103 protein-coding genes and 2 riboswitches (2 of these 105 cut by a window edge) are annotated in these 112,914 nt (G+C 70.5%); of the genes, 48 read left to right on the top strand and 55 right to left on the bottom strand.

Annotated features, from left to right (window positions below; translation table 11 throughout):
* Positions 1 to 340, top strand: partial view of an anthranilate synthase family protein gene (locus AB0G47_RS02310; RefSeq protein ID WP_360763200.1) — the 3' end only. Its footprint begins 1,511 nt before the window's first position; only the last 340 of its 1,851 coding nucleotides appear in the window; the start codon falls outside the window, past its left edge; it ends in the stop codon at positions 338 to 340.
* On the opposite strand, the gene AB0G47_RS02305 is transcribed toward AB0G47_RS02310, so the two are convergent.
* From AB0G47_RS02305 to AB0G47_RS02285, 5 genes are all read right to left on the bottom strand, one after another.
* Positions 337 to 1,344: a 2-hydroxyacid dehydrogenase gene (locus AB0G47_RS02305; RefSeq protein ID WP_360763198.1), complete on the bottom strand. Its 1,008-nt coding sequence runs from the start codon at positions 1,342 to 1,344 to the stop codon at positions 337 to 339. The genes AB0G47_RS02310 and AB0G47_RS02305 overlap by 4 nt on opposite strands.
* A gap of 112 nt (positions 1,345 to 1,456) precedes the next feature.
* A complete protein-coding gene (locus AB0G47_RS02300) occupies positions 1,457 to 2,494 on the bottom strand; it encodes a 6-phosphofructokinase (protein ID WP_360763196.1) in 1,038 nt (345 codons plus the stop codon).
* Positions 2,495 to 2,636: 142 nt separating this feature from the next.
* Positions 2,637 to 3,326: a response regulator transcription factor gene (locus tag AB0G47_RS02295; RefSeq protein WP_360763194.1), complete on the bottom strand. Its 690-nt coding sequence runs from the start codon at positions 3,324 to 3,326 to the stop codon at positions 2,637 to 2,639.
* Positions 3,323 to 4,579, bottom strand: a complete 1,257-nt coding sequence (locus AB0G47_RS02290; RefSeq protein WP_360763192.1) for a DUF5931 domain-containing protein — start codon at positions 4,577 to 4,579, stop codon at positions 3,323 to 3,325. Before AB0G47_RS02290 ends, AB0G47_RS02295 begins: the two co-directional genes overlap by 4 nt.
* Positions 4,580 to 4,630: 51 nt before the next feature.
* The gene (locus AB0G47_RS02285) at positions 4,631 to 5,377 is read right to left on the bottom strand and encodes a lysophospholipid acyltransferase family protein (RefSeq protein WP_360763929.1); all 747 of its coding nucleotides are present in this window, start codon (positions 5,375 to 5,377) and stop codon (positions 4,631 to 4,633) included.
* Positions 5,378 to 5,537: 160 nt separating this feature from the next.
* On the opposite strand from AB0G47_RS02285, the gene AB0G47_RS02280 reads away from it, so the two are divergent.
* Together AB0G47_RS02280 and AB0G47_RS02275 are read left to right on the top strand one after the other, a co-directional pair.
* Entirely contained in the window at positions 5,538 to 6,317 is a 780-nt protein-coding gene (locus AB0G47_RS02280; RefSeq protein WP_360763190.1) for an alpha/beta fold hydrolase, read from the top strand.
* A complete protein-coding gene (locus tag AB0G47_RS02275) occupies positions 6,310 to 6,930 on the top strand; it encodes a hypothetical protein (protein ID WP_360763188.1) in 621 nt (206 codons plus the stop codon). The genes AB0G47_RS02280 and AB0G47_RS02275 overlap by 8 nt, the downstream gene beginning before the upstream one ends.
* Positions 6,931 to 6,936: 6 nt before the next feature.
* On the opposite strand, the gene AB0G47_RS02270 is transcribed toward AB0G47_RS02275, so the two are convergent.
* The 6 genes from AB0G47_RS02270 to AB0G47_RS02245 form a co-directional block, all read right to left on the bottom strand.
* Entirely contained in the window at positions 6,937 to 7,692 is a 756-nt protein-coding gene (locus AB0G47_RS02270; protein ID WP_360763186.1) for an endonuclease/exonuclease/phosphatase family protein, read from the bottom strand.
* Positions 7,693 to 8,016: 324 nt separating this feature from the next.
* The gene (locus AB0G47_RS02265) at positions 8,017 to 8,958 is read right to left on the bottom strand and encodes an ROK family glucokinase (RefSeq protein ID WP_360763184.1); all 942 of its coding nucleotides are present in this window, start codon (positions 8,956 to 8,958) and stop codon (positions 8,017 to 8,019) included.
* A 54-nt stretch (positions 8,959 to 9,012) separates the two neighbouring features.
* Positions 9,013 to 9,483 carry a DUF5304 domain-containing protein gene (locus tag AB0G47_RS02260; protein ID WP_360763182.1) on the bottom strand — a complete coding sequence of 157 codons (471 nt, stop codon included), beginning with the start codon at positions 9,481 to 9,483 and terminating at the stop codon, positions 9,013 to 9,015.
* A 109-nt stretch (positions 9,484 to 9,592) separates the two neighbouring features.
* A complete protein-coding gene (locus AB0G47_RS02255) occupies positions 9,593 to 10,732 on the bottom strand; it encodes an ArsA-related P-loop ATPase (protein ID WP_360763180.1) in 1,140 nt (379 codons plus the stop codon).
* 43 nt (positions 10,733 to 10,775) lie between these two features.
* The gene (locus AB0G47_RS02250; RefSeq protein WP_360763179.1) at positions 10,776 to 11,213 is read right to left on the bottom strand and encodes an SRPBCC family protein; all 438 of its coding nucleotides are present in this window, start codon (positions 11,211 to 11,213) and stop codon (positions 10,776 to 10,778) included.
* Positions 11,214 to 11,305: 92 nt separating this feature from the next.
* Positions 11,306 to 12,076: a metallophosphoesterase gene (locus AB0G47_RS02245; RefSeq protein ID WP_360763177.1), complete on the bottom strand. Its 771-nt coding sequence runs from the start codon at positions 12,074 to 12,076 to the stop codon at positions 11,306 to 11,308.
* Between the two features lie 303 nt (positions 12,077 to 12,379).
* On the opposite strand from AB0G47_RS02245, the gene AB0G47_RS02240 reads away from it, so the two are divergent.
* Entirely contained in the window at positions 12,380 to 14,176 is a 1,797-nt protein-coding gene (locus tag AB0G47_RS02240; protein ID WP_360763175.1) for an AMP-dependent synthetase/ligase, read from the top strand.
* Between the two features lie 163 nt (positions 14,177 to 14,339).
* Here the strand turns inward: AB0G47_RS02240 and AB0G47_RS02235 are convergent, their stop codons facing one another.
* Entirely contained in the window at positions 14,340 to 15,482 is a 1,143-nt protein-coding gene (locus AB0G47_RS02235; RefSeq protein ID WP_360763173.1) for a glycosyltransferase family 4 protein, read from the bottom strand.
* Positions 15,483 to 15,609: 127 nt separating this feature from the next.
* Between AB0G47_RS02235 and AB0G47_RS02230 the strand changes: the two genes are divergently transcribed.
* Positions 15,610 to 16,842 (top strand): glycosyltransferase family 87 protein, encoded by a 1,233-nt coding sequence (locus tag AB0G47_RS02230; protein ID WP_360763171.1) that lies wholly within the window; start codon positions 15,610 to 15,612, stop codon positions 16,840 to 16,842.
* Here the strand turns inward: AB0G47_RS02230 and AB0G47_RS02225 are convergent.
* The 5 genes from AB0G47_RS02225 to AB0G47_RS02205 all read right to left on the bottom strand — a co-directional run bounded on the left by AB0G47_RS02225 (position 16,799) and on the right by AB0G47_RS02205 (position 22,227).
* Positions 16,799 to 17,986, bottom strand: coding sequence for a hypothetical protein (locus tag AB0G47_RS02225; RefSeq protein ID WP_360763169.1), 1,188 nt, complete (start codon positions 17,984 to 17,986; stop codon positions 16,799 to 16,801). The two genes, AB0G47_RS02230 and AB0G47_RS02225, sit on opposite strands and share 44 nt — an antisense overlap.
* 38 nt (positions 17,987 to 18,024) lie before the next feature.
* Complete coding sequence (locus tag AB0G47_RS02220; protein WP_360763167.1) at positions 18,025 to 19,053, bottom strand: NlpC/P60 family protein; 1,029 nt, start codon at positions 19,051 to 19,053, stop codon at positions 18,025 to 18,027.
* A 224-nt stretch (positions 19,054 to 19,277) separates the two neighbouring features.
* Positions 19,278 to 20,309, bottom strand: coding sequence for an NlpC/P60 family protein (locus tag AB0G47_RS02215; RefSeq protein WP_360763165.1), 1,032 nt, complete (start codon positions 20,307 to 20,309; stop codon positions 19,278 to 19,280).
* Between the two features lie 294 nt (positions 20,310 to 20,603).
* Positions 20,604 to 21,953: an NYN domain-containing protein gene (locus AB0G47_RS02210; RefSeq protein ID WP_360763163.1), complete on the bottom strand. Its 1,350-nt coding sequence runs from the start codon at positions 21,951 to 21,953 to the stop codon at positions 20,604 to 20,606.
* Positions 21,954 to 21,987: 34 nt separating this feature from the next.
* Complete coding sequence (locus tag AB0G47_RS02205) at positions 21,988 to 22,227, bottom strand: hypothetical protein (RefSeq protein WP_135328915.1); 240 nt, start codon at positions 22,225 to 22,227, stop codon at positions 21,988 to 21,990.
* A 138-nt stretch (positions 22,228 to 22,365) separates the two neighbouring features.
* On the opposite strand from AB0G47_RS02205, the gene AB0G47_RS02200 reads away from it, so the two are divergent.
* From AB0G47_RS02200 to AB0G47_RS02170, 7 genes are all read left to right on the top strand, one after another.
* Positions 22,366 to 23,097: a rhomboid family intramembrane serine protease gene (locus AB0G47_RS02200; protein WP_360763161.1), complete on the top strand. Its 732-nt coding sequence runs from the start codon at positions 22,366 to 22,368 to the stop codon at positions 23,095 to 23,097.
* Positions 23,094 to 23,375 carry an Lrp/AsnC ligand binding domain-containing protein gene (locus tag AB0G47_RS02195; RefSeq protein WP_266867875.1) on the top strand — a complete coding sequence of 94 codons (282 nt, stop codon included), beginning with the start codon at positions 23,094 to 23,096 and terminating at the stop codon, positions 23,373 to 23,375. The genes AB0G47_RS02200 and AB0G47_RS02195 overlap by 4 nt, the downstream gene beginning before the upstream one ends.
* 81 nt (positions 23,376 to 23,456) lie before the next feature.
* A complete protein-coding gene (locus tag AB0G47_RS02190; protein ID WP_360763159.1) occupies positions 23,457 to 23,786 on the top strand; it encodes a small secreted hydrophilic protein in 330 nt (109 codons plus the stop codon).
* Entirely contained in the window at positions 23,773 to 25,236 is a 1,464-nt protein-coding gene (locus AB0G47_RS02185; RefSeq protein ID WP_360763157.1) for an ATP-binding protein, read from the top strand. Before AB0G47_RS02190 ends, AB0G47_RS02185 begins: the two co-directional genes overlap by 14 nt.
* Positions 25,233 to 25,895, top strand: a complete 663-nt coding sequence (locus AB0G47_RS02180; protein ID WP_360763155.1) for a response regulator transcription factor — start codon at positions 25,233 to 25,235, stop codon at positions 25,893 to 25,895. The genes AB0G47_RS02185 and AB0G47_RS02180 overlap by 4 nt, the downstream gene beginning before the upstream one ends.
* Before the next feature lie 119 nt (positions 25,896 to 26,014).
* A complete protein-coding gene (locus AB0G47_RS02175; RefSeq protein ID WP_360763153.1) occupies positions 26,015 to 27,427 on the top strand; it encodes an SLC13 family permease in 1,413 nt (470 codons plus the stop codon).
* Between the two features lie 119 nt (positions 27,428 to 27,546).
* Complete coding sequence (locus AB0G47_RS02170) at positions 27,547 to 28,752, top strand: glycerate kinase (protein ID WP_360763152.1); 1,206 nt, start codon at positions 27,547 to 27,549, stop codon at positions 28,750 to 28,752.
* On the opposite strand, the gene AB0G47_RS02165 is transcribed toward AB0G47_RS02170, so the two are convergent.
* The 6 genes from AB0G47_RS02165 to AB0G47_RS02140 form a co-directional block, all read right to left on the bottom strand.
* Positions 28,704 to 30,074, bottom strand: a complete 1,371-nt coding sequence (locus tag AB0G47_RS02165) for an aminotransferase class V-fold PLP-dependent enzyme (RefSeq protein WP_360763150.1) — start codon at positions 30,072 to 30,074, stop codon at positions 28,704 to 28,706. The two genes, AB0G47_RS02170 and AB0G47_RS02165, sit on opposite strands and share 49 nt — an antisense overlap.
* Before the next feature lie 190 nt (positions 30,075 to 30,264).
* A riboswitch (SAM riboswitch) is annotated at positions 30,265 to 30,381 on the bottom strand.
* 86 nt (positions 30,382 to 30,467) lie between these two features.
* Entirely contained in the window at positions 30,468 to 31,532 is a 1,065-nt protein-coding gene (trpD, locus tag AB0G47_RS02160) for an anthranilate phosphoribosyltransferase (protein WP_360763148.1), read from the bottom strand.
* A 135-nt stretch (positions 31,533 to 31,667) separates the two neighbouring features.
* Positions 31,668 to 33,302, bottom strand: coding sequence for a cytochrome bc complex cytochrome b subunit (locus AB0G47_RS02155; protein ID WP_360763146.1), 1,635 nt, complete (start codon positions 33,300 to 33,302; stop codon positions 31,668 to 31,670).
* Positions 33,299 to 34,357, bottom strand: coding sequence for a Rieske 2Fe-2S domain-containing protein (locus AB0G47_RS02150; RefSeq protein ID WP_360763144.1), 1,059 nt, complete (start codon positions 34,355 to 34,357; stop codon positions 33,299 to 33,301). The genes AB0G47_RS02155 and AB0G47_RS02150 overlap by 4 nt, the downstream gene beginning before the upstream one ends.
* Entirely contained in the window at positions 34,354 to 35,163 is an 810-nt protein-coding gene (locus tag AB0G47_RS02145; protein ID WP_360763142.1) for a c-type cytochrome, read from the bottom strand. Before AB0G47_RS02145 ends, AB0G47_RS02150 begins: the two co-directional genes overlap by 4 nt.
* Before the next feature lie 69 nt (positions 35,164 to 35,232).
* Positions 35,233 to 35,853, bottom strand: coding sequence for a heme-copper oxidase subunit III (locus tag AB0G47_RS02140; RefSeq protein WP_266867855.1), 621 nt, complete (start codon positions 35,851 to 35,853; stop codon positions 35,233 to 35,235).
* 179 nt (positions 35,854 to 36,032) lie between these two features.
* On the opposite strand from AB0G47_RS02140, the gene AB0G47_RS02135 reads away from it, so the two are divergent.
* Complete coding sequence (locus AB0G47_RS02135) at positions 36,033 to 36,434, top strand: hypothetical protein (protein ID WP_360763141.1); 402 nt, start codon at positions 36,033 to 36,035, stop codon at positions 36,432 to 36,434.
* Positions 36,435 to 36,523: 89 nt separating this feature from the next.
* On the opposite strand, the gene AB0G47_RS02130 is transcribed toward AB0G47_RS02135, so the two are convergent.
* The 4 genes from AB0G47_RS02130 to coxB all read right to left on the bottom strand — a co-directional run bounded on the left by AB0G47_RS02130 (position 36,524) and on the right by coxB (position 41,002).
* Entirely contained in the window at positions 36,524 to 37,768 is a 1,245-nt protein-coding gene (locus AB0G47_RS02130) for an Ig-like domain-containing protein (protein ID WP_360763139.1), read from the bottom strand.
* Between the two features lie 143 nt (positions 37,769 to 37,911).
* Entirely contained in the window at positions 37,912 to 38,310 is a 399-nt protein-coding gene (locus AB0G47_RS02125; RefSeq protein WP_360763137.1) for a cytochrome c oxidase subunit 4, read from the bottom strand.
* Positions 38,307 to 40,043, bottom strand: coding sequence for a cytochrome c oxidase subunit I (gene ctaD, locus AB0G47_RS02120; RefSeq protein WP_360763135.1), 1,737 nt, complete (start codon positions 40,041 to 40,043; stop codon positions 38,307 to 38,309). Before ctaD ends, AB0G47_RS02125 begins: the two co-directional genes overlap by 4 nt.
* Positions 40,040 to 41,002, bottom strand: a complete 963-nt coding sequence (gene coxB / locus AB0G47_RS02115; RefSeq protein ID WP_266867846.1) for a cytochrome c oxidase subunit II — start codon at positions 41,000 to 41,002, stop codon at positions 40,040 to 40,042. The genes ctaD and coxB overlap by 4 nt, the downstream gene beginning before the upstream one ends.
* A 346-nt stretch (positions 41,003 to 41,348) precedes the next feature.
* On the opposite strand from coxB, the gene AB0G47_RS02110 reads away from it, so the two are divergent.
* Positions 41,349 to 42,728, top strand: coding sequence for an aminotransferase class V-fold PLP-dependent enzyme (locus tag AB0G47_RS02110; RefSeq protein ID WP_360763133.1), 1,380 nt, complete (start codon positions 41,349 to 41,351; stop codon positions 42,726 to 42,728).
* On the opposite strand, the gene AB0G47_RS02105 is transcribed toward AB0G47_RS02110, so the two are convergent.
* Positions 42,729 to 43,703, bottom strand: a complete 975-nt coding sequence (locus AB0G47_RS02105) for a carbohydrate kinase family protein (protein ID WP_360763131.1) — start codon at positions 43,701 to 43,703, stop codon at positions 42,729 to 42,731.
* Between the two features lie 135 nt (positions 43,704 to 43,838).
* Here AB0G47_RS02105 and AB0G47_RS02100 point away from each other — a divergent pair, with 135 nt between their 5' ends.
* A complete protein-coding gene (locus AB0G47_RS02100) occupies positions 43,839 to 44,075 on the top strand; it encodes a hypothetical protein (RefSeq protein ID WP_360763129.1) in 237 nt (78 codons plus the stop codon).
* A gap of 154 nt (positions 44,076 to 44,229) precedes the next feature.
* Positions 44,230 to 45,729 (top strand): hypothetical protein, encoded by a 1,500-nt coding sequence (locus AB0G47_RS02095; RefSeq protein ID WP_360763128.1) that lies wholly within the window; start codon positions 44,230 to 44,232, stop codon positions 45,727 to 45,729.
* 98 nt (positions 45,730 to 45,827) lie between these two features.
* Here AB0G47_RS02095 and AB0G47_RS02090 read toward each other — a convergent pair whose 3' ends face one another.
* The gene (locus AB0G47_RS02090) at positions 45,828 to 46,184 is read right to left on the bottom strand and encodes an iron-sulfur cluster assembly accessory protein (RefSeq protein WP_030786960.1); all 357 of its coding nucleotides are present in this window, start codon (positions 46,182 to 46,184) and stop codon (positions 45,828 to 45,830) included.
* Positions 46,185 to 46,450: 266 nt separating this feature from the next.
* Here AB0G47_RS02090 and nadA point away from each other — a divergent pair, with 266 nt between their 5' ends.
* The gene (gene nadA / locus AB0G47_RS02085) at positions 46,451 to 47,647 is read left to right on the top strand and encodes a quinolinate synthase NadA (protein WP_360763126.1); all 1,197 of its coding nucleotides are present in this window, start codon (positions 46,451 to 46,453) and stop codon (positions 47,645 to 47,647) included.
* A gap of 240 nt (positions 47,648 to 47,887) precedes the next feature.
* Here nadA and AB0G47_RS02080 read toward each other — a convergent pair whose 3' ends face one another.
* The 5 genes from AB0G47_RS02080 to AB0G47_RS02060 all read right to left on the bottom strand — a co-directional run bounded on the left by AB0G47_RS02080 (position 47,888) and on the right by AB0G47_RS02060 (position 54,966).
* Positions 47,888 to 51,034, bottom strand: a complete 3,147-nt coding sequence (locus AB0G47_RS02080) for an efflux RND transporter permease subunit (RefSeq protein ID WP_360763124.1) — start codon at positions 51,032 to 51,034, stop codon at positions 47,888 to 47,890.
* 162 nt (positions 51,035 to 51,196) lie between these two features.
* Positions 51,197 to 51,883 (bottom strand): response regulator transcription factor, encoded by a 687-nt coding sequence (locus tag AB0G47_RS02075; RefSeq protein WP_360763122.1) that lies wholly within the window; start codon positions 51,881 to 51,883, stop codon positions 51,197 to 51,199.
* Entirely contained in the window at positions 51,880 to 53,124 is a 1,245-nt protein-coding gene (locus AB0G47_RS02070) for a sensor histidine kinase (RefSeq protein WP_360763120.1), read from the bottom strand. The genes AB0G47_RS02075 and AB0G47_RS02070 overlap by 4 nt, the downstream gene beginning before the upstream one ends.
* A gap of 736 nt (positions 53,125 to 53,860) precedes the next feature.
* The gene (locus AB0G47_RS02065; RefSeq protein ID WP_360763118.1) at positions 53,861 to 54,139 is read right to left on the bottom strand and encodes a hypothetical protein; all 279 of its coding nucleotides are present in this window, start codon (positions 54,137 to 54,139) and stop codon (positions 53,861 to 53,863) included.
* Positions 54,140 to 54,174: 35 nt separating this feature from the next.
* Complete coding sequence (locus AB0G47_RS02060) at positions 54,175 to 54,966, bottom strand: PspA/IM30 family protein (RefSeq protein ID WP_266867823.1); 792 nt, start codon at positions 54,964 to 54,966, stop codon at positions 54,175 to 54,177.
* A 221-nt stretch (positions 54,967 to 55,187) separates the two neighbouring features.
* Here AB0G47_RS02060 and AB0G47_RS02055 point away from each other — a divergent pair, with 221 nt between their 5' ends.
* The 3 genes from AB0G47_RS02055 to AB0G47_RS02045 all read left to right on the top strand — a co-directional run bounded on the left by AB0G47_RS02055 (position 55,188) and on the right by AB0G47_RS02045 (position 57,862).
* Positions 55,188 to 55,862, top strand: coding sequence for a DUF3043 domain-containing protein (locus AB0G47_RS02055; RefSeq protein WP_360763927.1), 675 nt, complete (start codon positions 55,188 to 55,190; stop codon positions 55,860 to 55,862).
* A 74-nt stretch (positions 55,863 to 55,936) separates the two neighbouring features.
* A complete protein-coding gene (locus tag AB0G47_RS02050) occupies positions 55,937 to 56,644 on the top strand; it encodes a methyltransferase domain-containing protein (protein ID WP_360763115.1) in 708 nt (235 codons plus the stop codon).
* A 165-nt stretch (positions 56,645 to 56,809) separates the two neighbouring features.
* Positions 56,810 to 57,862 carry a trypsin-like peptidase domain-containing protein gene (locus AB0G47_RS02045; RefSeq protein WP_360763113.1) on the top strand — a complete coding sequence of 351 codons (1,053 nt, stop codon included), beginning with the start codon at positions 56,810 to 56,812 and terminating at the stop codon, positions 57,860 to 57,862.
* A gap of 63 nt (positions 57,863 to 57,925) precedes the next feature.
* Here the strand turns inward: AB0G47_RS02045 and AB0G47_RS02040 are convergent, their stop codons facing one another.
* The gene (locus AB0G47_RS02040; protein ID WP_360763111.1) at positions 57,926 to 58,147 is read right to left on the bottom strand and encodes a hypothetical protein; all 222 of its coding nucleotides are present in this window, start codon (positions 58,145 to 58,147) and stop codon (positions 57,926 to 57,928) included.
* 90 nt (positions 58,148 to 58,237) lie between these two features.
* Here AB0G47_RS02040 and AB0G47_RS02035 point away from each other — a divergent pair, with 90 nt between their 5' ends.
* Complete coding sequence (locus AB0G47_RS02035) at positions 58,238 to 59,437, top strand: bifunctional adenosylcobinamide kinase/adenosylcobinamide-phosphate guanylyltransferase (RefSeq protein ID WP_360763109.1); 1,200 nt, start codon at positions 58,238 to 58,240, stop codon at positions 59,435 to 59,437.
* A gap of 18 nt (positions 59,438 to 59,455) precedes the next feature.
* Here the strand turns inward: AB0G47_RS02035 and AB0G47_RS02030 are convergent, their stop codons facing one another.
* Positions 59,456 to 60,196: a class I SAM-dependent methyltransferase gene (locus AB0G47_RS02030; RefSeq protein ID WP_360763107.1), complete on the bottom strand. Its 741-nt coding sequence runs from the start codon at positions 60,194 to 60,196 to the stop codon at positions 59,456 to 59,458.
* A gap of 143 nt (positions 60,197 to 60,339) precedes the next feature.
* On the opposite strand from AB0G47_RS02030, the gene cobT reads away from it, so the two are divergent.
* From cobT to AB0G47_RS02015, 3 genes are read left to right on the top strand one after another with little or no spacing between them, the layout of a single operon-like run.
* On the top strand, positions 60,340 to 61,419 hold the full coding sequence (gene cobT, locus AB0G47_RS02025) for a nicotinate-nucleotide--dimethylbenzimidazole phosphoribosyltransferase (protein WP_360763105.1): 1,080 nt from the start codon (positions 60,340 to 60,342) through the stop codon (positions 61,417 to 61,419).
* 56 nt (positions 61,420 to 61,475) lie between these two features.
* On the top strand, positions 61,476 to 63,242 hold the full coding sequence (locus tag AB0G47_RS02020; protein ID WP_360763104.1) for a phosphatidylglycerol lysyltransferase domain-containing protein: 1,767 nt from the start codon (positions 61,476 to 61,478) through the stop codon (positions 63,240 to 63,242).
* Positions 63,239 to 63,952, top strand: coding sequence for a hypothetical protein (locus tag AB0G47_RS02015; RefSeq protein ID WP_360763102.1), 714 nt, complete (start codon positions 63,239 to 63,241; stop codon positions 63,950 to 63,952). Before AB0G47_RS02020 ends, AB0G47_RS02015 begins: the two co-directional genes overlap by 4 nt.
* On the opposite strand, the gene AB0G47_RS02010 is transcribed toward AB0G47_RS02015, so the two are convergent.
* Positions 63,898 to 64,656, bottom strand: coding sequence for a hypothetical protein (locus tag AB0G47_RS02010; protein ID WP_360763100.1), 759 nt, complete (start codon positions 64,654 to 64,656; stop codon positions 63,898 to 63,900). The genes AB0G47_RS02015 and AB0G47_RS02010 overlap by 55 nt on opposite strands.
* Positions 64,657 to 64,792: 136 nt before the next feature.
* Here AB0G47_RS02010 and AB0G47_RS02005 point away from each other — a divergent pair, with 136 nt between their 5' ends.
* The 7 genes from AB0G47_RS02005 (at position 64,793) to AB0G47_RS01975 (ending at position 75,812) form a co-directional block, all read left to right on the top strand.
* The gene (locus tag AB0G47_RS02005) at positions 64,793 to 65,575 is read left to right on the top strand and encodes an adenosylcobinamide-GDP ribazoletransferase (RefSeq protein WP_360763099.1); all 783 of its coding nucleotides are present in this window, start codon (positions 64,793 to 64,795) and stop codon (positions 65,573 to 65,575) included.
* Between the two features lie 339 nt (positions 65,576 to 65,914).
* The gene (locus AB0G47_RS02000; protein ID WP_360763097.1) at positions 65,915 to 67,456 is read left to right on the top strand and encodes a leucyl aminopeptidase; all 1,542 of its coding nucleotides are present in this window, start codon (positions 65,915 to 65,917) and stop codon (positions 67,454 to 67,456) included.
* Between the two features lie 298 nt (positions 67,457 to 67,754).
* On the top strand, positions 67,755 to 69,143 hold the full coding sequence (gene lpdA / locus AB0G47_RS01995) for a dihydrolipoyl dehydrogenase (RefSeq protein WP_360763095.1): 1,389 nt from the start codon (positions 67,755 to 67,757) through the stop codon (positions 69,141 to 69,143).
* A gap of 64 nt (positions 69,144 to 69,207) precedes the next feature.
* Positions 69,208 to 70,971, top strand: coding sequence for a 2-oxoglutarate dehydrogenase, E2 component, dihydrolipoamide succinyltransferase (gene sucB, locus AB0G47_RS01990; protein WP_360763093.1), 1,764 nt, complete (start codon positions 69,208 to 69,210; stop codon positions 70,969 to 70,971).
* A 137-nt stretch (positions 70,972 to 71,108) separates the two neighbouring features.
* Positions 71,109 to 71,732: a GntR family transcriptional regulator gene (locus tag AB0G47_RS01985; RefSeq protein ID WP_266867793.1), complete on the top strand. Its 624-nt coding sequence runs from the start codon at positions 71,109 to 71,111 to the stop codon at positions 71,730 to 71,732.
* A gap of 291 nt (positions 71,733 to 72,023) precedes the next feature.
* Complete coding sequence (gene aceE, locus AB0G47_RS01980) at positions 72,024 to 74,729, top strand: pyruvate dehydrogenase (acetyl-transferring), homodimeric type (RefSeq protein ID WP_360763091.1); 2,706 nt, start codon at positions 72,024 to 72,026, stop codon at positions 74,727 to 74,729.
* Between the two features lie 108 nt (positions 74,730 to 74,837).
* Entirely contained in the window at positions 74,838 to 75,812 is a 975-nt protein-coding gene (locus AB0G47_RS01975; protein ID WP_360763089.1) for a WYL domain-containing protein, read from the top strand.
* Between the two features lie 8 nt (positions 75,813 to 75,820).
* Here AB0G47_RS01975 and AB0G47_RS01970 read toward each other — a convergent pair whose 3' ends face one another.
* Complete coding sequence (locus tag AB0G47_RS01970) at positions 75,821 to 76,759, bottom strand: SDR family oxidoreductase (protein ID WP_360763086.1); 939 nt, start codon at positions 76,757 to 76,759, stop codon at positions 75,821 to 75,823.
* A gap of 132 nt (positions 76,760 to 76,891) precedes the next feature.
* Between AB0G47_RS01970 and AB0G47_RS01965 the strand changes: the two genes are divergently transcribed.
* On the top strand, positions 76,892 to 77,416 hold the full coding sequence (locus AB0G47_RS01965; protein WP_360763926.1) for a DUF4240 domain-containing protein: 525 nt from the start codon (positions 76,892 to 76,894) through the stop codon (positions 77,414 to 77,416).
* Positions 77,417 to 77,426: 10 nt separating this feature from the next.
* Here AB0G47_RS01965 and AB0G47_RS01960 read toward each other — a convergent pair whose 3' ends face one another.
* Complete coding sequence (locus tag AB0G47_RS01960) at positions 77,427 to 78,194, bottom strand: peptidoglycan recognition protein (protein WP_360763924.1); 768 nt, start codon at positions 78,192 to 78,194, stop codon at positions 77,427 to 77,429.
* A gap of 548 nt (positions 78,195 to 78,742) precedes the next feature.
* Entirely contained in the window at positions 78,743 to 79,534 is a 792-nt protein-coding gene (locus tag AB0G47_RS01955; protein ID WP_360763083.1) for an SDR family NAD(P)-dependent oxidoreductase, read from the bottom strand.
* A 144-nt stretch (positions 79,535 to 79,678) separates the two neighbouring features.
* On the opposite strand from AB0G47_RS01955, the gene AB0G47_RS01950 reads away from it, so the two are divergent.
* Complete coding sequence (locus AB0G47_RS01950) at positions 79,679 to 80,341, top strand: TetR family transcriptional regulator (RefSeq protein ID WP_360763080.1); 663 nt, start codon at positions 79,679 to 79,681, stop codon at positions 80,339 to 80,341.
* Positions 80,342 to 80,373: 32 nt separating this feature from the next.
* Here the strand turns inward: AB0G47_RS01950 and AB0G47_RS01945 are convergent, their stop codons facing one another.
* The gene (locus AB0G47_RS01945; protein WP_360763078.1) at positions 80,374 to 81,474 is read right to left on the bottom strand and encodes a PP2C family protein-serine/threonine phosphatase; all 1,101 of its coding nucleotides are present in this window, start codon (positions 81,472 to 81,474) and stop codon (positions 80,374 to 80,376) included.
* A gap of 127 nt (positions 81,475 to 81,601) precedes the next feature.
* On the bottom strand, positions 81,602 to 82,090 hold the full coding sequence (locus AB0G47_RS01940; RefSeq protein WP_360763075.1) for a GNAT family N-acetyltransferase: 489 nt from the start codon (positions 82,088 to 82,090) through the stop codon (positions 81,602 to 81,604).
* 62 nt (positions 82,091 to 82,152) lie between these two features.
* Between AB0G47_RS01940 and AB0G47_RS01935 the strand changes: the two genes are divergently transcribed.
* From AB0G47_RS01935 to AB0G47_RS01925, 3 genes are all read left to right on the top strand, one after another.
* Entirely contained in the window at positions 82,153 to 83,100 is a 948-nt protein-coding gene (locus AB0G47_RS01935; RefSeq protein WP_360763072.1) for a TIGR01777 family oxidoreductase, read from the top strand.
* A gap of 189 nt (positions 83,101 to 83,289) precedes the next feature.
* Positions 83,290 to 84,630, top strand: a complete 1,341-nt coding sequence (locus tag AB0G47_RS01930) for an NAD(P)/FAD-dependent oxidoreductase (protein WP_360763069.1) — start codon at positions 83,290 to 83,292, stop codon at positions 84,628 to 84,630.
* A gap of 289 nt (positions 84,631 to 84,919) precedes the next feature.
* Positions 84,920 to 87,085, top strand: coding sequence for a family 20 glycosylhydrolase (locus tag AB0G47_RS01925; RefSeq protein WP_360763066.1), 2,166 nt, complete (start codon positions 84,920 to 84,922; stop codon positions 87,083 to 87,085).
* A 69-nt stretch (positions 87,086 to 87,154) separates the two neighbouring features.
* On the opposite strand, the gene AB0G47_RS01920 is transcribed toward AB0G47_RS01925, so the two are convergent.
* Positions 87,155 to 88,597, bottom strand: coding sequence for a regulator (locus AB0G47_RS01920; RefSeq protein WP_360763063.1), 1,443 nt, complete (start codon positions 88,595 to 88,597; stop codon positions 87,155 to 87,157).
* A 220-nt stretch (positions 88,598 to 88,817) separates the two neighbouring features.
* Here AB0G47_RS01920 and lipB point away from each other — a divergent pair, with 220 nt between their 5' ends.
* The 4 genes from lipB to AB0G47_RS01900 all read left to right on the top strand — a co-directional run bounded on the left by lipB (position 88,818) and on the right by AB0G47_RS01900 (position 91,970).
* Entirely contained in the window at positions 88,818 to 89,648 is an 831-nt protein-coding gene (gene lipB, locus AB0G47_RS01915) for a lipoyl(octanoyl) transferase LipB (RefSeq protein ID WP_360763060.1), read from the top strand.
* Positions 89,649 to 89,749: 101 nt separating this feature from the next.
* A complete protein-coding gene (locus tag AB0G47_RS01910) occupies positions 89,750 to 90,715 on the top strand; it encodes a lipoyl synthase (protein ID WP_266867766.1) in 966 nt (321 codons plus the stop codon).
* 319 nt (positions 90,716 to 91,034) lie between these two features.
* Positions 91,035 to 91,238, top strand: coding sequence for a hypothetical protein (locus AB0G47_RS01905; RefSeq protein WP_135328862.1), 204 nt, complete (start codon positions 91,035 to 91,037; stop codon positions 91,236 to 91,238).
* Positions 91,239 to 91,268: 30 nt separating this feature from the next.
* Positions 91,269 to 91,970 carry a DUF4191 domain-containing protein gene (locus tag AB0G47_RS01900; protein WP_360763057.1) on the top strand — a complete coding sequence of 234 codons (702 nt, stop codon included), beginning with the start codon at positions 91,269 to 91,271 and terminating at the stop codon, positions 91,968 to 91,970.
* A gap of 108 nt (positions 91,971 to 92,078) precedes the next feature.
* Here the strand turns inward: AB0G47_RS01900 and AB0G47_RS01895 are convergent, their stop codons facing one another.
* Entirely contained in the window at positions 92,079 to 92,546 is a 468-nt protein-coding gene (locus AB0G47_RS01895) for an RDD family protein (RefSeq protein WP_360763054.1), read from the bottom strand.
* Positions 92,547 to 92,764: 218 nt separating this feature from the next.
* Here AB0G47_RS01895 and glnA point away from each other — a divergent pair, with 218 nt between their 5' ends.
* Positions 92,765 to 94,174 carry a type I glutamate--ammonia ligase gene (gene glnA / locus AB0G47_RS01890; RefSeq protein WP_360763051.1) on the top strand — a complete coding sequence of 470 codons (1,410 nt, stop codon included), beginning with the start codon at positions 92,765 to 92,767 and terminating at the stop codon, positions 94,172 to 94,174.
* Positions 94,175 to 94,237: 63 nt separating this feature from the next.
* On the opposite strand, the gene AB0G47_RS01885 is transcribed toward glnA, so the two are convergent.
* Together AB0G47_RS01885 and AB0G47_RS01880 are read right to left on the bottom strand one after the other, a co-directional pair.
* The gene (locus tag AB0G47_RS01885) at positions 94,238 to 95,242 is read right to left on the bottom strand and encodes an NAD(P)/FAD-dependent oxidoreductase (protein WP_360763048.1); all 1,005 of its coding nucleotides are present in this window, start codon (positions 95,240 to 95,242) and stop codon (positions 94,238 to 94,240) included.
* A gap of 86 nt (positions 95,243 to 95,328) precedes the next feature.
* Entirely contained in the window at positions 95,329 to 95,907 is a 579-nt protein-coding gene (locus AB0G47_RS01880; RefSeq protein ID WP_360763045.1) for an XRE family transcriptional regulator, read from the bottom strand.
* Positions 95,908 to 96,048: 141 nt separating this feature from the next.
* Between AB0G47_RS01880 and AB0G47_RS01875 the strand changes: the two genes are divergently transcribed.
* Positions 96,049 to 97,254: an MFS transporter gene (locus tag AB0G47_RS01875; RefSeq protein ID WP_360763041.1), complete on the top strand. Its 1,206-nt coding sequence runs from the start codon at positions 96,049 to 96,051 to the stop codon at positions 97,252 to 97,254.
* Positions 97,255 to 97,423: 169 nt separating this feature from the next.
* Here AB0G47_RS01875 and AB0G47_RS01870 read toward each other — a convergent pair whose 3' ends face one another.
* Positions 97,424 to 98,053 (bottom strand): ABATE domain-containing protein, encoded by a 630-nt coding sequence (locus AB0G47_RS01870; protein WP_360763922.1) that lies wholly within the window; start codon positions 98,051 to 98,053, stop codon positions 97,424 to 97,426.
* Between the two features lie 151 nt (positions 98,054 to 98,204).
* On the opposite strand from AB0G47_RS01870, the gene AB0G47_RS01865 reads away from it, so the two are divergent.
* Positions 98,205 to 99,002, top strand: coding sequence for an MBL fold metallo-hydrolase (locus AB0G47_RS01865; RefSeq protein ID WP_360763038.1), 798 nt, complete (start codon positions 98,205 to 98,207; stop codon positions 99,000 to 99,002).
* A 132-nt stretch (positions 99,003 to 99,134) separates the two neighbouring features.
* Positions 99,135 to 102,194, top strand: coding sequence for a VWA domain-containing protein (locus AB0G47_RS01860; RefSeq protein WP_360763035.1), 3,060 nt, complete (start codon positions 99,135 to 99,137; stop codon positions 102,192 to 102,194).
* A gap of 3 nt (positions 102,195 to 102,197) precedes the next feature.
* Here the strand turns inward: AB0G47_RS01860 and AB0G47_RS01855 are convergent, their stop codons facing one another.
* The 5 genes from AB0G47_RS01855 to AB0G47_RS01835 form a co-directional block, all read right to left on the bottom strand.
* Positions 102,198 to 102,965, bottom strand: a complete 768-nt coding sequence (locus AB0G47_RS01855) for an ABC transporter ATP-binding protein (protein ID WP_360763032.1) — start codon at positions 102,963 to 102,965, stop codon at positions 102,198 to 102,200.
* Positions 102,962 to 103,981, bottom strand: coding sequence for an iron chelate uptake ABC transporter family permease subunit (locus tag AB0G47_RS01850; RefSeq protein ID WP_360763030.1), 1,020 nt, complete (start codon positions 103,979 to 103,981; stop codon positions 102,962 to 102,964). Before AB0G47_RS01850 ends, AB0G47_RS01855 begins: the two co-directional genes overlap by 4 nt.
* Entirely contained in the window at positions 103,978 to 104,991 is a 1,014-nt protein-coding gene (locus tag AB0G47_RS01845) for an ABC transporter substrate-binding protein (RefSeq protein ID WP_360763027.1), read from the bottom strand. Before AB0G47_RS01845 ends, AB0G47_RS01850 begins: the two co-directional genes overlap by 4 nt.
* Positions 104,992 to 105,083: 92 nt before the next feature.
* A riboswitch (cobalamin riboswitch) is annotated at positions 105,084 to 105,271 on the bottom strand.
* Entirely contained in the window at positions 105,269 to 105,712 is a 444-nt protein-coding gene (locus tag AB0G47_RS01840; protein ID WP_360763024.1) for a VOC family protein, read from the bottom strand. (Overlaps the previous riboswitch by 3 nt.)
* Positions 105,713 to 105,717: 5 nt before the next feature.
* The gene (locus AB0G47_RS01835; protein WP_360763021.1) at positions 105,718 to 106,584 is read right to left on the bottom strand and encodes a helix-turn-helix domain-containing protein; all 867 of its coding nucleotides are present in this window, start codon (positions 106,582 to 106,584) and stop codon (positions 105,718 to 105,720) included.
* A gap of 183 nt (positions 106,585 to 106,767) precedes the next feature.
* Here AB0G47_RS01835 and AB0G47_RS01830 point away from each other — a divergent pair, with 183 nt between their 5' ends.
* Complete coding sequence (locus AB0G47_RS01830) at positions 106,768 to 107,889, top strand: HAD family hydrolase (RefSeq protein WP_360763018.1); 1,122 nt, start codon at positions 106,768 to 106,770, stop codon at positions 107,887 to 107,889.
* Here AB0G47_RS01830 and AB0G47_RS01825 read toward each other — a convergent pair.
* From AB0G47_RS01825 to AB0G47_RS01815, 3 genes are all read right to left on the bottom strand, one after another.
* Positions 107,886 to 109,223, bottom strand: coding sequence for a DUF2252 domain-containing protein (locus tag AB0G47_RS01825; RefSeq protein WP_360763015.1), 1,338 nt, complete (start codon positions 109,221 to 109,223; stop codon positions 107,886 to 107,888). The genes AB0G47_RS01830 and AB0G47_RS01825 overlap by 4 nt on opposite strands.
* 134 nt (positions 109,224 to 109,357) lie before the next feature.
* Entirely contained in the window at positions 109,358 to 110,269 is a 912-nt protein-coding gene (locus AB0G47_RS01820; RefSeq protein ID WP_360763012.1) for an alpha/beta fold hydrolase, read from the bottom strand.
* An 85-nt stretch (positions 110,270 to 110,354) separates the two neighbouring features.
* Complete coding sequence (locus tag AB0G47_RS01815) at positions 110,355 to 110,660, bottom strand: hypothetical protein (protein WP_360763007.1); 306 nt, start codon at positions 110,658 to 110,660, stop codon at positions 110,355 to 110,357.
* A gap of 155 nt (positions 110,661 to 110,815) precedes the next feature.
* Here AB0G47_RS01815 and AB0G47_RS01810 point away from each other — a divergent pair, with 155 nt between their 5' ends.
* The 3 genes from AB0G47_RS01810 to glnII form a co-directional block, all read left to right on the top strand.
* The gene (locus tag AB0G47_RS01810; RefSeq protein ID WP_360763005.1) at positions 110,816 to 111,184 is read left to right on the top strand and encodes an arsenate reductase family protein; all 369 of its coding nucleotides are present in this window, start codon (positions 110,816 to 110,818) and stop codon (positions 111,182 to 111,184) included.
* Positions 111,185 to 111,321: 137 nt separating this feature from the next.
* Positions 111,322 to 111,792, top strand: coding sequence for a hypothetical protein (locus AB0G47_RS01805; RefSeq protein WP_360763002.1), 471 nt, complete (start codon positions 111,322 to 111,324; stop codon positions 111,790 to 111,792).
* A 159-nt stretch (positions 111,793 to 111,951) separates the two neighbouring features.
* On the top strand, positions 111,952 to 112,914 hold the 5' portion of the coding sequence (gene glnII, locus AB0G47_RS01800) for a glutamine synthetase (protein WP_360762999.1). It continues 57 nt past the right edge of the window; only the first 963 of its 1,020 coding nucleotides appear in the window; it begins with the start codon at positions 111,952 to 111,954; its stop codon lies off the right edge, out of view.

The raw sequence follows: 112,914 nt of genomic DNA, 5'->3' as shown, positions 1-112,914 counted from the left end.
CGTCCTCGGCGTCTGCCTCGGCCATGAGCTGCTCGCCGCCGAACTCGGCCTGGACATCGTCCGCAAGGAGGTCCCGTACCAGGGCGCGCAGACCCGGATCGAGCTGTTCGGGCGGCCGGAGACGGTCGGCTTCTACAACAGCTTCGTGGCCCGCTGCGACGAGGAGACAGCGCTGGAACTCGCGGCGCACGGCGTCGAGGTCAGCAGGGACGCGGCGACGGGCGAGGTGCACGCGCTGCGGGGGCCCGGCTTCGCGGGCGTCCAGTTCCACCCGGAGTCGGTGCTCTCGCTGCGCGGCACGGCGATCGTGCGGGAGCTGCTGTCCGGCGTACTGGTCTAAGCCGTGGTGGGGGCCGCCGGGACCAGCACGTTCTCGCCGCGGCGGCCCTCCCGGTAGTCCAGGACGTTCTTCACCGTGGTGTCGATGATCTGGCCGACCGCGTCCTGCGTGTAGTACGCCTGGTGCGAGGTGACCACGACGTTCGGGAACGTCACCAGGCGGGCCAGGGTGTCGTCCTGGACCACTTCGAGGGACTTGTCGAGGAAGAAGAGCCCCGCCTCCGCCTCGTACACATCGAGCCCGACGCCCGTGAAACGGCCCGCGCGCAGCTCCCTGACGAGGGCCTCGGTGTCGATGAGCCCGCCCCGGCTTGAGTTCACCAGGATCGCGTCGTCCTTCATCATCCGCAGCGCTTCGGCGCCGACGATGTGCCGGGTGGCGGGGAGCAGCGGCACATGCAGGCTGATCAGGTCGGCCTCGGCGAAGAGCTGGTCCTTCTCGACGTACTTCATGCCGAGCTCCAGGCACACGGGGTTCTGGGCGATGTCCCAGCCGAGCAGACTCATCCCGAAGCCGTGCGCGATCCGGGTGAACGCCTCGCCGATCTTCCCGGTGCCGAGCACGCCGACCGTGCGGCCCCGCAGGTCGCGGCCCATCAGGCCGTCGAGCCGGAAGTCGAAGTCGCGGGTGCGGTTGCTGGCGCGGACGATGCGGCGGTTGACGGCCATCGCGAGGGTCCAGGCGAACTCGGCTACGGAGTACGGTGAGTAGTACGAGACACGGGCGATGGTGAAGCCGAGGCGTTCGGCGACCTGGAGGTCGATGTTGTTGAACCCGGTCGAGCGCTGGGCGATCATCTGCGTCCCGCCGGCGGCGAGGGTCTGCAGGACGCGGTTGCCGAGGTCGGCGTTGACGCTGGTGGAGATGATCTCGTAGCCGGCGGCGATGGGGGCGGTGTCCTCGGTGAGGAAGACATCCAGGCAGCGGACGTCGTGGTGCGCGGCGAAGGCCTTCTCGATCAGCGGCTTCTCGTCGGCCTGCACGCCGAAGGCGAGGATCTCCATGGGGCCGAGTGTAGGTACCTACGGCCAGAACGGCACTGCGGAGAAACGGGTGGGCGGGCGGGAAAAAATCCGCCGCGAAGCGGCGGCACAGGCCGCACCCGCCCACCAGACATCAGCCGAAGAAGACCCCCACCTCGGCGTACAACTTCGGGTCCACGGTCTTCAGCTTCGACGTAGCGTCAGCGATGGGCACCCGCACGATGTCCGTCCCCTGCAGCGCGACCATCTTGCCGAAGTCGCCGTCCCGTACGGCCTCGATCGCATGCAGCCCGAAGCGCGTGGCGAGCCAGCGGTCGAAGGCGCTGGGCGTGCCGCCGCGCTGGACATGACCGAGCACGGTCGTCCGGGCTTCCTTCCCCGTCCGCCCCTCGATCTCCTTGGCCAGCCACTCGCCGACCCCGGAGAGCCTGACGTGCCCGAAGGAGTCCTGCGTACCGTCCTTGAGGACCATCTCGCCGTCCTTGGGCATGGCCCCTTCCGCGACGACGACGATCGGGGCGTACGACGCCTTGAAGCGCGAGGTCACCCAGGCGCACACCTGGTCGACGTCGAAGCGCTGCTCCGGGATGAGGATGACGTTCGCGCCGCCCGCGAGGCCCGAGTGCAGGGCGATCCAGCCCGCGTGCCGCCCCATGACCTCGACCACGAGGACCCGCATGTGCGACTCGGCGGTGGTGTGCAGGCGGTCGATCGCCTCGGTGGCGATGCCGACCGCCGTGTCGAAGCCGAAGGTGTAGTCGGTGGCGGAGAGGTCGTTGTCGATGGTCTTCGGGACGCCCACGACCGGGACGCCGTACTCGTCGGTCAGGCGCGCGGCGACACCCAGGGTGTCCTCGCCGCCGATCGCGATGAGGGAGTCGACCTCGTGCTTGGCGAGGTTTTCCTTGATCCGGCGGATGCCGTTCTCGACCTTGAACGGATTGGTGCGCGAGGAGCCGAGGATGGTGCCGCCACGGGGCAGGATGCCCCGCACGGCAGGGATGTCGAGCTGGACGGTGTCGCCCTCCAGCGGACCGCGCCAGCCGTCCCGGAAGCCGACGAAGCCATAGCCGTACTCCTGCACGCCCTTGCGGACGATGCCTCGGATGACGGCGTTGAGCCCGGGGCAGTCGCCGCCTCCGGTCAGTACGCCAATTTTCTTGGCCCCCATGGAAAGTCCCTTCGCCTCAGTGACCTGATGCGAGTCACGCTAATGGTGATCCAGGTCACTGAGGGACGGTGCGGACGGTCAATTCCGTTTCCCCGCAAGGGAGTTGATCAAGCATGTTCACTCGAATGAGGGTCGAATGAGGCTACTCGTCGTCGAGCCCGCGCTCGATCGCGTACCGCACGAGCTCCACCCTGTTGTGCAGCTGGAGCTTGCCCAGGGTGTTCTGCACGTGGTTCTGCACGGTGCGGTGCGAGATGACAAGGCGCTCGGCGATCTGCTTGTAGCTCAGGCCCTTGGCCACGAGCCGCAGCACCTCGGTCTCGCGGTCGGTGAGCTGCGGGGCCTTCGGCTCGTCCGGGGTGCCGGGCGCCGGATCGGACGCGAGGCGGCGGTACTCGCCGAGGACCAGGCCCGCGAGGCCCGGCGTGAAGACCGCGTCACCGACGGCCGTACGGGCCACCGCGTCGGTCAGCTCGGCGGTGGAGGCCGACTTCAGGAGGTAGCCGGTGGCCCCCGACTTGACCGCCTCAAGGACATCGGCGTGCTCGCCGCTGGCCGAGAGGACGAGCACCCGCAGGGCCGGGTTGGCACTGACGAGTTCCTTGCAGACCTGGACGCCCGGCTTCAGGGGCAGATTCAGATCGAGTACGAGGACGTCCGGCGCGGCGGCCTGCGCGCGGCGTACGGCCTGCTCGCCGTCGCCCGCCGTGGCGACCACGTCGAAGCCCGCCTCGGCGAGGTCGCGGGCGACCGCGTCCCGCCACATCGGATGGTCGTCGACGACCATGACCTTGACCGGGCCCTTGCCGTCCTGTTGTTGCTGCTCGCTCATCGTTCCTTGCCTGCCTTCCCCCGTGTGCTGCCCACGTTCTCCGGGTCCGCCGCGTTCCGCGGGACCCTCATTTCCACTTCCGTGCCCTGTCCCGGCACCGAGATCAGCTCGGCCGTGCCCCCGATGTCCCGCAGCCGCCCCCGGATCGACAGGGCGACGCCGAGCCGCCCCTCGCCCTCGGCCTCGGCGAGGCGGCCTTCGGGGATGCCGGGGCCGTCGTCCCGCACGGTCACGATCACCGCGTCCGGCTCGTCCTCGACGAGGATCCAGGCGGCGGCGTCCGGGCCCGCGTGCCGGTGGACGTTGTCCAGGGCGGCGCCGACCGCGGCGGCCAGTTCCCGTGCGGTCTTCGGCGGGAGTCCGACGGGGGCGCCCGGCTCGGAGACGGTCACCTTCGCGCCCGCGTACGGAAAGAGCAACGAGCGCAGGTCACAGGGGTCGGCTTCGTCCTCGTCCTCGTCGGGCTCCTCCACCGCGCGGACCACGGCCCCCAGCGACGCGTCCTCCGACACATGGCTCGTGCGGACCAGGCCGCCCGCCACCAGCGTGCGCAGCGCGACCTCCTGCTCCCCCGCGAGCCGGCCGAGCTCCGCGGCCTCGCCGCCGAGCGCGCTGCCGCGTCGCTGCACCATCGCGAGGACCTGCAGCACGCTGTCGTGGATGTCGCGGGCGAGCCGCTCGCGCTCGCGGGTCGCGGCCTCGATCTCCAGGGCGCGGGCGAGGGTGCGCTCGGAGGCGCGGGCCACCTCGACGACGTAACCGATGGCGATGGAGGCGATGCAGACCAACAGGACGTTGTGCAGCGTGTCCTGGGTGGGCCTGCCGCGCTGCGCGATGTTGGCGACGCCGACCAGCGCCGACGCGAAGGCCGCCCACCGCCAGCCGCCCTTGATCGCGAAGGCGAGCACCGCGCCCGCCGTCCATATCGACGGCAGCGTCGGGCCGTCGTGGACGATCCGCTGGTGCGAGTCGGCGACCGGCGTGAGCAGGATCCCCGTGATCGCGACGGTCACGTCGATGACCAGGAACCGCTTGGTGCAGCTCGCGGCGCCCGCGACCTTCGGCAGCGTGCCGAGCGTCCACCCGGCGAGCACCGCGTAGTACGCGATGGCCACCCACGGGCGGTCGAACTTCTCATGCGCGGCCACGAAAAGGCCGATGGCATAGAGCATGGTCAGCACGCGGTAGCCGGTCAGCGCACGCCACAGCGGCTGCTCGACCGACATCCTCATGACGCGTACACGCTTGGTCATGCTCCCCCGCCCCTGGAGGCGCCCGCCGGCTCCCCCGCTGCACCGACGCCGCTAGGCGCCGGACCGTTCCTTTTCGGCCGCCGCGGCTTTTGCCGCCGCCTTCTTCTCGGCTTCCTTCTCGGCCTTCGCCTCGTCCGCGAGACGGCGCTTCGCAGCGGTCGCGTACTCGTCGACGTACTCCTGGCCGGACAGCTTCATGATCTCGTACATGACCTCGTCGGTCACCGCCCGCAGGACGAAGCGGTCGTGCTCCATGCCCTGGTACCTGCGGAAGTCGAGCGGCTCGCCGATCTTGATGCCGGGCCGCATCAGCTTCGGCAGGACCTTGCCGGGCGGCTGGATCTTCTCGGTGTCGATCATCGCCACGGGAAGCACCGGCGCCCCGGTGGCGAGCGCCACGCGGGCCAGGCCGCCGGGCTTGCCACGGTAGAGCCTCCCGTCGGGCGAACGGGTGCCTTCCGGGTAGATGCCGAAGAGCTCGCCGCGCTCCAGGACCTCGATGCCGCTCTTGATGGCCGCCTCGCCCGCGCCGCGCCCGCCGGAGCGGTCCACGGGCAGCTGGCCGACGCCCTTGAAGAAGGCCGCGGTGAGCCTGCCCTTCACACCGGGTGACGTGAAGTACTCCGCCTTGGCGATGAAGGTGACCTTCCGGTCGAGCACCGCGGGCAGGAAGAAGGAGTCCGAGAAGGAGAGATGGTTGCTCGCCAGGATGGCCGGTCCTTCGGCGGGTACGTTCTCAAGGCCTTCCACCCAGGGCCTGAAGCCGAGCTTCAGCGGCCCTCCGATGGCGACCTTCATTGCGCCGTAGATCAAACCGAGTGCCTCCTGTTATGTGTGGATCAGACCTTAACCCGCTGTAAGGCCAAAGGGCCCGACGGCCCTGGTCGGTGTCAGTCCGGTCGCGTACCGTGAAGTACTCCGCGTAACCCCACAGCCACATCTCACGAAGGAGACCGAAGTGCCGGTCCTCCCCGGAGCCGAGCCGTACCGCCACGAGGGCGGCGAGGTCGGCGTCCTCCTCTGTCACGGCTTCACCGGATCCCCGCAGTCCCTGCGCCCCTGGGCCGAGTACCTCGCGGAACAGGGCCTGACCGTCTCCCTCCCGCTGCTGCCCGGCCACGGCACGCGCTGGGAGGACATGCAGATCACCGGCTGGCAGGACTGGTACGCGGAGGTGGAGCGCGAGCTCCACGGCCTCCTCGAGCGGTGCACGGAGGTCTTCGTCTTCGGCCTCTCCATGGGCGGCGCGCTCACGCTGCGCCTCGCCGCGAAGCACGGCGACGCGGTGCGGGGCATCGTCCTGGTGAACCCGGCGAACAAGGTGCACGGCCTCGCGGCGCACGCGCTGCCGGTCGCCCGCCACTTCGTCCGTACGACGAAGGGCATCGCCAGTGACATCGCCAAGGACGGCTCGGTGGAGATCGGCTACGACCGGGTGCCGCTGCACGCGGCGCACTCCATGCGCCGGTTCTTCCAGCGGCTCGACCGCGAGCTGCCGCAGGTGACACAGCCGCTGCTGCTCCTGCACAGCCCGCAGGACCACGTGGTGCCGCCGGCCGACTCGGCCAGGATCCTCAGCCGGGTGTCCTCCAGGGACGTCACCGAGATCCTCCTGGAACAGAGCTACCACGTCGCGACGTTGGACCACGATGCGGACCGGATTTTCGAGGAGAGCCTCGCGTTCATCGGCCGGCTCGCCCCCAGTGTCGGCAAGGAAGGGACGGCCACCGGTGGCTGAGCAGGACCGACGTGAACCGGACCACGACGAGGACCGCGAGCCCGAGGAGAAGGCGGAGCCGGAGGGCGGCGTGCCGCTGGACGAGGACGCGGTGTGGCAGGAGATCGTCGCGGGGTACGGACAGGAGCCGGCGGACCCGCCGGGCGCCAAGCCGTTCAAGTCCGTGGAGGACCTGGCACTCCTTGAGCCCGAGACGAACGAGCCTCCGCAGGCGGACGGCAAGCGCGGCAAGGACTCCGAGGACACCGACGCGTCCGGCACGAAGACACCGCTGGGCGGCTCCGTCTCCTTCGCGCCCGGAGTCGGCGGTCCGCGTGACTATGACGCGCCGGAGGCCTCGGACGACGACCTGGACGCGGACGACGAGGGCCACTTCGTCCCGCCGGAGCCGCCGCCGCTGCCCGAGGCCGATGTGACGGCGAAGTTCGCCTGGCTTGCCGTGATCGGCGGCCCGGTGCTGCTCCTGCTCACCGTGCTGCTCGGCTGGAACATGACGTGGTGGATCGCCACGCTCAGCATCGGCGGCTTCCTCGGCGGCTTCGCCACGCTGGTGACGCGGATGAAGGGCGACGACGACGAGGACGACGACCCGGGGCGCGGCGCGGTCGTCTAACCCCTTCTAACCCCCTTGAGCTGCCGGGATTCTGAGGGCGGCGAGCACGGGCAGATGGTCCGTGGCCGCCCGCAGATCCGCCTCGCTCACCCCGTCGAGCTCCAACGGCACGCCGCAGCCGAGCACTTCGACCCCGGCTGTCGCGAAGATCGCGTCGATACGCTGATGAGGGTCGCCCGGCGTCGAGGTGTTCTCTCCGCCCCAGGGCGCCGTCGCCCAGCAGTCCCGCAGCTGAGAGGCGAGCCTGCGGAACGTACGGCCCTTGGGGCGGTCGTTCAGATCACCGCCCGCGACGGCGTGCTCCACGCCCATCCCCGCGAGCCGGTCGAGCAGCATCCCGCCCTGCGCGTACCGCTCGTCGCTCTGCAGGCTCAGATGGCAGCTCAGGACGCCGATCCTGGCGCCCCCGAACCGCACGACGGCGGTCGCGAAGCCGCGCCGGTGCAGGCCAGGGGTGAGCGGGAGCAGCACGTCCTCGGTCCGCTCCACGGTCGCCCGCAGCGAGCAGAGCAGCGCGGGCCCGGAGGCGGTGGCGCCGCCCGAGAGGATCACCAGATCGGCCGCACGCGCAAGCCGCGCCAGCTTCTTGCGCCACCGGAAGAACCGGGGAGCCTCCTGGACGAGTACGAGATCGGGCTCGCACGCGGCGATGACGCGGGCCAGCGCGTCGGTGTCGTCCCGCATGGACCGAATGTTGTAACTGAGCACCCGGATCACGGCTGAACCGTCGTCTTCGGTACGGGAGTTGGGCAGCGTCACCATGGAGATCAAGATAGCCGCTGGCCCACCCCGTTGTGGGCAGGCGTTCCGGCCGCCCGACCGCCGTCCTCGTTGCGGCCGTCCCCGTTGTGGGCAGGCGTTCCGGCCGCCCGACCGCCGTCCTCGTTGTGGCCGTCCCCGTTGTGGGCAGGCGTTCCGGCCGCCCGACCGCCGTCCTCGTTGCGGCCGTCCCCGTTGTGGGCAGGCGTTCCGCACGGCGGAACGGGTGGGCACAACGCCGAAGCCGCGGGGCACCGACACAGCAGGGCGCCCGCCACCCCCACGGATGGGGACGACGGGCGCCAAGTAAAGCCACCGAGCAGCGAATCAGCCCTGCCGAGCAAGATCCGCGGCACCGACAAGCCCCGCCTCATTGCCCAGCTGAGCCGCAAGCACCTGCGCATGCGGCCGCCACTGCCCACCGATCAGCCACCGCCGGAAGGACTTCCGGATCGGGTCGAGGACCAGCTCGCCCTCGTCGGACAGCCCGCCGCCCACGATGAACGCGGAGGGGTCGAAGAGCGAGGCCAGATCGGCCAGGCCCGCGCCGACCCAGCGGGCCAGCTCCCGGTAGGAGTCGACGGCGACAGGATCCCCCTGCCGGGCCGCCTCACTGATGTGCTTGCCCTCGATGCCGTCCACCGTGCCATCGCCCAGGCCGAGCAGAATCTCCGCGGCCTCCGGCGTCGCGTTGGCCCGCTGCCGCCCGTACCGCAGCAGCGCACGCCCCGACGCGTACTGCTCCCAGCACCCCTGGCTCCCGCAGCCGCACAGCAGTCCGTCCGGCACGGTCCGGATGTGCCCGAACTCCGCGGCCACGCCGAAGCGTCCGCGGCGCAGCTTGTTGCCGATGATGATGCCGCCGCCGAGGCCCGTGCCCAGCGTGATGACGATGACGTCCTCGTGGCCCTGGCCCGCGCCGAACTTGTACTCGCCCCAGGCCGCCGCGTTCGCGTCGTTCTCGACGACGACCGGCATGCCGACCCGCTGCTCGACCTTGTCCTTCAGCGGCTCGTGTCGCCAGTTGATGTTCGGCGCGAAGAGAACGGTGGCGCGCTTGTCGTCGACGTATCCGGCGGCACCGATGCCGACGGCCTCCACGTCGTTCCCCTTGCCGGCTCCGGACACGGCGGCACAGATCGCGTCCACGATGCCGTCGGCGGTCGGCGGCGTGGGCACCTTGTGGGTGTCGAGAATGGTGCCCTCTTCGTCGACCACTCCGGCCGCGATCTTCGTGCCGCCGATATCGACGCCGATGGTGAGTCCCATGTGTCCCTCAGTTTCGGTCGAGCCCCGCTACGGCCAACCGTACCCGAGGGGTGTTCAGTCCAGGTCGATGTGTTCGCCGGGCCCCGGGCCGTCATCGCGCCGCTCCGGACCCCGCGCCGCGTCGCTCCCGCGGGTCCAGCGGCCCTCCTGGCTCTCGACCGCGGAGCGGTAGGCGGCGAGCAGTTCATTGCCCGCGGCGGCGAGGTGGTCGAAGACATCGGGGTTGCGCTCGATGACCGGTTCGACGGCGGCCTTCGCCTGCTGGACGACCTGCCTCACGGTCTGCTCGACGGCGCCCTGCGCGACCGCGCCGAGCAGTGGCGTCTGGAGTCCGGACAGCTTCTCCGACACGGCGTCGACGAGCTTGCGCAGCTCCTCGCCCGCCGATCCCGGCGGCGACCCGTACTGCTCCCGGCGGCGGGCCTTCTCCGCCGCGAGGTCCTCGGCGCAGGCCTTCTCCCAGGCATCGGCGTCGGTGTCGGCCGCTTCGGGCTCGGGCACTTCGCGCTCGGTGGCATCGCTCATGACGGACAGACTCCTGCGGAGGGCGGCCGGTGGACCCATGGGCCGCGACCCATGGACCGGGGACCTATGGATTCGTACTCCCGACGTTACCCGAACGGCGGTAGGCCGTTCACCGTGTACGCGGCCACAGATCCGGGTCGGGCGTGAACCGCACCCGCAGCTCGCCATCGCGAAGACCGGCGCCCGCGACGGTGCAGCGGCGCAGCGCGGACGGCAGGGTGACGATGCGCCGGAACGGGCCCGCCGTGACGACCAGTTCATCGCCGCGCCGGATAAGCCCGAGCTCCTCGCGCACGGCTCCGGGCAGCGGGATGTGCCAGACCAGGACGCCGTCGTCGGCGAGGGCGTCGGTGACGGGCCACTGACCGCCTTCCGGGGACTCCGGGGCGGCGCCGGGCGCGGGCACGCCGAGGGCGGCCAGGTCGTCGCCGCCGCGCGGATCGTGGCCCAGGTGCGGCAGTGTGCGGAGCTCTTCGCCGTACGTCCCCGTCCACTCGGCCAGGATCTTGCGCTGCTGGGCGATGAGCCCGGCGAACCAGGTGTCGGCGGTGTCGTCGGGCAGGACGCGATTGGCGAGGAGTGCGTCGGCGCGCAGGCCCTGCAGGGCGAGCCCGGTGGCGGCGGCACGCACCGCGTCGGCGCCCGCGGGGCCCGGCTCGACAACGAGGCGCACGGTCGTGCCCGGGTCCTCGATCACGGCCTGCGCGGCGGCGAGTTCGGTGTCCCAGCGGGCCGCCGTCTCGTACAGCCAGTCGGCGGGCATCGGGACACCGGCGATGCGGCCCAGCATCGGGCGCAGGGCGCGGGCCGCCTGCCGCTCGGGGGGCAGCAGCCTGCGGAGGTAGCGGCGGAGCTGCTCGGGGAGTGCGAGGAGCGTGAGGGCGCGGGGCAGCGGGGGCAGGTCCACCACCACGGTGTCGTACGCGTCCCGCCCCGCGTCGCGCAGGGCCCGCAGCAGCGCAAGCTCGTCGCTGCCGGGCAGCGGGGTGAGCTCCTCGCCCTCGAGGCGTCCGGCGCCGAGCAGGTCGAGGGCGGAGGACGCCTTCTTCTGCAGGGCGAGGAGGTCGTCACGGAACTCGTCGCCGGGGGCCAGTCGCCGGACGGTGAGACCCGGCTCTTCGGCGGTGTCGACCTGGTTGGCGGAGATGAGGAGGGTGCGGGCGCCCTCCCGGGCCGCGGTGAGCGCGGTGGCCGTGGCGACAGTGGTACGGCCGGAGCCGCCGGGGCCCGTGACGAGGAGGGTGCGCATAAGGGTGAACGGTACGCCCCTGGCCGACAGCGCCCCGAAGCGCTCAGGCCCCGGCCTCCACCCGCTTCTTCAGGCCCGCCAGAGCCCGGTCGATGATGACCTTCTCCGCCTTGCGCTTGATCATGCCCAGCATCGGGATCTTCACGTCGACGGTCAGCTGGTAGGTGACCTCGGTGCCGTCGCCGGAGGGCTGCAGGATGTAGGCGCCGTCGAGCGACCTCAGCATCTGGGACTTGACGAGGGTCCAGCTGACCTCGTTCTCGCCGGTCCACGTGTAGCCGAGCGTCTGGTCGTCCTTGATCGCGCCCGCGTCCATGACGAGGCGGACCTCCTTGGCGCGGCCCTGGTCGTCGGTGGTCAGCACCTCGGCCTTCTTCACCTCACCCGTCCAGTCGGGGTAGCGCGCGAAGTCGGCGATCACCCCCATGACCTCGGCCGGTGCCGCCTCGATCGTGATACTCGAGCTGGTGTGTTCCGCCATCTCTGTGGCTCCTCCAGATGCGGTCCGGTACGGGGGGTGGTGTGCATACGTGTGTAACGCGTGAAGGCTATCGCGCACCGGATGGACCGCTGTCACCACTCCAGTGACCACGGCCTGCCCGAGCCCGCGAAGTGCCCCACGTTCACACACTCGGTGGCCCCGACGCGCATGCGCCGGGTCAGCGGCTGATGGACGTGGCCGAAAAGTGCGTATCTCGGGCGGGTCTTGTGAATGGCCGCGAGCAGCGCCCGGCTGCCCCGCTCGAAGCGGCGCGCGACCGTGTCGTACACGAGCTCGGGGACCTCCGGCGGGATGTGCGTGCAGAGCACGTCGACCTCGCCGACGGCCTCGATCTTGGCCGCGAATTCCTCGTCGCTGATCTCGTAGGGCGTCCGCATGGGCGTGCGCAGACCGCCGCCGACGAAGCCGAAGACCCGCCCGCCGATCTCGGCGCGCTGACCGTCGAGGACGGTGGTGCCGGGCGCCGCGTACTCGGACCACAGGGTCGGTATGTCGACGTTGCCGTACGTGGCGTACGTAGGTGTGGGGAAGGCGGCGAAGAGTTCGGCGTACTGCTTGCGCACCGCGCGCTCGATGGCCGGTCCCCTGTCCATGCCCGCCCACAGCCGCCTGCCGAACTCCCTGGCCTCCTCGAAGCGGCGCTCGGTGCGCAGCTCGACGAGGCGGTCGGCGTTCCGCTCTCCGAAGAGGTCGGGGAAGATGCCGCGCGAGTGGTCGGCGTAGTCGAGGAAGAGCACCAGGTCACCGAGACAGATGAGCGCGTCGGCGCCCTCGCCCGCGCGGGCGAGATCCTTTGTGTTGCCGTGCACGTCACTGACCACATTGACCCGGAAACCTGGCATGCCGATCACCCTAGAACGAGTGGGCAAAGGTGGGTAGAGGCCTCAGGAGCGGGCGGACCTGCGGTTACTTCCGAGTCGGGAAGAGCGTGGCGTACTGTGCGGTTCAGACCACAACGACGTGTGACGCACCGAACATCTGGCCCGGACCCCCTACCGAACAAGCCATACCCATGGGTAACGTCCGGGCAGTCCAGTAGTGCTCCAGTTCAACTTCCCCCTCCCGGGAGCACCTGCCCGATCTTGGACCGCACCGTCGCATCGCACAACGTCGTGGCGCCGGCGCCCTATGTAGGAGCAGCAGTCTTGCGCGAGTTCAGCCTTCCGGCCCTGTACGAGGTCCCCGCGGACGGCAATCTGACCGACATCGTCCGCAGAAATGCCGTGCAGCACCCGGATGTCGCCGTCATCGGCCGCAAGGTGGACGGCACCTGGCAGGACGTCACCGCCAAGAACTTCCTCGCCGAGGTGCGCGCCGCCGCGAAGGGGCTCATCGCCGCCGGCGTGCGGCCCGGCGACCGCGTCGGTCTGATGTCCCGCACCCGGTACGAGTGGACGCTCGTCGACTTCGCGATCTGGAGCGCGGGCGCGGTCACCGTGCCGGTGTACGAGACGAGTTCGGCCGAGCAGATCCAGTGGATCCTGGGCGACTCCGGCGCCGTGGCCGTCGTCGTCGAGCTCGACGCGCACAGCGCGGCCGTCGACTCCGTCCGCGACCGGCTTCCCGATCTGGTCAACGTATGGCAGATCGACCGTGGTGGCGTCGAGGAGCTGAACCGCTCGGGCGCCGACGTCCCGGACGAGACCGTCGACGAGCGCAGCGCGGTCGCGGGCGCCGACGACCCGGCGACCATCGTCTACACCTCGGGCACCACGGGCCGCCCCAAGGGCTGTGTCCTCACGCACCGCAGCTTCTTCGCGGAGTGCGGCAACGTGGTGGAGCGCCTGAAGCCGCTGTTCCGCACCGGCGAGTGCTCGGTACTCCTCTTCCTTCCCGTCGCGCACGTCTTCGGGCGCCTCGTCCAGATCGGCGCGCTGATGGCGCCGATCAAGCTGGGCCACGCGCCCGACGTCAAGAACCTCACGGACGAGCTGGCGTCGTTCCGGCCGACGATGATCCTGGGTGTCCCGCGCGTCTTCGAGAAGGTCTACAACTCGGCGCGCGCCAAGGCACAGGCCGACGGCAAGGGCAAGATCTTCGACAAGGCCGCGGACACGGCGATCGCGTACAGCCGCGCGCTCGACACCCCGAGCGGTCCCTCGCTCGGACTGAAGATCAAGTACAAGACGTTCGACAAGCTGGTCTACAGCAAGCTGCGGGCCGTGCTCGGCGGCCGCGGCGAGTACGCGATCTCGGGCGGCGCGCCGCTGGGCGAGCGCCTTGGCCACTTCTTCCGCGGCATCGGCTTCACGGTCCTCGAGGGCTACGGCCTGACGGAGTCGTGCGCGGCCACCGCCTTCAACCCGTGGGACCGCACGAAGATCGGCACGGTCGGCCAGCCGCTGCCCGGTTCGGTCGTCCGGATCGCCGACGACGGCGAGGTGCTGCTGCACGGCGAGCACCTGTTCACGGGGTACTGGAACAACGAGGGCGCGACCGAAGAGGCGCTCGCCGACGGCTGGTTCCACACCGGCGACATCGGCACGCTCGACGAGGACGGCTACCTCCGGATCACCGGCCGCAAGAAGGAGATCATCGTGACGGCGGGCGGCAAGAATGTCGCTCCCGCGGTGATCGAGGACCGGATCCGTGCGCATGCCCTTGTCGCCGAGTGCATGGTCGTGGGCGACGGCCGCCCCTTCGTGGGCGCGCTCGTCACGATCGACGACGAGTTCCTCGGCCGCTGGGCCGCCGACCACGGGAAGCCGGCGGGCTCCACGGCGGCGTCGCTGCGTGACGACGCGGATCTGCTTGCGGCGGTCCAGAGCGCCGTGGACGACGGCAACGCGGCGGTCTCCAAGGCGGAGTCCGTACGCAAGTTCCGCGTCCTTGCCACGCAGTTCACGGAGGAGTCGGGGCATCTGACTCCGTCCCTGAAGCTGAAGCGGAGCGTTGTGGCGAAGGATTACGCCGACGAGGTTGAAGCCCTTTACCGGGGGTGACGCGCCTTGCCGCCGCGGGTGGCTTGTATTGTTGCGCGACTACCGGTCGCGGCTGGTTGCTCGCGCAGTTCCCCGCGCCCCTTAAGGGGCGCGGGGAACTGCGCGACAAGCCCATGACGGGCCGTCAGTCGCGCAACAACCCCCAGCAGCACCCCATTAGGCGCTACAGAAGCTCCTTGAGACGCTCCGCCAAGAGATCCCAGCGCCACCTCTCCTCGACCCACTCCCGGCCCCGCTCCCCCATCCGCGCCCGCAGCTCCGCGTCCCCGAGCAGGGTGACGATCCGGTCGGCCGCGTCCTCGGGGACACCGCCCCGGACGACCCACCCCGTCTCCCCGTCGAGCACCGCGTCCGGCGCCCCGCCAGAATCCCCGGCGACGACCGGCAGGCCCGTCGCCGAAGCCTCCAGGTAGACAATGCCGAGGCCCTCCACGTCAAGGCCCCCGCGCCGGGTCCTGCACGGCATGGCGAAGACGTCTCCCGCGCCGTAATGCGCGGGGAGTTCCTCCCACGGCACCGCGCCGGTGAAGCGGACCGACTCCGAGACGCCCGTCTCGGCGGCGAGCTTGTGCAGCTCCTTCTCGTAGGGGCCGCCCCCCACGATCAGCAGCACCGCGTCGGGCTCCCGGGCCAGTATCCGCGGCATGGCGAGGATCAGCGTGTCCTGGCCCTTGCGCGGCACAAGGCGCGAGACGCACACGACGACCGGCCGGTCGGTCAGGCCGAGGCGGGCGCGTACGGCGTCACCGCCCGACCCCGGGTGGAACGTCTTCTCGTCGACACCGGGCGGCAGTTGGACCATCCGCCCCGCCGCGGCGGGCGTCAGCGCGGCGGCGATCCGGGAGCGCGTGTACTCGCCGAGATAGGTGATCGTGTCCGTCGACTCGCCGATCCGGCGCAGGAGTTGGCGGGAGGCGGGCAGCTGTGCCCAGCCCGCCTCATGGCCGTGCGTCGTGGCGACGAGCCGCGTCGCCCCCGCCTTGCGCAGGGCGGGCGCCATGAGCCCCAGCGGCGCCGCCGCCCCGAACCACACCGACGTACAGCCGTGTTCACGCAGCAGCGAGACCGCGCGCCGGGTGACGCGCGGGGTCGGCAGCAGCATCGTCGTGGGGTCGCGTACGACCTTGAAGGGCTGCTCGGCGTCGAAGGCGGCCGTCGCCTCCGCGCCCTCGCGGCCGCGCTTCCAGGTCGAGGCGTAGACGACGAGCTGCTCGGGGTCCAGGCGAAGGGCCATGTTGTGCAGGAACGCCTGGATGCCACCGGGCCTGGGCGGGAAGTCGTTCGTGACGATCAGGGTCTTGTGCATCGTCGCCGACAGTACCGAAAGCCGGGCAAGCCGCCGAACGGCCCCGCCTCTTGGCCCATCCACGGCTCCGTCCGCCATCATGGCTCCCGAATCCCAATGAAACGGCCGAAAAGGGGCGTGGTGGCGCGTGGTGCGGATCCTGGCCGTCTGGGGCCTGACCCGGACCGTCCTGCTGCTCTGCGTCCTCCAGGTCCTCACCGCCCCCGGCCCCGACGTGACCAGCGACGTCTGGGTCATCTACCAGGGCTGGTACGAGGTCCTGCGCACCGGCACCTTCCCGCTCGACGACGTCACCTGGCAGTACCCGCCCGCCGCCGCCCTCGCGGTCCTCTCCCCCGCCCTGCTGCCCTTCCTCGGCTACGGGACCGCCTTCTTCGTCCTCGCGTTCCTCGCCGACGCGCTGGTCATCGGACTGCTCCTGTACGCGGGGCGGCGGCCCGGCAGATCACTCCGGGGGGCCTGGGTGTGGGTCGTGGGCGTGGCGCTGCTCGGGCCCACCGTGTACGCCCGTTACGACCTGATGGTCACGGCCGTCGCGGTCGCCGCGCTGCTCGCCGGGGCCCGGCATCCGCGCGCGATGGGCGCGCTCGCGGGCTTCGGCGCGCTGCTCAAGGTGTGGCCGGTGCTGCTGCTCGTCGGTACGCCACGCGGGCGCGCCACCCGGCGCTCCTGGGGCGCCGCGGCCTGCACGGCGCTCGGTCTTGCCCTCGCCTTCCTGGTGACGATGCCGGGCGCGCTCGCCTTCCTGACCTTCCAGCGCGACCGGGGCACCGAGGTCGAATCGCTCGGCGCCCTCGTCTTCCATGTCGCGCGGCACTTCGGCTGGAACGGCCAGGTCCAGCTGAACTACGGCTCGGTGGAGTTCATCGGCCCGTACGTCCCGCTGGTGAGCACGGTGGCGCAGGCGCTGTCCGTGGCGGCCTGCTGCTGGCTGCTCGTGTGGCGCCTTCGGGCGCGTGTCTGGTCGGCGGGCACGGTCGCGGACGCGGCCTTCGTCGCCGTGCTCCTGTTCACCGTGACGAGCCGGGTGATCAGCCCGCAGTACATGGTCTGGCTGGTGGGGATCGCCGCCGTGTGCCTGGCGTTCCGCAAGAGCCGGATGGTGCTGCCCGCCCGGCTCGTCCTGGCGGCCACGTTCGTCACGTTCCTGGAGTTCCCCGTCTGGTTCTCGCACGTGGTGGCCAGTGATCCGCTGGGCATCGCCCTGCTCTTCGTACGCAACGGTCTGCTCGTCGCGGCGGCGCTGCTCGCCTGCCGGAGCCTGTGGCGGCGGACGGTGTCCGAGCCCCGGGAACACGGTCCGGAGCCCGCCGGGGTCAGCCGAGCTCAGCGCGCAGATACGTACGCCACCGCGCCGTGAACTCCTCCGGGGTGAGGTCGAGGACATCCCGCAGGGCGTCCTCCACCGCGCCGGGCCTCTTCTTGTGGTCGCCGACCGCTTCGTAGAACGCCGTAAGACGTTCCTCGCCCCACTGGTCGGCGATCATCCGGCAGGCCAGCCACGCCCCTTCGTACGCCTGCGCCAGCTCCCCCGAGTCCCCGCTGAAGCCGAAGTCGCCGTCCTCGGGCAGCGCCGCGGGCAGCCGCTCCTCCTGGACGGCGCGCCGCAGTTCGGGCGCGGCCTGCGCCGCGGTCCGGCCCGTGCCGCGGTAGCCCACCCAGTCGGCGAAGCCCTCGGAGAGCCAGAGCGGGGTGGCCCGCGAGGTGTGCGCGCGGGTCGCGACGTGGGTCGTCTCGTGGGTGATGACGACCTGCTTGCCGAAGGCACCGAGCACGCCGTACGCCTCCGGGTTGACGATGATCCGGTCGGCGGGCGCCTGCCCGGAGCCGCCGGCCTCCCCCGTGGTCACCGCCGCGATCCCCTGATAGCCGGAGGCCGGCGCCCCCAGCAGCCCCGCCATGCCGTCCAGGGACTTGGGCACGAGGACGACGACCTGCCCGGGCCACTTCCCGCGCCAGGCGTCCCGCACCGACGGCACCGCGCGGTCGGCGAGATCCGCGTACGCGCGCAGCTCCGCGGCGGCCCGGTCCCCGCGCCCGACGCCGAGAACGAGGCTGTGGTCGCCCCGCACGGACGTGACGGGCCCCTGGTCCCAGAGCTGCTCGGTGGCCTTCTTCGCGGGGCGCTCGGCGGCGACGTACCACTGTCCGTCGCGCTCCTGGAGCGAGAGCGTGCGCGTCGTGCTCAGCGGCGCCCTGTCGTAGCCCTTGATCCGGTACCGGAGCTCGGCGGTCGCCGTGGCCCGCGCGCCGTCCCGGTCGAAGGCGGTCAGGCGGTACCCCCACGACGCGAGCGGGAGATCACGGAGGTTGTCGTAGGCCTCGGCGGGCCGGCCCGTCGCGCGGTACGCGGCGGCGTCCCGGTCGAGCACCGCTTCCGCGCGCCGCTCCAGGAGCCTGCGCACGTCGCCGGGCGCCGCGTCGGGCGCCGAAGGACCGCCGCATCCGACGAGCAGCGCGACGCAGAGTGCAAGGACTCCCGACCCACGCCCGCGACCAGCCATGATGCAGATCGTACGGGCAGCGGGCGGCCCGCCGCCGGTCAGATACGCGTCACCGACGACACCGGCATCATGCCCACCGGGTCGTAGCGCACGGTCGCGCCGGGGTAGGGCGCGTGCGCGACCTGGCCGTTGCCCATGTACATCCCGATGTGGCTCGCGTCGTCGCGGTAGACGACGAGGTCGCCGGGCTGCGCCTGGCCGAGCGGCACCTGGCGCCCTGCGTGGCGCTGCGCCTGAGAGGTGCGCGGCAGGCCGACGCCCGCCTGTGCGTACGCCCACTGGGTGAGGCCCGAACAGTCAAAGCCGGAGGGGCCGTTGGCGCCCCACACGTACGGCTTGCCGACCGCCGAGCTCACCGCGGCGATCGCGGCGGCCGCCCGCGACGATGCGGGCACCGCGGCGCCGAGATCGGGCAGTTCGCCGCGTCCCGAGCGCGACGCCCTGTCGTACGCGGCGCGCTCGTCGGAGGTCAGCGAGTTGAGCAGCCGCCGCGCCTTGGCGAGCTTGTGCTCGACGGTGCGCTTGTGGCGGGCCACCGCCTTGCGGATCTCCTCGAGGTCGGCGAGCTTGCGGGTGGCCTCCGTGCGCTCCTGGGAGAGGGCGCGCTGGGCCTTCTGCAGATCGGTCAGTTCGTCGGCCTGCCGGGCGCCGATGCGTTCGAGCGCCGCCGCCTTGTCGAGATAGCCGTCGGGGTCGGAGGAGAGCATCAGGGCGAGCGAGGGGTCGATGCCGCCGGAGCGGTACTGGGCCCCGGCGAGCGCGCCGAGTGCGCCGCGCATCGTGTTGATGCGCTCCTGCCCGCGGGCGACGCTGTCCTTGGCGAGACGGACCTGCTCGCCCAGCGTGTCCGCGCGTTCGTCGGCCTTGTTGTACGACTCGGTGGCCTTCTCGGCCTGCTCGTAGAGGCGGTCCACCTTGGCTTTGGTGTCGGACGGAGTGTCCTGCGGCGCTGCGCCCGCCGGTGCGGCGCCGAGTGCGGCGGCCGCGGTGGCCGCCGCTGCCGAGAAGACGGTCACGCACGCGCTCCGGTCAAGGCCGGACTGTGCGGGACGACGATGGGACCCCACGGGAAGCCGCTCTCCCTCCGCTGGCGAACCCCGGACGAACCCGAGGAGTGCGCGCGAGAGTAGCCGTGGGATCACGTCACGGCCAAAGACCCGGCCGTGCACATAACGTGACGCCCCGCCGGAGACGCAGGTCACCGACGGGGCGTGAGGTCAGCAGGAGTTGGCGGAATTCGCTCGTTTGGGCGGCACGCCGGTCTTTTCAGATGCGGACCGCTGAGCGGAAATCAGATACGCACGCCGAACTGGAAGGAGCCGATGGTGGACATCGACTCGTAGCGCACCACGGCGCCCGGCTTCGGGGCGTGAAGCACCTGGCCGTTGCCCGCGTAGAAGCCGACGTGCGCGAGGCTGTTGAAGAACACCAGGTCGCCCGGCTTCAGCTCGGAGCGGCCGATCTTCGTGCCGTCGTTCTGCTGGGTGTAGGTGGTGCGGGTGATCTGCACACCGGCCTGGTTGTAACCCCACTGCGTGAGGCCGGAGCAGTCGTAGGAGTTGGGGCCGCTGCCGCCGGAGACGTACGGCTTGCCCAGCTGGGTGGCGGCGGCGCTCAGGGCGGCCTGGCCGCGCTGCGATGCCGGGGCCTCCTTGCCGAGGTCCACGCGGTCGCCGGCGTCGCGGCTCGCGCGCTGCTCCTTGGCGGCGAGCTCGGCCTTCTCCTTGGCGGTCAGCGTGTTGAGCAGCTTCTGGGCGGCGCCGAGCTTGCTCTGGACTTCCTTCTTCTTCTTGCCCAGTTCCTTGCGCGTCTCCGCGAGGTCGCTGAGCTTGTCGGACGCCTCCTTGCGCTCCTGCGCGAGGGTCCGCTGCTTGTCCTGGACCTTCTTGAGCGCCTCGACCTGCTGACTGCTCAACTGGTCCATGGTGGACGCCTTGTCGAGGTAGTCGTCCGGGTCGGCCGAGAGGAAGAGCTGGACGGAGGGGTCGATGCCGCCGGAGCGGTACTGCGCGCTGGCCATCGAACCGAGGCCGCTGCGCAGGTCGTTGAGGTCCTCCTGGCCGCGCGCGACCTTGTCCTGAAGCTCGCCGATCTCCTTCTCGAGCTTCTCCTGCTTCTCCTTGGCGCCGTTGTACCGGTCGGTGGCCCGGCCCGCGTCCTCGTAGAGCTTGTCGACCTTGGACTTGACCTCGTCCTTGCTCGGCTTCTCGCTCGGCGAGGCGTTGGCGGCCTGCGAGGTGAGTGCCACGGCAGCGGCGGCGGTTGCGGTGAGCACGGTCACACGGGCGCGGCTCGGCTGCTTGGGTCGACGGTGGGACGCCACGAAGGCGGCTCCTTCTTCCTCCAGCCGCCTACCGAAACCCGGTGGGCGGGTACCACCGCTGTCACCCCGGATGGGCGATCAACCGAGCGGAGGTTCGGGGCGAGACCCTAGTGACCTTCTTATGATCAGTTCAAATCCTGACCAGCAAAAAGTAGCCGGTCGGGCGCATTCTTTACCGTTGACGCACAGGCGGTGATGGGCACTTGACGCTACGTTGCGTAAGCGTCGCCCCAATTCGGGCATAGGGAACAGGAGTTACTCAGGCACCCTTAGCCACACAGAGTCGGGCGTACGTCAGCCGCGCGAGAGCCGCTTCAGGAGCACGACGGAAGCGACAGGACGCGCCCCCGCCTTCGCGATCCCGTCGGCCACTTCGCGGTCGGTGGAGACGACGACCACGGGGCGCCCGGGAGGCTCGGCGCGCACCAGCTGGCGGATCAGTTCGTCCGCCGTGACGCCGGGCTTGGAGAAAAGGACGCGCACCCCGCGCGGCGGCGCGAGCAGGACGGGCGCGGCGAGTTCGGCCCCGTCGAAGACGCAGGTGACCTCGGCGCCGGTCTGGGCGGCGAGCTGCGAGAGCGAGCCGAGCAGCCGAAGGCGCTGCTTCTCCAGGGGCATCGTGGGATAGCCGGTCTTGGTGACGTTGTAGCCGTCCACGACCAGGTGCGCCTGCGGCAGCGCGAGCAGCTGGTCGAGGATGGCCGGATCGTTCTCGGAGAGCGCGCGGGCCGCGATGTCCTTCGGCGTCATCCGCCCCGGCTCGACGGCGTCCACGGTCTCGGCGGGCCGCACCGACACGGGCGGCAGGGCGAGTTCGCGGCGCAGCCCCTGGGTGGCCTCGAGGACCGTGTCCAGGAGCAGCCGCACTCGCATGTCCTCGACGCTGCGGCCCTCGCGCGCCGCCCTGCGGCTGGCTTCCAGGGCCGCCTCGGTCTCGCTGAGCCGGGCTTTGAGCCGCCGGGTCTCGCTCTCCGCGGCGGACACCTGCGCCTGGCCCTCGGCACGCACGGCGTCGGCTTCGGCCGCCGCCTTGCGCAGGGCCGCCTCGCCGCGCTTGACGTCGCTGAGCGCGCCGCGCAGCTTGCGATGCATCGATTCGGCTTCCTTCTTCGCCGACTCCAGCTCCGTGCGCAGCCGCTCCGTCTCGGCCTTCGTCTGGCCGCGGGCCGCCGCGAGCTCCTCGCGCAGCCGCTCAAGCTCGGCCCGGGTCTCGTCGTCGACGCGCTCGGCGTCCGCCCGCTGGGCCTCCTCGCCCGCGGCGGTCACCAGCTTCACCCAGCCGGTGGGGCGCAACACATAGGCCGCGGCCGCCACGTCGAGCGGGTCCGCGGCCGGGGGCGGGGAGCCCGCGTCCAGGGCACCGGTGAGCTCGGGCTGCGCCTCTCTGAGACGTTCGCCGATGCGCTGCCGGAAGAGCGGGTCGCCCTCCAGGGCGGCCGCCATCGCGTTGCCGGCGAACTTGGTGCGCCGGGTCGGCGTGAAACGGGCGTACTGCCGCAGCTGTGCGGGCAGTTCGCTCACCGTGAGACCACCGAAGCCGTCCGAGACGATCTGGACGACCCGGCGGCGCACTCCGTCGGGCAGCGGGCGGTCGAGCACCTCAGCGGCGCCGTCGTCCGGCTCCCCGCTCGCGCTCTCCACCATCGCTCACCCCACTAGCTGTGCGGGGCCCGCTCCCTCAGGAGCCGGCACCCGGCCTGTCCACGAGTTCCACCTTGTCCACCGCGTTGCACCAGCGGCAGCGGACCGACTCGATGGTCTCACTGACCACCTCACGTTCCTCGACGTTCGACTCACCGGCCAGGTCGAGGTGCACATATTCGACGACCTTCGAAGAGCGGGTCACGTCGAACCGCGTGAGATTGCCGCAGAGCGTGCAGCGCCACCGGGTGGTGTCGGTCGGCAGAGGAACCGTCATCGTGGCTGTTCGCTTTCCTTCGGGATTCCATGGTGCGTGGTGCCCGTAACCCTAAGGCCTGTAAGGGTCTCCATGCGGCGGCCTCCACAGCGGCGAGGCGGTCTGTACGGGTAGCGCCCCTTACGTCATGCTCTGTTCATGATCAACGCAAGGGTTGCGACGGCGGTCCGGCTGATCAGGGGCCAGTCGGCCCCGGTGACGTACGGCCTGATGGTCGCCTGCTGTCTGGTCTTCGTGATCTCCCCCGTGTCCGGGCTCAACGCCGTCTACGGCACCGGCGACCAGCTGCTCGCCGCGCAGCAGGACTACTTCGCGCGCTGGGGGGTGGTCCCATCCGAACTGATCAGCGGGGTGCCGCGGGCTGCGCTCGGCCCCCTCACCGCGCTCTTCGTGCACGGCAGCTGGCTGCATCTGCTCGGCAACATGCTCTTCCTGTACGTCTTCGGGGCGATGGTCGAGGAACGGATGGGGCACCTCCAGTTCGCGCTCTTCTACATCGTCTGCGGCTATCTCGCCCTGTTCGCCTACGCGGCCGCGCACGCCGACTCCGACCAGACGCTGGTGGGCGCGTCGGGCGCGATCTCGGCGGTGCTCGGCGCCTTCCTGCGACTCTTCCCCAAGGCGCGGGTCACCAGCCTCTTCCCGTTCCTCTTCTTCCTTCCGCTGCGCTTTCCCGCCTGGGTGGTGCTGCCGTTCTGGGTGACGCTGCAGTGGCTGGCCGCGCTGCAGGGCGGGCAGGGTCCCGGGGTCGCCTATCTGGCCCACCTGGTGGGCTTCTCGCTGGGCTTTCTCTACGCGTGGGTGCGGTATGGCCGGACGGATAGAGTGAAGAGGCCAGCACCGGCTACCGAGGGAGACAGTCAGCCGTGATCACCGCGATCGTGCTCATCAAGACCAGCGTGGACCGGATCCCCGAGATCGCCGAGTCGATCTCCGCCCTCGACTGCGTCAGCGAGGTCTTCTCCGTGACCGGCACCTACGACCTGATCGCCATGGTGCGCGTCGGCCGCCACGACGACCTGGCCGATGTCATCCCCGGCAAGATCAGCAAGATCCCGGGCGTGGAGGCGACGGACACGCATGTCGCGTTCCGTACGTACTCGCAGCACGACCTGGAGGCGGCGTTCGCGATCGGCCTCGACTCCTAGGCGTCCGGACGGCCGTCGGATGAGGGTTTCTTCATCTGCGGCTCATGCGGCCGGCGCACTGCGCCCCGCACCCTCGCTGTCATGGTCTTCTCCCACCGCATGGCCGCCTTGGCCGCCGTCGTGGCGATCCCCCTCGGCATCGCCACGACCAGCTACGTCCTGACCGACAGCCCCGAGCCCCCCAAGGCCCCTCCCAAGGTGGAGCTGGAGAGCGGCTCGCCGTCCTCGAAGCCGTCCTCGCCGTCATCGCCGTCCTCGAAGCCCACCACCCCCCGGCCGACGCCGAGCGACGAGACGGTGTCCCCGCCGCCGGTCAGCGAGAATTCCCCGGGCGATGACAACGACGACGACGGCAACGAAGGCAGCGGCCGGGGCGACAACGACGACGACGGTCCCGGTGACGACGGCTGAGCGCCCGCACCGCTGGATATCCGCCCGTGTCCGCATCCTGCTCTGGCTGCTCGTGGTGATGACCGTCGCGCTCACCGCGGTCGCGGCCACCACCCGCTCCGTCCTGCTGCGCGACGTGGACCACCGCATCGACCGGCTGCTCGCCCAGGAGACCGCGGAGTTCACCAACCTCGCCCGCGAGGGAGTCGATCCGCACACGGGCGAGAAGTTCAGCGCTCCCGACCCCCTCCTGCGGCTCTTCCTGTCCCGGCAGTACGCCGACCCCGACGAGGAGCTCCTCGGTCTGGTCGGCCGCCCCGGCAAGGCGCCCGCGAAGAAGGAGCAGTCGCGCGAGCCACGGATCGACCATCCGCTCGCCGAGGACACCGCCGCCCTTCGCACGGTCTTCGAGTCCCGCGACGCGACCGGCACGCTGCACCGCGAGCGCGGCGAGGTCCGCTGGGCGAAGGTGGAGATCGCGGCGAACGCGGGCCATCCGGCGGCGGCGTTCGTCGTCGCCTTCCACCCGGCGGGCGAACAGGCCAAGGCGGGCGACGTGTTCACGATGCTGCTCGCCATCTCCGGGGTCGCGCTCCTGATGACGACCGGCATCGGCTGGGCGGTCGCGGGCCGCATCCTCAGGCCCGTGCGTCTGGTGCGTACGACCGCCGCGCAGCTCACCGAACAGGATCTGACCCGGCGCATCCCGGTGCAGGGCAGGGACGACGTCGCGGCGCTCGCCGAGACGTTCAACGGCATGCTCGACCGGCTGGAGCGCGCGTTCGCCGCGCAGCGCGAGTTCGTCGACGACGCCGGGCACGAGCTGCGCACGCCCATCACCATCGTGCGCGGCCATCTGGAGCTGATGGGCGACGATCCGGGCGAGCGCGAGGAGACCGTCCGGATCGTGGTGGAGGAGCTCGACCGGATGAGCCGCATCGTCGAGGATCTGCTGCTCCTGGCCAAGGCCGAGCGCCCCGACTTCGTCACCCCCGAGCCGGTGCAGCTCGCCGAGCTGACGGCGGACGTCTTCGTCAAGGCGCGGGCACTCGGCGACCGCGACTGGCAGCTGGCCGAAGTGGCCGATGGCGAAACCGGTCTCGACCCGCAGCGCATCACCCAGGCGATGGTGCAGCTCGCCCAGAACGCTGTCCAGCACACCGTCCCCGGCCAGCGGATCGGCATCGGCTCACGCAGCACGGCAGGCCGGATCGAGTTGTACGTCGCCGACAGCGGGCCCGGCGTCCAGGCGCAGGACGCGGCGGTGATCTTCGAGCGGTTCCGGCGCGGCACCGCACGCCGCGGCGCCCGCGCCACCGGCGCCGGGCTCGGCCTCGCCATCGTGCGCGCGATCGCCGAAGGGCACGGCGGCCGGGTCGAGCTGCGGCCCACGGCGTCGGGCTCCGGCGGCGCCACCTTCGTACTCGTACTGCGAGAAGTACTGCGAGAACAGGAACCAGGACTGCCATGAACCGGATTCTCATCGTCGAGGACGAGGAGCGCATCGCCTCCTTCGTCGAGAAGGGCCTGCGGGCCAACGGCTTCACCACCAGCGTCGTCGGCGACGGCGAAGCGGCCTACAACTACGCCCTGACCGGCGGCTTCGACCTGGTCGTCCTGGACATCGGGCTGCCCGGCAAGGACGGCTTCACGGTCCTGCGGCAGCTGCGCGAGGCCCGGGTGACGACCCCGGTGATCGTGCTGACCGCCCGCGACTCGGTCCGGGACACGGTGGCGGGCCTCGAGGGCGGCGCCGACGACTGGATGACCAAGCCGTTCCGCTTCGAGGAGCTGCTCGCGCGGGTGCGCCTGAGGCTGCGCACGGCGGCGGGCGCCCCGGAGGTGACGGTGCTGCGCGGCGGGGATCTGACGCTGGATCTGCGCACCCGCAGGGCGCGTTCGGGCGAGCGGACGGTGGACCTGACGGCACGTGAGTTCGTGCTGCTCGAACTGTTCCTGCGCCATCCGGGGCAGGTGCTCTCGCGGGAGCAGATCCTCTCCCATGTGTGGGGCTACGACTTCGACCCCGGGTCCAACATCGTGGACGTGTACGTACGGGCGCTGCGCAAGAAGCTGGGCGCGGAGCGGGTGGAGACGGTGCGCGGGATGGGGTACCGGCTGCCGGGGTGAGCGTCCGGCCTCCCGGGGTGAGCGTCCGGATCGCCCGGGGTGAGCGTCCGGATCGCCCGGTGAAGTTCCTTTCATCTCAGGCTCATTGAGGGCTCACGGCGGGGCCCGAGGCTTCCTGTGTGACCCTGAATCCCCGCCAAGCCATCACGCTGTGCATCGCGCTGAGTCTGTGCGCGCTGCTCGTGGTTCCCGGCAACTTCCCCGGCCTGAGCGGCGACGCCCGCCTCACTCTCGCCGTGTTCGCCCTGGCGACCTGTGCGTGGATCGGTACGCCGATCGACGACACGTACATCGCGCTCGGCGCCGGCCTCGCGCTCACCGCGACCGGGGTGATCAGCAGCGACACGCTCTTCGGCACCCTCGGTGACGAGACCGTCTGGCTGCTGATCTGCGCCTTCGTCCTCGCGGCGGCCGTGGCCCGCAGCGGCCTGGCGGGACGGGCGGCGGCCTTCCTGGTCTGCGGGGCGCGGAGCATACGGCAGTTGACGCATCTGACGACGGCGGCGCTCGTCGTGACGGCCTTCGCGGTGCCGGCCACGTCGGGCCGCGCCGCGCTCGCGCTGCCCGTCTTCCTCGCCCTCGCCAAGGCCCTCGCCGACCGGAAGCGCCTGGTCGTGATGCTCGCCCTGCTCTTTCCGACCGTCATCCTGCTCTCCGCGGTCGCGACCCTGATCGGCGCCGGAGCGCATCTGATCACGGTGTCGGTCCTGTGGGAGGCGACCGGGGAGCGGATCGGCTTCACGCAGTGGCTGCTTCTCGGTCTGCCGCTCGCCATGGCCTCGTCCCATCTGGCGGCGGAGGCCGTCCTGTTGACGACGACGCGGCGCGCGGACCGCAAGGGTCCCGTGCACATCACCGTCGAGCAGCTCCAGGAGCACAGCGAGCAGCCGGTCACCGGCCCCTGGGAGCCCGCCGAGACCCGCTGCGCCCTGCTGCTCGCCACGGTCGTCACGCTCTGGTGCAGCGAGCCGCTGCACCAAGTGCCGCCTGCCGTGGTCGCGTTGATCGGCGCGGTCGTCGCATCCTCCCCCGCACTGGGCACCGTACGCCTGAAGGACGCCCTGAAGACGGTGCCCTGGTCGCTGCTGCTCTTCATGGCGGCGACGATGGCGATGGGCGTCGCGCTCGCCGAATCGGGGGCGGCGAAGTGGCTGGTGGGCGGCGTTCCGCTGGATGTGCCGCCCTGGCTGTTCCTGACCGTGGTCGTCGGGGTCAGCACGGCCGCGCACCTCGTCCTGCAGTCCCGCTCGGCGCGTTCTTCGGTCCTGGTCCCGCTGGTCGTCGCGGCGGCCGTCGGCGCGGGCGTCAACCCCGTCGCGGCCGCCCTGGCGTCCACCGCGGCGGCGGGCTTCTGCCACACGCTGCCCGCGTCGGCGAAGCCCGTCACGCTCTTCGCCGACATCCCCGGCACCCCCACCTACACCCCGCGCGACCTGCTGCGCCTCTCCGCGGTCCTGGCACCGCTGACGGCCGCGCTCGTGCTGCTCTTCGCCGTCGCGCTGTGGCCGCTGCTCGGCGTGCCCGTTCGCTGAGCGCTGTGCTGGAACGTCGTCTGCGGGCCGGTGGGGGCTGGTCGCGCAGTTCCCCGCGCCCCTTCGGGGCGCTCCCCCTCCCCCCTCGCCCATCAGTTCCCTCTGCCGTGGAGACCCCCATGCTGACCCGTTTCGCCATCGCCCCCAGCGGCTTCAAGGAGTCCCTGTCCGCGCACTCCGCGGCCGAGGCCATCGCCGAAGGAGTACGCCGTGTCGTCCCGCACGCGGTGACCGATCTGATCCCCCTGGTGGACGGCGGCGAGGGCACCGCGCGCGCCCTGGCCGCCACCGGCGGCGGCCGCCTGGTCGCGCTGCCCGCCACCGGGCCCGTCGGCCAGCGGATCGGCACGCACTTCGCGCTGCTCCCCGACGGCACGGCGGTCGTCGAGATGGCGGCGGTGGCCGGACTCTCGCTGGTCCCGCGCGATCTGCGCGACCCGGGCACCACGACGACGTACGGCGTCGGCGAGCTGATCGGCGCCGCCCTGGACGCGGGGGCCCGCCGCATCCTGGTGGGCTGCGGCGACTCCGGAACGTCGGACGGCGGCGCGGGCGCCCTGCAGGCGCTCGGCGCCCGGCTCCTGGACGCAGACGGCTGGGAACTCCCGCAAGGCGGCCGTGAGTTGACCCGCCTGAGCCGCATCGACCCGTCGGGCCTTGACCCCCGCCTGAAGGACACGGAGATCCGGGTCGCCTGCAACCCCTTCAACGTCCTGACCGGCGAGCGCGGCGTCGCCCGCGTCTTCGGCCCCCAGAAGGGCGCCACGCCCGCCCAGGTCGAGATGCTCGCGGCCGCCCTTGCGCACTGGGCCCGCATCCTCACCCGCGACCTGCACGCCACGACGGACCTCGCCCTCGGCCCCGGCACGGGCGCATCCGGCGGTCTCGGCGCCGGCCTGGCCGCGCTCGGCGCCCGGCTGCTCCCCCGCTTCGACGTCCTGCTCGACCACCTGGACCTGGACGCCCGCCTGGCCCGCGCCGACCTCGTCGTCACGGCCGAGGGCGCCCTCGACCACCAGACACCCCGCGGCAAGATCCCCGCCGAGGTGGCAAGGCGCGCCAAGCGGTCGGGCCGTCCGGTGCTCGTCCTCGCCGGCACCATCGGCCAGGGCGCACACCACGTGCGGGCGGCGGGCGTGGACGCCTACAGCGCGATCCTGCCCGCCCCGGTCTCGCTCACGGAGGCGCTCGGCCGGGGCGGCGAGTTCCTCACCGACGCGACCGAGCGGGCCCTGCGGATGATCCAGATCGGCACCCGGCTGCCGTCCTCAGAGACTCAGGCGCCGGTGGTGTCCGGCACGCAACGCCCGTCCTCGGTGCGGTAGTTCCACCGCGCGCCGTCCGCCACCAGCTCCTTGACGGCGCGCACGAAACGCTCGACGTGCTCGTCAGGGGTGCCGGCGCCGAAGCTCACACGGATCGCGTTCAGCGACTTCTCGCCGGGCGCGGCCTCGGGGGCACCGCACTCGCCCTGGGTCTGCGGGTCGCTGCCGAGCAGGGTGCGCACCAGCGGGTGGGCACAGAAGAGACCGTCGCGTACGCCGATGCCGTACTCGGCGGAGAGCGCCGCGGCGAAGTGCGAGCTGTTCCAGCCCTCGACGACGAAGGAGATGACGCCGACGCGCGGGGCGTCGTCGCCGAAGAGCGAGAGCACCTTCACCGCGGGCACCTCGGCGAGGCCCTCGCGGACCTTGGCGATGAGGTGGTTCTCGCGGGCGACGAGCTCGTCGAAGCCCGCCTCGGTCAGCGCCTTGCAGGCGGCGGCGATGGAGTACACGCCGATGACGTTCGGCGAACCGGCCTCGTGCCGCGCTGCGGTGTCGTGCCACTCGACGTCCACGCCGCCGTCCGTGCGCCGGGCGACCTTCCGCGATGCGCCGCCGCCGGCGAGGTAGGGCTCGGCCTGCTGCAGCCAGTCGGAGCGGCCCGCGAGGACGCCCGAGCCGAAGGGCGCGTACAGCTTGTGACCGGAGAAGGCGACCCAGTCGACGTCCAACTCGCGTACGGAGACGGGGTGATGGGGCGCGAGCTGCGCGGCGTCCAGGACGATACGGGCGCCGTGCGCGTGGGCGGCGGCGGCGAGTTCCTTCACCGGCCACAGCTCACCGGTGACGTTGGACGCGCCGGTCACGCAGACCAGGGCGGGCCCGTAGGGTTCGCGGTCGGCGAGGGCGCGCTCCAGGGTGGCGACGGCCTGGTCAGCGGTGCGCGGGGCGTTCAGGTACGTCACGCGGGCGTCGCGCCAGGGCAGCAGCGAGGCGTGGTGCTCGGTCTCGAAGACGAAGACCTGGCAGTCGGCGGGCAGCGCGGCGGCGAGCAGATTGAGCGAGTCGGTGGTCGACCGCGTGAAGACGACCTGGTCGCCCTCGCGGCAGTCGAGGAACTCGGCGACGGTGACCCGGCTGTTCTCGAACAGGTCGGTGGAGAGCTGCGACAGATACCCGGCCCCGCGGTGCACGCTGCCGTAGTACGGCGCGTACGCGGCCACGTCGTCCCACACCCGCTGCAGCGCGGGCGCGCTCGCCGCGTAGTCGAGCGCGGCGTAGGTCACCTCGCCACCGGTGACGAGCGGCACGGTGACGTCCCGGCCGAGGACGGAGAGGGGGGCACAGACGGACGAGTCGGCGGCGACGGCGGAAACAGACATGGCGAACTCCCGTGGGAAGGCAGGCGAGTTCACTGCAGCGACGCCCGTGCGACACGCAGGGCGGTGCAGTGATGAAGAGAAAAGGGGGTGCGGAAAAGGGGCCGGAAAGCCCTATCGCATTCGCTTGCTCACGAGACTGCTCCCTTGAGGACCAGGACCCCAGGGATGCGACACTCATCGAGTGCGCAGGGGTCCGCGCTTGCCATACGCCTTGCTGCGTACGGCCTGGTCTTCACCCGGGGCACCCCGCCACGGACGGAGGGTTGCCGGACAGCAAGCCGGGGCCTAATCGCTGTCACTCATGACCTGTTGAGCATCTTGCCACATGATCTTCGACGCGCAAGGCGCAGTCCAGAATCCGGACTGCGCCTTGCGTCACACTCGGGGCCCGCGTCAGCGGTTGCTGGCCGCCACCCAGCGCTCCAGGGCCTTCTTCGCGGCCCCGGAGTCGATGGACTCGGCCGCCCGCACCATGCCGGCCCGGATCTGCTCCACGAGGCTCCCCTCGCCCGGCGAGAGGGCCACGAGCGCCGCCGCCGAGTTGAGCAGCACCGCGTCCCGCACCGGCCCGGTCTCCCCGTCGAGCAGCCGCCGCGCGACCTCCGCGTTGTACGAGGCGTCGGCGCCCCGCAGCGCCTCGATGGGCACCAGGTCGATCCCGACGTCGCGCGGGTCGAAGGCCTCCTCGCGCACGGCGCCGTCACGCACCACCCAGACCCGGGAGGTCGACGTCGTCGTCAGCTCGTCGAGCCCGTCGTCGCCGCGGAAGACGAGCGAGGAATGCCCGCGCTCGGCGAAGACCCCGGCCACCACGGGCGCCATCCGCGGGTCGGCGACACCGACCGCCTGGGCCCGCACCCTGGCCGGGTTGGTGAGCGGACCGAGCAGGTTGAACACGGTCCGGATGCCCAGCTGGCCGCGCGCGGCGCCCGCGTACCGCAGCGCCGGGTGGAACTTCACCGCGAAGCAGAAGGTGATGCCCGCCTCCTCCACGACCTCGACGACCCGCTGCGGCGTGAGCTCCAGGTTCACGCCGAGCTTCTCGAGCACATCGGAGGCACCGCTTGCCGACGACGCGGCGCGGTTGCCGTGCTTGACGACCTTCGCGCCCGCGCCGGCGATGACGATCGCGGACATCGTGGAGATGTTGACGGTCTTGGCGCCGTCGCCGCCGGTGCCGACGATGTCGACGGTCTCGCCGGGCACCTTGATCACATTGGCGTGCTCATACATGGCGCGTACGAGACCGGAGATCTCCTCGACCGTCTCGCCCTTGGCCCGCAGCGCCACCACGAAACCGGCGATCTGCGCGTCGGTGGCCTCGCCGCGCATGATGCGGTCCATGGCCCAGGCGGTGTCGTCGGCGCTCTGGTCGCGCCCGTCGAGCAGACCGTTCAGTACGTCGGGCCAGGAACGGCCCGCCGCGGTATTGCCTCCTGCGGGGGTCACAGCGCTCATCTGCCGCTCCTGAGTTCGTATAAATGGGCCAAGGACACCCTATCCAGGTCCGGGGACGGCAAAGAGCCCCGTCCGCGCAATGGACGGGGCTCTTGCCGTGGCGACCTTGTGGTCAGAGCTCTGTGAGCTCAGGGATCAGTGGTGGCCGTGGCCGCTCGTGATCTCCTTGTACTCCTCGACGGTGGGCTTGGGGATCTGGCTCTCTTCCCCGTAGTAGCCCTTCGAGAGCTTGGCCCGGAGCTTCTGCGAACCGGACACCTTGCGCTCGACACCGTTCTCGTCGACCGTCGGGCCGATCTCGATCGGCTCGTACTGATGGTGCGCGGTGAGCGTGTGCAGCTGCTCCTGGTTGAGCGGCTCGTGGACCTCGATGAACTCACCGTGCGGCAGGCGCTTGATGATGCCGGACTCGCGTCCGTGCAGCACCTTGTCCTTGTCGCGCCGCTGCAGACCCAGGCAGATCCGCTTGGTGATGATGAACGCCAGCACCGGGAAGACGAAGAAGGCGATCCGCACGAACCAGGTGATCGAGTTGATCGACAGATGGAAGTGCGTGGCCCACAGGTCGTTTCCGCCGCCGATGAGCAGCACGAAGTACCAGGACATCCATGCGACACCGAAGGCCGTACGGGTCGGGGCGTTGCGCGGGCGGTCCAGGATGTGGTGCTCGCGCTTGTCGCCGGTGACCCAGGACTCGATGAACGGGTAGACCGCGATCGCGACCAGGACCAGCGGGAAGATGATCAGCGGGATGAACACGCCAAGGACGAGCGTGTGACCCCAGAGATTGATCTCCCAGCCCGGCATGAACCGGATCAGGCCCTCGGAGAAGCCCATGTACCAGTCGGGCTGGGCTCCGGTGGACACCTGGTCCGGACGGTACGGGCCGAGCGCCCAGATCGGGTTGATCGTGGCGATCGCCGAGATGGCCGCGATGATGCCGAAGACCAGGAAGAAGAAGCCTCCGGCCTTGGCCATGTAGACCGGGAGCAGCGGCATGCCGACGACGTTCTTCTCGGTCCTGCCGGGGCCCGCGAACTGCGTGTGCTTGTGGAAGAAGACCAGGATCAGGTGGGCCACCAGGAGGCCCATCATGATGCCGGGCAGCAGCAGGATGTGGACCGAGTAGAACCGGGCCACGAAGTCGCCGCCGGGGAACTCCCCGCCGAACAGGAACATCGACAGGTACGTGCCGACGATCGGTACGGACAGGATCGCGCCCTGCATGAAGCGGACACCGGTGCCGGAGAGCAGGTCGTCCGGGAGCGAGTAACCGGTGAAGCCGGTGAACATGCCGAGGACGAGCAGCAGGAAGCCGAAGATCCAGTTGACCTCACGGGGCTTGCGGAAGGCACCCGTGAAGAAGACGCGCATCATGTGCACGAACATCGCCGCGAGGAAGATCAGCGCCGCCCAGTGGTGGATCTGCCGGATCAGCAGACCACCGCGCACATCGAAGCTGATGTGCATGGTCGAGTTGAACGCCTCGGACATCAGCTGTCCCTGCAGCGGGACGTAGCTGCCGTGGTACTCCACCTCGTTCATCGACGGGTGGAAGAACAGCGTCAGATACACACCCGTGAGGATGATGATGATGAAGCTGTAGAGCGCGACCTCACCCAGCATGAAGGACCAGTGGTCCGGGAAGATCTTGCGCATGTTGGCCTTGGCCAGGGAGTAGATCCCGAGCCGGCCGTCCGCCCAGTCGGCCACCCGCTCACCGGCGGGCGCCTCCTTCTTGCGGCTGTTGTCGTTCGCCGAAGTGCTCATCCGCGCTCCCAGAAAGCAGGACCGACGGGCTCTTCGAAGTCGCCGAGCGCCTCGAGGTAGCCCTCGTCGTTCACGCCGATGCGCAGCTGCGGCAGTGCGTGACCGGCCGGGCCGAAGATCACTCGGGCACCGTCGGAGAGGTCGAAGGTGGACTGGTGGCACGGGCAGAGGACGTGGTGCGTCTGCTGCTCGTACAGGGAGATCGGGCAACCCACGTGGGTGCAGATCTTGGAGTAGGCGACGATGCCGTCGTGCGACCAGTCGAGCTCGCGCTTGTCCTTGATGTTGTCCGGCTGGATCCGGACGATCATCAGGGCCGCCTTGGCGATCTGCACCTGGAAGTCGTGATCGTGCTCCTCCAGGCCCTCGGGCTTGGCGAAGGTCAGCGAACCGACCGAGACGTCCGCCGGGCGCAGCGGCTCGTTCGTGTTCATGTTCACGAGCAGCTTGCCCTTGCCCCAGAGCGTGTGCCGCAACTTGTCCTCGGGCAGCGGACCGAGGTCACGCAGCAGGACGATGCCGGAGAGCGGCACCATGGCCAGCGCGCCGAACATCGTGTTGCGGATCAGCTTGCGGCGGCCGAACTGCGACTCCTCGGCGCCGGCCTTGAAGTCGGCCATGACCTTGGCCTTGACCTCGGGCTCGGCGGCGATGGGGTGCCGCTCGTCGGCGACCTCCACGTCGGACATCAGGGTGCGGGCCCAGTGGACCGCGCCCGCGCCGATGCAGAAGAGGGCGATGCCGAGGGTCATCCCCAGGGAGAAGTTGAGCGCGCTGATGTGGCCGATCGGCCAGATGTACACGCTCTGGTCGACCGGGAAGGCCACGAACGAGGCGATGAAGCCGACCGTGGCCAGCATCGAGAGCAGGAACATGAAGGCGACCGCGCGCTCGGAGCGCCGGGCTGCCTTCTCGTCGATGTCCTGGACCCGATGCTCGTGGGGCGGCAGCCCCGGGTCGGCGAACGGGTTCTTCTCGTCCGCAACCGCTACCGAGCTGTGCTCGGTCTCCTGCGCGCTGGGCAGGTTCTCTTCTGGATTCTCTTGGCTACTCATGACTTCTTGGCCTTTGCGGTCCGAGCGGCGACCCACACGGCGACCGCGATCAGCGAGCCGAGGCCGAAGATCCAGCCGAACAGGCCTTCACTGACCGGACCGAGGCCGCCCAGCGAGAGGCCGCCGGGGCTCTCGGTCTCTTCGCCGTTGACCGCGTCGAGGTACGCGATGATGTCCTTCTTGTTCTTCTCCGGCATGACCGTGTCGGGGAAGGACGGCATGTTCTGCGGGCCGGTCTGCATGGCCTCGTAGATGTGCTTCGGGGAGACATCCTCCAACGACGGGGCGAACTTGCCGTTCGTCAACGCGCCGCCTTCACCGGTGAAGTTGTGGCACTGCGCGCAGTTGGTGCGGAACAGCTCGCCACCCTTGGCGATGTCCGCGCCGTCCGGGCTGTACTGCTTCTCGGTGGGGATGTTCGGTCCGGCGCCCAGCGAGGCGATGTACGCCGCGAGCTGGTCGACCTGGGCCTGGTTGTAGATGGCCTTCTTCTTCGGCGCCTGGGCGCCCGGCTGCTGGAGCGGCATGCGGCCGGTGCTGACCTGGAAGTCAACGGCGGCGGCGCCGACGCCCACCAGGCTCGGACCGTCGGAGGACCCCTGACCGCCGGTTCCGTGGCAGCTGGAGCAGCCAACGGAGTAGAGCTTCTTGCCCTCGTCGATGGCGAGGGACTGGGCGGTGTCGTCGGCCTGCGCCTTGTCCGCGGGTGCGAACGCGGCGTACAGCCCCCCGGTGGCCGCCAGCGCGAGGAGTAGGACGACGATCGCCGCCAGCGGGTGGCGTCGTCGTGCGGAGAGCTTTTTCACGGATTACCCCGGTGTCAGGATCTTCTGCGTCGATGCTTCGGAATGGTTCGGATTCGGGTTCGGGCCCGGCTACTTGATCATGTAGATCGTGGCAAAAAGACCGATCCAGACAACATCGACGAAGTGCCAGTAGTAGGACACGACGATGGCTGCGGTCGCCTGCTCGTGGGTGAACCTCCTGGCCGCGTAGGTGCGGCCGAGGACCAGCAGGAAGGCGATGAGGCCGCCTGTCACGTGCAGTCCGTGGAAGCCGGTGGTCAGGTAGAAGACCGAGCCGTACGGGTCGGACGAGAGCGAGAGGCCCTCGTGCTTGACCAGCTCGGTGTACTCGTACACCTGACCGCCGATGAAGACCGCACCCATGATGAAGGTGACGATGAACCACATCCGGAGCTTCTTCACGTCACCGCGCTCGGCGGCGAATACGCCGAGCTGACAGGTGAGGGAGGAGAGCACCAGGATCGTGGTGTTCGTCGCCGAGAACGGGAAGTTGAGGGCCGAAGCCATTTCCTTCCAGTGATCAGGACCTGTCACCGATCGCAGGGTGAAGTACATCGCGAAGAGGGCCGCGAAGAACATCAGCTCGGAACTGAGCCAGATGATGGTTCCGACGCTGGTGAGGTTCGGTCGATTGACCGGCGGGTGCGCGTGCCCGGTATCTACTGTCGTTGCTGTCGCCACGACCGACATTATGTCGGTCGCTTATCCCGCCCTCACCCCGGGGGGTGCCGTTCGGAGTGTCTACGGCGTGTGTCCTGCCCGTATGGCCCATCGAAGGGCTGTCCTAACCGCTGTTGACGGGGTGTCCGGAGGAGTAGCATCCGCGCATCGGTCCCCGGCCGAGAGCCCCTCAACGAAGCGGAGGAACAATGCAGCCGACCGCCACGGTGCTGGTCTACAGCGACAACGCGAGCACCCGCGAGCAGGTCCGGTTGGCCACCGGACGCAAGCCGGCTGCGGACGTCCCCGCGGTCGAGTTCATCGAGTGCGCGACGCTGCCCGCCGTACTGAAGGAACTCGACCGGGGCGGCATCGACGTCTGTGTGCTCGACGGCGAGGCCAAGCCCGTCGGCGGCATGGGGGTCTGCCGTCAGCTCAAGGACGAGATCTTCCATTGCCCGCCGGTGCTCCTGCTCATGGGGCGCCCGCAGGACGCCTGGCTCGCCACCTGGAGCCGCGCGGAGGCGGCGGTGACCCTTCCGGTCGAACCGGTCGAGTTCGCCGAAACGCTGGCCGCCCTGCTGCGCGTCAGGCCGGCCGTACAGGCCTGAGGCGCCACTTGGCGCACGAGACGTACGAGAACGCATGAGAGGGGCCCACGTGCCGCGTGGGCCCCTCTCATGCGTCTCCTGCGGCACTCTCAGACCTGCGGCCGCAGCCGGGCCGCGTCGACCACTGTGGGGCCTTCCTTGACGTCTTCCAACAGGGCGCTGCCGCCCCGCCACTCCTTCCAGTCGACGTTCCAGTCGCCGAAGCCGTTGCCGAACGGATCCATGTCCGCGCCAAAGCTGTTGACGACCTTCACGATGTCGCCCTGCCGGACGGTCTCGTAGAACCAGGCGGCGTTGTCGGTGCTCATTCCGGTGCAGCCGTGGCTGGTGTTCGCGTTGCCCTGCGAGCCGACCGACCAGGGCGCGGCGTGCACATACTCACCGGAGTCGGTGACCCGCGTCGCGTAATAGACCATCTTGTCGTAGAAGTCCGATGCGCCGATGCTGGCACTGGTCATGCGTACGGAGTACTCCTTGCCCAGCACCACCTTGACGCCGTTGCGCGTGGAGTAGCCGGGCCTGCCCGTGGTCACCGGGATGGAGTTGATCACCTCGCCGTTGCGGTAGACCGTCATGTAGTGCGACCCGGCGTCCGTCACGGCCTCGATGCGGTCGCCGATGGTCAGCCTCAGCGGCTTGGCCCCGCCGCCCCAGAGTCTGTCGCGTACCTTGATGCCCTTGAGGTTGCTCCGTACGTTGATGGTCGCGCCCGTGGGCCAGTACTCCTTGGGGCGGTAGTGCAGCGTCTTGCTGTCCACCCAGTGCCAGGCGCCCTCGGTGGCGGGCTGCGTCTCGACCTTCAGGCCGCGCTCCACGACGGCCCTAGCCTCCTTGCCCTTCACTTTGGCGCTGAGCTTCGCCGTGACGGGCTGGCCGACGCCGTACTTGCCCGAGTCGGGGCCGAAGGTGACGTCGAGCCGCTTCTTCTTGCCGGGGGCGTCGGTGTTGAAGGTCAGCACCTTGCGGCCCGGCGAGCCCTCTCCGTCCTCGGTGCTGACCCGCACCGTGTACTGGGTGCCTGCCGCCAGCGGCGCCGTGGTGTGCCAGCGGGCGCCGTCGGCGGCGAGTTCGCCTGCCACGTACCGCCCCTGCGCGTCGGTGGCCGTCACATCGGTGATGCGCCCGTCGTCGCCCTCTGCGGTGACTTCGAGGGGCTTGTCCGGATCCGCCTTCTGACTGCCCACCGGGCCGTTGAAGGCGATCTGGCCGGCCGCGTCGTACGGCTTCGCCGAGAGCGGATGGCCGGAGCTGCCGCACGCCGTGGCCCCGGCACCGAGGGCGGCCACCAGCATCGTGCAGCTCAGTACAGTGCGGATTCGGGGTGAGTGGCTCATGAAACACACCGTATGAAGGTTCATCACCTCCGGCGCGTTGTGTGACCCGTATGGGTGTCAAGCGCGACACGCCGAGGGGCCCGGACTCTCCTGGCGGAGTGTCCGGGCCCCTCGGTGCGGATGTGAACTTGTGAACTACAGACTCACTGGGTCTGGTTCTCGCCGCGGTAGTACTCGAAGACCCAGCCGAAGAGGCCGATCAGGATGATCGGGGTCGAGAAGTACAGCAGCCACCAGCCGAAGACGACGCCCAGGAAGGCGAGCGCACCACCGACGGCCAGGGAGAGCGGCTGCCAGCTGTGCGGGCTGAAGAAGCCCACCTCGCCGGCCTCGTCCGCGACCTCGGCCTCCTTGTTGTCCTGTGCGGACGCGTCGACACGCCGGGCCGTGAAGGCCAGGTAGTAGCCGATCATGATGCACAGGCCGAAGGCCAGGAAGAGCGCGGTCGTACCGGCCGGCTCCTTGGACCACCAGCCGTAGACGATCGCCATGGCGAGCACGAAGACGCTCAGCCAGATGAACATCTTGCCCTGGATCTTCACTTGCCGGCCTCCTTGCTGCCCGCGATGGCGCTGGCACCGTGGCCTGCGTGCTCAAGCTGGTCGAGCGCCGCGATCTCCGGGTGGTGCAGGTCGAACGCCGGGGATTCCGAGCGAATGCGCGGCAGCGTGAGGAAGTTGTGCCGCGGCGGCGGGCAGGACGTCGCCCACTCCAGCGAACGGCCGTAGCCCCACGGGTCGTCGACCTCGATCTTCTTGCCGTACTTGGCCGTCTTCCAGATGTTGTAGAAGAACGGCAGGATCGACAGACCGAGCAGGAACGAGCAGATCGTCGAGATCGTGTTCAGCGCGGTGAAGCCGTCGGCGGCGAGGTAGTCCGCGTAACGACGCGGCATGCCCTCAGCACCCAGCCAGTGCTGCACCAGGAACGTGCCGTGGAAGCCCACGAACAGCGTCCAGAACGTGATCTTGCCGAGGCGCTCGTCGAGCATCTTGCCGGTGAACTTCGGCCACCAGAAGTGGAATCCGGAGAACATCGCGAAGACCACGGTGCCGAAGACGACGTAGTGGAAGTGCGCGACCACGAAGTACGAGTCGGAGACGTGGAAGTCCATCGGCGGCGAGGCCAGGATGACGCCCGTCAGACCACCGAAGGTGAAGGTGATCAGGAAGCCGACGGCCCAGAGCATCGGTGTCTCGAAACTCAGTGAGCCCTTCCACATCGTTCCGATCCAGTTGAAGAACTTCACGCCTGTTGGCACGGCGATCAGGAACGTCATGAAGGAGAAGAACGGCAGGAGCACGCCACCGGTGACGTACATGTGGTGCGCCCACACGGTCACGGAGAGACCCGCGATCGCGATCGTCGCGCCGATCAGGCCCATGTAGCCGAACATCGGCTTGCGGGAGAAGACCGGGATGACCTCGGAAATGATTCCGAAGAATGGCAACGCGATGATGTACACCTCTGGATGGCCGAAGAACCAGAAGAGGTGTTGCCATAGCAGCGCGCCGCCATTTGAGGCGTCGAAGATATGGGCACCGAACTTGCGGTCCGCCTCCAGGGCGAACAGCGCGGCGGCCAGGACCGGGAAGGCCAGCAGGACCAGTACGGCGGTCAGCAGGACGTTCCACACGAAGATCGGCATCCGGAACATCGTCATGCCGGGAGCGCGCATGCAGATGATCGTGGTGATGAAGTTGACCGAGCCGAGGATCGTGCCGAAGCCGGAGAAGGCCAGACCCATGATCCACATGTCGGCGCCGATGCCCGGCGAGCGGACCGCGTCCGACAGCGGGGAGTAGGCGAACCAGCCGAAGTCGGCCGCACCCTGCGGGGTGAGGAAGCCGCCCACCGCGATCAGCGAGCCGAAGAGGTACAGCCAGTACGCGAACATGTTCAGCCGCGGGAACGCCACGTCGGGCGCGCCGATCTGCAGCGGCATGATCCAGTTCGCGAATCCGGCGAACAGCGGCGTCGCGAACATCAGCAGCATGATCGTGCCGTGCATCGTGAACGCCTGGTTGAACTGCTCGTTCGACATCAGCTGCGAGCCGGGGCGGGCGAGCTCGGCGCGCATGAAGAGCGCCATCACACCGCCGATGCAGAAGAACGCGAACGACGTGACCAGGTAGAGCGTGCCGATCGTCTTGTGGTCAGTGGTGGTCAGCCACTTGATGACGACGTTGCCCGGCTGCTTGCGCCGTACCGGCAGCTCATTCTCGTACGAGTCGTCTGCTGCCGCGGCACCCTGAGGTTCGTTGAGGATGCTCACAGGTTGTTCGTCTCCCGGTTCTTCTCGTGGCTCGTCTGCTCGATGCCGGCCGGGATGTAACCGGTCTGGTTCTTCTTCGCGAGGTCCTCGAGGTGCTTCTGGTAGCGCTCGGGGGAAACGACCTTCACGTTGAAGAGCATCCGGGAGTGGTCGACACCGCAGAGCTCGGCGCACTTGCCCATGAAGGTGCCCTCCCTGTTGGGAGTCACCTCGAAGGCGTTGGTGTGGCCCGGGATGACGTCCTGCTTCATGAGGAACGGCACCACCCAGAAGGAGTGGATGACGTCACGCGAAGTCAGTACGAAGCGGACCTTCTCGCCCTTGGGGAGCCAGAGGGTCGGGCCCGGGTTGCCGTTCTGCGGGTTCCGCTCGCCGGGCGTACCGACCTCGTAGACGCCGCCGGCGTTCGCCGGGAAGGCCTTGCGGAACTTGTCCGGGATGGCCTCGAGCTCCTTGGACGTCTTGGCGTCGCCCTTGTTGGAACCCGGCACGTCCTCGATGTAGTTGAAGCCCCAGCTCCACTGGTAGCCGACCACGTTGATCGTGTGGGCGGGCTTGTCCTCGAGCTTGAGGAGCTTCGACTCATCGCGAGCCGTGAAGTAGAAGAGCACCGAGACGATGATGAGCGGGACCACCGTGTACAGCGTCTCGATCGGCATGTTGTAACGCGTCTGCGGAGGTACCTCCACCTTGGTGCGGCTGCGCCGGTGGAAGATGACACTCCACAGGATCAGACCCCAGACCAGCACGCCCGTGGCGAGCGCTGCCGCCCACGAGCCCTGCCAGAGGGAGAGGATCCGCGGAGCCTCTTCCGTTACGGGGGTGGGCATACCAAGGCGGGGGAAGTCCTTGTATGTGCAACCTGTAGCGGTCGCAAGGATCAGGCCCGCAGTCAGCACCTGCGGCAGCTTCCGCCGCATCGGGCGCCGCGACGAGCGGTCGGAGCCGTTGGGACTCACGTAGCGCCTTCCCGAGAGTCTCGGCCCGCGCGGTCGGGTGCGGCCTTCTCGCTGGTCGGTCGCCGCCCTGCGGCGGGCAGGGGTTTGGATGTTTATGCGGGCCAAACCTTACTGGACGCTATTTGGGGTCGCGCGGGGAGGGTGCCTAACGCGCCGCGGGTCACTCCGAAGGGTGGGAGCCCCTCCCGGCGGTGGCTTTCTGACGGGGGGTCGGGCGCCCACCGGCTCGGCGGAATCTCCCGGTCCGCGACTGCGGGTCCTTCGTGGCTTGTCGCGCAGTTCCCCGCGCCCCTTCGGGGCGCTCCCCCCGGGGCGTCTCCTCGGGGGAACGTTCTAGCGTTGGCATGTGACCTACTTCGATGTCGCCTCCTCCGCTCCCCTCCACCCCGTCGCCCGGCAGGCGCTGCAGGCGTCGCTCGATGAGGGGTGGGCCGATCCCGCGCGGCTCTATCGGGAGGGGCGGCGGGCCAGGCTGTTGCTCGACGCGGCGCGCGAGGCCGCCGCGGATGCGGTGGGGTGCCGCCCCGACGAGCTCTCCTTCACCTCGTCCGGGACCCGTGCGGTGCACTCCGGGATCGCCGGGGCGCTCGCCGGGCGGCGGCGTGCCGGGCGGCATCTGGTGGTGTCCGCGGTCGAACACTCGTCGGTCCTCCATTCTGCGGCGGCGCACGAGTCCGCCGGCGGGACGGTCACCGAGGTGGGCGTGGACCGGACCGGGGCGGTGTCCCCCGAGGCGTACGCCGGGGCGCTGCGCCCCGACACGGCCCTCGCCTGTCTGCAGTCCGCCAACCACGAGGTGGGCACGGAACAGCCGGTGGCCGAGGTCGCGTCGGCATGCCGTGCCGCCGGGGTGCCGCTGCTCGTGGACGCGGCGCAGTCGCTGCCGTGGGGTCCTGTCGACGGGGACTGGTCGCTGCTTGCCGCGAGTGCCCACAAATGGGGCGGGCCCGCGGGTGCGGGACTTCTCGTCGTACGCAAGGGAGTGCGGTTCGCCGCTCAAGGCCCCGCCGACGAGCGGGAGTCGGGGCGGGCGGCCGGCTTCGAGAACATCCCCGCGGTGGTCGCCGCCGCGGCCTCGCTGCGGGCCGTGCGGGCCGAGGCCGCCGCGGAGGGTGCCAGGCTGCGGGAGCTGACCGAGCTGATCCGGGCGCGGGTGCCGGGGCTCGTGCCGGATGTGGAGGTGGTGGGCGATCCCGTGCGGCGCCTGCCCCATCTCGTCACGTTCTCGTGTCTCTATGTCGATGGGGAGACCGTGCTGCACGAGCTGGACCGGGCCGGGTTCTCGGTCTCCTCCGGATCGTCCTGCACCAGCTCGACGCTGACCCCGAGCCATGTCCTGAAGGCCATGGGCGTACTGAGCGAGGGCAATGTCCGGGTGTCACTCCCACGGGGGACCCAGGAAGAAGAGGTCGAACATTTTCTGGAGGTGCTGCCGGGCGTGGTGGCCGGGGTGCGTGAACAGCTGGGCGCGCCGGTGGCAGCCACCAAGCGCGCGGAATCCGCTTCTCTCGTCGTCGACGCGCTCGGCAAGCGCTGCCCGCTGCCCGTCATCGAGCTCGCGAAGGTCATCGGGGACGTGCCGGTGGGCGGCACCGTCACGGTCCTCGCCGACGACGAGGCGGCCCGGCTCGACATCCCGGCGTGGTGCGAGATGCGGGGGCAGGAGTACGTGGGCGAGGAGCCGGCGGACCACGGCACTGCCTATGTGGTCCGCCGGAGCTCGTGACTAGGCCAGGTGCTCCTGGACCTCCGCGGCCGCGCCATGGCCGTACGCCTTGGTGAAGCGGTCCATGAAGTTGCTGCGCTGCAGCTCGTACTCCTGCGTGCCGACGGTCTCGATGACCAGGGTGGCGAGCATGCAGCCGACCTGGGCCGCGCGCTCGTGCGAGACACCCCAGGCCAGGCCCGAAAGGAAGCCCGCGCGGAACGCGTCGCCGACGCCGGTGGGCTCGACCTTCGCCTCTTCCTCGGCGACGCCGACCTCGATCGGGTCCTGTCCGGCGGACTCGATGCGGACGCCGCGCGAGCCGAGGGTGGTCACACGGTGGCCGACCCGGGAGAGGATCTCGGCGTCGGCCCAGCCCGTCTTGGACTCGATGAGCCCCTTCTCGTACTCGTTGGAGAAGAGGTACGTGGCGCCGTCGAGGAGGGTGCGGATCTCCTCGCCCTCCATGCGCGCGATCTGCTGCGAGAAGTCCGCGGCGAACGGGATCTTGCGGGAGCGGCACTCCTCGGTGTGGCGGAGCATCGCCTCGGGGTCGTCGGCGCCGATCAGGACCAGGTCGAGGCCGCCCACGCGGTCGGCGACGGTCTTCAGTTCGATGAGGCGGGCCTCGCTCATCGCGCCCGTGTAGAAGGAGCCGATCTGGTTGTGGTCGGCGTCCGTGGTGCAGACGAAGCGCGCGGTGTGCAGGGTCTCCGAGATGCGTACGGAGGCCGTGTCCACGCCGTGCCGGTCGAGCCAGGCGCGGTACTCGTCGAAGTCGGAGCCCGCGGCGCCGACCAGGATCGGGTCGGTACCGAGCTGTCCCATGCCGAAGCTGATGTTGGCGGCGACGCCTCCCCTGCGGACGTCGAGGGCGTCGACCAGGAAGGAGAGAGAGACCGTGTGCAGCTGATCGGCGACCAGCTGGTCGGCGAAGCGGCCGGGGAAGGTCATCAGGTGGTCGGTGGCGATGGAGCCGGTGACTGCGATACGCACGGCTGAGTACTCCTGTGGAGGAGAGGCGAGGGGTTGACAGTTCACGCTACCGGGTCGGAGCACCCCCGCTGAAGAGGCAAAACTACCCGATAGTAGGGCTTTTTTCGCCGGGTGTGCGGTGCGTACGGTTCCGTTATGGCCGTTATCTCGAAGCATGTCGTCACCGCGCGTCCCGTCGAGCTGCCCTCCGAGACCCTGGAGACCCTGGAGAGCTTGGAGACACTGCGCGGCGACTGCGCCCGCATGGCCCCGCACTGGGTGGCGCCCGCCGCGGCCACCGCCGCCCCGGTGTCGCCCGCCCTGATCCACGGAGTCACCGTGCCGACCGCGTCCGCGCGGCTGATCGACGGAATGTCCGAGTACGGAGACTGACCGAGACTGATTCCAGGGGCATCTGCGCGCACGGAGGGAACCGTGCGCTCCCCCGCTGCGTCCCACCGCTGTCCCCCGTAAAGGGGATGCGGGATACGAACGAGACCCACGCACGGGTCCCGAGGGACAGCAGTGCAGTCGAAGGAGCGATGCGGTGAGCACCGAGCGATCCGTTCATGACGCGGCCGAGCCGCAGCGGCGGCGTTCCCGCCTTGCCGTGGCGTCGGTGGCGGCCACGGTGCTGCTCGTCGGTGGCGGCGGCGCCTATTTCGCCGCGACGGCGTCCGGCGGCAGCAATGGCGGCGGCGCACCCGCGGGGGACGGCGGGGCTCCCCCGCCGCTCGCGCTCGACGGATACACGGACGGCGACCGGGACGGCGGCACCGGAGGGATCGCCCCGGGCGAGCCCGACCCGAACGGCGCCGCGTACCGCGCCGAGGGCAAGCTGCCCGGCGGACCGGATTCGGCGGCCGTGTACCACGCGCGGGGCACGGTCGGCGCGGACCAAGTGACCGAGCTCGCCAAGGCCTTGGGCGTCGAGGGCAAGCCCACGTCGCAGGACGGGGCCTGGCGGATCGGTCCGGCCAAGGACGGCTCGGGGCCCTCGCTCCAGGTGAGCAAGCAGGCCCCCGGCACCTGGACGTTCACCAAGTACGCCACCGGCGGCACCGACAACTGCCAGAAGGGCAAGGCCTGTTCGGGGACGTCGACCGCCCCGAACGGCTCGGGCGAGGCGGTCGGTGAGGGCGCGGCGAAGAAGGCGGCCGCCCCGGTCCTGAAGGCGCTCGGCCAGGACGACGCGAAGCTGGACGCAGGCCAACTCATGGGCGCCGTACGGGTGGTGAACGCCGACCCGAAGGTGGGCGGCCTCCCGACGTACGGCTGGTCGACCGGCATCCAGGTCGGCTCGGACGGCCAAGTGGTCGGCGGCAGCGGCCACTTGAAGGCGCCGGAGAAGGGTGCGACGTATCCGGTGACGAGCGCCGACGAGACCCTGAAGCAGCTCAACAAGTCGGGCCGGGGCGATGGCCGTGTCGGCATCGGCGGCTGCGCGACGCCGGTGCCGGACGCGGCGGGCGACGGGCAGCAGCCGGCTGTGGGCAACGGTCAGCAGAGCGCGGACGACACGAAGACACAGGCGCCCTGCGAGCCCTCGTCCGCTCCCCCGAAGCCGCAGCCGATCACCGTGAAGGGCGCGACGTTCGGGCTCGCGGTGCAGTTCGTGGACGGGCGCCAGGCGCTCGTGCCGTCCTGGCTCTTCGAGGTGAAGCCGCAGGGGGCGCAGGACAGTTTCACCGTGACGCACCCGGCGGTGGAGCCGAAGTTCCTGACCTCGCCGAGCACACCGAGCCCCACGCCGACGCCCACCGAGAAGCCGGGCACGAACCCGGACCCGACGCTGCGCATCGAGTCCTACAGCGCGGACGGCAAGTCGCTGACGCTGCACTTCTGGGGTGGCGCGTGCAGTGACTACTCGGCGTCGGCCGACGAGTCCAAGGAGAGCGTGCGCGTGAAGGTGACCGAGACCAAGAAGAAGGGCGAGGTCTGCATCATGATCGCCAAGGAGTTCACGCAGACCGTGACGTTGGACGAGCCGCTCGGCGACCGGAAGGTCGTGGACGCGGCGGGCGGCAAGACGGTGCCGCAGAAGTAAGAGACTTAGCCGCAGCCAGCACACGAAGGCGGCCCCCCGAGATCTCGGGGGGCCGCCTTCGGCGTACGGGACCGGAAAGAACGGCCCGGCGTACGGATTTAGCTGAAGGAGTCGCCGCAGGCGCAGGAGCCGGTGGCGTTCGGGTTGTCGATCGTGAAGCCCTGCTTCTCGATGGTGTCGACGAAGTCGATGGAGGCGCCGCCCAGGTAGGGAGCGCTCATCCGGTCGGTCACGACCTTCACGCCGTCGAAGTCCTTGACGACGTCGCCGTCGAGCGTGCGCTCGTCGAAGAACAGCTGGTAGCGCAGGCCCGAGCAGCCACCGGGCTGAACGGCGACGCGCAGCGCCAGGTCGTCCCGGCCCTCCTGCTCAAGAAGGCCCTTGACCTTCGCCGCGGCGGCGTCGGACAGGAGGATGCCGTCGCTCACGGTGGTGGTCTCGTCCGATACGGACATCTGCTTCTCTCCCGGGTTGTACGGAGACTGCTTGCCGACAGTTGCAACCGTCGGGGCCGCGGATTCATTCCGGGCCGAGTGCTGCTGTGTCTCTCGGCCTTCTGTCCCTTCATGCTCGCACATGACATCCCCCGGAGCACCGGCCCGTAAAAGGCGAACGCGTCACATCGACACTATGGCCATCGTCAAACTGACGTGAAGCGGTTATGATAGATAACGTCAATTAGACGAAAAGGCTCGTCTGCAGAAGAGAAAGGGTGCGTGTCGTGACCACCGCCCAGTCCCGCGTGGACCTCGTGGACCTCGATGTTCAGCCCACACCGCTTGCCCTGCTGCTGCTCGGCCGCGAAGCCGACCCCAAGAGCGAGCGCGGTGTGGAGTGCCCCGGCGATCTGCCGTCGCCCTCCGACCCCGACCTGGTCGAGCGCGCCCGCGCCGCCAAGGAGAAGCTCGGGGACAAGGTCTTCGTGCTCGGCCACCACTACCAGCGCGACGAGGTCATCCAGTTCGCGGATGTCACCGGCGACTCCTTCAAGCTGGCCAAGGACGCGGCCGCCAAGCCCGAGGCGGAGTACATCGTCTTCTGCGGCGTGCACTTCATGGCCGAGTCGGCGGACATCCTGACCACCGACGACCAGAAGGTCGTGCTTCCCGACCTGGCCGCGGGCTGCTCGATGGCCGACATGGCCACGGCCGAGCAGGTCGCGGAGTGCTGGGACGCGCTGACCGAGGCCGGCATAGCCGAGCAGGTCGTGCCCGTCTCGTACATGAACTCCTCCGCCGACATCAAGGCCTTCACCGGCAAGCACGGCGGCACGATCTGTACGTCGTCCAATGCCAAGCGCGCGCTTGAGTGGGCCTACGAGCAGGGCGAGAAGGTCCTGTTCCTGCCCGACCAGCACCTGGGCCGGAACACCGCCGTGCGCGACATGGGCTTCTCGCTCGACGACTGCGTGGTCTACAACCCGCACAAGCCGAACGGCGGCCTGACCGTCGAGCAGCTGCGCGACGCGAAGATGATCCTGTGGCGCGGGCACTGCTCGGTGCACGGGCGCTTCTCGCTGGAGTCGGTCGAGGACGTGCGGGCTCGGATTCCCGGCGTGAACGTCCTGGTGCACCCGGAGTGCAAGCACGAGGTCGTGGCCGCGGCCGATTACGTCGGCTCGACCGAGCACATCATCAAGACCCTGGAGGCGGCGCCCGCCGGCTCCAAGTGGGCCATCGGGACCGAGCTGAACCTCGTACGCCGCCTGGCCAACCGTTTCGCCTCCGAGGACAAGGAGATCGTCTTCCTCGACAAGACGGTCTGCTTCTGCTCGACCATGAACCGGATCGACCTGCCGCACCTGGTCTGGGCGCTGGAGTCGCTCGCCGAGGGGAACCTCGTCAACCAGATCGAGGTCGACCGCGAGACCGAGCAGTTCGCGAAGCTGGCCCTGGAGCGGATGCTGGCGCTTCCGTAGTCCTGTCCTGTTCTCGCACGTAAGGGGCGTCCGCCATTGCGGGCGCCCCTTACGGCGTTCTACGGTTCCTACGTCGTCCTGCGCCGTTCCTTGGATTAGCGCTGGTCCGGCAGTGGTGCGTTGTGCCCACCCGTTCCGCCGTGCGGAACGCCTGCCCACAACGCGGGGCGGGCGGGATCGTGCCCCGTCAGGGGCGCGGGGAACTGCGCGATCAGCCCCCACCGGCCCGCAGGCAGAGAACTACACCTGAGCCGGCTTCGGGTCGCCCGCATCGGGGGCGGCCTGGGGCGGGACGCCCGCCTTCCTCGCTCGCTTCGCCTCGCGCTTCGCGCGGCGCCGCTCCTTGCGGAGCTCCAGCATCGCGTACAGCGTCGGGACGAGGAGGAGGGTGAGGAGGGTCGAGGTGATCAGGCCGCCGATCACCACCACCGCGAGCGGCTGGGCGATGAAGCCGCCCTCGCCCGTGATGCCCAGGGCCATGGGGAGGAGAGCGAAGATCGTCGCCAAGGCGGTCATGAGGATCGGGCGCAGGCGGTGGCGGCCGCCTTCGATGACCGCATCGACGACGCCGTGACCCTGCTTGCGGTACTGGTTGATCAGGTCGATCAGGACGATCGCGTTGGTGACCACGATGCCGATGAGCATCAGCATGCCGATCATCGCCGGGACGCCCATCGGGGTGTCCGTCGCGATCAGCAGGCCGATCGCGCCCGTGGCCGCGAACGGGATCGAGACCAGCAGGATCAGCGGCTGGGCAAGGGACCGGAAGGTCGCCACCAGCAGCATGAAGACGATCGCGATCGCGGCGAGCATCGCGAGCCCCAGCGAGGCGAACGCCTCGTCCTGGTCCTCGGAGACACCGCCGATGGACGCCGTGGCGCCGTCCGGCAGCCGCAGCGCGTCGAGCTTCTTGGTGAGGTCGGCGCTGACCGCGCCGGTGTTCTCACCGGTCGGCTTCGCCGTGATCGTCGCGGCGCGCGCGCCGTCGATGCGGGTCATCGAGACCGGTCCGTCGACCAGCTTCACATCGGCGATGTCGCCCAGCTTCACCGTGCCGAGGTCCAGCCCCCGCAGCTCGGCGAGGGTCTTCGCCGGCTTCGCCGACTTCACCACCACGTCGCGCTCGGTGTCGTCCAGGATCGCCTTGCCGCTCTGCGTTCCGCGGACCGCCTGGGCGACGGCCTGGCCGAGGGTGGTGTCGTTGAAACCGGCCGCCGCCGCCTTGGAGTTGGCCTTGACCGAGATGCGCGGGATGCTCTGCGAGAGGTCGCTCTGGACGTCCGTGACGTCGTCGATCTTCGCGACCTCGGCGCGCACCTCGTCGGACGCCTTGCGCAGCACGTCCGCGTCGGCGGCCTTGACGACCACGCTCAGGTCCTGGCTGCCGAAGCCGTCACCGGCCGCGATGGACGTCTGGCCGATGCCGGAGAGCTTGCCGAGCTCCTCCTCGAGCAGGTCCTGGGTCTTGTCGTACGAGGACTTGTCCTTGAGCGTCAGGGTGTACGAGGCCTGGTTGGTGTCCGTGGAGCCGCCGAAGGCCGCCATGAAACCGGACGAGCCGACGGTGACCTGGTAGTCCTTGATCTCGTCGAGGCCGTCGAGCATCTTCTCGACCTTCTTGGCCGAGGCATTGGACGCCGCGAGGCTGGTGCCCGGCTTCAGCTCCTGCTTGATCGTCAGGACTTCCTGCTCGCCCTGGTCGAAGAAGTTGGTCTTCAGGAGCGGCGCCATGCCGAACGTACCGACGAGGATCACGATCGCGATGGCGAGGCTGGTGAAGCGGCGCCGCGTCGCGAACCGCAGGACGGGGACGTAGATGCGCTGGAGCCTGCTCTTCGCCTCCTTCTCCTCGGCCTTGCGGCGGGCCTCCTCCGGGTCGGCGCCGCGCACGTCCTTGGGGGCGCGCAGGAACCAGTACGAGAGGACCGGGACGACGGTCAGCGAGACGAGCAGGGACGCCAGGAGCGCCGCCGTCACCGTCAGCGAGAACGAGCCGAAGAGCTCGCCCACCATGCCGCCGACCAGGCCGATGGGGAGGAACACCGCGACGGTCGTCAGGGTCGAGGACGTCACGGCGCCCGCGACCTCCTTCACCGCCTTGATGATCGCGGCCTCGCGCTCCTCGCCGTATCCGAGATGGCGCTTGATGTTCTCCAGGACCACGATCGAGTCGTCGACGACGCGGCCGATCGCGATGGTCAGCGCGCCGAGCGTGAGCATGTTGAGGGAGAGGTCGCGGGTCCACAGGACGATCAGGGCGAGGACGACCGAGAGCGGGATGGAGACCGCGGTGACCAGCGTCGAGCGGATCGACGCCAGGAAGACCAGGATGACGATGACCGCGAAGACCAGGCCGAGCGCGCCCTCGGTGGTGAGACCGTCGATGGACTTGGAGACGGCCGGGCCCTGGTCGCTCGCGACGGTCAGGTCGGAGCCGGCGCCGAGGTCCTTGCGGAGGTCGGGGAGCTTGTCCTTGACCGCGTCGGAGATGGCGACGGCGCTGCCGTCCTGGTCCATGGTGATCGCGACGGCGAGGCTTGGCCTGCCGTTGGTGCGGGTGATGGACGTGGCGTCCGCCGGCTGCTGCTCGACCGTGGCGAGGTCGCCGAGGCGGACCGGCTTGCCGGGGCGCTCCCCGGGCTTGGCCTCGGGGGTGACCATCAGGTCCTGGATCTGCTTCAGGGAGGTGAAGCCGCCGCCGACCTGGACGGTGCGGTTCTTGCCGCCCTCGTCGAAGGAGCCCGCGGGGAGCGTGGCGCCGCCCGCCTGGAGCGCCTGGCCGAGCGCGGCCGGGGTCAGGCCCGCCTTGGCCAGCTTCTTGTCGTCGGGTGTGACGTCGACCTGGAGGTCGCGCACGCCGTCGACGGTGACCTGGCCGACGCCGTCGATGTCCTCCATGGCGGGGACGACGGTGCGGTCGAGCTGGTCGGAGAGCGCCTGCTGGTCCTTGTCGGAGGTGACGGAGAGGACCACGGTCGGGATGTCATCGGTGGAGCCCGCGATGACCTGCGGGTCGACGTCGTCGGGGAGCTGCGCCCCGGCGCGGTTGACGGCCTGCTGGACATCGGCGACGAGCTGCTTGGAGCCGTTGCCGTAGTCGAACTGGGCCATGATCACGGCGTTGCCCTCGCTCGCCGTGGAGGTGATTGAGGTGATCCCGTCGACCGCGTCGATGGAGGACTCGAGCGGTTCGACGACCTGCTTTTCCACCACATCGGGGGACGCGCCCTGGTACGGGGCCAGGACGGACACCATCGGAAGTTCGATGGAGGGCAGCAACTGCTGCTTGAGCTGAGGGATCGCGATGGCGCCGAAGACGAGCGCGACGATCGATATCAGCCCGATCAGGGCCCGTTGGGCCAGGCTGAACCGGGACAGCCAGGACATGGTGGTCTCTCTCTGTGGCGTACTGCGCAGGAACGGGCACCGACAGGCCGTTGCCCGACCGGTGCCCCCTACACGATCTGCCATGTCCAGGGCGGGAACCGTCAATCCCGGGTCCCGTTCTTATGCGGCGCATACTGCGGGCGCAGTACATCGCCCCAGCGGTTACTCCACCCTTGGACGTACCAGGCCCGATTCATAGGCGATGACGACGAGTTGTGCCCGGTCGCGGGCGCCCAGCTTCGCCATCGCGCGGTTCACATGGGTCTTCACGGTGAGCGGGCTGACCTCGAGCCGCTCGGCGATCTCGTCGTTCGAGTGCCCGCCGGCGACCTGGACGAGGACCTCGCGCTCGCGCCCGGTGAGCGCGTCGAGCCGCTCGCCGCGCACGCCGCCGACGCCGTCACCGTCCGAACCGTCGCCCTGCGCAAGGAACTTGGCGATTAGGCCCTTGGTCGCCGCCGGGGAGAGCAGCGCGTCGCCGGCCGCCGCGATGCGGATCGCGCCGAGCAGTTCGTCCGGCTCGGCCCCCTTGCCGAGGAATCCGGAGGCCCCCGCACGCAGCGACTGCACGACATACTCGTCGACCTCGAAGGTCGTCAGCATCACCACGCGTACGTGGGAGAGATCGGGGTCGGCGCTGATCAGCCGGGTGGCGGCGAGACCGTCCGTGCCGGGCATCCGGATGTCCATCAGGACCACGTCGGCGGCCCGCGCCTTGGCGAGCTCGACGGCCTCCGCGCCGTCCGACGCCTCGGCGACGACCTCCATGTCGGGCTCGGAGTTCACGAGCACCTTGAACGCGCTGCGCAGCAGTGCCTGGTCGTCGGCGAGCAGCACCCGGATCGTCACGCGGTGGTCCCTCCCTCTGCCGGGCTGACCGGCTTTGCCGTGACGGGCAGGATCGCATGGACGCGGAAGCCGCCGCCGTAGCGGGGGCCCGCGGTGCAGCGGCCGCTGAGCGCGCTGACGCGTTCACGCATGCCGATCAGCCCGTGCCCGCCGCCGTTGTTCTCGTCGTCCTGGGGCTCGGTGCTCTCGCCGGGGCCGTCGTCGAGGATCGTGACCTCGATGTTCGGTCCTACGCGGACGACGCTGACCTCGGCCTTGGCGCCGGTGCCCGCGTGCTTCTGTACGTTGGTGAGGGCCTCCTGGATGATGCGGTAGGCGGCCAGGTCGGCTCCGGCCGGCAGCTCGGTGGCGGCGTCGCCGCGGGTCACCTCCACGGGGAGTCCCGCGTGCCGGAAGGTGTCGACGAGGTCGTCGAGGTGGGCGAGGCCGGGGGCCGGTTCGGTGGGGGCCTCGGGGTCGCCCGACTGCCGCAACAGGCCGACGGTGGCGCGCAGTTCGTTGAGCGCGGAGCGGCTGGCGTCGCGCACGTGGGAGAGGGCTTCCTTCGCCTGGTCCGGCCGCTTGTCCATGACATGGGCGGCGACTCCGGCCTGCACATTGACCAGGGCGATGTGATGCGCGACGACATCGTGCAGATCGCGGGCGATGCGCAGGCGCTCCTCGGCGACGCGCCGCCGGGCCTCTTCCTCCCGGGTCCGTTCCGCCCGCTCGGCGCGCTCCCTTATGGCGTCGACGAAGGCGCGGCGGCTGCGGACCGCGTCGCCCGCGGCGGAGGCCATGCCGGTCCAGGCGAAGATGCCGAGGTTCTCCTGGGCGTACCAGGGCAGGGGGCCCGCGACCATCGCCACTCCTGTGAGGCCCGTCATGGTGATCAGGCCGATGCGCCAGGTGGTGGGGCGGTTGGTGGTGGCGGCGACGGTGTAGAGGGCGACGACGGCGCTCATGACGACGGCGCCGCGGTACTCGCCGGTGACGAGATCGATGACGGAGACGGCGCAGGTCGCGGCGAGTACGAGCCAGGGGTCGCGGCGGCGGAAGATCAGCGCCACGGCGCCGAGGACCATCAGGATCACGTTCAGGGTGGCCGGGGTGCGGGTGCCCCAGCTGGGTCCTCCGTCGTGCCGGTACGGCTCGACGAGGGACCCGATGACCATGCAGACGAGAACCGCCGCCGCGAGGGCGCCGTCCACCGCCAAGGGATGCGCCTTGGCCCAACAGCGGCCCCGCACAAGAGTCGTCACGCCTTAAACGGTACGGGGCCCTGCGGGCTGCCGGGACCGCTCTGCCGCCTCGCCTTACTTTCCGCACCCCGGGGTCGACCGGTCTTGCGCCTCGCCCTGCCTTACGTGCCCCGGGGTCGACCACGCTGCGACTCCCCCCGCCTTACGTGCCCGGGAGCCGTTCCGCCGCTTCGCGGCGATTTCCCCACCCACCCACCCGATTACCCGGAGCTGCGGGGTGATCGCGTGGGCGGGCCGGGAGAGTTACCCGAACTGCGAGGGAATCGGGCGGGGGGCGAGAGACCGGAGCCACCGGATCAACGGGCCGGCGGACCAGAGATTTGCCCTGAGCTCCCGAGCAACCCGACGGGCGGGCTGAAGACCGGAGCCACCCGTGCATCGGGCCGGCGGACCGGCGAACCGACGGACCGGAGAATTGCCCCGAGCTGCAGAGCAATCGGGTGGGGGGCGGGAGACCGGAGTACCGACTAGCCAGGCCAGCGCAACAGAGAATCGCCTCGAGCGCCCCAGCAATCAGGGAGACGGGCCGAAGACCTGAGCCACGCGGTCATCGGGCCAGCGGACCGGAGGATGGCCCGAGCTGCCGAGTGATCGGGCGGGCGGGTGGGACGTCGGAGTTGTCACGTGATCGGTCGGCGCGGGGCGGGGGGATGCAGAGCCCGCCGGGTGATCGGGTGGGTGGGTGGGGAAGAGCCGGCGCGGAGCGGCAGGGTCCGTGCCACCCCCGGAGGGGTCCTCAGCCGGGGATCAGGCCGTCGTCGTTCAGCATCTGGCGGACCTCGTCCAGCGTCGCGTCCTGCGCGGGGAGGATCAGCTCCGAAGGTTCCAGCGCGTCGTCCGGGAGGGGCTCCCCCAGCTCCCGGACCTTGTCGAGGAGCGCGCCCAGCGTCCTGCGGAAGCCGGACTCGTCGCCGCTCTCCATCTCCTCGAGCAGCTCGTCGTCCAGCTTGTTCAGTTCGGCGAAGTGGCCGTCGGCCAGCTTCACCTGCCCCTCCCCCATGATCCGTACGATCATGTCGCCCTCCTCGGACGTGAGCGGTATGCGCAGGGCTACTGCTTGTCGAAGCGCGGAGTGTCCTGCGGCTGCTGGGCCTGGGGCTGTCCCTGACCCGGCTCGATGGCCTGCTTCGGCGTCGAGCCGCCGGCCAGTTCCGCCTTCATGCGCTGCAGTTCCAGCTCTACATCAGTACCACCGGAGAGGCGATCCAGCTCGGACTGGATGTCGTCCTTGGCCAGACCGGAGGAGTCGTCGAGGGCACCGGAGGCGAGCAGCTCGTCGATCGCGCCGGCCCGCGCCTGGAGCTGCGCGGTCTTGTCCTCGGCACGCTGGATGGCCATGCCGACGTCGCCCATCTCCTCGGAGATGCCGGAGAAGGCCTCGCCGATCCGGGTCTGCGCCTGCGCGGCGGTGTACGTGGCCTTGATCGTCTCCTTCTTCGTACGGAAGGCGTCGACCTTGGCCTGGAGTCGCTGCGCCGCGAGGGTGAGCTTCTCCTCCTCGCCCTGGAGCGTCTGGTGCTGGGTCTCCAGGTCCGTCACCTGCTGCTGGAGCGCGGCGCGGCGGGACAGGGCCTCACGGGCCAGGTCCTCACGGCCGAGCGCGAGCGCCTTGCGACCCTGGTCCTCCAGGGTCGACGACTGCTTCTGGAGCTGGCTCAGCTGCAGCTCCAGGCGCTTGCGGGACGTCGCCACGTCGGCGACACCACGGCGCACCTTCTGCAGCAGCTCCAGCTGCTTCTGGTAGGAGTAATCGAGGGTTTCGCGCGGGTCCTCGGCCCGGTCAAGGGCCTTGTTCGCCTTCGCGCGGAAGATCATCCCCATACGCTTCATGACACCGCTCATGGGCTTCGCGCGCCCCCTTCTGACGGACTTCTCAGCTCCAGGTACTGCAACAGAACCCACAGTACGGGCCCTGCATCCATTACCGCACTGTTCGCGTGCGGATGCGCTCATCCCCAAGGACGACTGCGTCCCGCCGCGCTCCGGCGTAGGGAGTAGGTGCACCCCTGTGATCCGCCCGCAAAGCGCATGCAAACTACACCGAACGTCCCCGTAGACACATAATCAAGACGCCCGGTGTTGCCGGATCGTTCCCACTCGGACTGGGGTCCACACCCCCGCACCCCGTACCCTTGGGTTTTGTGTTCCGTAGCCGATCCAAGGACGAGAAGGCCCCGGCGAGCAAGGCCCCGGTGACCGACTCCCAGCAGCCCCGTGACCCCGAGGCCCCGAAGGGCCGCCCCACGCCCAAGCGCAGTGAGGCCCAGACCCAGCGCCGCAGCGTGGCCAACACGCCTGTGACGCGCAAGGAGGCGGCGAAGCGGCAGCGCAACGAGCGCCGTGTCCAGATGGACAAGCAGCGCCAGGCGCTTGCCAGCGGTGACGAGCGCTATCTGCCCGCCCGCGACAAGGGTCCGGTGCGCAGGTTCGCCCGTGACTTCGTGGACTCGCGGTTCTGCATCGCCGAGTTCTTCCTGCCGCTGGCCGTGATCATCCTCGTACTGAGCATGGTCCGGATCCCGCAGCTGCAGAACATCGCGCTGCTGCTCTGGCTCTTCGTGATCGTCCTGATCATCGTCGACTCGGTCACCACCGCGTTCCGTCTGAAGAAGCGCCTTGCCGAGCGCTTCCCCGACGAGAGCAAGAAGGGCGCCGTCGCCTACGCCCTGATGCGTACGCTCCAGATGCGCCGACTGCGACTGCCCAAGCCGCAGGTCAAGCGCGGAGAGCGGCCCTGAGCGGTTTCGCCGGCGGGGCGGCCGCCTGGCTGGAGAAGCTGGGCGGTCTGCGCAATGCCGTACGCCAGGAGCTGGTGTCCCGGCAGCTCGACGAGCAGATCGCAGGGCGCTTCCCCGTGGGGCAGCGGCTGCGGGTGCTCGACGTGGGCATGGGTCAGGGCACGCAGGCGCTGCGGCTCGCGCGTGCCGGTCACAAGGTGACGGGCGTCGAGCAGGATCCGACGATGGTCGCCGCGGCGCGTACGGCGCTCGACGCGGAGCCCGAGGGCATCCGCGGGAGGGTGCGGATCGTCGAGGGCGACGGGCACGAGACCGGGGTGCACTTCCTGCCGGGCAGCTTCGATGTCGTTCTGTGCCACGGCGTACTCATGTACGTCGAGGAGCCGGACGCGTTGCTCGCGGGGCTTGCCCGGATGCTGGCGCCCGGGGGGCTGCTTTCGTTGCTCGTACGGAACGCGGACGCGCTGGCCATGCGGCCGGGGCTGGCCGGTGACTGGGCTGGGGCGCTGGCCGCGTTCGACTCGACGTCGTACCGGAACCGGATCGGCATCGAGGCGCGGGCGGACCGGCTCGATGCGGTGGTGGCGTCTCTCGCCGGGATCGCGGCGCCGTTGCATGCCTGGTACGGCGTGCGGGTCTTCACCGATACGGCGGCGGATGACGCGGGGGTGCCCGCGGAGGCCGAGCTGTCCGCGTTGCTCGCCGCCGAGGAGCGGGCGGGGCGCACCGACCCCTACCGCCGGGTCGCGGCGCTTTTGCATGTGTGTGGGGTACGGGACTAGGGGCACCGCCTCGTTGATCGGTGCTCGGCAGTGGGGCGTTGTGCCCACCCGTTCCGCCGTGCGGAACGCCTGCCCACAACGAGTGCGGACAATCGACTGCGCAAGCCCCCCTGATCGGCCCCATATCTCAGGGCAACATACGGGGGTGAACAGGACACTCAGGGCATGAATGTCTCGCGCACCCGTAACGTCACCGTGGCCGCCGCTCTCGCCGCAGGGCTCCTTCTCGGCGGCTGCTCAAGCTCCGGCCCCGGGGACTCCGGTGAGTCCACCACGCAGGCCGCGCCCGCCGCCGCGAACGATCTGCAGGAGGACTACCAGCAGGTCATCGAGGACGTCCTGCCGTCCGTCGTGCAGATCGAGGCCTCCGACAGTCTCGGCTCCGGCATCGTCTACGACGGCAAGGGGCACATCGTCACCAACGCCCATGTCGTGGGCAAGGAGCAGAGCTTCAAGGTGACGACGGCCACCGGTGAGCTGACGCTCGGCGCGGAGCTCGTCGCCGCGTACCCGGAGCAGGACCTCGCCGTCATCAAGCTCGACGACATGCCGAGCGGGCTCAAGGCCGCGAAGTTCGGGGACTCCAACAAGGCCGAGGTCGGGCAGATCGTGCTCGCCATGGGTTCGCCGCTGGGTCTTTCGTCCAGCGTCACGCAGGGCATCGTCTCCGCCACCGGCCGGACCGTCAGCGAGGGCAGTTCGGGCGGCGGTACCGGCGCCACCATCGCCAACATGGTGCAGACATCCGCGGCGATCAACCCGGGCAACAGCGGCGGCGCCCTGGTCAATCTCGACAGCGAGGTCATCGGCATCCCGACGCTCGCCGCGACCGACCCGGAGATGGGCGACAGCGCGGCGCCCGGCATCGGGTTCGCGATCCCGTCCTCGATGGTGAAGACGGTCGCCGACCAGATCATCAAGGACGGCAAGGTCACCGACTCGGGCCGGGCCGCGCTCGGCATCACGGGGCGGACCGTGCTCGGCGACGACTACCGGCCCGCGGGCGTCGCCGTGGTGAAGGAGCAGCAGGACGGTGCGGCGGCCGACGCCGGCATCAAGACCGGCGACATCATCACCAAGGTGGGCGACGCCGACATCACCACGATCACCTCGCTCTCCGAGGCACTCGCCGGGCAGCAGCCGGGCGACAAGACGGAGGTGACGTACGTACGGGACGGCGCCGAGAAGACCGTCGACGTCACGCTGGGCGAGATGTAGCCGGACGTGAGGGAGGCGGTGGCCGACACGTCGGCCACCGCCTCCCTCACGTCCAGGCCCGGCTCAGCCCTGCGCCGCGTCCTGCGCGTGCAGGCTCATCGGCCCGTAGATCTCGCTCGTGTCCTCGAAGAGCGTCACTTGGTCGGCGCCGCCCTCGGCGAGCTCCTTCCAGTACTCGCCGATCCAGGACTCCGCGTCGCCCTGAGTGGTGAACTCCTCGGGCTGCAGCGCGGGCTGGACCTCCGTCCCGTCCGCCTTCTCGAACCGCCACGTCCATGCCGCCATGCCAGCCTCCCGATGGTCCGACAGCTGTCTCAAGCCGCTTGAAGCCTAGCCGGGCGAGCGGTGCTCGCGGCGACGCGGGAGGATCTTCTCGTGGAACTGACTCTGCTCGGCACCGGCGCCCCTGAAGGCCTGCCGCGCCCCGGCTGCCCCTGCGCGGCCTGCGCGACCGCGCTCGGCGACGCCGCACGCGCCGCGACCGCGCTCCTCGTCGACGGCGTTCTGCTGCTCGACCTCACCCCTGGCGCCGCCCTCGCGGCCGCCCGCTCCGGGCACACGCTCGGCGGCGTACGCCAGGTTCTCCTCTCCCATCCGCACGACGGACCCTTGGTGGAGGTGCCGGCCGGTCTGCCGCAGCCGGGCCGGGTCCCGGACGGGCGGGAGCTCGCGCTGCTCACCGGGCACCGGGTGCGCGCGGTGGCGATGGACCACCCGGGCACCGGGTACGAGGTGGTCGGGCCCGACGGGGAGCGGCTGCTGTATCTGCCGCCGGGCGGTGCGCCGTCCGGAGTGCCGGACGACCATCCCGCGTACGAGATGGTCGTGGCCGATGTCATCGGGCGCCCCGACGGGCTCGCCCGGCTGCGGGCGGCGGGCGCCATCGGGCCGACGACGGACGTCATCGCCGTCCATCTGAGCGACGAGGTGCCGCCGGGCGCGGAGCTGCGGCGCAGGCTCGCGGCCGCCGGTGCGCGGGCCGTGCCGGACGGTTCGACGCTGGTGGTCGGCGCCTACGAGGACGTACCGGACGTGCCGCGGCGCACCCTCGTCGTGGGCGGCGCCCGGTCGGGGAAGTCGGTGGAGGCCGAGCGGCGGCTCGAGGCGTTCCCCGATGTGCTGTACGTGGCGACGGGCGGGACCAGGAACGGCGACTCCGAGTGGGCGGACCGGGTGAGCGCGCACCGCGAGCGGCGGCCGGGCTCGTGGAGCACCGCCGAGACCTGCGATCTGGTGCCCCTGCTCGCCGAGAACGGGCCTCCCCTGCTCATCGACTGCCTGTCGCTGTGGCTGACGTACGCGATGGACGAGGAGAACGCGTGGGACGACGCCGAGTGGGCGGGCGGCGGCGAGCGTGCCCTTCGCAAGCGGGTCGCCGAGCTCACGGACGCGGTGCGGGTGACCCGGCGCACGGTCGTCGCCGTCTCGAACGAGGTCGGCTCGGGGATCGTCCCCGCGACCGCGTCGGGCCGCCGCTACCGCGATGAACTGGGCCGTCTCAACGCGGCGTTCGCGGCGGAGTGCGAGCAGGTCCTGATGGTCGTGGCGGGCCAGGCGCTGGTCCTGCGGGGCTGACGGGACCGACCCGGCCGCTCATGCGTCCGGGTTCCTGCGGGCGATGATCCGGTAGGCGTTGGAGAACCGGGTGCGGCTGACCACGGGCGCGAGCAGCCGGTCGGCCAGGGCGGCGGCGGCGAGCAGCGGGATCGCGAGGCGGGCCGCGGCGCGGATGCGGCCGAGGGTGACGGCGAGGCCGGCGGTCAGGTCGAGCGGGATGTGCGGCTCGCGCCGGTCGGCGGCCACGACGGTGTAGCCCAGGCTCTCCAGCTCGCGCCGGAGCGCGGTGGCCGGGATGCGGTGGTGCGGCTCGGGCCGGATCCAGCCCTTGGCGAGCAGCCTTGCATACCGGCTCTCCGGGACGGGGACCTCGATCATCAGATGGCCGCCGGGCCGCAACACCGTGCGGGCGGCGATGAGTTCGATGCGCGGGTCGGCGCTGCGCTCCAGGTAGTGGAACATGCTCAGCGCGTCGTAGCGCCCCGCGAGCTTCGGCGCGAGATCGGTGAGCAGTCCCCGGTGGGCCTCCTCCACCCGGCCCGCCGCGCGGCCCCACTCCACCCGCTCGGTGCGGTCGAGCCCGTCGAACGCGGTGTACGGGTGGACCTCTTTGGCGGCGGCGGGGAAGTCCCCGTGTCCGGTGTCGATGTCCAGCCAGCTCTCGGGCTCGGTGAAGCGGCCCATCGCGCGGGCGCGTGCCCGGTGGCGGCGGGCGGCCGAATGCGGGGCGGCGAGGACCTTCTCGGCCTGGGCTGCGGCGGCGTGGGCGGCGTCCATGGGGATGGAGGGCTCCTCTGTCCGGCGGTTCGAGCAGTACGACAATCCCTTTGAAACGGCATGTAAGGGATGATCGACACCAGGGCAATGACACCACGGAGGCGACCACGCGGGGCCCCGACCCTCCCGGTACTGTTCGGCGAATGAGCTCGCTGAATCTCGACGACTTCACCGACCTGATCGAGCGCCCCGACGGCGGGGTGCGGCGCGACGCCGAAGAGCGCAGGGAACGGCAGAGCGTGCCGCCCGGGGCGCTCGGGCGCCTCGACGAACTGGGCGAGTGGCTGTCCGCCGCCCAGTCGTCGGTTCCGGTCAGGCCGATCGAGCGGCCGCGCGTGATCCTGTTCGCGGGCGATCACGGGGTCGCCGAGCTCGATGTCTCCGCCAGGCCCGCAGGCAGCGCGGCCGAACTGGTGCGCTCCGTGCTCGCCGGGGAGAGCCCTGTCGCCGTGCTCGCGCGCCGGCTCGACGTACCCGTCCGGATCGTCGACATGGCCCTGGACTGCGACCCGGCCGAGCTGCCCGCCGAGGTGGCGGGGCATCGGGTGCGGCGCGGCTCGGGGCGCGTCGACATCGAGGACGCGCTGACGGCCGAGGAGGTCGAGGCGGCAGTGCGGGCCGGGATGGCCGTCGCCGACGAGGAGGCCGACTCCGGCACCGATCTGGTCGTGCTCGGCGATGTGAGCGTCGGCGGGACGACGCCCGCGGCGACGCTGGTCGCCGCGCTCTGCGGGACGGACGCGTCCGTGGTGACCGGCCGTGGCGGCTCGCCGATCGACGACCTGGCGTGGATGCGCAAGTGCGCGGCGGTCCGTGACTCGCTGCGGCGGGCGCGGCCCGTGCTCGGGGACCAGCTGGAGCTGCTCGCGGCGGTGGGCGGGGCGGACATCGCCGCCATGACCGGGTTCCTGCTGCAGTGCGCGGTGCGGCGTACGCCCGTGATTCTTGACGGCGTCGTGGCCTCGGCGGCCGCGCTGGTGGCCCAGCGGGTCGCCTTCCGGGCGCCGGACTGGTGGCTCGCGGGGCATGCCAGCGGGGAGCCGGCGCAGGCGAAGGCCCTTGACCGGATGGCGCTGGATCCGGTGCTCGAGCAGGGCGTGAAGATCGGCGAGGGGGTGGGGGCGCTGCTGGCACTTCCCTTGGTACGGGCCGCGGCCGCGCTCTCCGCCGAGCTGCCGGAGCGGGCGCCCGCATCTGCGGCTGCGGCCGCACCTGAGGAGTAGGCACCCCGGAACGCCTGCCCCCAACAAGGACATCACGCCCCATATGATCCCTTTTCATGGGAGATGAGCCGGATGTTTCTTCTGGGCGTAATCGGCGGATCGCCGCGGGCTTCAGTGTCTGGTACTTGCGCGCCGTCACCTTCATCAACTTTCTGAGCGCGGTCTGGGTCTCCCTGGGGCAGGATCTGCGGCGGCACAACACCGAGAACTACTTCACCCCGTATCTGCTGACGGCAGGCTTCGCCTCGGGGGCGTTCACGATGTTCCTGGCCATCACGATGCGCCGCCGCAAACGCGCCGCCTGGATTCTCAACCTCGTACTCAGCGGTCTCTTTCTGCTGCTCTTCGCGTTCGCGATGATTTTTCCGGAGATCCGTCAGCACGCGCAGAACTGGATCTCCCTCGTCCTGACCGCCGCCTTCGTCGCCTCGCTGATCGTCGGGCGCCGGGAGTTCTACGCCAAGGGCGACCGGTCGAACCCGAGGCTCGCCGCGGCCGTCGCGGTCGGCGGTCTGCTCGTGACCTCGCTGATCGCCGCGCTCCTGGTCACCGTCACCAACCACGCGCACGACGAATACCGTTCGACCTTCCTCGACCGCTGGCGCTACGGCACCATGCGGCTCGTCTCGCTCGCCGCCGACGACACACGGTTCGAGGGCATCGCCACGCCCGGCTGGGTCAACGTCACCATCAACGTGCTCAGCACGCTCCTCCTGCTCGCCGTGCTGTACGCCGCCTTCCGCTCCCGCAAGGCCGTCGACCCGCTCACCGAGGACGACGAGGCCAAGCTGCACGGGCTGCTCGACAAGTACGGGGAGCGCGACTCGCTCGGGTACTTCGCGCTGCGCCGCGAGAAGAGCGTCGTGTGGTCGCCGAGCGCCAAGGCCGCGGTCGCCTACCGGGTCATCGGGGGCGTCTCGCTGGCCTCCGGTGATCCCATCGGGGACCCGGAGGCCTGGCCGGGCGCCATCGAGCCCTGGCTCGCCGACGCCCGCGAACACGGCTGGATCCCGGCCGTGATGGGGGCGAGCGAGGAGGCGGGCACGATCTACGCGCGGCACGGACTCGACGCGCTGGAGCTGGGCGACGAGGCCATCGTCGAGACGGCGGAGTTCACGCTGGAGGGGCGGGCCATGCGCACCGTCCGGCAGGCGTACAACCGGGTCAAGCGCGCCGGGTACGAGGTGCGGATCCGCCGTCACGAGGACATTCCGGCCGACGAGATGGCGTATCTGCTTGAGCGCGCCGACGACTGGCGCGACGGGGCCACCGAGCGCGGCTTCTCCATGGCGCTCGGGCGGCTCGGCGATCCTGCCGACGGGCGGTGCGTGATGCTCGAATGCAGGGACAGCCGCGCGGGGGAAGGTGCCGGCGAGTTGAGAGCGGTGCTCTCCTTCGTGCCCTGGGGGCCTCGCGGGCTCTCCCTCGACCTGATGCGGCGCGACCGCGACGCCGAGAACGGCCTGATGGAGTTCATGGTCATCGAGCTGCTCCAGCGCGCCCCGGAGATCAACGTCACTCAGGTGTCGCTGAACTTTGCGATGTTCCGGTCCGTCTTCGAACGTGGCTCGCGGCTCGGCGCGGGCCCGGTCCTGCGGTTGTGGCGCTCGCTGCTCACCTTCTTCTCCCGGTGGTGGCAGATCGAGTCGCTGTACCGGGCCAACGCGAAGTACCGCCCGATCTGGGAGCCGCGCTTCCTTCTCTTCGAGAAGAGCGGCGACCTGCCGCGCATCGGCATCGCGTCGGCCCGCGCGGAGGGCTTCCTGGAAGCGCCGGGCCTGCCGAAGTGGCTGCACCGCAAGCATCTGGAGTCCCGACGATGAGCGCCGCCCCGTCCCTCTCCCGGTCCCTGTCCCGCATGGCCCGCGACGAGTGGGGCCCGCTGTACGCAGCCGTACGGGACGGGATCGTGGCCCGGCGGTGGCGGGCGGCGCCGATGACGCTCGCCGCGGTCTGTCTCACCGCCCTGTGCCAGTTCGTCCAGAACCAGCCCTGGGGCTACCAGTTCGTCCAGAACATCGGTTCCGTACGGGCCGAGGACCCGCTCTGGCTCGCCCTCCTGCGGACCCCGCTCTCGCTCTTCGTACCCGCGCTCGACCTGCCCGTCTGGGGCGCGCTCGCGCAGATCCTGCTGGTGTTCGGCATCGCCGAGATCTGCGTCGGCTGGTGGCGCACGCTCCTCATCGGCTACGCGGCCACCCTCGCGGGCACGCTCTACGCGCGCGTGGGCATCGCGTGGGGTCCCGGCAACCCGCTGGGGCTTCCCGCGTCCGACGCGCAGGTCGTCGACACCGGTCCGTCCGCCGCCGTGGTGGGGCTCGCGGTCTATGTGTGCTGGCGGTACCGGGCGTGGTTCACGGGGGCCCTGGTGATCGCCGTGATGGTGATCGAGGTCTTCGTCAAGAGCAACCTCGCGGGCAAGGAGCACTTGGCGGCGATCGCGGCCGTCCTTGTGCTGTGCGGCTGTTCGGCGGCGCTTCAGCGGCGCGGGCGCACGAGTTCCGTGTCGGGCTTGCCGCCGATCCAGTCCTGAACCTTGCGGCGCGGGCCCGCCCAGCGGCGGTCGTGGCGGTAGGCGCGCAGGCCCGCCCGGGCACGGGCGCGGTGCCGGTTGCGGTAGAAGCGCCTGGCCCATGCCGATCCCGGGCGGGCGAGGCGGATCGCGCCCACCAGCGCGACCAGCGGGATCACCATGCCGATCAGCGCCGTCTGCAGTTTGCCCTTGACCAGGGCGACCAGGGCGCAGCAGCAGTTGAAGGCGACGTTCAGGGCGAGCACGGCGCGGTTGCTGCGCTCATCGGGCGACAGGTCGTCCACGCCGAACGGGGTGAAGCCGGTGAGGATGAGCACCACCAGGGCCGCGGTGAGCATCACCACCTCGACGCTCTTGCGGCCCTGTTCGCCCCAGTAGACGTCGTCGAGGTAGAGGATCAGCGCGAACTCGTCCAGGACGAGTCCTGCGCCGGTCCCGAACATGACCGCCGCGAGCATCGGCCCCAGGCTGTGGCTGCCCGCGGCGACGGCCCAGAAGCCGCCTACGAGCATGAGGAAGATGCCGGGTACGACGTGATGGATGTGTACGTCGCCCGAGCTGACGTTCCGGAAGGGGCCCTTGCCCGCGCGGATGAGGCGGGTGATGGTGCGGGTGACGAGGAACGTGACGACGAAGGAGAGCAGGGCCAGGAGGAGCGGGAGCTTTCCCGGCTCCGTGATGTTCCGGTACCACCAGTCGGCCATGGGGCCATCCTGGGCCGGGGGTCCGGTTGCCGCATTTCGCTGCGGGCGAGTGGGGGCTTTCCTGTGCCGCCGCTTCGCGGCGGATCTTTCCCGCCCACCCACTCGATTGCCCTGCAGCCCCAGGTACCCTCCTGCGGTGCCCCGAACCTCCCCCGCCGACGGCCCCCGTTTCGCCTTCGGCACCCTCACCGCGCTGCCGGTCACGGTCACCCGGTGGGACCGCGAAGCCGCCCGCGCCGGGATGCTCTGCGCCCCGCTGGCCGGCGTCACCGTGGGGCTGTTCGCCGCGGCACTCGGCGGTGCGCTCATAGCCCTCGGCGCGGGCCCCCTCCTCGCCGCCGTGGCGACCGCCGCAGCCCCCGCCGCGCTGACCCGCGGCCTCCACCTCGACGGCCTCGCCGACACCGCCGACGGTCTCGGCAGCGCCAAGCCCGCCGATGACGCCCTGCGGATCATGAAGCAGTCCGACGTCGGGCCCTTCGGCGTCATCACGCTGCTCTTCGTGCTGCTCGCCCAGGTCGCCGTCCTCTTCCAGCTCTACGACGCCTCGTGGACCCGCGGCACCCTCGCCGCCGTCGTCTCCGCGGCGGCGGCCCGGCTCGCTCTCACCCTGGCCGCCCGCACGGGCGTGCCCGCGGCCCGCCCGGAGGGTCTCGGCGCCGCCGTGGCGGGCACCGTCCCGCGGAAGGCCGCGCTGCTCACGGCGGCCGCCGTCACCGCGGCCGCCGCGGCCGCCGCCGTGCCCTTGGGAACGTACGAGACCGTGCAGTACGCGGCCGCCGTCGTCCTCGCGGTCTGCGCCGCCGAACTACTCCTTCGCCACTGCGTCCGCCGCTTCGGCGGCATCACCGGCGACGTCTTCGGCGCCCTCGCCGAGACCGCCGCGACGACGGCCCTGGTCGTCCTGGCCCTCGGCTGAGGGAGCTGAGGGACAGGCCTCGCGACGGTCGCCTTGGAGTGGTCGAAGCCGTCGATGTCGGGCTGACGCGGGCTCACCGTACGGGAGGTGACGCGGGCTCACCGCGCCGGAGGGGCCGCTGTGCGACGACCCGCTCACACTGCGTACACCATCGTGAACGCCCGTGCCAAACATGAAAACGACGACACGTTCGGATGAATCTGCGCTGGCACGATCGAATCGGCTCGACGCGCGTAGGCTCATGTCCGGCGCCCTTCCGGCCCGTTCCAGACCGGCGCCGGGCCCGGTCGACCCAACCCCATCGGCCAAGGAACTCAACGGAAGCGAGAATTCACCACCGTGACTGCTCTGACTCTCAGCACCGCCGCCGCGTCCGGCCTGCGTGCCGACGCGATCGTCGTCGGTGTAGCGAAGGGCGCCAAGGGCGCGGTTGTAGCGCCCGGCGCCGAGTCCGTGGACAAGGCGTACGACGGCAAGCTCGCGTCCGTCCTGGAGACCCTCGGCGCCTCGGGCGCCGAGGGCGAGGTGACGAAGCTGCCCGCGCCGTCCGGCTTCAAGGCTCCGGTCGTCGTCGCGGTCGGTCTCGGCACGGTGCCGGAGAAGGACGAGACGTACGGCACCGACGCCCTGCGCCGCGCCGCCGGCACCGCCGCGCGCGCCCTGACCGGCTCGAAGAAGGCCGGGTTCGCGCTGCCCACCGAGGACGCCGACGACGCCGGTGCGATCGCCGAGGGCGCGCTGCTCGGCGCGTACTCGTTCGACGCGTACAAGGAGAACGGCTCCGCCAAGGGCAAGAACGGCAAGGCGGCCAAGGACTCCAAGGGGCCGCTCGCCGAGATCGCCCTGCTCGGCGGCAAGCCCCGCGACAAGGCGTACAAGGCCGCGGTCGAGCGCGCCACCGCCGTGTCCGAGGAGCTCAACCGCTGCCGCGACCTGATCAACACCCCGCCGAACGACCTGAACCCCGAGGCCTTCGCCGCCGTCGTCACCGCGGCCGGCAAGGAGCACGGCATCAAGGTCCAGGTCCTGGACGAGAAGGCGCTCGCCAAGGGCGGCTTCGGCGGCATCCTCGGTGTCGGCGTCGGCTCGGAGGCCCCGCCGCGCCTGGTGAAGCTGTCGTACACGTCGTCCAAGGCGAAGAAGCACCTCGCCTTCATCGGCAAGGGCATCACGTACGACTCGGGCGGCATCTCGCTGAAGCCCGCCGGTCACAACGAGACCATGAAGTGCGACATGAGTGGCGCCGCGGCCGTCTTCGCCGCCGTCGTCGCCGCCGCGCGTCTGGGTCTCGAGGTGAACGTCACCGGCTGGCTCGCGCTCGCCGAGAACATGCCGTCCGGCTCCGCGACCCGCCCCGGCGACGTCCTGCGGATGTACAGCGGCAAGACGGTGGAGGTGCTCAACACCGACGCCGAGGGCCGGCTCGTCCTGGCCGACGCGATCGCCAAGGCCTCCGAGGACCAGCCCGACGCGATCGTCGACGTGGCGACACTGACCGGCGCGATGATGATGGCGCTCGGCAATCGCACCTTCGGCATCATGGCCAACGACGACGCGTTCCGCGCCGCGATCCACGACGTCTCCCTGGAGGCGGGCGAGGACTCCTGGCCGATGCCGCTGCCCGAGCACCTGAAGAAGGGCATGGACTCCCCCACCGCCGACATCGCCAACATGGGCGAGCGCATGGGCGGCGGTCTGGTGGCCGGTCTCTTCCTGCAGGAGTTCGTGGGCGAGGGCATCACCTGGGCGCACCTGGACATCGCGGGCCCTGCCTACAACGAGGGCGGACCGTTCGGCTACACGCCCAAGGGCGGCACCGGCTCCGCGGTCCGCACCCTGGTCCGGCTCGCGGAGCGCACGGCCGCGGGCGACCTCGGCTGATTTGCGTACGTTGCGTGGGGCCCCGGACGGCAGGTACGTCCGGGGCCCCACGCGGTTTCGCCCACAACGAAATCCGTACGTTCGTACACCTTGGTAACCCCTGGACGTGTCGAATCAGACGTCTCACAGCCCGGCCCGCCGTCCCACCTCCCGCCGACAAGTGCGAAGATGGGTTCTCGGCAGGACAGGGCCCCCACCACAGGGCCGAAACAAGAGCGGCCGAATACCAGCCGACCGACCGGTCGTCCCACCGGGAAGAGCGGTCCGGCGTACGGCGCACATGCATGGAGGACGTGACGTGGCGAACGACGCCAGCACCGTTTTCGACCTAGTGATCCTCGGCGGCGGTAGCGGCGGTTACGCCGCGGCACTGCGCGCGTCGCAGCTGGGCCTGGACGTCGCCCTGATCGAGAAGGGCAAGGTCGGCGGCACCTGCCTGCACAACGGCTGCATCCCGACGAAGGCGCTGCTGCACGCCGGTGAGATCGCCGACCAGGCTCGCGAGGCGGACCAGTTCGGTGTGAAGGCCACCTTCGAGGGCATCGACATGGCGGCCGTCCACAAGTACAAGGACGACGTGATCTCGGGCCTCTACAAGGGCCTGCAGGGACTCATCGCCTCGCGCAAGGTGACGTACATCGAGGGCGAGGGCCGGCTGTCGTCCCCGACCTCCGTCGATGTGAACGGCCAGCGCGTCCAGGGCCGCCACGTGCTCCTCGCGACCGGCTCCGTGCCGAAGTCGCTGCCGGGCCTGGAGATCGACGGCAACCGCATCATCTCCTCGGACCACGCGCTGGTCATGGACCGCGTACCGAAGTCCGCGATCATCCTGGGCGGCGGCGTCATCGGCGTCGAGTTCGCCTCGGCGTGGAAGTCCTTCGGGGCCGAGGTGACCGTCGTCGAGGGCCTCAAGCACCTCGTGCCGGTCGAGGACGAGAACTCCTCGAAGCTTCTTGAGCGCGCGTTCCGCAAGCGCGGCATCAAGTTCAACCTCGGCACCTTCTTCGAGAAGGCCGAGTACACGCAGGACGGCGTCCGCGTGACCCTCGCCGACGGCAAGACCTTCGAGGCCGAGGTGCTTCTGGTCGCCATCGGCCGCGGCCCGGTCTCCGCCGGTCTCGGCTACGAGGAGCAGGGCGTCGCGATGGACCGCGGCTATGTCCTGGTCGACGAGTACATGCAGACCAACGTCCCGACCGTCTCGGCCGTGGGCGACCTGGTGCCGACCCTCCAGCTCGCGCACGTCGGCTTCGCCGAGGGCATCCTGGTGGCGGAGCGCCTGGCCGGTCTCAAGACCGTCCCGATCGACTACGACGGCGTGCCGAAGGTGACGTACTGCCACCCCGAGGTCGCCTCCGTGGGCATCACCGAGGCCAAGGCCAAGGAGATCTACGGCGCGGACAAGGTCGTCGCCCTCAAGTACAGCCTGGCGGGCAACGGCAAGAGCAAGATCCTCAAGACCGCGGGCGAGATCAAGCTCGTCCAGGTCAAGGACGGTGCCGTGGTCGGCGTCCACATGGTCGGCGACCGCATGGGCGAGCAGGTCGGCGAAGCCCAGCTGATCTACAACTGGGAGGCGCTGCCGGCCGAGGTCGCGCAGCTCATCCACGCCCACCCGACGCAGAACGAGGCGATGGGCGAGGCCCACCTGGCCCTGGCCGGTAAGCCGCTGCACTCCCACGACTGAGCCCCCTCAGTTTTCGGGCGCGACGACCTAGACTTCCGCAATTTCGTAAGGAGCAACTGAAACCATGGCGGTTTCCGTATCCCTTCCGGCGCTCGGCGAGAGCGTCACCGAGGGCACTGTCACCCGTTGGCTGAAGGCCGAGGGCGAGCGCGTCGAGGCCGACGAGCCGCTGCTCGAGGTGTCGACCGACAAGGTCGACACCGAGATCCCGTCGCCGGCCTCCGGCATCCTGGCGTCCATCAAGGTCGCCGAGGACGAGACGGTCGAGGTCGGCGCCGAGCTGGCCGTCATCGACGACGGCAGCGGCGCCCCCGCTGCCGCCCCGGCTCCGGCCGCCGAGCCCGCCCCCGCGGCCGCTCCGGCCCCGGCCGCCGAGGCCCCCGCCGCTCCGGCGCCCGCCGCCGAGGCCCCGGCTCCGGCCGCCGCCCCGGCCGGTGGCGCCACCGGCACCGACGTGACGCTGCCCGCCCTGGGCGAGTCGGTCACCGAGGGCACCGTCACCCGCTGGCTGAAGGCCGTGGGCGAAGAGGTCGCCGAGGACGAGCCGCTGCTCGAGGTCTCCACCGACAAGGTCGACACCGAGATCCCCTCGCCGGCCGCGGGCGTGCTGCTCGAGATCGTCGTGGGCGAGGACGAGACCGCCGAGGTCGGCGCCAAGCTCGCCGTCATCGGCGCCGCGGGTGCCGCTCCGGCCGCCGCGGCTCCGGCTGCCCCGGCCGCTCCGGCTCCGGCTCCGGCTCCGGCCGCGCCTGCCGCCCCGGCCGCTCCCGCCGCTGCCGCTCCGGCTCCGGTTCAGCCCGCGGCTCCGGCCCCGGTCGCGCCCGCCGCTCCGGCTCCGGCCGCCCCGGCCCCCGTCGCCCCGGCTGCTCCGGTCGCGCCCGCCGCGACCTCGCCCGCCGAGGACGGCGCGTACGTCACGCCGCTGGTCCGCAAGCTCGCGGGTGAGCACGGCGTGAACCTCGCGGACGTCAAGGGCACCGGCGTCGGTGGCCGCATCCGCAAGCAGGACGTCATCGCCGCCGCCGAGGCCAAGAAGGCCGCCCCGGCTCCGGCCGCCGCCGCTGCCCCGGCTGCGTCGAAGGCCCCGGCCCTGGAGGTCTCTCCCCTCCGCGGCCAGACCGTCAAGATGACCCGCATGCGCAAGGTCATCGGCGACAACATGATGAAGGCGCTGCACTCGCAGGCCCAGCTGACCTCGGTCGTCGAGGTCGACATCACCAAGCTGATGAAGCTGCGCGCCAAGGCGAAGGACTCGTTCGCGGCTCGCGAGGGCGTCAAGCTCTCCCCGATGCCGTTCTTCGTCAAGGCCGCCGCCCAGGCGCTGAAGGCCCACCCGGTCGTCAACGCCCGGATCAACGACGACGAAGGCACCATCACGTACTTCGACTCGGAGAACATCGGCATCGCCGTTGACGCCGAGAAGGGTCTGATGACGCCGGTCATCAAGGGTGCGGGCGACCTGAACATCGCCGGTATCTCGAAGAAGACCGCCGAGCTGGCCGGCAAGGCCCGTGGCGGTGGCCTCACCCCGGACGACATGTCCGGCGCCACCTTCACGATCTCCAACACCGGTTCGCGCGGCGCCCTGTTCGACACGGTCATCGTGCCGCCGAACCAGGCCGCGATCCTCGGCATCGGTGCCACGGTGAAGCGCCCGGTCGTCATCAACCACCCGGACCTCGGCGAGACCATCGCCGTCCGTGACATGACGTACCTGTCGCTCTCCTACGACCACCGTCTGGTGGACGGCGCGGACGCCGCCCGCTACCTGACCGCGGTCAAGGCGATCCTGGAGGCCGGCGAGTTCGAGGTCGAGCTCGGTCTGTAGTCCTACCGCCCCGTAGGGCTGTAAGACTCGTCTCATCAGCGCGTACGCCCCCGTTCGGAGGTTTCCGGACGGGGGCGTCGCCGTATTGTCTAGGGGTCACCACGCCCTGGGGCGCTGCCCCTGCCGGAGGAGCCCACATGACCGCGCCCGTTGTTCACTCGCTGCGCGAACAGATCCGCGAGCACATCGTGGAGGGGATCGTCAGCGGGCGCTGGAAGCCGGGCGAGCGGATCGTGGAGCGCCGGATCGCCGTGGAGCTCGAGGTCTCGCAGACCCCGGTCCGTGAAGCTCTCCGGGAGCTCGAGACGCTGCGGCTCATCGAGTCCGCGCCCAACAAGGGTGTACGCGTACGCAACTTGACGGCGGCCGACCTGGAGGAGAGCTACCCGGTCCGTGCGGGCCTTGAGGCGATCGCCGCCGAGCTGGCCGCGGAGAGCCTGGCCGAGGACTGCTCGGCCCTTGAGCCCCATGTGGCCGCCCTGTACGAGGCGGACCGGGCCGCGGACGGCACCGCGCAGGTGCGGCACACGGTCGGCTTCCACCGGGAGCTGGTGCGGGCCGCGGACAACTCCGTGCTCCTGCACACCTGGGAGGGCCTCGGCATCGAGGTCTTCACCGCGCTGTCGATCCGCTGGCTGGGGACTGTGCAGCAGTCGTACGCGGAGGAGCACGAGGCCCTGGTGTCGGCCTTCCGGCGCCGCGACCCCGCGATCGCGGACCTGGTGAAGGCCCACGTACTCGGCTGCGCGCCGCGCGCCTGACCCCCTCCCGCAGGGCTCCCGCTCATCCGTGGCCGACCCGCTCATACGTGCTCTCACCTGCGGGAACCCTTTAAATCGAAGGCACCGCGTGCCCGCTTTAATGGCACCGGATGCCTACTTTCTGAATATGAAGGAGTTTTCGCCTTCAACCCTTTGATCGATCATCGATCACGGAGTTAGAGTCTCCGACGGGCTCTCACCGGAGCCCTCCGCCCTGTCCTGCCAAAGACCTAGGGCACCCCCACCCCTTACCGAAACAGGGGACCCCCTCCGACTCAGGAAGGCGGCGACATGACCGACCCCTCCGCAATCCAGCCGAGCGAGCTCGACCAGCTCCCGGACCGCGACCCCGAGGAGACCGCCGAATGGCAGGCCTCCCTGGACGCCGTTACGCAGGCGGCCGGGCCGCACCGTGCCGCATACCTGATGCGCCGCACGCTGGAGCGCGCCGAGGGCGCGGGCCTGGCGCTGCCCAAGCTCCTTGAGACCGACTACGTCAACACCATCCCCACCTCCGCCGAGCCGTCCATCGACGGTGACGAGGAGATGGAGCGGAAGATCGCCGCGTGGAACCGCTGGAACGCGGCCGCGATGGTCACCCGGGGCAGCAAGCACGGCGTCGGCGGCCACATCGCCACCTTCGCCTCCGCCGCCTGGCTGTACGAGACGGGCTTCAACCACTTCTTCAAGGGCAAGGACTCCGGCGAGGCCGCCGGCTCCGGCGACCAGCTCTACATCCAGGGCCACGCATCGCCCGGCATCTACGCCCGCGCCTTCCTCGACGGCCGGCTGAACGAGACGCAGCTCGACAACTTCCGGCAGGAGGCGGGCGGCAACGGCCTGCCCTCCTACCCGCACCCGCGCCGCCTGCCCTGGCTGTGGGAGTTCCCGACCGTCTCCATGGGTCTGGGTCCGCTCTCCGCCATCTACCAGGCGCGCTTCAACCGGTACCTCACCAACCGCGGCATCAAGGACGTCTCCGCCTCGCACGTGTGGGCGTTCCTCGGTGACGGCGAGATGGACGAGCCCGAGTCGACAGCGGCCCTCGCACTGGCCGCCCGTGAGGGTCTGGACAACCTCACGTACGTCATCAACTGCAACCTGCAGCGCCTCGACGGCCCGGTCCGCGCCAACTTCCGCGTGGTGCAGGAGCTTGAGGCCCAGTTCCGCGGCGCCGGCTGGAACGTCATCAAGGTCCTGTGGGGCAACGCCTGGGACGAGCTGTTCCAGCTCGACACCACGGGCGCGCTCGTCCGCCGCCTGCGCGAGGTGCCGGACGCCCAGTTCCAGACGTACGCGACGCGCGACGCCGCCTACATCCGCGAGCACTTCTTCGGCGCCGAGCCCGCGCTCGTCGCCCTCGGTCAGCTGCTCAGCGACGACAAGATCAGCGAGTGCTTCCACCTCTCGCGCGGCGGCCACGAGGCCCGCAAGGTCTACGCCGCCTACCGCGCCGCGCTCACCCACACGGGCGCGCCGACCGTGATCCTCGCGCAGACGGTCAAGGGCTTCACGCTGGGCAAGGGCTTCGAGTCCAAGAACGCCAACCACCAGATGAAGAAGCTGACGGTGGACGAGTTCAAGGACATGCGTGACCTCCTTGAACTGCCCATCACCGACAGCCAGTTCATCGACGGCCAGGTGCCCTACGGCCACCCCGGCGCCGACTCTCCCGAGGTCCGCTACCTCCAGGAGCGCCGCGCGGCCCTCGGCGGTCCGGCCCCGGCCCGCCGCACGCAGCCGCTCGCGCCGCTGCCCGCCCCCGCCGACAAGGCCTTCGCCTCGTTCGACAAGGGCTCCGGCAACCAGTCCGTCGCGACGACCATGGCGTTCGTACGCCTGGTCAAGGACCTGATCCGCGACAAGGAGACCGGCAAGCGCTGGGTGCCGATCGTCCCCGACGAGGCGCGCACCTTCGGCATGGAGTCGCTCTTCCCGTCGCTGGGCATCTACTCGCCCAAGGGCCAGAACTACGAGCCGGTCGACCGCGACCAGCTGATGTACTACCGCGAGGCGAAGGACGGCCAGATCCTCAACGAGGGGATCACCGAGGCCGGGTCGATGGCGGACTTCATCGCCGCGTCGTCGTCGTACGCGACGCACGGCGAAGCCATGATCCCCTTCTACATCTTCTACTCGATGTTCGGCTGGCAGCGGACCGCCGACCAGATGTGGCAGCTCGGCGACCAGCTCGGCCGCGGCTTCCTCGTCGGCGCCACCGCAGGGCGTACGACGCTGACGGGTGAGGGTCTGCAGCACGCGGACGGCCACTCGCCGGTGATCGCCGCGACGAACCCCGCCGCGATGTCGTACGACCCGGCCTTCGCCTACGAGGTCGCTGCGATCGTCAAGGACGGTCTGCGCCGGATGTACGGCGAGGCGGCCCCCGGTGAGGACCAGAACGTCTTCTACTACCTCACCGTCTACAACGAGCCGATGCCGCAGCCCGCGAAGCCCGCGGGTGTGGACGAGGGCATCGTCAAGGGCCTCTACCGGTTCAACACCGCCGAGACGGCCGGGCTCTCCCCCGCTGCCAACGCCGCGCGCATCCAGCTGCTCGGCTCGGGCACGGCCATCCACTGGACCCTCTCCGCGCAGAAGATGCTCGCCGAGGAGTGGGGTGTGGCCGCCGACGTGTGGTCCGCCACCTCCTGGACCGAGCTGCGCCGCGACGCCCTGGAGGCCGACGAGGCCATCCTGCGCGGCGAGGAGCGTACTCCCTACCTGCGTACGGCACTTGAGGGTGCGCAGGGTCCCGTGCTCGCCGTCTCCGACTACATGCGCCAGGTCCCCGACCAGATCGCGCAGTGGGTCGAGCAGGACTACTCCTCGCTCGGCGCGGACGGCTTCGGCCTCTCCGACACGCGTGACGCCGCGCGCCGCCACTTCGGCATCGACGCCGAGTCGATCGTCGTCGCCGCGCTCGCGCAGCTCGCCCGCCGTGGCGAGGTGCCCGCTGCCGCGGTGAAGGAAGCTCGGGCCAAGTACGGCCTGTAGTCGTCTGCGGGAGTACGGTCCCGCCGCTTCGCGGCGGATCTCTCCCACTCGCCCACCCGTTCACCCCGGTGAACGGGTGGGCCTCTTCGTACCCGGCATCATGGGTCCATGCGCGCTGCCCGCCTCATCAAAATGGTGCTGCTGCTTCAGGCACGGCCCTCCATGACCGCCGCCGAGCTTGCCGCCGAGCTCGAAGTGTCCGAGCGGACCATCACGCGGGACGCGCAGGCGCTTTCGGAGGCGGGCGTCCCCGTCTACGCCGACCGGGGGCGGGCCGGTGGCTACCGGCTCATCGGCGGGTACCGCACGCGGCTTACCGGGCTCGGGCGCAGCGAGGCCGAGGCGCTGTTCCTGTCCGGAGTGCCGGGCGCGCTGCGGGAGATGGGCCTTGAGGACGCGGCATCGGCGGCCCGGCTGAAGGTGTCGGCGGCGCTGATGCCCTCGCTGCGGGACGCATCGCAGAACGCGTCGCAGCGGTTCCATCTGGACGCGCCGGGGTGGTTCAAGGAGACGCCCGCCCCCGAACTGCTGCCCGCGGTCGCGGACGCGGTGTGGGACGACCGCCGGGTCACCGCCCGCTACCGGCGCCAAGAGGCCGAGGTCGAGCGGGAGTTGGAGCCGTACGGGCTCGTGCTCAAGGCGGGCGTCTGGTACTTGTGCGCGCGGGTTCCCGACTCCGGGGCGTACCGCGTGTACCGCATCGACCGGTTCGCGTCGATCGCCACCGGCGCGGAACGCTTCGTACGCGATGAGGAGTTCGACCTGCCGGGCTTCTGGGAGGAGCGGGCCGCGCAGTTCGCGCGGGCGATCCTGCGGTCCGAGGTCGTGGTGCGGCTCTCCGAGGCGGGGGTGCGGCACCTTCCGTACGCCACCGATCCCGCGTCCGCGCGTGAGGCGATGGAGTCGGCGGGCGAGCCCGACGCGGAGGGCCGGGTGACGGTCACGCTGCCCGTCGAGAACGAGGACGTGGCGTTCACCCAGCTCATGGCGCTCGGGCCGGAGGCGGAGGTGATCGCGCCCGCGGGTCTGCGGGCGCGATTCACGCGGGCGGCGGCGCGGATGGCCGGGCTCTACGGCTCCTGAACCCTTGTTTACCGGTAGCCGGTGACGTCGGCGGTCTTGCTCTCCTGGTCGACCTCCGTGAGGTAGCGCCAGGCGTCGGGGGCCGAACCGTCCACGTCCGTGAAGCCGTACTCCTTGGCGAGGCCGCCGCTGGAGAGCGACTTTCCGTTCCAGCGGGCCACCTCGGGGTCGGAGGCGAGCGCGGCGAGGGCGCGGCCCACGAAGGTCGGCGTCTCGGAGATCGCGAAGTGGGGGTTCTGCTTGCGGCCGTCGAGCCAGTTCTCCTCGGTGACCTTGAAGTGGGTGTCGAGCATCGCCTCGGAGCGCAGCCAGCCGGGGGTCAGACAGAGCGCCGTGCAGCCGTACTCCTTGACCTCCTCGGCGAGACCGCGTGTCATCCGCAGCGGGGCCGACTTGGCCAGGTCGTAGTAGAAGGGCTTGCGGTAGTTGCTGCCGTTGTACTCCTCGGTGCCGTCGGTGACCTCGACGACCAGGCCTCCGGGGTTCCTGATGAGCAGCGGCAGCGCGTACCGGCTGGTGATGATGTGCGTCTCGACGCCGAGACGCAGGGCGCGCATCCCCTTGTCGAGGTCGTGCTCCCACATCTTCTTGTCCCAGTCGACGTAGCCGTCGCCGCCCCAGATGTCGTTGACCAGGATGTCGAGGCGGCCCTGCTCCCGGTCGATCCGCTCGACCAGGGCTTCGACCTGCTCGGGCTCCAGATGATCGGTGGGTACGGCGATGCCCTTGCCGCCGGCAGCGTCTACCAGCTCCGCGGTCTCCTCGATGGTCTCGGTGGCGCGGCCGACCTCACTGGTGTGCTCGCGGGTCGTCCGTCCCGTCACATACACGGTGGCCCCGGCGCGGCCGAGCTCCACGGCCATGGCCCGGCCCGCGCCACGGGTGGCACCGGCGACGAGGGCGATCTTTCCGGTCAGTGCGTGCGGCAGTGCGCTTGTGTTGTCCATACTCCGAGGCTTCCACCCAATGCCGACACCTGCTGTCGGGTTTTCCATGGGCATGTGCACGCATAACGAGACAGTCGCATCCGCCGCACTCCGCGTGCGTACCCATCCCCCAGGACCGATGCTTGTCCCGTGATGGACGAGACGGAGTTCTGGGAGATCGTGGACCGCACCCGCGTGGCCGCCGAGGGCGACCCCGAGGACCACGCCGACCTGCTCGCCGAGAGGCTGCTCGAACTCGAACCGGACATGGTGCTCGACTTCGCCCGTCACTTCGAGGCGCGCTACAACCGCGCCTACCGCTGGGACCTTTGGGGCGCCGCATGGATCCTGCTCGGCGGCGTGAGCGACGACGCCTTCGACTACTTCCGGTGCTGGCTGATCGGCCAGGGGCGTGAGGTCTTCGAGGGCGCCCTGCACGACCCCGACTCCCTCGCGGATCTCCTGGAGGACTTCGACGAGGAGATCGACGGTGACGGCGAGGAGCTCGGGTACGCCGCCGACGAGGCATACGAGCAGCTCACCGGCGTCGTCACCCCCGACCTCGGCATCGCACCGGCCCCACCGGAGCCGGAGGGCACCCCGCTCGACTTCGAGAACAACAGCGTGATGGCCCAGCGCTACCCGAAGCTCTGGGCCGCGTTCGGCGGTATCGACTGAGGCTCGGTCGCTACCGGCCCTGCAGCCTCGCCGCCTTCTCCCTGATCGCGGGGAGCGCGGCCATCAGGGCCGCGCCCGGGCAGTACGTGTAGTAGCCGTCCCTGTGTCCGGAGATCGCCCGGAACTGCCCGCTGCTGCCCGCCCGGTATTTGCTGAGGCTGTGCGTGGAGACCAGCCGCACCGTCGACCGCGGGTCCACGCCCGAGAGCCCGAGCTTCCACGCGGCCAGCGCCGCCACGGCGTCGGTCATGGCCCGGGGAACCGGCGTCCCCTCGGTGAACGTCCCGATCGCCGCGATCCCCACCGACCCCCGGTTGAAACCCTGCGTGTGCGCCCCCACCACGGCTCTGTCGATTCCGCCGGCCCTCCCCTCGTAGACGGTCCCGCACCGGTCGACCAGGAAGTTGTAGCCGATGTCGTCCCAGTCCCTGCCCTCCGCCTGCCCCACGTAGAGATAGCGGATGATGCGCGGGGCGTCCGCGCAGTCGTAGTCGTTCGGCGAGTCCGTGTGGTGCAGGAAGACCGCGTCGACCCGGTCGGCGTACCGGGCGGGCGGCGGGTCCTGCACCCCCTCGGCCAGCCAGTCGGCGCGGAGCACCACGGGAGGCTGTGCCGCCCGATCCCTGGCGGGCCGCCGCACCCGCGTCGCCGCCGCCGGCATCAGGGAGTCCCGCTCCTTCACCCCGACCACCGCCCCGGTGATCCCGCCGAACTCCACCGGCCCGTCGGCCCGCGCCGCCGTCCCCGGCCCCACGGACACCGCGCATATCAGCAGCAGTGACACGGCCGCGGCCCCGGGCACACAGCACAACGCGACACGCGCCGCTCGGGCCGCAGTCGCCGACCGCCCTGCCGCGACCGCTCGGGCCCCCGCCGCGCGTACCGAGGACGGCACACACCTGGCGGGTATACCTCGGAAGACACGCATGATCCGACTCTCCGCCCGGCCGGCCCCGCCCGCGATCCGCGGTATGCCACTTGGCTGAACGGGCGTCGGACGCGGGTCGGCCGCACGGGCCCCGGCCTGACTCGCCCGAAGCTGCTCCCGCTCGGACCCCGCCCGGCTCCTGCCCCGGCTGCTGCCCCGGATTCGTCCGCGAAAGGATCATGTCCGTGCGCGGCTGGAGTGCCGCGTCGATCATCTCGGGCTGCGGAATGATCCAGTAACGGCCCTCCGCGGCCTGCTCGAAGACACGGCGTGCGTGCTCCTCGGGCGTGATCCCCTGGGTGTCGGCGTGCTGCTGCAGCTGTTCGTTGAACCCCGCTGTCTCCGGCGGCGTGCCGTCCCCCGGCCGCGCGGCCCTCAGAAGTGGGTGCCCCCGTCGGTCAGAAGTGGGTGCCGCCGTCGATGCGGACCTCAGTGCCGGTGATGAACTTGCCGTCCTCGGAGCCGAGCATCGCGACTACGGAGGCCACGGACTCCGGTCCCGCGAAGCCCTGGCCTATGGCCGGGGCGAGCTTCATGAACAGGCTCATGTCCGCGTCCTCGGGCAGGCCGGGGCCCACGCTCTGCCTGCTGGCGCCGCTGCCGTCGGTCATGCCGCTGGAGATGGAGCCGGGCTGGACGGCGGTGAAGCGGATGCCCTGCTTGCCGTACTCACTGGCGAGCGCGTGCGTCATGGACTGGATGCCGCCCTTGCTCGCCGCGTACGCCGCCATGTACGGGTGGGCGAACATCGCGGACGTGGAGCTGAAGTTGACGACGGCCGCGCCGTCGCCCCGCAGCAGGGCCGGTATCGCCTCGCGGATCACCAGGAACGTACCGACCAGGTTGACCTGGATGACGCGGTTGAAGGATTCCAGGCTGGTCTCGTGGGTGTGCGAGGAGCGGAGCACGCCCGCCGCGTTCACCAGTACGTCAAGGCCGAGGCCGCCGAGCGCGGTGACCGCCGCGGCGACGCCCTCGCGCACCGAGGTCTCGTCGGAGATGTCGACGACGAGGGTGGTGAGCCGGTCGCCCGACGCGCCCGCCTTCTCGACGGTGTCCTTCAGGCCGGCCTCGCTGACGTCGGCGGCCACGACCTTGCCGCCCTCCTCCAGGATCCGCAGGACCGTGGCCTGGCCGATGCCCGAGCCGCCGCCGGTGATGAGTGCGCGACGGCCTTCGTAGCGGTTCATGAAATGCCTCCGATCAGCTCCGGGCTCCCGGATCCGTCGATGGATCCGGCCTTCCCGGTCTCATTTCAATGTACGCCTGTCTGGCATGCTTTGCCATACCGACAATTCATGTATCAGGGTGATGTCCGCGCGTAGGCTGCGGGCGTGAGCACCCAACCGACGCAGCCATCGCAACCGTCGCTGACCGAGCGCCGCAAAGCGGCCACGCAGCTCGACATCGCCCGCGCCGCCGCCGAACTCTTCGCCGAGCGCGGCCCGGACGGCACCACGGCCGAGGAGATCGCGGGCCGGGCCGGGGTGGCGCTGCGCACCTTCTACCGGTACTTCCGCAACAAGCAGGACGCGGTCGGCCCGCTCCTCGCGGGCGGCGGCGCGCAGTGGCGCACCCAGCTGGCCGGGCTCGATCCGGCCGCCGGAGTGGCGACGGCCCTTGAGCGGTCCATCGCCGACGCGCTCACCGCGGCGGACGACCGCGCGGTCGAGTCCCTGGAGTGGACGCGGGGCCTGCTGCGCGCCGCGCAGGACGATCCGGCGCTGCGCGCCGTCTGGTACCGCGTGAACCAGGAGTCCGAGGAGCAGCTGGTCCCCGTGATCGCCGGGCTCGCCGGCGGCGACGCCGACCCACTGGACGTACGCCTGGCGGCGGCCGCCGCCACGGACGCCGTCCGCCTGGCCCTGGAGACCTGGGCCGCCACGGACGCGCCCGCCGAAGGCCCCGGCTCCCCCGCCGCCCTCGCGGTGCACTGCCTGCGGGAGCTGACGGGTGGCCTGCGGCTCCTCGCCACCCCTCGGGGCCCGGGGGCCTAGGGCCTGTCCGGCGGATCAGGGTCGGACAGGCCCTAGACCTCCACCGCGAACGCCAGCAGCGCCACGTCGTCCCCGACCCCGCCGGAGAACCGCACGAGGTCCCGCCAGACCGCGGACGTCAGGACCGCCGGGTTGTCCCACACCTCGACGGGGAACGACGAGAGGCGCTCGGCCAGCGGATAGAAGGCCCCGGACGCGTCCCGTGCCTCGGTCACCCCGTCGGTGACCGCAAGGAGCCGGTCGCCGGGCTTCAGCGCCACGCTCACTTCCTCGGGCGCGGCGACACCGGCGATCCCCAGGCCCAGCGGGGGCCCCGGTGCCACATCGAGCTCCTCCACGGTGCCGCCGCGCAGCAGCAGCGGCGGCGGGTGACCGCAGGAGACGAGCCGCACCTCGGCGGCGTCGTCGCGGAACTCCAGGAGCACGGCGGTGGCGAAGAGTTCGGCGTGTTCGGCCTGCTCGGAGTCGACCACGAGACGGCGGTCGAGCCGTCCGGCCACCCCCTCCAGGTCGGGCTGGTCGAGCACCGCCTCCCTGAAGGCGCCGAGCAGCGCGGCGACCGTGCCCACGGCCTCCAGACCATGCCCCTGCACATCGCCGACAAGCGCCCGTACGCCGCACGGCCCCTTGCGTACGTCGAAGAGATCGCCGCCCACCAGAGTCCCGCCCTGTGCCGCGCGGTAGAGGCCGGCGCAGCGCACCGGGCCCACGCGTTCCGGCAGCGGCGGAAGGACGGCGAACTGGGCGGCCTCCGCGACGGTGCGCACCGTCACGAGCTGGGCGTCGCGGCGGCTGCGCACCCAGGCGAACACGATGCTGAGCAGCGCCGCGAAGGCGACGGTCAGCAGATCGCTCTCCCCGGGGCGGCCGAGACCGAAGCCCGGCAAGGAGAGCAGGGTGATCACGATGCCGCCGAAGAGGGCCGTGGCGGACGCGCCGTACGAAAGCGCCGCCATCGGCGGGACTGCCGCGAGCAGGAAGCTGAGGTCGACTGCCTCCGGGGTGGCCAGCTGGATCACGCAGATCGCGGCAAGGAGCAGCGGCGGAGCCCCGCGCACCCAGCGGGGACGCGGCGCTTCGCGCAGCCGGCTCGGCTCCTCTCGGTCCCGACGACTGGCCGCGGCCCTGATCATCGGTCGCTCCTTCCGGGGTACGTCTTCACGCTCCTACGCGCGCGTGGGGACCGCACGCCGGGCCGGTCCTTCAGGGGGCCGGTCTCCGGTGCCTCAGAGGGAGCGGTGCCTCAGAGGGAGCGGCGCCTCAGAGGGAGCGGCCCATCAGCACGTCGTCCACGTAGGCACCGTCCAGGAAGAACTCGCCCGGCAGCACTCCCTCGACCACGAACCCCTCGGACTCGTAGAGCGTCCTGGCCGGAACGTTGTGGCCGAGGACCCGCAGCGTGATGCGGCGCGCGCCCTGCCGTCGGGCCTCCTCCACCGCGGCCCTGACCAGGCCACGCCCTATCCCCTTGCCGCGCGCCTCGTCGGCGACGGCGAAACCCAGGATCTGGCGTACGTGGGCGTGGGCGAGCAGGGGCGTGGGATAGCCGAGCCTGATGTAGCCGACGACCTCGCCGTGCAGTTCGGCGACCAGATGGTCGTGCGGGCCGAAGCGTTCGTTGAAGAAGGGCGGATGGGGCGGCTGCGGCGCCGGCTGCACCGCGTGCAGCGTGGACCAGGTGGCGCGGTCGATACGGCCGAGGGCTTCTTCGTCGTCCGGCAGAGCGGTGCGTATGTGCGTATCCGGCATGAGCGCCACTGTACGGCCGCCCCCTGAGGCCCAGCGGAGCGATTTCACGGCAGGATGGCTCCATGGAGCCCACCGAGCCCAGGAAATCAGCAGCGTCAGCGTCGTCAGGGCGACGGCTGCGCATCGCGGTCGCCGGTGCGTCCGGCCTCATCGGCACGGCACTGACCCGCGCCCTCGCCGACGACGGACAAGAGGTGGTGCGGCTCGTACGGCGAGCACCTCTTAAGAAGGACGAGGTGCGCTGGGATCCCAAGGAGGGGTACGTCGACACGGCGGGGCTCGCGGGCTGCGACGCGCTGGTCAATCTCGCGGGGGCCGGGATCGGCGACCACCGCTGGACGGACGCGTACAAGCGGGAGCTCCGTGACAGCAGGGTGCTCGGCACCGCGACGCTCGCCGCCGCCGCTGCCGCGCTCGACGAGCCGCCGCGGGTGTTCCTGTCCGCCAGTGCGGTGGGGTACTACGGAGACACCGGTCAGCGCGCGGTGGACGAGAGCGCACCTCATGGAGAGGGCTTCCTGCCGTCGCTGTGCGTGGAGTGGGAGGGGGCCGCGGCCGCCGCGCAAGACGCGGGCATCCGCACGGTCATCGCGCGCAACGGCCTGGTGGTGGCGCGCGAGGGCGGGGCCTGGGGGCGGATGTTCCCGCTCTTCAAGGCAGGGCTCGGCGGACGCCTGGGCAACGGTCGCCAGTACTGGAGCTTCATCTCGCTGCACGACGAGGTCGCCGCACTGCGCCACCTCCTGGACCGGGACGACCTGTCGGGGCCGTTCAACCTGACGGCGCCCGATCCGCTCACCAACCGTGAGGTGACGGCCGCGATGGGGCGGGTGCTGCACCGGCCCACGTTTTTCACGGCGCCGGAGCCCGCGCTGCGGATCGTGCTCGGCGAGATGGCCGGTGACGTCCTCGGCAGCCAGCGGGTGCTGCCGACCCGGCTCCTGGAGTCCGGATTCTCGTTCGCGTTCCCGGGCATCGAGGAGACGATCCGCGCGGCCTTGCAGAAATGACGGCACGCCGACGGCACGGGCGGCGGCATCGGCCCCTGATCGCCGTGCGACCGTCGTGCGACCGTGCCCGGTCGATGCGCGACTGCCGTTGACCGGTCCGGCTCCTACCCTCGTGCGGAACTCGGTGATTCCGGAGCCCTGTTGAGGGCATGACGTCCCCAGCAGCCGCGCAACCTCGGGGAGGGGCACGTGCTAGAGCCTGCGCACCAAGCGGATGTCGTCGTCGTAGGAGCGGGGGTCGCGGGACTGGCGGCCGCCCACCAGCTGACCAGCGCCGGTGTAACGACCGTTGTCCTGGAGGCCGCCCCTTACGTCGGCGGGCGAATGTCCACGGAGAAGGTCGACGGGTTCCGGCTCGACAGGATCGGTCAGCTGCTCACCACGTCGTATCCCGAACTGCGTCACACGCCGGCGCTCGGCGCCCTCGTGCTGCGGCCCTTCGCCCCCGGCATCCTGGTGCACAGCGACGGCCGGCACCACCGCGCCGTCGAGCCCACGAGTGCACGGGGCGCAAGGGGCGCACTCACGGCGGCGCGCGCCCTCGCGAGCGCCCCCCGGGTTCCGCGGGCCGTGAGGACCGCGCCCCGCGCCGCCCCGCTCGGCAGCGCCCTCGACCAGGCCCGCCTCGCCGCGGCGCTCGCCAGGCTCGCGGCGACGCCCGTGGAGCGCATCCTCGCGCGCCCCGAACTCCCCGCGGCGGACGCCCTCTTCGCCCGCGGCCTGCCGTCACGCACCATCAACGGCTTCCTGCGCCCGCTGCTCTCGGCGCTCCTGTGCGACCCGGACCTGACCACGTCGAGCCGGTGCGCGGACCTCGCCCTGCACTCATACGCGCGTGGCCGGCTGTGTCTGCCGGAAGGCGGCGCCGAAGTGATCCCCGAGCTCCTGGCGGCCGCGCTGCCGCCGGGGACGGTGCGCACCGGCGTACGCGTCACCGACGTGTCCACCACCTCGGTCACGACGGCGGACCAGGGCGAACTGCCCTGCCGCGCCGTCCTGCTGGCCACCGACGCCCGCGCCGCCGCAGAGCTCCTGCCCGGCCTGCGGGTGCCGTCCTTCCACCCGGTGACCGTCCTGCACCACGCCGCTCCCGAGCCGCCGCTCGCCGAGCCCGCGCTGCTGCTCGACGCCGACCGTTCGGGTCCGGTCGCGCACACGGCCGTCATCAGCCACGTCGACCCCTCGCGCGCGCCCGCGGGACGCGCCCTCATCTCCTCGACGGTCCTCGGCCCGCCGCCCGACGAGCGGGCCGTCCTCGCCCATCTCGCCGACCTCTACGGCACGTCGACGGCCCGCTGGGAGCCGCTCGCCGTCCACCACACCCACGAGGCCGTGCCCGCGATGCCGCCCCCGCACGACCTGCGCCGCCCGGTGCGGCTGCTCTCGGGCCTCTACGTGTGCGGGGACCACCGGGACACCAGCACGGTGCAAGGCGCCCTGTACTCGGGGCGCCGTGCGGCGCGTGCGGCGCTCGCGGACTTCGGCGTGCACCCGACGTACGGGACGAGTCCGCTGCCGCTCGCAGCCTGACGTACACCCTCGCGGCGGCCTGACGTCTTGAGAGCCGCCCTCCCCCATCCATCCGACCTCTGGACCACTCTCCCGGAAGCCCCCGTGCCCCCACGCGGGGGCTTCCCCCTTCCCCGCACGACATCCTCGTACGATCAAGAGGACCTCACGCACCCCTGCAACTCCCCTTGCCACACCGGTATCGCCCGGCTACGGTCCCACCGGATCGTCAAGCCGCGGGAGGACTCACGTGCGTCGCACCTTGCCGGTGATATCGCTCATCCTCGGCCTATTCATGGGAGGTCTAGCTTTGCCAACCGCCCACGCCGACACGACGGCCGACACGGCAGCGGCTCCGAACACGACCGCGGCCCCGAACGCCCCCTCCGTGGTCCCCCGCCCCACCGACTGGACCGCGCTCGACGGCCGTACGAAGCTCACCGAGCGCACCCGCATCCTGATCGACCCGCGAGCCGGCTCCACCACGGCGCTCCCCTCGGGACGCCGTGAACTGCCGGGCCCCGCACGGCAGTCCGTACGCGGGCTCGCCACCCAGCTCCGTACGGAGATCAAGCAGGTCACGGGCATCACGCCGCGCATCAGCGACGACACGGGACACCCCGCAGACGGCGACATCACGCTCGGCCTCACCGCGGACGGCCAACTCGGCGCCGAGGGCTACGCCTTCGACAGCGCGGGCCCCATCCACATCAGGGCCGCGTCCACCCACGGCCTGTACTACGGCACGCGCACCCTCCTCCAACTCCTGCGCGCCACCGACACGGAGGACCACCGCGAGGTCCCCCGCGCCCGCTCCACCGACCGCCCCGCACAGGCCGTCCGCATGGTCCACCTCGACGCGGGCCGCAAGTACTGGAAGATCTCCTACCTGGAGAACCTGATCCGCAGGATGGGCGACCAGAAGCTCAACACCCTCTTCCTGCACCTCTCCGAGTCCGAGGGCTTCCGCCTCTACAGCCCCAAGTTCCCCGGCCTCGCCGACCCGGAGCACAGCTACAGCCGCGCCGACATCGAGCACCTGAAGTCCTTCGCGGCCCGCCACCACGTCCAGCTGATGCCCGGCCTCGAACTCCCCGGCCATGCCACCGTGATCAGCGAGGCCTTCGGCATCGGCTTCGGATCCGGGACGAACGCCTGCACGGGCGCACACACGCACTCGCACCTCACGCCCGACTGGATCATCGACATGACCAGCGACAAGGCGATCGCGAAGTCGAAGGAGATCGTCGATGAGTTCGCGGGCTGGTTCGACGCGCCGCTCTTCTCGATCGGCGCGGAGGAGGTGCCAGGACAGCTGGCCGAATGCCCGCGCGTGAAGGACTATCTCGCGTCGGCGCCCGACGTCTCCACGCTCGGCGACCTGCTCAACCGCTACATCAACACCCTGGACGACGTGGTCGCTTCACACGGCAAGCGCACCGCCGTCTACAACGGCTCCGAGCACCTCACCGCGCCCCAGCAGAAGGTGCACGGCCCCGTCGTCTTCCTCACCTGGGAGGGCACGGGCGCCGAGCCCGCCATCCCCGGCCACGACGAGATCGCCATCGGCCCCTTCTACGACACCCCGAACAACTACCACCACCTCTACCCGGACGAGCCCTGGATGTACGACAGCTGGGCCCCGAACACCGACCCCGACATGCTCGGCTCCGGGCTCACCAACTGGGCGGACTACAACTTCTGGGCCGACGACGGCTACTTCGAGAAGAGCATGGCGGGCGCCCGCGCGATCCTCGCCGACCGCGCCTGGAACAAGTCCGCGACACCGGACACGCTCGCCGACTTCCGGGCCCGCGCCGCCCTGATAGGCGACCCTCCGGGCACCACGCCCGCGCCGGTCCCGCCGCGCGTCGAGGGGCGCCCCAGCCACCACTGGACCTTCGACGACGCTTCGTACCCGAGCGGCTGGACGTACGCGGGAAGCCCCGGCAACACGATCTTCGCCGAGGACACGGCGGGCGCCCTGCCCGGCACCTCCTACATCATCAACAACCCGACGCCCGTGCCCGGCGTGCGCGGTCAGGCCTGGCGCTTCGACTCCGACCGGGACGGCGTGGGCTTCGGCGGTCTCGACGTCGCCGAGCCCTGGACGGTGTCGGTGCAGGTCCGCCCCTCTGCCCGGACCGCCGACCAGGTGCTCCTCAGCTCCAGGGCGGGCGCCCTGAAGCTGATGCAGCACGGCACGGGCAACGTCGGCTTCACGCGGTACGGCTCGGCGGACCACAGCTTCGACTACACGCTCCCGCTCGACCGCTGGACACGGCTGACCTGGGTGACGACTCCGGGCCAGACCACTCTGTACGCCGACGGGGAGCGGGTCGGGTCGGTCGCGGCGTCGATCCCGCTGCCGCTGCGGTCCATCGGGACGGAGACCGCGAGCCTGCGCGGCGACCTCGACGAACTGACCACGTGGGACGAGGCGTTGACTCCGGAGGCGGTCGCGAACCTGAAATAGCGCGCTACGGAGCGACGTGTAAGGGGCGGGGCACATGGTGCCCCGCCCCTTACATTTCACCGCCGGACCTCAGCCCAGCGCCGCCACCTTGTCCCGGTATCCCCGCACCGGCGCCGCGTCGCGGTACGGCTCAAGGCGCCGCTCGAAGTCCCGTACGTACTCGACCGCACGGACGCTCCGCATCTCGCCCGCGGCCTGCGCAGCCTCCGCCCCCAGCTGGCAGGCCTGCTCCAGCTCGCCGAGGGCGAGGCGCGCGGAGGCGAGCACCACCCGGCAGAAGAGCCGGCTGCGGGCATAGCCGGCGCCCCGCAGCTGGAGCGAGCGCTCCGCATGCTGGGCGGCCGCCCGGTACTGCTGGAGGTCCCGGTGGCAGTGGCCGAACTCGTCGGCGAGCTGCGCCTCGTCGAAGAACCGCGCCCAGTAGGGGACCTCGTCACCGGGCCGCGCGGTTTCGAGCGCACGCTCGGCCCGCACCATCGACGCCGTGCACGCCCGCACCTCCCCGAGCACCCCGTGCCCCCGCGCCTCCACGGAGTGCAGCAGGGCCTGCACGACGGGCGGCGCCGCGGAGCCGACGCCCTGCTGCGCCACCCGCGCCAGCTGGACCGCCTCGCGCCCGTGCCCGAGGTAGACGGCCTGGCGGCTCATCGTGACCAGGACATAACTGCCGTACGCCCGGTCCCCCGCCGCCTGCGAGAGGCGCAGCGCCTGGACGTAGTACCGCTGGGCCAGGCCGTGCGCCGCGATGTCGTACGAGGTCCAGCCCGCGAGCCGGGTCAGATCGGCGGCGGCCGCGAAGAGCCGCCGCCCGGCCTGCTCGCCGTAGCTGCCACGCAGCATCGGCTCGGCCTCGTGCTCCAGATAGCGCACGAGCGCCTGCCGGGCGTGCCCGCCGCCGTACGCGTGGTCGAGCGCGCGGAAGAGCTCGCCGACGGAGCGCAGGGCGGCGATGTCACCGCTGCTCACCTTCGCCCCTACGCCTCTCTCGGGTTCCTTGCGCTGGCGCGGTATGGCCGGACGCCCCTGCGAGGGCACGCGGACGCCGGGGCCGTGGTCGCCGCGGCCCACCCGGTCGTCTGCGCGGCCGATCAGCCAGTCTCTGCTCGGCACGACGAGCCCGGCCGGGGTGAACGCGATCTTCCGCAGCTCGGCATGGCTCCCGGAGTCCTTGCGCCAGAGCCCGCCGACGATGTCGATGGCCTCCTCTGGCGTTGCCGCGAACTCCAGCCCTGCGTACACCGGCGCGCACGCGTCGAGCCCCAGGTCCTGGGCGGACAGGCGCCGGCCGAGCCGCCGGGTGAAGACCTCGGCGATCAGCGCGGGTGTGGTGCCTCGCGGCTGCTGCCCGCGCAGCCAGCGGGTCACCGATGTCTTGTCGTACCGCAGATCGAGACCGTGCTCGAGCCCCAGCTGATCGACGCGGCGCGCGAGCCCCGCATTGGAGAAGCCGGCTTCTGAGATGAGCGCGGCTAGCTGGCGGTTGGGCGTGCGCTGCGGAGGTCGTTCCGTCATCAGCTGTGCGGTCTCCTGCCTTTCGGGCGTTGCCTTGAGCAGCCCTTATGGCTCTGTGAACGGCGTGAATGTAGCGGCCCTCAACGCCCTCATCGCGACCTTCGACCTGCATTCATCCGATCGTGTGAGGATTGACCGGAGGACTGACGGGAATCCGCTGCCCGTACAGTGGCCGGGGGCGCGATATGTGCACGGTGAAGGTTCTAGGGAGGCACTTGCCGTGAGTGAGATTGAGTTCGTCCGGCTGGGCTTCGGCCCGGACTCGGTCGAGTACCAGGAGGCCTGGGACGAGCAGCGCCGCGTACACGCCGCCCGCTTCGCCGACGAGCTCCCCGACACCTGTCTGCTCCTCGAGCACCCGCCGGTCTACACGGCGGGCCGCCGTACGGACCCCAGTGAGCGCCCGCTGGACGGCACCCCCGTCATCGACGTGGACCGCGGCGGAAAGATCACCTGGCACGGTCCGGGCCAGCTCGTGGGCTACCCGATCCAGAAGCTGCCGCGCCCGGTGGACGTCGTAGCACATGTGCGCCGTCTGGAAGAGGCACTTATCCGTACGTGTGCGGAATTTGGCCTGGAGACCTCGCGGGTCGAGGGGCGTAGCGGCGTATGGGTGCTGGGCGAGCCACGACAAGAAGGCGAGCAGCGTCCGGCGCTGGGCGGGCTGAACCTGGACTTCGACCCGCGGGTCGCGGACGATGAGTTCGACCCCCGGCTCAACGGCCCGGAGTACGCCCCGTCCAACGCGGGCCAGCGCCGCGAGGACCGCAAGATCGCCGCGATCGGCATCCGCGTCGCCAAGGGCGTGACGATGCACGGCTTCGCGCTCAACGTGAACCCGGACAGCACCTGGTTCGACAAGATCATCCCGTGCGGCATCCGCGACGCGGGCGTGACTTCGCTCTCGTACGAACTGGGCCGCGAGGTCACGATCGCCGACGTACTGCCCGTCGCCGAGCGGCACCTGCGGGACATCCTGGAGAACGCGGAGCTCAAGCCGCGTCTGATCGAGAAGCCCGCCGAGCAGCCGGAGGCCAAGGCAGCCGTCTAGGGAATGGACCCGTTCGGTGAGAGGTTGGCCGGACGTAAGCCCAACGACATCACGGGCGTACCCTGATGTACGCCGAAGAATCGAAGCTACAGGGAGCCGATGTGTCCGCAGTCGCACCCGACGGACGCAAGATGCTGCGCCTGGAGGTCCGGAATGCCCAGACCCCCATCGAGCGCAAGCCCGAGTGGATCAAGACCCGGGCGAAAATGGGCCCCGAGTACACCAAGATGCAGAACCTCGTGAAGAGCGAGGGCCTGCACACGGTCTGCCAGGAGGCGGGCTGTCCCAACATCTACGAGTGCTGGGAAGACCGCGAGGCCACCTTCCTCATCGGCGGTGACCAGTGCACCCGGCGCTGCGACTTCTGCCAGATCGACACGGGCAAGCCGCAGGCCCTGGACCGCGACGAGCCGCGCCGCGTGGGCGAGTCCGTCGTCACGATGGACCTGAACTACGCCACGATCACCGGCGTCGCCCGCGACGACCTGGAGGACGGCGGCGCCTGGCTGTACGCGGAGACCGTGCGCCAGATCCACGCGATGACGGCGGAGCGTGCTGAGGGCAAGACCAAGGTCGAGCTGCTCATCCCCGACTTCAACGCCGACCCCGACCAGCTGGCCGAGGTCTTCTCCTCGCGCCCCGAGGTCCTCGGGCACAACGTGGAGACCGTGCCGCGCATCTTCAAGCGGATCCGCCCCGGCTTCCGCTTCGAGCGCTCGCTCGAGGTCATCACGCGGGCCCGTGAGGCCGGCCTGGTCACCAAGTCGAACCTCATCCTCGGCATGGGCGAGGAGCGCGAGGAGATCAGCGAGGCGCTGCACGCCCTGCACGACGCGGGCTGCGAGCTCATCACGATCACCCAGTACCTGCGCCCGACGCCGCGCCACCACCCCGTGGAGCGCTGGGCCAAGCCGGCGGAGTTCGTGGAGCTGAAGGAGGAGGCCGAGGAGATCGGCTTCTCCGGCGTCATGTCCGGGCCGCTGGTCCGCTCCTCGTACCGCGCCGGGCGCCTGTACCAGATGGCGATCGAGAAGCGCGGGTCGTACGTGGCGGCGCAGGCGGTCTGATCCGGGCGACGCCGGTGGTCTGATCCGGGCGTGGGCCCGGTGGTCCGATCCGGACGACCCGGGTCGTCCGATCCGGACCACAGGCCCGACTGTGTGAATCGACGCACAAGCGACTACCGCCGAGTAGAGGCTGATACGACGCGGCCCGTACGGTCCCCGCAGGTGAGGGGGACCGTACGGGCCGCGTCAGCGTTCTGCGGCTGAGCGTCAAGGTTTCATCGGTGTTTGACCGGTCGGTCACGCCCTGGTAACACCAATCAGTGACCCTGGAATTACCCCACGTACAGCCCTACCCATAGCCGCTCAGGAGGGCCCCACCATGCAGGCCGCGCCCGTACGCGCCACCGCCATCCCGTCCGTCACCGACGCACTGCGTGCCGTCGAGTCGCTGCTCATGAGCGGCGGCCAGCGCACCGCACGCCGCAACGCCTGGACGTCCGTGCTCGACGACCGGCGCCGCGCCAAGGACCGGGCCGAGGCGCTGCGCGTGCTCGAAGAGGCGATGACAACCCGCACGTCGTAGTCACTTCCAGGGACACGTAGACTTCAGGACATGGCGAGGAAGGAAACCGCGGCGGACGCCGCGAACCCCGGGCGACTCAAGCAGATCGCTCTGACCTACAAGATGACCCGCAAGGCCGATCCGCGGATCGGGCTTGTCATCGCGGCTGTGGGAATCGTCACCTTCGGTGTCTTCCTCGCGATCGGCTTCGGGATCGGTCACCCGATCTATCTCGGCATTCTGGGCTTTGTGCTCGCCTTCCTCGCGATGGCGATCGTCTTCGGGCGCAGGGCCGAGCGTGCCGCCTTCGGGCAGATGGAGGGCCAGCCCGGTGCGGCGGCCGCGGTGCTCGACAAGATCGGCCGTGGCTGGACGACGACTCCGGCGGTGGCGATGAACCGCAGCCAGGACGTCGTGCACCGCACGGTCGGCAAGGCCGGCATCGTGCTCGTGGCCGAGGGCAACCCGAACCGGGTGAAGAGCCTGCTGGCCGCCGAGAAGAAGAAGATGGCGCGTGTCGTCTCGGACGTCCCGGTGCATGACGTCATCGTCGGCACCGGCGAGGGCGAGGTCCCGCTGAAGAAGCTGCGTACGACGCTTCTGAAGCTCCCCCGCGTCCTCCAGGGCCCGCAGGTCACGGCGACCAACGACCGGCTGCGCGCGATGGGCGACCTGATGAGCAACATGCCGCTGCCTAAGGGGCCGATGCCGAAGGGCATGCGGATGCCTCGCGGCGGGCCGAAGATGCGCTAGCGCTGCCCTGCCGCAGCCGCTGCTCGAAACTCAAATGGGGCGCCCGGAACCACTCGGTTCCGGGCGCCCCATCGACGTATGCGTGTGGGATCGACGTATGCGTATGAGCTAGATCCGCACCTGGACGGCGCGTGCGAGGCGGTCGTGCAGGCCGCGGCCGTCGCGGTCCCAGATGAGGGCCGGGATGGCGACGCAGAGCAGCAGGCTGCGGATGAGGACCCGGCCGATGCCGAGCCGGCCGCCGCGCTCGGCGATGACGCGCAGCCTGAAGAGCGCCTTGCCCGGGGTGCAGCCGACCGTGCCTACGGTCAGTACGTTGAGCGCGAAGAAGATGCCCAGGGCCCAGTTGCCCATCGCCTGCTGGTCACCGCGAGCGAGCAGGCCGTATGCGATAACCATGCACAGGCCCCAGTCGACGGCAACGGCGCCGATGCGTCGGCCGGGCCGCGCGATCGAGCCCGGCCCCTCCTCCGGCAGGCCGAGCTGCTCGCCCCGGTAGCCGAAGTCGACGCCCGCGTCCTCTGCCGCCGCACGCGGGCCGGACAGCCACGATCCGATTGCTTGCCTGTTGTCCACCCGACCACGGTACTGCGCCCGATTTCGTACGAGGACGGGCGGGGTAGGACGAATGGCGCCCCGCGCGTACCCGGCCCGGTTAACTTCGGCGAAACAAATGGGTCATGCTTGAGAAATCCCCCGTCCCTATGGTCGGGTCCCAGCGTGTGCCACCGCACTGGCCGCACAACGAGCTGCAACCCCGTACCCACCTGGGGGCCGGGAGTAGGAGGAGTTGGATGTTCCAGAACGCCGACGACGCAAAGAAGTTCATCGCGGACGAGGATGTGAAGTTCGTCGATGTCCGGTTCTGCGACCTGCCCGGAGTGATGCAGCACTTCACCATCCCGGCAGCGGCGTTCGACCCGAACGAGGAGCTGGCCTTCGACGGTTCGTCGATCCGCGGCTTCCAGGCCATCCACGAGTCCGACATGGCGCTGCGCGCGGACCTGTCGACCGCCCGGGTCGACCCCTTCCGCCGCGACAAGACCGTCAACATCAACTTCTTCATCCACGACCCGATCACGGGCGAGCAGTACAGCCGTGACCCGCGGAACGTGGCGAAGAAGGCCGAGGCGTACCTGGCCTCGACCGGCATCGCCGACACGGCCTACTTCGGCCCCGAGGCCGAGTTCTACGTCTTCGACAACGTCCGCTTCCAGACGTCGGCGAACGAGAGCTTCTACCACATCGACTCCGAGGCCGGCGCCTGGAACACCGGTGCGGTCGAGAACAACCGCGGCTACAAGGTCCGCTACAAGGGCGGCTACTTCCCGGCCCCGCCGGTCGACCACTTCGCCGACCTGCGCGCGGAGATCTCCCTGGAGCTGGACAAGAACGGCCTCCAGGTCGAGCGCCAGCACCACGAGGTCGGCACGGCCGGCCAGGCGGAGATCAACTACAAGTTCAACACGCTGCTCGCCGCGGCCGACGACCTGATGCTCTTCAAGTACATCGTGAAGAACGTCGCCTGGCGCAACGACAAGACCGCGACCTTCATGCCGAAGCCGATCTTCGGCGACAACGGCTCGGGCATGCACGTCCACCAGTCGCTGTGGGCCAACGGCGACCCGCTGTTCTACGACGAGCAGGGCTACGCCGGTCTCTCGGACACCGCCCGCTACTACATCGGCGGCATCCTCAAGCACGCCCCGTCGCTGCTGGCCTTCACCAACCCGACGGTGAACTCCTACCACCGACTGGTCCCCGGCTTCGAGGCCCCGGTCAACATGGTGTACTCGCAGCGCAACCGCTCCGCGGCGATGCGCATCCCGATCACGGGCTCGAACCCGAAGGCCAAGCGCGTCGAGTTCCGCGCCCCGGACCCGTCCTCGAACCCGTACCTCGCCTTCTCCGCGCTCCTCCTCGCGGGCCTCGACGGCGTCAAGAACAAGATCGAGCCGCCGGAGCCGATCGACAAGGACCTCTACGAGCTCGCCCCCGAGGAGCACGCGGGCGTCGCCCAGGTCCCGACCTCCCTCCCCGCGGTCCTCGACGCCCTCGAGGCGGACAACGAATACCTGCAGGCGGGCGGCGTCTTCACGTCCGACCTGATCGAGACGTGGATCGACTACAAGCGCACGAACGAAATCGCCCCGATCCAGCTGCGGCCGCACCCGCACGAGTTCGAGCTGTACTTCGACATCTAAGCCGCTGGGTCGTGACCTGCGGAAATCAGTGAGGGCCGCCACCTCGATACGAGGTGGCGGCCCTCACTGTTCTGCCAGAAGCCCAGCCCCGCTCTGCATGGCTGTGCGGGCGGACCGTAGTTCGGTTACGGATTGCTGCACCTCCGTGTCGACCAGGTCGTGGTTGAGGGCGAAGGCCGCTGCTGCGCCCATGCCCGCTGCTGAGATCACCAGTGCACGTGAGTCGCCGGCGTTGCCGACCGCCCAGATGCCCGGGACGCTGGTGCGGCCCGCGTTGTCCGTCTTCACGGAGCCGGCCTCGTTCCGGGTGCAGCCGAGGCCGTCGAGGACGCTGTCGTTCGGGATCATCCGGGGGAAGATGAATGCGACCTCGCACGGCACCACCGTCCCGTTCTTGAGCTCCACGCCGTGCAGTCGGTCGTCATCCGTCAGCGTCTGCACGATCGCGCCGGCAGCGGCGATGCGTACCCCGCGGGCCTCCAGGCGTTCGCGGTCGTCGGCCGTGAGTGGGCGGGTGCCCGGGACGTAGACGATGTCTTCGGACCACTGCCGCACGAGCAGCGCCTGGTTGACGGAGTTCGGGTGTGTGCCCAGCACCGCGAAGGGGCGGTCCCGGACCTCGTATCCGTGGCAGTACGGGCAGTGGAGTACGTCGCGTCCCCATCGCTCCCGTACGCCGGGGATCTCCGGCAGTTCGTCCCGCAGACCGGTTGCGAGCACCACATGCCGGGTGCGCAGGACCGGGCCGCCGGCCAGTTGTACGGAGAAGAAGCGGGGCGCGGGCTGCACGGTTTCCGCCCTTCCCTCGATCAAGTGGACCCCGTATCTGGATACTTCCGCACGCCCCACCTCCAGCAGCGCCGCGGGCGGCATGCCGTCGCGGGTGAGGAAGCCCTGCATGTGTGCGGCGGGGGCGTTGCGTGGTTCGCCGGCGTCTACCACTGCCACCTTGCGGCGTGCGCGGCCCAGTACGAGAGCGGTGCTTAGGCCGCTGGCGCCGCCCCCGATGATGACGGCGTCGTACATGTCCTGCCCGCTCGACTGCCCGTTCTTCTGCGTGTCGCCCATGGCGATCACCTCCTGGGCACAGGCTGCGCCGGCCGTACCCCAGTCGGCCATTTCTGTTGCCGATTCTGGGACAGGCGGTTCCGCGTTCAGCGGCGAGACGTTCGGAAGTGGATGCGCTCGCCCTGTTTGCCGAAGAGGCTGAGCACCTCGACGCTGCCCTGGCCTGCGGCGCCGAACCAGTGCGGGATGTTGCAGTCGAACTCGGCCGCCTCGCCGGCTCCGATGACGAAGTCGCCGTCGCCCAGTTTTACGCGCAGCCGTCCGCGGAGCACGTAGAGCCATTCGTGGCCCGCATGGGTGCGCAGATGGGGGTCGGTGTCGTGTGCCGGGATCGTCAACTTGTAGGCGCGTGGCTCTGCTTGCTGGCGTGACAGCGGGATCAGTACGCGGCCGTCTTTCCTCGTGGGCTGTTGCGGCACGCGCGGATCGAGGATCCGTGGTGCGGCGACGATCTCGTCCAGCGGGATGCCGAGGGCCGCGGTGATCGGCAGGAGGAGTTCGAGGCTCGGCTTGCGCTGAGCGGACTCCAGTCGGGACAGGGTGCTGGTCGAGATGCCCGTGACGCGGGCCAGGTCGGCCAAGCTGATGTCCTTCTTCTCGCGGGCGCGTCGCAGACGGGGGGCAATCTGCTCGATCACGGCGTCGACGCTCGGTTGCTCGTCCATGGTCGGCAGGGAACCAGCATGTCCCGGAAACGGCAACGGTTTTTGTCGGGGGCCGAGGGATCTCCCGATTCTTTGGACGGCCGAGGTGGTCCGGATGGATCGCCACTACGGGCTCGACGAAGACGGAGAGGGTGGGCGCTGATGGTCAGTACCGAACCGATGACGGCCCGGAGCGCCAGCTCCGGGCTGCTGCCCGCGGGCGTGTATTTGATGGGCTTCAGTCTGTTCGCCATGGGAAGCGCGGAGTTTCTGCTTGCGGGTGTACTGCCCGCCGTCGCCGACGACTTGGACGTCTCGCTGTCCTCCGCCGGGATGCTCATCACCGCGTTCGCCGTCGGTGTCGTGGTCGGAGGGCCGCCGTTCGCCGTGCTCAGCCTGCGCTGGCCGCGCCGCACCGCGCTGGTGGCCACCCAGGCCGTCTTCGCGGCCGGTGTCGCCGCCGGGCTGCTCGGCAATTACCAGGTGCTGCTGGTCAGTCGAGTGGTGTCGGGCATCGCCTATGCGGGATTCTTCGCCGTCGCGTCGGTGACCGCGATCGGGCTTGTGACGCCGGACCGCAATGCCCGCGCTTCCGGTGTCGTGGTCAGCGGACTCAGCCTGGCGATGGTCGCCGGCGGTCCCGCGGGCACGCTGCTGAGCCACTTCACCGACTGGCGCGGTGGCTTCTGGGCCGTCGTCGCCCTGACGGTCGCCGGGATGGCCGGATGTCTGCTCGGGCTGCCCGCCACCACCGGATCGGACCGCCCCTCGGCGGCCGTCGCGCCGCGTGTGTCCGCCGAGTTGGCCACGATGCGCAGGCCGGCGCTCTGGGGCATGTACGCGATCACTGTCCTGACCACCGCGGCGTACATGATCTCGTTCAACTACCTGGCGGCCATGCTCACGGACATCACCGAACTTCCCGAGGTCTGGGTCCCGGCGATCCTCGCGCTGTTCGGAATCGGCTCCTTCGTGGGGCTGTCCATCGGCGGGCGTGTCTCCGATCGGCGCCCCCACCTCGCGCTGCTCACCGGCACGTCCGCGATCCTGCTCCTGTCGGTCGTGCTGGTCGCGGCTGTCGAAGAGGTCTGGGCCGTGGTGCCGACCGTGTTCCTGCTCGGTGTCGCCGCGTTCGTGCTGAACCCCGCGGTCTACGGGCGCGTCTTCGCGATCGCGGCCGATGCCCCGACCCTCGCCGGCGCCACGACCGTGTCGGCGTTCCAGCTGGGCATCAGCATCACGCCCGTACTGGCGGCCGCCGCATTCACCCAGGGCGCCTCGCTCATCTCGGTCGGCTGGATCGGAGCCGCCCTCGCCGTGGCCGCCGTTCCGCTCGTCCTCCTCGACCGGGCGCGCGGGGTCGGCTGAGGCCGTGGCGAGGGCCGCCGTCCTGGTCGGGGTGGCGGCCCTCGTCGTGTGTTGTGTTCAGTGCGGTGGCCCTGGGTTCGGGGACGCCTCACTTCGAGCCGGGGACCTCGAAGCCGTAGTGACGCGCGTCATCCCCGTCGTTGTTCCTGTCGAGCAGCCAGCCGCTGGTCTACTGCTTCACCGAACGCGTACGTCGGGCGTACGCGCGGGCCGCTCGGGCGCGGTCGCCGCAGCGCGTCGAGCACCAGTGGCGGCGGCCGTGTCGCAGCAGGTAGCGGTTGCAGGGGGCGGAGCCGCAGGCGGTGAGGCGGTCGGCGTCGGGGCCGGTGAGCAGGTCGGCGGCGTCGGCGGCGAGGGTCGCAAGGGCGCGCTCGACGATCTGCGTGACGGGGTGGGAGGCGGCACGGTACAGGCCGCCTTCAGGGGTCCAGTGGAGCAGGGTCGCCGCGGGCGCCCTGGTCAGGGCCTCGTTGACTGCGGTGAGCGCGCTCGCCGGGGGCGGGCATCCCTCGACCCGGGCCGCGAGCAGCGAGCGGATCTGCTCCCGCAGGGTGCGCAGTTGGGCCGTGCACATCTCCTGGAGTCCGGCGTCGGCCGGGGCGAGGTCGTGCGCGAAGAGCCACTGGTTGGCGGCGGCGGGGGTGCCGATGAGGTCGGTGAACTGGCCGCCGGGCAGGGCGATGGCGCTGTTGGCGAAGTCGAGGGCGGGGTACTGGTCCGCGCCGGGGGCGGGCGTCGGCGTCGGCGTCGGCGTCGGCGTCGGCGTCGGCGTCGGCGTCGGCTGAGCATCTGCCGGCACCTGCCGCTCGGCGTCTCCCGGCGCCAACTCCCCCGCGATCACCGTCTCCTTGAGCTTCACGTGTCTCATGGTACGTCTTGCCCTCATCCGTGAGACACGACTACCGTTCCTCATGGATAACTCAATCCCCATCCGTGAGGTGTGTTTCTGCATGGCTGCTTCCACGGCTGCTTCCGGCACGGCCGGCGACCAGCTCCCCGTACGCGTCTTCGGCGGCCCGACCGCTCTCTTCGAGTACGGCGGGCTGAGGTTCCTCACCGACCCCACCTTCGACGCTCCCGGCGACTACTTCCCGGTGCCGGGCGGCCCCGGCCTGACCAAGACCGCGCCCGCCGCCTGCTCCCCCGCCGACCTCGGCGACGTCGACGTGGTCCTGCTCTCGCACGACGAACACCCCGACAACCTCGACGACTCCGGCCGCGCCCTGCTCGCCGACGTGCCGCTCACCCTCACCACCCCGGGCGGCGGGCGGCGCCTGGGGGACAGAGCCAAGGGTCTCGCCGACTGGGAGTCCATAGAGCTCGAGCGGCCCGGCGGCGGACGCGTGACCGTGACGGGCGTGCCCGCCGTCCACGGTCCCGGGCCGCGCACGGAGGTCGAGGCGGTGACCGGCGAGGTCGTCGGATTCGTCCTGACCGGGGAAGGACTTCCGACGGTCTACGTCAGTGGCGACAATGCCTCGCTCAGTGCGGTGGAGGAGATCGCGGGGCGGTTCGGTCCCGTGGACACCGCCGTGCTGTTCGCCGGCGCTCCCCGCTTCCCGTTTCTGTTCGACGGTGCGCCCATCGTTCTCGACAGCGCCCAGGCCGCCGAGGCCGCCAGGATCCTGGGGGCACGCAAGGTCGTTCCCGTCCACTTCGACAGCTGGGCCCATTTCACCGAGGGGCGCGACGAGTTGGTCTCCGCCTTCACCGAAGCGGGGCTCGCCGACCGGCTCGACCTGGTCTGAAGCGACGTATCACGACACCACAACAAAAGCTCGGCGATCACCCATGTCTCCCTCCTACAAAGGGAGTTACCGTGTGACGATGCTCTAGCGTGAGTCTCCCGGACAGGTCGGCATCGAGATTCGGTTGGTCAGGTGACAGAAGCTCTTCCGATGCGCACGGTGGTCATCCTTACGGCACTTCGGCTGGAGTACGAGGCCGTACGAAGTCATCTCGCCGACCCTCAGACACAGTGGCACGCCGACGGCACCTTCGTGGAGGTCGGGTCCCATCAGGGCGACCACGCCACCTGGCGGGTCGCCCTGGCCGAGATCGGCGAGGGCAACCAGGCCGCCGCCGCGCTGACCGGGCAGCTGCGCGCCTGGCTGCAGCCCGACGCGCTGTTCTTCGTCGGGATCGCGGGCGGCGTGAAGAGCGACATCCAGCTCGGGGACGTCGTCGTGGCGACCCGTGTGCACGCGGTGCACGGCGGCAAGGAGTCCGCGGACGGCTTCAAGTCACGCCCACGGAGCTGGGAGGCCTCGCACCGGCTGCTGCAGGCCGCGAAGTTCGCTCTGCGCGGCCCGCGGTGGCACGGCACGGTCCACTTCAAGCCGGTCGCGGCCGGCGAAGTCGTGCTCAACAGCCCGGAGTCCGCCCTCGCCGCGCAGCTCGACGAGCGGTTCAACGACGCGGTGGCCATCGAGATGGAGAGCGCGGGCGTCGCCCAGGCGGCCCACCTCGCCGGCACGCTCTGGCTCACCATCCGCGGCATCAGCGACAAGGCGGACGGCCAGAAGCACATCGCCGACGCCGCCGGTTCCCAGCCGACCGCCGCCGGGAACGCGGCCGGGGCCGCCTTCGCCGTCCTGAGCGCGCTCAAGCCGGCACCGCCCGGTGAAGCGCCGCAGGCCGAAACGCCGCAGGTCGAAACGCCGCAGGTCGCAGCGCTGCCCGTCGCAGAGCCGCCCGGCGAAGCACCCCGAGTCGAAGCACTGCCCGTCCAGCCGCCGCCCGTCGGAGCGCCGCCCGTCGGAGCACTGCCGGTCCAACCGCCGCCCGTCGAAGCACAGTCCGTCGAAGCACCGCCCGGTGAAGCACCGCCCGGCGAATCCGCCCACGAGAACCCGACCGGACAGACGCCCGTCAGCCAGGCGCAGAGCGAGCCGACCCCCGAGCGGCAGGCGAGCGAACCGGCCCGCACCCCGACACTGCCGGCCGGCACCAGCACAGGCTCCAACACCGGCACCACCCCCCTTCCCCCGCGCCCCGCCGAATCCCACCCCCGCCCCCAGCCCCTCACACCTTCCCCACGCCCCAGACGACGGCTCGGCGCCACGCTGCACGCAAGACGCAGACCTCTCCTGATCTCCGCGGCATTCCTCGCCCTCGCGGGCATCACCACGCCCATCGTTGTCTCGTGTCAGGGCGGCGGCTCGGACGGCAAGGGCCCGGCATCCCCCGCCGCGCTCCCGAGGTGCTCGGACGCGGACACCACCGTGCGGATCGCCGCGTCCGTAGATCTGTCGGAGTCCCTGGAGAAGGCGGCGAGCGACTACGGAAACCGCCGCGGCGCAGGCAAGTGCACCAGAGTCCAGGTCGTCGGGGTCAATTCGGGCACCGCGATGCGGGCGCTCGCCGACGGGTGGGACGAGTCCGACGGGGACAAGCCCGACGTGTGGTCGCCCGCCGGGAGTTCATGGCTCTCGCTGGCCCGCAGCCGCGCGAAGGGGACGATGAAAGAGCTGTTCCCCGGGCAGGAGCAGGCGAAGCCGATCGTGCAGAGCCCCCTGACCATCGCGATGCCCGAGCCGATGGCCAAGGAGCTCGGCTGGCCCGAGCGGACGATCAGCTGGAAGGAGCTCGCGGACTGGTCGAAGGACGCCGACGGGTTCTGGAAGGAGCACAACCGGCCGGAGTGGGGCGCCTTCAAGCTCGGCAAGACGAACCCCGGCTATTCGACGTCCGGACTCAACGCCACCGTGGCCGCCTTCTTCGCCAAGACGGGCACCAGCAGCGAACTGAGCACCCCGCACATCGACAAGCCCGCCAACCAGGACTTCGTCAAGAGCATCGAGAAGTCGGCGGTCCACTACGGCGACACGACACTGACGTTCCTCGCCAACCTCCGGGAGGCGAGCGAGGCGGGCCCGGACAAGGCCATGTCGTACATCTCCGCCGTCACGCTGGAGGAGAACACCGTCGTGGCGTACAACGCCGGGTATCCGTGCGGGGCTCCGAGCGACGACAAGGGCTGTGCGAAGGCCGGCAAGCCGCACACCCCGCTGGCCTCCTTCTATCCGAAGGACGGGGTCCCGTTCTCCGAGCACCCCTACATCGAGCTCAACGGCATGACCGCGGCACAGAAGGCGGTCTCCGGTGACTTCCTCGACCATCTGCGCACCCCCGCGGTGTTCAAGAAGCACTTCGCGCCGTACGGCTACCGCACCCACGAAGGCAGGGTCCTCAGGGGAACCGGGCAGGTCGCCGAGGCCAACGGAGTGCTGCCCGATGCCCCCTTCACTCCCATGCGGATGCCCGAGGGCGATGTGCTCGACCGGCTCCTTGAGCTCTGGCCCACACTCCGCAGGCGCGCCAACGTCCTGACCGTCATCGACACGTCCGAGTCGATGAACAGCGAGGTGCCGGGGACGGGCGACACGAAGATGGAGCTGCTCAAGCGGGCCGAGCCCGCCCTGTTCGGGGAGTTCGACAAGAGCGACCGGGTCGGCCTCTGGAAGTTCTCGGACGCCGACGTCATCGGCGGCGGCAAGGACTACAAGGAACTGGTGCCGCTCGGCCCGTTCGACGGAAAGCTCTCCGGCGGCCCCCGCTCGAAGGCACTGACCGACAACGTCACCGGGCTTGAGCCGGGCGGCGCGACCGGCCTCTACGACACCCTGGACGCCGCCGTGAAGACCCTGCGCGATGACTACGACCCGGCGGCCATCAACGCGGTCGTGCTGCTGACCGACGGCGTCAACGAAGACAGCAACAGCCTGTCGCTCGACAAGCTCCTGAAGCGGATCGGCGATCGCGGAAAGCCGCAGATCCGGGTGTTCACGATTGCCTACGGCGACAAGGCGGACGAGAAGGACGCCGGGGGCAGGACCGTCCTCCAGGAGGTCGCATCCGCCACCGGAGGCCGGGCGTACGACGCGAAGAACCCCAAGATGATCAATGACGTGATCACCAGCGTGATCTCCAATTTCTGACCCTCACCCCCGGAGAAAGCGCACCGACGGCCGCCCGTCCGAGGCCCCGGTCACCACCGCCCGCACCCCGTACACCTTCGCGATCAGCTCCTCGGTGAGCACGTCGGCGGGGGTGCCCGCCGCGTAGGCCGTGCCCTCGTGCAGGACCAGCAGGTGGTCGCAGAACATCGCCGCCAGGTTGAGGTCGTGCAGGGCGATCACGCTGGTCACGGGGAGGTCGGCCACCAGGGAGAGCAGGTCGAGCTGGTGGTGGATGTCCAGGTGGTTGGTGGGCTCGTCCAGGAGGAGTTCGCGGGGATTCTGGGCCAACGCGCGGGCTATCTGGACGCGTTGGCGTTCGCCGCCGGAGAGGGTGTGCCAGGACTGGGCGGCGCGGTCGGTGAGGCCGGTGCGGGCGAGGGCATCGGACACCGCATCGTCGTCCTGCGCCGAGGGCGGGGACCAGGCCCTGCGGTGCGGGATGCGGCCCAGACGTACGACGTCCCGTACGGTCAAGTCGACCTGGGTCACGGCGTGTTGCTCGACCACGGCCACTCTGCGGGCCACCGTCCGGCGGCCGAGTTCCGGCAGCGGTCGGCCGTCCAGGGTGACCACCCCCGAGGCCGGGGAGAGGACACCGGCGAGCAGGCGCAGGAGGGTGGACTTGCCCGAGCCGTTGGGGCCGAGGAGGCCGACCGTCGCGCCCGGCGGCGGGGCGATGCTCACCCCGTCGACGACGAGGCGCCCGCCCGCCCGGCGGCTGACCCGGTCCGCTCGCAGTCCGGTGGTCATATGGCGGCCCTCCGTGTGCGGTAGAGGACCAGGACGAACGCCGGGACGCCGATCAGGGACGTCACGACTCCCACCGGCACCTCCTGCGGGTCAAGGACCGTGCGGGCCAGTGTGTCCACCCACACCAGGAACACCGCGCCCGCGAGCGCCGTGACCGGGAGCAGCCGCGCGTGCCCGGAGCCGACCACCGCGCGGGCCGCGTGCGGCAGGACAAGGCCGACGAAGCCGATGGCGCCCGCGCTGCTGACCAGGACCGCCGTCAGCAGGGCGGTGACGGAGAGCAGGATAAGACGGGTGCGGGCCACGTGGACGCCCAGCGTCGCCGCCGCGTCCTGGCCGAACGCGAAGGCGTCCAGCGTGCGGGCCTGCGCCAGGCAGACGGTGAGCGCCGCCAGGAGGACCGCCGCGCAGATCCATACGTCCGTCCAGCCCACCCCGCTGAGCGAGCCGAGCAGCCAGAAAAGCACCCCGCGCGTCGTCTCCGCGTCGGCCGCGGTCAGGATCACGAACGAGGTGAGCGCCGAGAACAGCTGCATGGCCGCGACGCCGGAGAGCACGACGCGGTCGGTGCTCCCGCCCAGCGCATGGCTGAGCAGCAGGACCAGGGCGAAGGAGCACAGGGCGCCGGCGAAGGCGCCCGCCGAGACCGACACGACTCCCCCGCCGACCCCGAGGACGACGACCGCGACGGCTCCCGTGGACGCCCCTGAGGAGACGCCGAGGACGAAGGGGTCCGCGAGCGGGTTGCGCAGCAGGGACTGGAGGACCGTCCCGCAGACCGCGAGGCCCGCGCCGCACACCGCGGCGAGCAAGGTGCGCGGCATCCGCAGGTTCCAGACGATGCCGTCCCGCAGTGGCGTGAGCCCCGTCTCTCCCCCGCCGAGGTGCGCCACGACCGCCGAGAACACATCCGGTACGGAGATGGCGGCGGGGCCGATGGTGACGGCCACCGCCACGGAGAGCGCGAGCGCGGCGGCACCCGCCGCCCACAGCAGGGCGCCGCGCGCGTGCGTCACTTGGCGAGCCCGAACTCGCGCAGCGCGGCGGCCACCTGCTCCACGCCGTCCACGGTCCGGATCGTGGGGTTCATCGCCTGGCCGCTGAGCAGGACGTACCGCTTCTTCTTCACGGCGGTCAGATTCTTGGTGACCGGGTTGGACTCCAGGAACTCGATCTTCTTCTTCGCGCTCTCGGCCGTCTGCGCCTTGCGGGTGAGGTCGCCGATGACCAGGACGTCGGGGTCGCGGTCCGCCACCGTCTCCCAGTTGATCTGGGGCCACTCCTCGCGGGTGTCGTCGAAGACGTTCTTGGCGCCGAGCTCGCGCGTGATGATGCCGGGGGCGCCGCAGCAGCCCGCTATGTAGGGGGCCTTGGAGTCGGAGAACCAGTAGAGGAGCGTGGTGTCGGAGGCGTCGATGTCCTGCTTGGCCTTCGCCAGGCGGGACTTCAGGTCGGCGACCAGGCGCTCGCCGCGCTTCTGGACCCCGAACGCCCGCGCCAGGTCGCGCACTTCGCCGTACACCGTGTCCATGGTGAGCGCCTTGACGCGGCTGCCGTCGCCGTCGCCGGTGTTGTCCTTGCCCGCGCAGTCGGTGGGCGAGACGTACGAGGGGACGCCGAGCTCGGTGAACTTGGCGCGGTCGGCGACGCCGCCCTTGCTCACCGTCGCCAGGAAGGATGCGGTCACGAAGTCCGGCTCCTGGGCGAGGACCTTCTCGAAGGAGGGGTAGCGGTCGGAGAGGCGCTCGACCTTGGCGTTGTCCTTCTCCAGGCCCTTCAGGACCGGGTCGGTCCAGGTGCCGGTGCCTGCCATGCGGTCGGCGAGGCCGAGGGAGAGCAGGATCTCCGTGGAGCCCTGGTCGAGGGAGACGGCCCGCTGCGGCGGCGCCTTGATCTGCGACTTCTTGCCGCAGGAGGTGAGGGTCAGCGGGTAGCCGGCGGCCTTCTTGTCCGCGGTGGAGGGCGTCGACGAGCCTCCGCAGGAGGTCAGCGTGACGGCAAGGGCCGTGCCGAGGAGGACGGGCATACGTACACGACGGGCTGTGGAGGACACACGATCCCTTGAGTCTCATGGCTCATACGCGGAGCCTGGCCTGCTTGATCACCTCCGCCGCCCGGTGCGCGGACAGAGGTGCCAGCAGGTCTTCGGACTCGGGGATCGGCCGGGCGGGGCGCCTTCCCAGGCGTCCGTGGACGCCCAGTGGCCGTGGCCCCGCCCGTCCCCCCTCACCGCTGCGCGTCAGTTCCGGATTCGCACCGGATTCCCTGGCCCTGGTGTGGGTTTGACTGGCGTGCGCAAATTATCACGCTGGCCGGGGCGAGCCGCGGTAGGTGCCGAAGGACCACTTGTTGCCCTCGGGGTCGGCGATCGCGAACTCCCGGCTGCCGTACGGCTGGTCCTCGATCTCGCGGATGATCTTCACTCCGGCGTCGGTGAGGCGCCCGTAGAGATCGTCGACATGGTCCGTGACGACGTACGCGCCGAAGGTGCCCGGCTTGAGGCACCAGCCCTCGGCCTTCTCGTCGTACGAGCCGAGCATGATCGCCCCGCCCTCGGGCCAGTCGAGCTCGGCGTGGGCCACCCGGTCGCCGTCCTCGTAGACGGCGGTGCGCAGGAAGCCGACCGTGCCGACGAGGAAGTCGATCAGGGCGGGTGCGTCGTGGGCCTGGAGGGTCGGCCAGACGTCGGGGGCACGTTCTGCGGGGGCGGATGTGGTCTTGGTCTGCTGCTTCTCGGTGGTGTTCATGGCTCCTACTCTTCGCCTCCGCCATGGCTCCCGGCTTGGATATTCCGGCACTCTTCGGCCAGCCAGCCGCTGGGGCTCGTGCCGGTGTACTGCCGGAAGTCCCGCACCAGGTGGGAGTGGTCGAAATAGCCGCAGTCCGCGGCGACCCGCGCCAGATCGGGCGCGGCGCCCGCGGCGACGGAGCGCACGACGGTGTTCCGCGCGCGCTGGAAGCGCATCAGGCGGGAGGCCTGCTTGGGGCCGATCCCCAACTCGGCGCGGAAGAGGGCGGTGAGCCTGCGCTCGCTGAGCGCGACGTGCCGGGAGAGACCGCCGAGCGTGCCCGCGCCCCGGTGCCTGGCCAGCCAGGCCCAGGCCTCGGCGACCTCGGGGCGGACGGAGCCGGCGGCGTCCTCGGCGGCCACGCGCTGCCTCAAGTAGGCGGACAGGGCGGCGAATCGCTCCTCCCAGGTGTCCCGCTCGCACAGCAGCTCCCGTACGTCGGCGGCGCGGCGCCCCATCACCTCCGTGCCGGACGTGACGATGTCACCGGCGAGCTCGGCGGCCGGTACGCCGAACAGGGCGCGGGCGGCGAGCGGATGCACGGCGAGCTGGATGCCCGCCTCGTGCTCGGGCTTGACGACGTACGCCGGTGACTGGTGCAGACCGCCGAGGACGATGTCCGTGCTGATCGCGTCGGCGCCGCCCGCCTGCTCGGGGGTGAGACCGCTGACGACCGGGCCGTCGAGCGAGAAGATCAGGGTCAGATACGGGGACGGCAGGCCGCGGTGCAGGCCGGGCCGCTCGCCCGTGGTGCGGTAGCCGACCGCGGACACGACCATCCCGTCGAGCCGCGGGACGGCCCGCACGAACTCGCGGGAGCCGGTCTCCATACGTTCCAGTATGCGATGCACGGGGCCCGGGCGCGGGGCGGAAGCGTTCGATGCTGCTACCCGCGCCGGGCCGGTCCATGCCCCTCACGGCCGGTGACGTCGATCATGGGAATCTGCCGTCTGACCTCGTACGATGGCCCGCCGCTCCGGACGGGGCGCAGACCGCTCTCAGGGGGCAGAAACATGGCAGTAGGAGCAAAGGGCAAGCTCGCGGTTCTCGGTACGGCGGGCGCGCTCAGCGCGGCGGTGCTCGCGGGCATGGCGCTCTGGCCGGGCACGGAGGCGACGGCGGCCGACTCCTCGGTCAAGACGGCGGCCGAGCTGCCGCACTGGCCGAAGCCGGTCGCGGCGAAGCTCGGCAAGGTGATCTCGGAGAACGGCCACAAGGGCGCGTACGCCGTCTTCGACGCGGACAACACGACGTACCGCAACGACCTGGAGGAGGCGCTCCTGCCCTTCCTCGAGATGAAGGGGGTGCTGACCCGCAAGTCGATGGACCCGTCGCTGAAGGTCATCCCCTTCAAGGACACGGCGCAGCACAAGGAGAGCCTGTACAGCTACTACAACCGGCTCTGCGAGGTCGACGACCAGGTCTGCTATCCGTGGGCCGCGCAGATCTTCTCCGGTTTCACGCTGAAGGAGCTCAAGGGGTACGTCGACGAACTCCTCGCCTACGACAAGCCGATCCCGGCCGAGTACTACGAGGACGGCAAGCTGACCAAGACCGAGGTCGAGGCGCCCGAGTTCTTCACCGGCATGCAGGAGCTCTACAAGTCGCTGCGCAAGCACGGCATAGAGGTCTACGTCGTCAGCGCGGCCAGCGAGGACCTGGTGCGGATGGTCCTGTCCGACCCCAAGTACGGCTACAACGTGAAGCCCGAAAACGTCATCGGCGTCGGCCTGCAGCTCAAGGACCGCAAGACCGGTGAAGTCACCAGCTCCCGCAAGGAGATCGCGGAGGGCCGCTTCGATCAGAAGAAGCTCGCCGGGCGTGAGCTGACGCCGAACCTGTGGGCGCCGCTCACCTGGTTCCAGGGCAAGCCGGCGGCCATCAACACCTACATCGACGAGTGGCAGAAGCCCGTCCTGGTGGCCGGCGACACCCCGGTGAGCGACGGCCCGATGCTGTTCCACTCCGCGGATGTGGAGCACGGCGGGGTGCGGGTCTGGGTCAACCGCAAGGACAAGTACATGCAGCAGCTGAACGAGATGAAGCGGACCAACGCCGACCGGCAGCGTGAGCTCGGCCAGAAGGTCACCGCGGACAAGCGGTGGCTGACGGTGGTGCCGGACGAGATCCGCTAGGCCTCGACGGCCCCCACCACGCCCGTGGCGATCGCCTCTCCCAAGGCCGCGTGATCCGCCGCGTTCTGGGCCACGTACCGCAGCGCGAAATCCGCCACGGCGCGGTCGAACGTGTCGGCGCCGCCCAGGTACGCGGCGATCGCGATCCGGTCGCCGGAGCGGGCGTGCGCACGGGCCAGGGCCGTGCCGCACAGGCCCGCGTAGCGGGACAGTTCCGATGGCTTCATGGACGACACGTCCGCCGAGCCCTTCATGTCGCGGAGCTGGCGCCAGTAGTAGGCGCGCCCCTGGGGTCCGGTCATCCAGCCGAGGAAGATGTCGCCCGAGGCCTGCAGCAGCCGCTGCCCGGCGACGACCCGGTGACCGGGGTGGCGGTAGGGGCCCTGCGGCAGGTGCTCCTCCAGGACCGATCGCATCGCCTCCTTGATCTGGAGGAAGAGCGGGTCGTCGGCGTCGCGGCCCGCAAGCAGGACGATGAAGCAGCGGGTGCCGACGCTGCCCACCCCGGCCACCTTCCGCGCCGCGTCCACGAAGTGGTACCGGTCGAGGAGGAGCCTGCGCTCCTCGGAGAGCGTTGAGCGGTAGTCGCCGAAGATCTTCCGCAGCGCCGCCGTGTCGGGCACGCCCACCGGCTCCAGGAGCGGCGGATCGTGGATGATGCGCCGCTCTCCGTCCACCTCCTCGGTCAGCTCGCCCAGCGCCTGGAGGCTGGTGCGCTGCCGTGCGCGGTCGAGGGTCGCCGTCAGGCGCTTGCGGTCGCGGGCGGAGTCGATGAGCGTCAACAGGCCGTGGGCGTCTATCCGTTCGTACCAGACGGCGAGTTCGCCGAGCCCGGCGAGGCGTCGCATCGAGGTCCGGTACGCCGTCACCGCCGCGAGGGCGGCTTCGTGGGCGGCGTGCTCCGCGTGGCCGTTGTCGCGGGCGGCCACGGCGACGCTCGCGGCCAGGCGTTTGACGTCCCACTCGAAGGGGCCGGGGCAGGTCTCGTCGAAGTCGTCGAGGTCGAACAGCAGGGTGCGCTCCGGCGAGGCGAACAGGCCGAAGTTCAACAGGTGGGCGTCGCCGCAGAGTTGGACCGTCAGGCCGCTGTCCCGCTGGACGGCGATGTCCCCCGCCATGACGGCGGCCGCGCCGCGCAGGAAGGCGAAGGGGGACGCGGACATCCTGTCGTAGCGGATGGGGAGGAGTTCCTGGACGCGGTCCTTGCCCTGGCGTTCCAGGACGGCCACCGGGTCGGGGCGGTCGGCCGAGGGTATCCATGCGCCGTGCGAGGAGCGGGACGCCCGTTTGCGGGCCGCCTTGCCTAGCCGCGCGCGTTCGGCCGGGGTGGTCATGGCCCTCTCCCCTCTCCGATGGTGGCTCCCGGCAACAGCCTCCTCTCAGGGGCAGCCAATGCCGCCATGGGCGCGTACGCATGCCGGGTACGGCAAACGGGTGACGCGCGCCCCCCCTGCCGGTGAGCCCCCGGTCAGCCGCCGTCCGGCCCCGCCCAGGCCGCCACCCGCTTGGCGAGTGCCCCGCCGGCCCGTGTCCACGCGAAGTGGTCGAGGCGGCCGCCGGCCTCCTGCATGGAGTACCGGACGCGGGTGACACGGGCGCCCGGCACCTTGCCGACGAGGTGGTCGATGGCGGGTGCGGGAGCCCAGGTGTCGCCCTCGACGGAGACCGCGAGGACGGGCAGGTCGAGGGTGCGCAGGGCGGCCTCGTAGTCGTGGGTGGAGCCGGTGGCGGAGTAGCGGCCGGTGCGGCCCTGGCGGGCCCAGTCCCGCATGACGCCCTTGGGCTGGTTGCCGCCGAAGCCGAGCCGGACGCCGGGCCACCGGCCGAGCAGCGTCGACGCCCCGGCGGCGAACAGCTGGCCGATGAGCAGCAGGGGCCCGCGCAGTCGTCCGTACGCACGGAACCAGACCGAGCCGGAGGCCACGAGGGCGACTCCGTCTACGCCGGGGCCGATCCCCAACGCCGCGTGCACCAGGCCCAGTTGACCGCCCAGGCTGTGCCCGAGGAGGAACAGCGGGGGCTCGGGGCCGAGTTCGGCGCGTATCGCGTCGACGACGGCCAGCAGGTCCTGCTCCACGATCATGCCGTAGCCGTGCTCGACGGCGGCGGCGTCCGTCACCCGCGGGGTGCTCTCGCCCTGCCCCCGCAGGTCCACGGTGAGCGCGGTGAGGCCCTCGGCGTGCAACTGGCGTGCGAAGGCGCGGTAGTAGCGGGCGGGCGTGCCCATGGCGGGCAGGATCAGGACGGCCGGCGCGGGACCGGGTGACGCCTTCTCCCTGCGCAGGGCGCGGACGGGAAACCGTGCCCCGTCCGGGAGTTGAACGGTGACGAGCAGCGGCAGCTCGCCGCCTTGCTCCGAGGCTGGTTCCTGCTGTGTCATACGGCCAGCATGAACCACGCGTACGGGCGGGAACCCGGGGCCCCCACCCGTACCGCTCACCTCAGCGCCTCAGCGGCTCAGCACCTCAGCGGCTGTACCGCATCAGGGCGCGCACCATATGGCAGGTGATGTCCGACGGCGGATGGATTCCCACATCCTCCGCCATGCCGCGGATCCTCGTGTTGCTCGCTTGGTTCGGTACGTAGACGCCCGAGTCGAGCAGGGCTATCGCCAGGCGCATGGCCTTCAGGCGCCGGTTGTGCGTGATGTACCACTCCCGCGGCCGTCCGGCCGGGAGCGGCCTCTTCTCCAGTGGTGCGTACGTCAGGTCGATCAGCACGGGGCGTGAAGCGTTGCGCTTCGACTTCGATGTGAGTGCGGCAGCGGGCACAGGCATCCTCCTGTCGCGGTCGGGAACCCCGTCGGAAGACCCGTCGGGAACCTCTCGAACATTGCTTCAATTCTACTGCCGGGCACTGACAATCGCCGCTGGCCAGACGGGCTTTGGGGCGCTGTGGCGGGTGGGTCGCGGGTAGCGTGTGCGGCATGGAGATCTGGATCAATCCCGCCTGCTCGAAGTGCCGCAGCGCGCTCACCCTGCTCGACGCGGAGGGCGCCGACTACACCGTGCGCCGCTACCTCGACGACGTACCCACGGAGGCCGAGATCAGCGACGTACTCGAACGTCTCGGCCTCGAACCCTGGGACATCACCCGGACCCAGGAGCAGGCCGCCAAGGACCTGAACCTGAAGGACCGTGCGGCGTGGCCGCGCGACGCCTCGGGCCGCGCCCGCTGGATCAAGGCCCTGGCCGAGCACCCCAAGCTCATCCAGCGCCCGATCATCACCGCCGATGACGGCACCGCGGTGGTGGCCCGCACGGACGAGGCGGTGCGGGACGCGCTGTCCCGCTAGCGCCCGCGCGGGCACTCGAAGATGACCGCCGACCGATGAACAACATCGGTCAAACCGTTACAGACGCCTCCATAGCGTTGGGCACTCCACACCTCGCCGACCGGACGAAGGATCCGGGCAACGGGAAGGAGCGCACCGTGCGGAGCCTGATGTTCGGAGGCGTATACGGAACGATCCTCGCCAGCGCGCTGATCGCGGCGCTGCACTCGGAGCACCAGGCCTACACGCCCTGCTACGACGCGGCCTGGATCATGGTGACCGCAGGCACGGCCGCCCTCGCGCACGGCTATGCGCACCACATGTCCACGCACCGGCCGGGATCGGGACTGCACCGGTGGCGGCAGCTGGCCCGGGAGCTCATGGACGAGTGGCCGGTGGTCGTCGCCTGCTGGCCCACCGTGGCGCTGCTCGTGCTCGCGGGGATCTTCGGCTGGCCCGAGCCGCCCGTCACCTGCTCGGCGCTCTTCCTGAACGCGGCACTCCTCCTCGGCTGGGGCACCTTCGCCGCGCTCCGGGCGGGCTACCGGCGGCGCTCGGCCGTGCTGCTCGGCACGGCGGACGCGGCGATCGGGCTGCTGATCGCGGCGGCGAACGCCGTCATCAAGTGAGGCCGGCCGTGAGGTGAGCCACATCCATCTCAGGTAACACGGGGTTCACATTCGAGCAATGGGCGGGAAATCGCCTGTTGGCAGGCTGCGCGGCATCACCACGGCACCGCAGCACCCGCACGTTCTGCGCCGTACCGAGCGTTTTAAGGATGGGCCCCCGTGACCTTCAAGGCTGAGTACATCTGGATCGACGGCACCGAGCCGACCGCCAAGCTCCGTTCGAAGACGAAGATTCTGGCGGACGGCGCGGAGCTCCCCACCTGGGGCTTCGACGGATCCAGCACCAACCAGGCCAAGGGTCACGCCTCCGACCGCGTGCTCAAGCCGGTCTTCTCCTGCCCGGACCCGATCCGCGGCGGCGACGACGTACTCGTCCTGTGCGAGGTCCTCAACACGGACATGACGCCGCACGAGTCCAACACCCGTGCCGCGCTTGCCGAGTTGGAGGAGCGCTTCGGCTCGCAGGAGCCGATCTTCGGCATCGAGCAGGAGTACACCTTCTTCGAGGGCGACCGCCCGCTCGGCTTCCCCGTCGGCGGCTTCCCCGCCGCGCAGGGCGGCTACTACTGCGGCGTCGGCTCGGACGAGATCTTCGGCCGTGACGTCGTCGAGGCGCACCTGGAGAACTGCCTCAAGGCCGGTCTCGGCATCTCCGGCATCAACGCCGAGGTCATGCCCGGCCAGTGGGAGTTCCAGGTCGGCCCGCTCGCCCCGCTCGAGGTCTCCGACCAGCTGTGGGTCGCCCGTTGGCTGCTCTACCGCACCGCCGAGGACTTCAAGGTTTCCGCGACCCTGGACCCGAAGCCGGTGAAGGGCGACTGGAACGGCGCGGGCGCGCACACCAACTTCTCCACGAAGGCGATGCGCGAGGGTTACGACGCGATCATCACCGCGTGCGAGTCCCTCGGTGAGGGCTCCAAGCCGATGGACCACGTCAAGCACTACGGCGCGGGCATCGACGACCGCCTCACCGGCCTGCACGAGACCGCCCCGTGGAACGAGTACAGCTACGGCGTCTCCGACCGCGGCGCGTCGGTCCGCATCCCGTGGCAGGTCGAGGTGGAGCAGAAGGGCTACATCGAGGACCGCCGTCCGAACGCCAACGTCGACCCGTACGTCGTG

The sequence above is a fragment of the Streptomyces sp. NPDC021622 genome (assembly GCF_040640795.1).
In the GTDB taxonomy this organism is placed as follows: Bacteria; Actinomycetota; Actinomycetes; order Streptomycetales; family Streptomycetaceae; genus Streptomyces.
This window is presented reverse-complemented; position numbering and strand designations above follow the sequence as displayed.

Bases quoted from the DNA above. Each gene is read 5' to 3' on its own strand.
- AB0G47_RS02305 (WP_360763198.1), bottom strand. From the start codon at position 1,344: ATGGAGATCCTCGCCTTCGGCGTGCAGGCCGACGAGAAGCCGCTGATC.
- AB0G47_RS02300 (WP_360763196.1), bottom strand. From the start codon at position 2,494: ATGGGGGCCAAGAAAATTGGCGTACTGACCGGAGGCGGCGACTGCCCC.
- AB0G47_RS02295 (WP_360763194.1), bottom strand. From the start codon at position 3,326: ATGAGCGAGCAGCAACAACAGGACGGCAAGGGCCCGGTCAAGGTCATG.
- AB0G47_RS02290 (WP_360763192.1), bottom strand. From the start codon at position 4,579: ATGACCAAGCGTGTACGCGTCATGAGGATGTCGGTCGAGCAGCCGCTG.
- AB0G47_RS02285 (WP_360763929.1), bottom strand. From the start codon at position 5,377: ATGAAGGTCGCCATCGGAGGGCCGCTGAAGCTCGGCTTCAGGCCCTGG.
- AB0G47_RS02270 (WP_360763186.1), bottom strand. From the start codon at position 7,692: ATGGTGACGCTGCCCAACTCCCGTACCGAAGACGACGGTTCAGCCGTG.
- AB0G47_RS02265 (WP_360763184.1), bottom strand. From the start codon at position 8,958: ATGGGACTCACCATCGGCGTCGATATCGGCGGCACGAAGATCGCGGCC.
- AB0G47_RS02260 (WP_360763182.1), bottom strand. From the start codon at position 9,483: ATGAGCGATGCCACCGAGCGCGAAGTGCCCGAGCCCGAAGCGGCCGAC.
- AB0G47_RS02255 (WP_360763180.1), bottom strand. From the start codon at position 10,732: ATGCGCACCCTCCTCGTCACGGGCCCCGGCGGCTCCGGCCGTACCACT.
- AB0G47_RS02250 (WP_360763179.1), bottom strand. From the start codon at position 11,213: ATGGCGGAACACACCAGCTCGAGTATCACGATCGAGGCGGCACCGGCC.
- AB0G47_RS02245 (WP_360763177.1), bottom strand. From the start codon at position 12,076: ATGCCAGGTTTCCGGGTCAATGTGGTCAGTGACGTGCACGGCAACACA.
- AB0G47_RS02235 (WP_360763173.1), bottom strand. From the start codon at position 15,482: ATGCACAAGACCCTGATCGTCACGAACGACTTCCCGCCCAGGCCCGGT.
- AB0G47_RS02225 (WP_360763169.1), bottom strand. From the start codon at position 17,986: ATGGCTGGTCGCGGGCGTGGGTCGGGAGTCCTTGCACTCTGCGTCGCG.
- AB0G47_RS02210 (WP_360763163.1), bottom strand. From the start codon at position 21,953: ATGGTGGAGAGCGCGAGCGGGGAGCCGGACGACGGCGCCGCTGAGGTG.
- AB0G47_RS02205 (WP_135328915.1), bottom strand. From the start codon at position 22,227: ATGACGGTTCCTCTGCCGACCGACACCACCCGGTGGCGCTGCACGCTC.
- AB0G47_RS02200 (WP_360763161.1), top strand. From the start codon at position 22,366: ATGATCAACGCAAGGGTTGCGACGGCGGTCCGGCTGATCAGGGGCCAG.
- AB0G47_RS02190 (WP_360763159.1), top strand. From the start codon at position 23,457: ATGGTCTTCTCCCACCGCATGGCCGCCTTGGCCGCCGTCGTGGCGATC.
- AB0G47_RS02180 (WP_360763155.1), top strand. From the start codon at position 25,233: ATGAACCGGATTCTCATCGTCGAGGACGAGGAGCGCATCGCCTCCTTC.
- AB0G47_RS02170 (WP_360763152.1), top strand. From the start codon at position 27,547: ATGCTGACCCGTTTCGCCATCGCCCCCAGCGGCTTCAAGGAGTCCCTG.
- AB0G47_RS02165 (WP_360763150.1), bottom strand. From the start codon at position 30,074: ATGTCTGTTTCCGCCGTCGCCGCCGACTCGTCCGTCTGTGCCCCCCTC.
- trpD (WP_360763148.1), bottom strand. From the start codon at position 31,532: ATGAGCGCTGTGACCCCCGCAGGAGGCAATACCGCGGCGGGCCGTTCC.
- AB0G47_RS02155 (WP_360763146.1), bottom strand. From the start codon at position 33,302: ATGAGCACTTCGGCGAACGACAACAGCCGCAAGAAGGAGGCGCCCGCC.
- AB0G47_RS02150 (WP_360763144.1), bottom strand. From the start codon at position 34,357: ATGAGTAGCCAAGAGAATCCAGAAGAGAACCTGCCCAGCGCGCAGGAG.
- AB0G47_RS02140 (WP_266867855.1), bottom strand. From the start codon at position 35,853: ATGTCGGTCGTGGCGACAGCAACGACAGTAGATACCGGGCACGCGCAC.
- AB0G47_RS02135 (WP_360763141.1), top strand. From the start codon at position 36,033: ATGCAGCCGACCGCCACGGTGCTGGTCTACAGCGACAACGCGAGCACC.
- AB0G47_RS02130 (WP_360763139.1), bottom strand. From the start codon at position 37,768: ATGAGCCACTCACCCCGAATCCGCACTGTACTGAGCTGCACGATGCTG.
- AB0G47_RS02100 (WP_360763129.1), top strand. From the start codon at position 43,839: ATGGCCGTTATCTCGAAGCATGTCGTCACCGCGCGTCCCGTCGAGCTG.
- AB0G47_RS02090 (WP_030786960.1), bottom strand. From the start codon at position 46,184: ATGTCCGTATCGGACGAGACCACCACCGTGAGCGACGGCATCCTCCTG.
- AB0G47_RS02080 (WP_360763124.1), bottom strand. From the start codon at position 51,034: ATGTCCTGGCTGTCCCGGTTCAGCCTGGCCCAACGGGCCCTGATCGGG.
- AB0G47_RS02065 (WP_360763118.1), bottom strand. From the start codon at position 54,139: ATGATCGTACGGATCATGGGGGAGGGGCAGGTGAAGCTGGCCGACGGC.
- AB0G47_RS02060 (WP_266867823.1), bottom strand. From the start codon at position 54,966: ATGAGCGGTGTCATGAAGCGTATGGGGATGATCTTCCGCGCGAAGGCG.
- AB0G47_RS02045 (WP_360763113.1), top strand. From the start codon at position 56,810: ATGAATGTCTCGCGCACCCGTAACGTCACCGTGGCCGCCGCTCTCGCC.
- AB0G47_RS02040 (WP_360763111.1), bottom strand. From the start codon at position 58,147: ATGGCGGCATGGACGTGGCGGTTCGAGAAGGCGGACGGGACGGAGGTC.
- AB0G47_RS02030 (WP_360763107.1), bottom strand. From the start codon at position 60,196: ATGGACGCCGCCCACGCCGCCGCAGCCCAGGCCGAGAAGGTCCTCGCC.
- cobT (WP_360763105.1), top strand. From the start codon at position 60,340: ATGAGCTCGCTGAATCTCGACGACTTCACCGACCTGATCGAGCGCCCC.
- AB0G47_RS02020 (WP_360763104.1), top strand. From the start codon at position 61,476: ATGGGAGATGAGCCGGATGTTTCTTCTGGGCGTAATCGGCGGATCGCC.
- AB0G47_RS02015 (WP_360763102.1), top strand. From the start codon at position 63,239: ATGAGCGCCGCCCCGTCCCTCTCCCGGTCCCTGTCCCGCATGGCCCGC.
- AB0G47_RS02010 (WP_360763100.1), bottom strand. From the start codon at position 64,656: ATGGCCGACTGGTGGTACCGGAACATCACGGAGCCGGGAAAGCTCCCG.
- sucB (WP_360763093.1), top strand. From the start codon at position 69,208: ATGGCGGTTTCCGTATCCCTTCCGGCGCTCGGCGAGAGCGTCACCGAG.
- AB0G47_RS01985 (WP_266867793.1), top strand. From the start codon at position 71,109: ATGACCGCGCCCGTTGTTCACTCGCTGCGCGAACAGATCCGCGAGCAC.
- aceE (WP_360763091.1), top strand. From the start codon at position 72,024: ATGACCGACCCCTCCGCAATCCAGCCGAGCGAGCTCGACCAGCTCCCG.
- AB0G47_RS01975 (WP_360763089.1), top strand. From the start codon at position 74,838: ATGCGCGCTGCCCGCCTCATCAAAATGGTGCTGCTGCTTCAGGCACGG.
- AB0G47_RS01970 (WP_360763086.1), bottom strand. From the start codon at position 76,759: ATGGACAACACAAGCGCACTGCCGCACGCACTGACCGGAAAGATCGCC.
- AB0G47_RS01965 (WP_360763926.1), top strand. From the start codon at position 76,892: ATGGACGAGACGGAGTTCTGGGAGATCGTGGACCGCACCCGCGTGGCC.
- AB0G47_RS01955 (WP_360763083.1), bottom strand. From the start codon at position 79,534: ATGAACCGCTACGAAGGCCGTCGCGCACTCATCACCGGCGGCGGCTCG.
- AB0G47_RS01945 (WP_360763078.1), bottom strand. From the start codon at position 81,474: ATGATCAGGGCCGCGGCCAGTCGTCGGGACCGAGAGGAGCCGAGCCGG.
- AB0G47_RS01940 (WP_360763075.1), bottom strand. From the start codon at position 82,090: ATGCCGGATACGCACATACGCACCGCTCTGCCGGACGACGAAGAAGCC.
- AB0G47_RS01935 (WP_360763072.1), top strand. From the start codon at position 82,153: ATGGAGCCCACCGAGCCCAGGAAATCAGCAGCGTCAGCGTCGTCAGGG.
- AB0G47_RS01920 (WP_360763063.1), bottom strand. From the start codon at position 88,597: ATGACGGAACGACCTCCGCAGCGCACGCCCAACCGCCAGCTAGCCGCG.
- AB0G47_RS01905 (WP_135328862.1), top strand. From the start codon at position 91,035: ATGCAGGCCGCGCCCGTACGCGCCACCGCCATCCCGTCCGTCACCGAC.
- AB0G47_RS01900 (WP_360763057.1), top strand. From the start codon at position 91,269: ATGGCGAGGAAGGAAACCGCGGCGGACGCCGCGAACCCCGGGCGACTC.
- glnA (WP_360763051.1), top strand. From the start codon at position 92,765: ATGTTCCAGAACGCCGACGACGCAAAGAAGTTCATCGCGGACGAGGAT.
- AB0G47_RS01885 (WP_360763048.1), bottom strand. From the start codon at position 95,242: ATGGGCGACACGCAGAAGAACGGGCAGTCGAGCGGGCAGGACATGTAC.
- AB0G47_RS01880 (WP_360763045.1), bottom strand. From the start codon at position 95,907: ATGGACGAGCAACCGAGCGTCGACGCCGTGATCGAGCAGATTGCCCCC.
- AB0G47_RS01875 (WP_360763041.1), top strand. From the start codon at position 96,049: ATGGTCAGTACCGAACCGATGACGGCCCGGAGCGCCAGCTCCGGGCTG.
- AB0G47_RS01865 (WP_360763038.1), top strand. From the start codon at position 98,205: ATGGCTGCTTCCACGGCTGCTTCCGGCACGGCCGGCGACCAGCTCCCC.
- AB0G47_RS01855 (WP_360763032.1), bottom strand. From the start codon at position 102,965: ATGACCACCGGACTGCGAGCGGACCGGGTCAGCCGCCGGGCGGGCGGG.
- AB0G47_RS01845 (WP_360763027.1), bottom strand. From the start codon at position 104,991: ATGCCCGTCCTCCTCGGCACGGCCCTTGCCGTCACGCTGACCTCCTGC.
- AB0G47_RS01840 (WP_360763024.1), bottom strand. From the start codon at position 105,712: ATGAACACCACCGAGAAGCAGCAGACCAAGACCACATCCGCCCCCGCA.
- AB0G47_RS01835 (WP_360763021.1), bottom strand. From the start codon at position 106,584: ATGGAGACCGGCTCCCGCGAGTTCGTGCGGGCCGTCCCGCGGCTCGAC.
- AB0G47_RS01830 (WP_360763018.1), top strand. From the start codon at position 106,768: ATGGCAGTAGGAGCAAAGGGCAAGCTCGCGGTTCTCGGTACGGCGGGC.
- AB0G47_RS01825 (WP_360763015.1), bottom strand. From the start codon at position 109,223: ATGACCACCCCGGCCGAACGCGCGCGGCTAGGCAAGGCGGCCCGCAAA.
- AB0G47_RS01820 (WP_360763012.1), bottom strand. From the start codon at position 110,269: ATGACACAGCAGGAACCAGCCTCGGAGCAAGGCGGCGAGCTGCCGCTG.
- AB0G47_RS01810 (WP_360763005.1), top strand. From the start codon at position 110,816: ATGGAGATCTGGATCAATCCCGCCTGCTCGAAGTGCCGCAGCGCGCTC.